The 115,343-nt window shown below is 53.3% G+C and carries 105 protein-coding genes; 68 read left to right on the top strand and 37 right to left on the bottom strand.

Annotated features, from left to right (window positions below; genetic code table 11):
• The first annotated feature begins 277 nt into the window (after positions 1–277).
• Entirely contained in the window at positions 278–1,678 is a 1,401-nt protein-coding gene (gene mdtD, locus QLG08_RS09090) for a multidrug transporter subunit MdtD (RefSeq protein ID WP_013023912.1), read from the top strand.
• Here the strand turns inward: mdtD and rbsR are convergent.
• The 7 genes from rbsR to QLG08_RS09125 all read right to left on the bottom strand — a co-directional run bounded on the left by rbsR (position 1,675) and on the right by QLG08_RS09125 (position 8,052).
• Positions 1,675–2,658: a ribose operon transcriptional repressor RbsR gene (rbsR, locus tag QLG08_RS09095; RefSeq protein WP_014604728.1), complete on the bottom strand. Its 984-nt coding sequence runs from the start codon at positions 2,656–2,658 to the stop codon at positions 1,675–1,677. The genes mdtD and rbsR overlap by 4 nt on opposite strands.
• Before the next feature lie 13 nt (positions 2,659–2,671).
• Positions 2,672–3,601: a ribokinase gene (gene rbsK / locus QLG08_RS09100; protein ID WP_014332980.1), complete on the bottom strand. Its 930-nt coding sequence runs from the start codon at positions 3,599–3,601 to the stop codon at positions 2,672–2,674.
• Positions 3,602–3,662: 61 nt separating this feature from the next.
• Positions 3,663–4,538, bottom strand: a complete 876-nt coding sequence (gene rbsB, locus QLG08_RS09105) for a ribose ABC transporter substrate-binding protein RbsB (RefSeq protein WP_026020887.1) — start codon at positions 4,536–4,538, stop codon at positions 3,663–3,665.
• 26 nt (positions 4,539–4,564) lie between these two features.
• Complete coding sequence (gene rbsC / locus QLG08_RS09110) at positions 4,565–5,536, bottom strand: ribose ABC transporter permease (protein ID WP_013023916.1); 972 nt, start codon at positions 5,534–5,536, stop codon at positions 4,565–4,567.
• The gene (gene rbsA, locus QLG08_RS09115) at positions 5,533–7,041 is read right to left on the bottom strand and encodes a ribose ABC transporter ATP-binding protein RbsA (RefSeq protein ID WP_014332979.1); all 1,509 of its coding nucleotides are present in this window, start codon (positions 7,039–7,041) and stop codon (positions 5,533–5,535) included. The genes rbsC and rbsA overlap by 4 nt, the downstream gene beginning before the upstream one ends.
• Before the next feature lie 7 nt (positions 7,042–7,048).
• Positions 7,049–7,468: a D-ribose pyranase gene (gene rbsD, locus QLG08_RS09120; protein WP_014332978.1), complete on the bottom strand. Its 420-nt coding sequence runs from the start codon at positions 7,466–7,468 to the stop codon at positions 7,049–7,051.
• Between the two features lie 182 nt (positions 7,469–7,650).
• Positions 7,651–8,052, bottom strand: a complete 402-nt coding sequence (locus tag QLG08_RS09125) for a YgiW/YdeI family stress tolerance OB fold protein (protein WP_014332977.1) — start codon at positions 8,050–8,052, stop codon at positions 7,651–7,653.
• Between the two features lie 160 nt (positions 8,053–8,212).
• Between QLG08_RS09125 and qseB the strand changes: the two genes are divergently transcribed.
• Complete coding sequence (gene qseB / locus QLG08_RS09130) at positions 8,213–8,884, top strand: quorum sensing response regulator transcription factor QseB (protein ID WP_014332976.1); 672 nt, start codon at positions 8,213–8,215, stop codon at positions 8,882–8,884.
• On the top strand, positions 8,872–10,212 hold the full coding sequence (gene qseC / locus QLG08_RS09135) for a quorum sensing histidine kinase QseC (RefSeq protein ID WP_238492856.1): 1,341 nt from the start codon (positions 8,872–8,874) through the stop codon (positions 10,210–10,212). Before qseB ends, qseC begins: the two co-directional genes overlap by 13 nt.
• A gap of 31 nt (positions 10,213–10,243) precedes the next feature.
• On the opposite strand, the gene kup is transcribed toward qseC, so the two are convergent.
• Positions 10,244–12,112 carry a low affinity potassium transporter Kup gene (gene kup / locus QLG08_RS09140; protein WP_014332974.1) on the bottom strand — a complete coding sequence of 623 codons (1,869 nt, stop codon included), beginning with the start codon at positions 12,110–12,112 and terminating at the stop codon, positions 10,244–10,246.
• A gap of 270 nt (positions 12,113–12,382) precedes the next feature.
• Between kup and ravA the strand changes: the two genes are divergently transcribed.
• The 18 genes from ravA (at position 12,383) to glmS (ending at position 32,865) form a co-directional block, all read left to right on the top strand.
• Positions 12,383–13,879 (top strand): ATPase RavA, encoded by a 1,497-nt coding sequence (ravA, locus tag QLG08_RS09145; protein WP_014594928.1) that lies wholly within the window; start codon positions 12,383–12,385, stop codon positions 13,877–13,879.
• Positions 13,876–15,336 (top strand): ATPase RavA stimulator ViaA, encoded by a 1,461-nt coding sequence (viaA, locus tag QLG08_RS09150; protein ID WP_014594929.1) that lies wholly within the window; start codon positions 13,876–13,878, stop codon positions 15,334–15,336. Before ravA ends, viaA begins: the two co-directional genes overlap by 4 nt.
• Positions 15,337–15,410: 74 nt before the next feature.
• Positions 15,411–17,549 (top strand): 5-histidylcysteine sulfoxide synthase, encoded by a 2,139-nt coding sequence (ovoA, locus tag QLG08_RS09155; protein WP_176698722.1) that lies wholly within the window; start codon positions 15,411–15,413, stop codon positions 17,547–17,549.
• Between the two features lie 104 nt (positions 17,550–17,653).
• The gene (gene asnC / locus QLG08_RS09160) at positions 17,654–18,115 is read left to right on the top strand and encodes a transcriptional regulator AsnC (protein WP_013023927.1); all 462 of its coding nucleotides are present in this window, start codon (positions 17,654–17,656) and stop codon (positions 18,113–18,115) included.
• A gap of 155 nt (positions 18,116–18,270) precedes the next feature.
• Positions 18,271–18,711: an FMN-binding protein MioC gene (gene mioC / locus QLG08_RS09165; RefSeq protein ID WP_013023928.1), complete on the top strand. Its 441-nt coding sequence runs from the start codon at positions 18,271–18,273 to the stop codon at positions 18,709–18,711.
• A gap of 432 nt (positions 18,712–19,143) precedes the next feature.
• Positions 19,144–21,033, top strand: a complete 1,890-nt coding sequence (gene mnmG, locus QLG08_RS09170; protein WP_014332971.1) for a tRNA uridine-5-carboxymethylaminomethyl(34) synthesis enzyme MnmG — start codon at positions 19,144–19,146, stop codon at positions 21,031–21,033.
• 47 nt (positions 21,034–21,080) lie between these two features.
• On the top strand, positions 21,081–21,707 hold the full coding sequence (rsmG, locus tag QLG08_RS09175; protein WP_014332970.1) for a 16S rRNA (guanine(527)-N(7))-methyltransferase RsmG: 627 nt from the start codon (positions 21,081–21,083) through the stop codon (positions 21,705–21,707).
• A gap of 688 nt (positions 21,708–22,395) precedes the next feature.
• Positions 22,396–22,776: a F0F1 ATP synthase subunit I gene (atpI, locus tag QLG08_RS09180; RefSeq protein ID WP_014332968.1), complete on the top strand. Its 381-nt coding sequence runs from the start codon at positions 22,396–22,398 to the stop codon at positions 22,774–22,776.
• An 8-nt stretch (positions 22,777–22,784) separates the two neighbouring features.
• Positions 22,785–23,603, top strand: coding sequence for a F0F1 ATP synthase subunit A (atpB, locus tag QLG08_RS09185; protein ID WP_013023932.1), 819 nt, complete (start codon positions 22,785–22,787; stop codon positions 23,601–23,603).
• A 48-nt stretch (positions 23,604–23,651) separates the two neighbouring features.
• Positions 23,652–23,891, top strand: a complete 240-nt coding sequence (gene atpE / locus QLG08_RS09190; protein WP_003849523.1) for a F0F1 ATP synthase subunit C — start codon at positions 23,652–23,654, stop codon at positions 23,889–23,891.
• A gap of 103 nt (positions 23,892–23,994) precedes the next feature.
• Positions 23,995–24,465, top strand: a complete 471-nt coding sequence (atpF, locus tag QLG08_RS09195; RefSeq protein ID WP_013023933.1) for a F0F1 ATP synthase subunit B — start codon at positions 23,995–23,997, stop codon at positions 24,463–24,465.
• A 14-nt stretch (positions 24,466–24,479) separates the two neighbouring features.
• Entirely contained in the window at positions 24,480–25,013 is a 534-nt protein-coding gene (gene atpH / locus QLG08_RS09200; protein WP_006121199.1) for a F0F1 ATP synthase subunit delta, read from the top strand.
• Between the two features lie 14 nt (positions 25,014–25,027).
• Positions 25,028–26,569, top strand: a complete 1,542-nt coding sequence (gene atpA / locus QLG08_RS09205; RefSeq protein WP_013023934.1) for a F0F1 ATP synthase subunit alpha — start codon at positions 25,028–25,030, stop codon at positions 26,567–26,569.
• Positions 26,570–26,621: 52 nt separating this feature from the next.
• Complete coding sequence (gene atpG / locus QLG08_RS09210) at positions 26,622–27,488, top strand: F0F1 ATP synthase subunit gamma (protein WP_006121201.1); 867 nt, start codon at positions 26,622–26,624, stop codon at positions 27,486–27,488.
• Between the two features lie 30 nt (positions 27,489–27,518).
• Positions 27,519–28,916 carry a F0F1 ATP synthase subunit beta gene (gene atpD / locus QLG08_RS09215; protein WP_014332967.1) on the top strand — a complete coding sequence of 466 codons (1,398 nt, stop codon included), beginning with the start codon at positions 27,519–27,521 and terminating at the stop codon, positions 28,914–28,916.
• Positions 28,917–28,940: 24 nt separating this feature from the next.
• Positions 28,941–29,360 carry a F0F1 ATP synthase subunit epsilon gene (locus QLG08_RS09220; RefSeq protein WP_013023936.1) on the top strand — a complete coding sequence of 140 codons (420 nt, stop codon included), beginning with the start codon at positions 28,941–28,943 and terminating at the stop codon, positions 29,358–29,360.
• Between the two features lie 161 nt (positions 29,361–29,521).
• Positions 29,522–30,892 carry a bifunctional UDP-N-acetylglucosamine diphosphorylase/glucosamine-1-phosphate N-acetyltransferase GlmU gene (glmU, locus tag QLG08_RS09225; RefSeq protein WP_014604723.1) on the top strand — a complete coding sequence of 457 codons (1,371 nt, stop codon included), beginning with the start codon at positions 29,522–29,524 and terminating at the stop codon, positions 30,890–30,892.
• 143 nt (positions 30,893–31,035) lie between these two features.
• Positions 31,036–32,865, top strand: coding sequence for a glutamine--fructose-6-phosphate transaminase (isomerizing) (gene glmS / locus QLG08_RS09230; protein WP_013023938.1), 1,830 nt, complete (start codon positions 31,036–31,038; stop codon positions 32,863–32,865).
• 43 nt (positions 32,866–32,908) lie between these two features.
• Here glmS and QLG08_RS09235 read toward each other — a convergent pair whose 3' ends face one another.
• Positions 32,909–33,292 carry a hypothetical protein gene (locus tag QLG08_RS09235; RefSeq protein ID WP_014332964.1) on the bottom strand — a complete coding sequence of 128 codons (384 nt, stop codon included), beginning with the start codon at positions 33,290–33,292 and terminating at the stop codon, positions 32,909–32,911.
• Positions 33,293–33,468: 176 nt separating this feature from the next.
• Between QLG08_RS09235 and pstS the strand changes: the two genes are divergently transcribed.
• The 6 genes from pstS to QLG08_RS09265 all read left to right on the top strand — a co-directional run bounded on the left by pstS (position 33,469) and on the right by QLG08_RS09265 (position 39,368).
• The gene (gene pstS / locus QLG08_RS09240) at positions 33,469–34,512 is read left to right on the top strand and encodes a phosphate ABC transporter substrate-binding protein PstS (RefSeq protein WP_013023940.1); all 1,044 of its coding nucleotides are present in this window, start codon (positions 33,469–33,471) and stop codon (positions 34,510–34,512) included.
• 86 nt (positions 34,513–34,598) lie between these two features.
• Positions 34,599–35,561, top strand: a complete 963-nt coding sequence (gene pstC, locus QLG08_RS09245; RefSeq protein WP_013023941.1) for a phosphate ABC transporter permease PstC — start codon at positions 34,599–34,601, stop codon at positions 35,559–35,561.
• A complete protein-coding gene (gene pstA, locus QLG08_RS09250) occupies positions 35,558–36,448 on the top strand; it encodes a phosphate ABC transporter permease PstA (RefSeq protein WP_013023942.1) in 891 nt (296 codons plus the stop codon). Before pstC ends, pstA begins: the two co-directional genes overlap by 4 nt.
• A 44-nt stretch (positions 36,449–36,492) precedes the next feature.
• Entirely contained in the window at positions 36,493–37,266 is a 774-nt protein-coding gene (pstB, locus tag QLG08_RS09255) for a phosphate ABC transporter ATP-binding protein PstB (RefSeq protein WP_238492857.1), read from the top strand.
• A gap of 17 nt (positions 37,267–37,283) precedes the next feature.
• Positions 37,284–38,018: a phosphate signaling complex protein PhoU gene (gene phoU / locus QLG08_RS09260; RefSeq protein ID WP_013023944.1), complete on the top strand. Its 735-nt coding sequence runs from the start codon at positions 37,284–37,286 to the stop codon at positions 38,016–38,018.
• Between the two features lie 111 nt (positions 38,019–38,129).
• Positions 38,130–39,368: an MFS transporter gene (locus QLG08_RS09265; protein ID WP_238492858.1), complete on the top strand. Its 1,239-nt coding sequence runs from the start codon at positions 38,130–38,132 to the stop codon at positions 39,366–39,368.
• 289 nt (positions 39,369–39,657) lie between these two features.
• On the opposite strand, the gene xylB is transcribed toward QLG08_RS09265, so the two are convergent.
• Both xylB and xylA read right to left on the bottom strand, forming a co-directional pair.
• Positions 39,658–41,103, bottom strand: coding sequence for a xylulokinase (gene xylB, locus QLG08_RS09270; protein ID WP_238492859.1), 1,446 nt, complete (start codon positions 41,101–41,103; stop codon positions 39,658–39,660).
• Between the two features lie 17 nt (positions 41,104–41,120).
• The gene (gene xylA / locus QLG08_RS09275) at positions 41,121–42,443 is read right to left on the bottom strand and encodes a xylose isomerase (RefSeq protein ID WP_064372888.1); all 1,323 of its coding nucleotides are present in this window, start codon (positions 42,441–42,443) and stop codon (positions 41,121–41,123) included.
• A 354-nt stretch (positions 42,444–42,797) separates the two neighbouring features.
• Between xylA and xylF the strand changes: the two genes are divergently transcribed.
• From xylF to QLG08_RS09335, 12 genes are all read left to right on the top strand, one after another.
• Complete coding sequence (gene xylF, locus QLG08_RS09280) at positions 42,798–43,790, top strand: D-xylose ABC transporter substrate-binding protein (RefSeq protein ID WP_019104653.1); 993 nt, start codon at positions 42,798–42,800, stop codon at positions 43,788–43,790.
• Positions 43,791–43,816: 26 nt separating this feature from the next.
• A complete protein-coding gene (locus QLG08_RS09285) occupies positions 43,817–45,337 on the top strand; it encodes a xylose ABC transporter ATP-binding protein (protein WP_064372891.1) in 1,521 nt (506 codons plus the stop codon).
• The gene (gene xylH / locus QLG08_RS09290; protein WP_022623736.1) at positions 45,330–46,511 is read left to right on the top strand and encodes a xylose ABC transporter permease XylH; all 1,182 of its coding nucleotides are present in this window, start codon (positions 45,330–45,332) and stop codon (positions 46,509–46,511) included. The genes QLG08_RS09285 and xylH overlap by 8 nt, the downstream gene beginning before the upstream one ends.
• Positions 46,512–46,603: 92 nt before the next feature.
• A complete protein-coding gene (gene xylR, locus QLG08_RS09295; RefSeq protein ID WP_014332956.1) occupies positions 46,604–47,779 on the top strand; it encodes a D-xylose utilization transcriptional activator XylR in 1,176 nt (391 codons plus the stop codon).
• Between the two features lie 386 nt (positions 47,780–48,165).
• On the top strand, positions 48,166–48,603 hold the full coding sequence (locus QLG08_RS09300) for a GNAT family N-acetyltransferase (protein ID WP_014332955.1): 438 nt from the start codon (positions 48,166–48,168) through the stop codon (positions 48,601–48,603).
• Between the two features lie 321 nt (positions 48,604–48,924).
• Positions 48,925–50,022 (top strand): aldose 1-epimerase family protein, encoded by a 1,098-nt coding sequence (locus QLG08_RS09305; RefSeq protein ID WP_210510450.1) that lies wholly within the window; start codon positions 48,925–48,927, stop codon positions 50,020–50,022.
• A 313-nt stretch (positions 50,023–50,335) separates the two neighbouring features.
• A complete protein-coding gene (locus QLG08_RS09310) occupies positions 50,336–51,346 on the top strand; it encodes an autoinducer 2 ABC transporter substrate-binding protein (RefSeq protein ID WP_014332953.1) in 1,011 nt (336 codons plus the stop codon).
• Positions 51,347–51,429: 83 nt separating this feature from the next.
• On the top strand, positions 51,430–52,914 hold the full coding sequence (locus QLG08_RS09315; protein ID WP_238492860.1) for a sugar ABC transporter ATP-binding protein: 1,485 nt from the start codon (positions 51,430–51,432) through the stop codon (positions 52,912–52,914).
• The gene (locus tag QLG08_RS09320) at positions 52,907–53,908 is read left to right on the top strand and encodes an ABC transporter permease (RefSeq protein WP_105092043.1); all 1,002 of its coding nucleotides are present in this window, start codon (positions 52,907–52,909) and stop codon (positions 53,906–53,908) included. The genes QLG08_RS09315 and QLG08_RS09320 overlap by 8 nt, the downstream gene beginning before the upstream one ends.
• A complete protein-coding gene (locus tag QLG08_RS09325; protein ID WP_238492861.1) occupies positions 53,905–54,948 on the top strand; it encodes an ABC transporter permease in 1,044 nt (347 codons plus the stop codon). Before QLG08_RS09320 ends, QLG08_RS09325 begins: the two co-directional genes overlap by 4 nt.
• Positions 54,949–55,016: 68 nt before the next feature.
• Positions 55,017–55,916 (top strand): MurR/RpiR family transcriptional regulator, encoded by a 900-nt coding sequence (locus QLG08_RS09330; RefSeq protein WP_014594942.1) that lies wholly within the window; start codon positions 55,017–55,019, stop codon positions 55,914–55,916.
• Positions 55,917–55,944: 28 nt separating this feature from the next.
• Positions 55,945–56,406 carry an OsmC family protein gene (locus QLG08_RS09335; RefSeq protein ID WP_014332948.1) on the top strand — a complete coding sequence of 154 codons (462 nt, stop codon included), beginning with the start codon at positions 55,945–55,947 and terminating at the stop codon, positions 56,404–56,406.
• A gap of 139 nt (positions 56,407–56,545) precedes the next feature.
• Here QLG08_RS09335 and QLG08_RS09340 read toward each other — a convergent pair whose 3' ends face one another.
• Positions 56,546–57,715: a hypothetical protein gene (locus tag QLG08_RS09340; protein ID WP_022623740.1), complete on the bottom strand. Its 1,170-nt coding sequence runs from the start codon at positions 57,713–57,715 to the stop codon at positions 56,546–56,548.
• 44 nt (positions 57,716–57,759) lie between these two features.
• Complete coding sequence (locus tag QLG08_RS09345; RefSeq protein WP_014594945.1) at positions 57,760–58,746, bottom strand: iron-containing redox enzyme family protein; 987 nt, start codon at positions 58,744–58,746, stop codon at positions 57,760–57,762.
• A 642-nt stretch (positions 58,747–59,388) separates the two neighbouring features.
• Here QLG08_RS09345 and QLG08_RS09350 point away from each other — a divergent pair.
• From QLG08_RS09350 to QLG08_RS09365, 4 genes are all read left to right on the top strand, one after another.
• Complete coding sequence (locus QLG08_RS09350; protein WP_014332946.1) at positions 59,389–59,577, top strand: YjfB family protein; 189 nt, start codon at positions 59,389–59,391, stop codon at positions 59,575–59,577.
• A 333-nt stretch (positions 59,578–59,910) separates the two neighbouring features.
• A complete protein-coding gene (locus QLG08_RS09355; RefSeq protein ID WP_013023962.1) occupies positions 59,911–60,126 on the top strand; it encodes a YdgH/BhsA/McbA-like domain containing protein in 216 nt (71 codons plus the stop codon).
• A gap of 307 nt (positions 60,127–60,433) precedes the next feature.
• Positions 60,434–61,756, top strand: a complete 1,323-nt coding sequence (locus QLG08_RS09360) for a PAS domain-containing methyl-accepting chemotaxis protein (RefSeq protein WP_014332945.1) — start codon at positions 60,434–60,436, stop codon at positions 61,754–61,756.
• Between the two features lie 166 nt (positions 61,757–61,922).
• A complete protein-coding gene (locus tag QLG08_RS09365; RefSeq protein ID WP_014332944.1) occupies positions 61,923–62,822 on the top strand; it encodes a LysR family transcriptional regulator in 900 nt (299 codons plus the stop codon).
• On the opposite strand, the gene QLG08_RS09370 is transcribed toward QLG08_RS09365, so the two are convergent.
• The 7 genes from QLG08_RS09370 to QLG08_RS09400 form a co-directional block, all read right to left on the bottom strand.
• Positions 62,797–63,603 (bottom strand): substrate-binding domain-containing protein, encoded by an 807-nt coding sequence (locus QLG08_RS09370; protein WP_210507939.1) that lies wholly within the window; start codon positions 63,601–63,603, stop codon positions 62,797–62,799. The genes QLG08_RS09365 and QLG08_RS09370 overlap by 26 nt on opposite strands.
• Before the next feature lie 15 nt (positions 63,604–63,618).
• A complete protein-coding gene (locus QLG08_RS09375; protein WP_014594947.1) occupies positions 63,619–64,920 on the bottom strand; it encodes an MFS transporter in 1,302 nt (433 codons plus the stop codon).
• Between the two features lie 508 nt (positions 64,921–65,428).
• Entirely contained in the window at positions 65,429–66,808 is a 1,380-nt protein-coding gene (locus QLG08_RS09380) for a carbohydrate porin (protein WP_013023968.1), read from the bottom strand.
• A gap of 184 nt (positions 66,809–66,992) precedes the next feature.
• On the bottom strand, positions 66,993–67,295 hold the full coding sequence (locus QLG08_RS09385) for a PTS lactose/cellobiose transporter subunit IIA (RefSeq protein WP_041457428.1): 303 nt from the start codon (positions 67,293–67,295) through the stop codon (positions 66,993–66,995).
• Between the two features lie 10 nt (positions 67,296–67,305).
• The gene (locus QLG08_RS09390) at positions 67,306–68,688 is read right to left on the bottom strand and encodes a glycoside hydrolase family 1 protein (protein WP_019104660.1); all 1,383 of its coding nucleotides are present in this window, start codon (positions 68,686–68,688) and stop codon (positions 67,306–67,308) included.
• Positions 68,689–68,700: 12 nt separating this feature from the next.
• Positions 68,701–70,038, bottom strand: coding sequence for a PTS cellobiose transporter subunit IIC (locus tag QLG08_RS09395; RefSeq protein WP_013023971.1), 1,338 nt, complete (start codon positions 70,036–70,038; stop codon positions 68,701–68,703).
• 12 nt (positions 70,039–70,050) lie between these two features.
• Positions 70,051–70,365 carry a PTS sugar transporter subunit IIB gene (locus tag QLG08_RS09400; protein ID WP_013023972.1) on the bottom strand — a complete coding sequence of 105 codons (315 nt, stop codon included), beginning with the start codon at positions 70,363–70,365 and terminating at the stop codon, positions 70,051–70,053.
• Between the two features lie 290 nt (positions 70,366–70,655).
• Here QLG08_RS09400 and QLG08_RS09405 point away from each other — a divergent pair, with 290 nt between their 5' ends.
• Positions 70,656–71,612, top strand: a complete 957-nt coding sequence (locus QLG08_RS09405) for a LacI family DNA-binding transcriptional regulator (RefSeq protein WP_014594951.1) — start codon at positions 70,656–70,658, stop codon at positions 71,610–71,612.
• 6 nt (positions 71,613–71,618) lie between these two features.
• On the opposite strand, the gene QLG08_RS09410 is transcribed toward QLG08_RS09405, so the two are convergent.
• The 4 genes from QLG08_RS09410 to QLG08_RS09425 form a co-directional block, all read right to left on the bottom strand.
• Positions 71,619–72,752 carry an ROK family transcriptional regulator gene (locus tag QLG08_RS09410; RefSeq protein WP_013023974.1) on the bottom strand — a complete coding sequence of 378 codons (1,134 nt, stop codon included), beginning with the start codon at positions 72,750–72,752 and terminating at the stop codon, positions 71,619–71,621.
• 215 nt (positions 72,753–72,967) lie between these two features.
• Positions 72,968–73,708, bottom strand: coding sequence for a DNA replication protein DnaC (gene dnaC / locus QLG08_RS09415; protein WP_013023975.1), 741 nt, complete (start codon positions 73,706–73,708; stop codon positions 72,968–72,970).
• Positions 73,708–74,244: a primosomal protein DnaT gene (gene dnaT / locus QLG08_RS09420; protein WP_238492862.1), complete on the bottom strand. Its 537-nt coding sequence runs from the start codon at positions 74,242–74,244 to the stop codon at positions 73,708–73,710. Before dnaT ends, dnaC begins: the two co-directional genes overlap by 1 nt.
• A gap of 172 nt (positions 74,245–74,416) precedes the next feature.
• The gene (locus QLG08_RS09425) at positions 74,417–75,022 is read right to left on the bottom strand and encodes a hypothetical protein (protein ID WP_014332935.1); all 606 of its coding nucleotides are present in this window, start codon (positions 75,020–75,022) and stop codon (positions 74,417–74,419) included.
• Between the two features lie 210 nt (positions 75,023–75,232).
• Here QLG08_RS09425 and QLG08_RS09430 point away from each other — a divergent pair, with 210 nt between their 5' ends.
• The 10 genes from QLG08_RS09430 (at position 75,233) to QLG08_RS09475 (ending at position 85,430) form a co-directional block, all read left to right on the top strand.
• A complete protein-coding gene (locus QLG08_RS09430; protein WP_029569309.1) occupies positions 75,233–75,793 on the top strand; it encodes a DNA-3-methyladenine glycosylase I in 561 nt (186 codons plus the stop codon).
• 115 nt (positions 75,794–75,908) lie between these two features.
• Positions 75,909–76,571 (top strand): OmpA family lipoprotein, encoded by a 663-nt coding sequence (locus tag QLG08_RS09435; RefSeq protein WP_105079926.1) that lies wholly within the window; start codon positions 75,909–75,911, stop codon positions 76,569–76,571.
• Positions 76,572–76,731: 160 nt separating this feature from the next.
• Positions 76,732–77,715, top strand: coding sequence for a LacI family DNA-binding transcriptional regulator (locus QLG08_RS09440; RefSeq protein WP_014594955.1), 984 nt, complete (start codon positions 76,732–76,734; stop codon positions 77,713–77,715).
• A gap of 68 nt (positions 77,716–77,783) precedes the next feature.
• A complete protein-coding gene (locus QLG08_RS09445) occupies positions 77,784–78,809 on the top strand; it encodes a LacI family DNA-binding transcriptional regulator (protein WP_013023981.1) in 1,026 nt (341 codons plus the stop codon).
• Between the two features lie 137 nt (positions 78,810–78,946).
• On the top strand, positions 78,947–79,696 hold the full coding sequence (locus tag QLG08_RS09450; protein WP_014332930.1) for a hypothetical protein: 750 nt from the start codon (positions 78,947–78,949) through the stop codon (positions 79,694–79,696).
• Positions 79,697–79,705: 9 nt separating this feature from the next.
• The gene (locus QLG08_RS09455) at positions 79,706–80,659 is read left to right on the top strand and encodes a sugar kinase (protein WP_013023983.1); all 954 of its coding nucleotides are present in this window, start codon (positions 79,706–79,708) and stop codon (positions 80,657–80,659) included.
• Between the two features lie 33 nt (positions 80,660–80,692).
• Positions 80,693–81,973 carry an MFS transporter gene (locus QLG08_RS09460; RefSeq protein WP_029569311.1) on the top strand — a complete coding sequence of 427 codons (1,281 nt, stop codon included), beginning with the start codon at positions 80,693–80,695 and terminating at the stop codon, positions 81,971–81,973.
• Positions 81,974–82,044: 71 nt separating this feature from the next.
• Positions 82,045–83,019: a glyoxylate/hydroxypyruvate reductase GhrB gene (gene ghrB, locus QLG08_RS09465; RefSeq protein ID WP_014332929.1), complete on the top strand. Its 975-nt coding sequence runs from the start codon at positions 82,045–82,047 to the stop codon at positions 83,017–83,019.
• 81 nt (positions 83,020–83,100) lie between these two features.
• The gene (locus tag QLG08_RS09470; protein ID WP_013023986.1) at positions 83,101–84,351 is read left to right on the top strand and encodes a valine--pyruvate transaminase; all 1,251 of its coding nucleotides are present in this window, start codon (positions 83,101–83,103) and stop codon (positions 84,349–84,351) included.
• 167 nt (positions 84,352–84,518) lie between these two features.
• Complete coding sequence (locus QLG08_RS09475; protein ID WP_013023987.1) at positions 84,519–85,430, top strand: O-acetylserine/cysteine exporter; 912 nt, start codon at positions 84,519–84,521, stop codon at positions 85,428–85,430.
• A gap of 57 nt (positions 85,431–85,487) precedes the next feature.
• Here QLG08_RS09475 and QLG08_RS09480 read toward each other — a convergent pair whose 3' ends face one another.
• Complete coding sequence (locus QLG08_RS09480) at positions 85,488–86,426, bottom strand: amidohydrolase family protein (RefSeq protein ID WP_282472891.1); 939 nt, start codon at positions 86,424–86,426, stop codon at positions 85,488–85,490.
• Between the two features lie 531 nt (positions 86,427–86,957).
• On the opposite strand from QLG08_RS09480, the gene QLG08_RS09485 reads away from it, so the two are divergent.
• A complete protein-coding gene (locus tag QLG08_RS09485; RefSeq protein WP_014604702.1) occupies positions 86,958–87,872 on the top strand; it encodes an Rpn family recombination-promoting nuclease/putative transposase in 915 nt (304 codons plus the stop codon).
• Between the two features lie 187 nt (positions 87,873–88,059).
• Here the strand turns inward: QLG08_RS09485 and ibpA are convergent, their stop codons facing one another.
• Entirely contained in the window at positions 88,060–88,476 is a 417-nt protein-coding gene (gene ibpA / locus QLG08_RS09490) for a small heat shock chaperone IbpA (protein WP_014332924.1), read from the bottom strand.
• A gap of 283 nt (positions 88,477–88,759) precedes the next feature.
• Here ibpA and QLG08_RS09495 point away from each other — a divergent pair, with 283 nt between their 5' ends.
• Positions 88,760–89,122 (top strand): YceK/YidQ family lipoprotein, encoded by a 363-nt coding sequence (locus QLG08_RS09495; RefSeq protein WP_013023991.1) that lies wholly within the window; start codon positions 88,760–88,762, stop codon positions 89,120–89,122.
• Here QLG08_RS09495 and QLG08_RS09500 read toward each other — a convergent pair.
• The 6 genes from QLG08_RS09500 to dnaA all read right to left on the bottom strand — a co-directional run bounded on the left by QLG08_RS09500 (position 89,103) and on the right by dnaA (position 97,635).
• The gene (locus QLG08_RS09500) at positions 89,103–90,356 is read right to left on the bottom strand and encodes a DUF3748 domain-containing protein (protein ID WP_105080845.1); all 1,254 of its coding nucleotides are present in this window, start codon (positions 90,354–90,356) and stop codon (positions 89,103–89,105) included. The two genes, QLG08_RS09495 and QLG08_RS09500, sit on opposite strands and share 20 nt — an antisense overlap.
• 109 nt (positions 90,357–90,465) lie before the next feature.
• Positions 90,466–91,275 (bottom strand): sugar-phosphatase, encoded by an 810-nt coding sequence (gene yidA, locus QLG08_RS09505; RefSeq protein ID WP_013023994.1) that lies wholly within the window; start codon positions 91,273–91,275, stop codon positions 90,466–90,468.
• 191 nt (positions 91,276–91,466) lie between these two features.
• The gene (gene gyrB, locus QLG08_RS09510) at positions 91,467–93,875 is read right to left on the bottom strand and encodes a DNA topoisomerase (ATP-hydrolyzing) subunit B (RefSeq protein ID WP_014332922.1); all 2,409 of its coding nucleotides are present in this window, start codon (positions 93,873–93,875) and stop codon (positions 91,467–91,469) included.
• A gap of 17 nt (positions 93,876–93,892) precedes the next feature.
• Entirely contained in the window at positions 93,893–94,978 is a 1,086-nt protein-coding gene (gene recF, locus QLG08_RS09515; protein WP_014332921.1) for a DNA replication/repair protein RecF, read from the bottom strand.
• A gap of 145 nt (positions 94,979–95,123) precedes the next feature.
• Positions 95,124–96,224, bottom strand: a complete 1,101-nt coding sequence (gene dnaN, locus QLG08_RS09520) for a DNA polymerase III subunit beta (RefSeq protein ID WP_014332920.1) — start codon at positions 96,222–96,224, stop codon at positions 95,124–95,126.
• Positions 96,225–96,228: 4 nt separating this feature from the next.
• Positions 96,229–97,635 carry a chromosomal replication initiator protein DnaA gene (dnaA, locus tag QLG08_RS09525; RefSeq protein WP_014332919.1) on the bottom strand — a complete coding sequence of 469 codons (1,407 nt, stop codon included), beginning with the start codon at positions 97,633–97,635 and terminating at the stop codon, positions 96,229–96,231.
• 596 nt (positions 97,636–98,231) lie between these two features.
• On the opposite strand from dnaA, the gene rpmH reads away from it, so the two are divergent.
• The 7 genes from rpmH to QLG08_RS09560 all read left to right on the top strand — a co-directional run bounded on the left by rpmH (position 98,232) and on the right by QLG08_RS09560 (position 103,817).
• A complete protein-coding gene (gene rpmH / locus QLG08_RS09530) occupies positions 98,232–98,372 on the top strand; it encodes a 50S ribosomal protein L34 (protein WP_000831330.1) in 141 nt (46 codons plus the stop codon).
• 14 nt (positions 98,373–98,386) lie between these two features.
• Positions 98,387–98,746 carry a ribonuclease P protein component gene (gene rnpA / locus QLG08_RS09535; protein ID WP_013023999.1) on the top strand — a complete coding sequence of 120 codons (360 nt, stop codon included), beginning with the start codon at positions 98,387–98,389 and terminating at the stop codon, positions 98,744–98,746.
• Positions 98,710–98,967: a membrane protein insertion efficiency factor YidD gene (gene yidD, locus QLG08_RS09540; RefSeq protein ID WP_014607035.1), complete on the top strand. Its 258-nt coding sequence runs from the start codon at positions 98,710–98,712 to the stop codon at positions 98,965–98,967. Before rnpA ends, yidD begins: the two co-directional genes overlap by 37 nt.
• Before the next feature lie 2 nt (positions 98,968–98,969).
• Complete coding sequence (yidC, locus tag QLG08_RS09545; protein WP_013024000.1) at positions 98,970–100,616, top strand: membrane protein insertase YidC; 1,647 nt, start codon at positions 98,970–98,972, stop codon at positions 100,614–100,616.
• 89 nt (positions 100,617–100,705) lie between these two features.
• Complete coding sequence (gene mnmE, locus QLG08_RS09550) at positions 100,706–102,070, top strand: tRNA uridine-5-carboxymethylaminomethyl(34) synthesis GTPase MnmE (RefSeq protein WP_013024001.1); 1,365 nt, start codon at positions 100,706–100,708, stop codon at positions 102,068–102,070.
• A gap of 239 nt (positions 102,071–102,309) precedes the next feature.
• Positions 102,310–102,900 carry a malonic semialdehyde reductase gene (locus QLG08_RS09555; RefSeq protein ID WP_014607034.1) on the top strand — a complete coding sequence of 197 codons (591 nt, stop codon included), beginning with the start codon at positions 102,310–102,312 and terminating at the stop codon, positions 102,898–102,900.
• A 173-nt stretch (positions 102,901–103,073) separates the two neighbouring features.
• Positions 103,074–103,817 (top strand): 4'-phosphopantetheinyl transferase superfamily protein, encoded by a 744-nt coding sequence (locus QLG08_RS09560; RefSeq protein WP_015701322.1) that lies wholly within the window; start codon positions 103,074–103,076, stop codon positions 103,815–103,817.
• Positions 103,818–103,856: 39 nt separating this feature from the next.
• Here QLG08_RS09560 and QLG08_RS09565 read toward each other — a convergent pair whose 3' ends face one another.
• A complete protein-coding gene (locus QLG08_RS09565; RefSeq protein ID WP_014607032.1) occupies positions 103,857–105,170 on the bottom strand; it encodes an NCS2 family permease in 1,314 nt (437 codons plus the stop codon).
• Between the two features lie 149 nt (positions 105,171–105,319).
• Here QLG08_RS09565 and yieH point away from each other — a divergent pair, with 149 nt between their 5' ends.
• Complete coding sequence (yieH, locus tag QLG08_RS09570; RefSeq protein ID WP_014607031.1) at positions 105,320–105,982, top strand: 6-phosphogluconate phosphatase; 663 nt, start codon at positions 105,320–105,322, stop codon at positions 105,980–105,982.
• Positions 105,983–105,984: 2 nt separating this feature from the next.
• Here yieH and QLG08_RS09575 read toward each other — a convergent pair whose 3' ends face one another.
• Positions 105,985–106,980, bottom strand: a complete 996-nt coding sequence (locus QLG08_RS09575; RefSeq protein ID WP_072136250.1) for an acyltransferase — start codon at positions 106,978–106,980, stop codon at positions 105,985–105,987.
• 281 nt (positions 106,981–107,261) lie between these two features.
• Between QLG08_RS09575 and glyQ the strand changes: the two genes are divergently transcribed.
• Positions 107,262–108,173, top strand: a complete 912-nt coding sequence (glyQ, locus tag QLG08_RS09580) for a glycine--tRNA ligase subunit alpha (RefSeq protein ID WP_013024007.1) — start codon at positions 107,262–107,264, stop codon at positions 108,171–108,173.
• 9 nt (positions 108,174–108,182) lie between these two features.
• Positions 108,183–110,252 (top strand): glycine--tRNA ligase subunit beta, encoded by a 2,070-nt coding sequence (gene glyS, locus QLG08_RS09585; RefSeq protein WP_015701320.1) that lies wholly within the window; start codon positions 108,183–108,185, stop codon positions 110,250–110,252.
• 229 nt (positions 110,253–110,481) lie between these two features.
• Here the strand turns inward: glyS and QLG08_RS09590 are convergent, their stop codons facing one another.
• Positions 110,482–111,222 (bottom strand): MipA/OmpV family protein, encoded by a 741-nt coding sequence (locus QLG08_RS09590; protein ID WP_015701319.1) that lies wholly within the window; start codon positions 111,220–111,222, stop codon positions 110,482–110,484.
• A 592-nt stretch (positions 111,223–111,814) separates the two neighbouring features.
• On the opposite strand from QLG08_RS09590, the gene QLG08_RS09595 reads away from it, so the two are divergent.
• Entirely contained in the window at positions 111,815–112,375 is a 561-nt protein-coding gene (locus tag QLG08_RS09595) for an Ail/Lom family outer membrane beta-barrel protein (protein ID WP_015701318.1), read from the top strand.
• A 121-nt stretch (positions 112,376–112,496) separates the two neighbouring features.
• Here QLG08_RS09595 and QLG08_RS09600 read toward each other — a convergent pair whose 3' ends face one another.
• Both QLG08_RS09600 and fdhE read right to left on the bottom strand, forming a co-directional pair.
• A complete protein-coding gene (locus tag QLG08_RS09600) occupies positions 112,497–113,108 on the bottom strand; it encodes a glutathione S-transferase (RefSeq protein ID WP_014607026.1) in 612 nt (203 codons plus the stop codon).
• Positions 113,109–113,144: 36 nt separating this feature from the next.
• A complete protein-coding gene (gene fdhE / locus QLG08_RS09605; protein WP_014607025.1) occupies positions 113,145–114,068 on the bottom strand; it encodes a formate dehydrogenase accessory protein FdhE in 924 nt (307 codons plus the stop codon).
• Positions 114,069–114,513: 445 nt separating this feature from the next.
• Here fdhE and fdhD point away from each other — a divergent pair, with 445 nt between their 5' ends.
• Positions 114,514–115,338, top strand: coding sequence for a formate dehydrogenase accessory sulfurtransferase FdhD (gene fdhD / locus QLG08_RS09610; protein ID WP_031284268.1), 825 nt, complete (start codon positions 114,514–114,516; stop codon positions 115,336–115,338).
• Positions 115,339–115,343 lie beyond the last annotated feature (5 nt).

The raw sequence follows: 115,343 nt of genomic DNA on the forward strand, positions 1-115,343 counted from the left end.
AAACTCCTGGGAGCCTCCTGCTGAACACCGCGTTACGTAAGCCGTTGTGCCGTGTCAGTGGAGGCGCATTATAGGGAGTTCTTTCTGAGTGACAAGCATTAATTATAAAAAAATGTCTGAGCGGTTTATTTTTAAACGAACGAGGTAAAAAGCACCACTTCCTGCCTAAACAACGCACGGAAATCACCACGTAGTCTCTGAAAGAGGCGTATTGTGCATTTCTGCCAATGCTACTCTTCTTCATTATCTTTGCTGAAAACATTACGAAGGACGCTCAATGATTAAATCCGCGCGCAGTATGGCCGGTCTGCCATGGATTGCCGCTATGGCATTCTTTATGCAGTCACTGGATGCCACGATATTGAACACAGCCCTGCCCGCGATCGCCACCAGTCTTGACCGTTCCCCGCTTGCCATGCAGTCCGCCGTCATCAGCTACACCTTAACCGTTGCCATGCTTATCCCCGTCAGCGGCTGGCTTGCAGATCGTTACGGCACACGCAAAATCTTCATGATTGCCGTTTCGCTCTTTACCCTTGGCTCGTTAGCCTGCGCCTTGTCGCCTTCTTTATCTGTTCTGGTTACCTCCCGTGTCATTCAGGGCGTTGGTGGTGCCATGATGATGCCGGTAGCGCGCCTGGCACTCTTGCGCGCCTATCCGCGCAGTGAACTCTTACCCATCCTTAACTTTGTGACTATGCCGGGGTTAGTGGGACCGATCCTGGGGCCGCTGTTGGGCGGTGTAATGGTGACGTATGCCACCTGGCACTGGATATTCCTGATTAACATCCCTATTGGCATACTGGGCATATTCTATGCGCGTAAATATATGCCTGACTTTACTACGCCTAAACGCCGCTTCGACTTTCTGGGCTTTTTACTCTTCGGCATCGGGTTGGTGATGATCTCCACCGGGATAGAGCTGTTTGGTGAGCGTATTGTCTCGCCCTGGATTGCGGCCGGGGTATTGTGTGGCGGTGTTGTGTTATTGCTTCTTTATATTGCGCACGCCCGACGTCATCCCTCTCCCCTTATTAATCTGCCGATGTTTAAGACCCGCACCTTCTCGGTAGGTATTATTGGCAACATCGCCTCGCGGCTTGGTACAGGCTGTGTGCCGTTTTTGATGCCGCTGATGCTTCAGGTGGGTTTCGGTTACTCGGCTATTCTGGCGGGATGCATGATGGCACCCACGGCCGTAGGATCTATTCTGGCAAAACAAAGCGTGACGCAACTGCTGCGCTGGTTTGGTTATCGCCGCTTGCTGGTCAGCATTACGGTGATTATCGGGTTCATGATTGCCAGCTTTTCACTGCAGTCACCTTCTGAAAGCATCGCATTGTTATTGATACCGCTCTTTCTGCTGGGTATGGCGATGTCCACCCAGTTTACGGCGATGAATACTATTACGCTGGCTGATTTAGATGACGACAACGCCAGTGGCGGCAATAGCGTGCTAGCCGTGACACAACAACTGGCGATCAGTTTCGGTGTAGCGGTCAGCGCTGCTGTACTGCGTTTTTATCAGGAGTTTGATAGTACGACGGTAGAACAGTTCCATTCCACCTTCCTGACGATGGGCATCGTAACCGTGCTGTCGGCGCTAACATTTATGATGTTGCGCAATGGTGATGGACGTAACCTGATCAGCAATCGCGATAAAAAGAAAAAGGCTTAAACCGAGCCTCGCGGCACCAGCTCCGGCGTCAGTACCAGCGTTTGCTGGCTGACGTCGGGATTGCTCAGGCGGTGAATCAGCGTATCTATCGCCAGTTCGCCCAGTTCATCTTTAGGTTGATGAATAGTACTCAGCGGCGGTGACATATAGCGTGCCAGTTCAATATCGTCATATCCCATCACCGCCATATCCTGTGGAATCTGCAGTCCGGCCTGATGCAATGCGTGATAAACGCCAACCGCCATCGCGTCGTTGCTGGTAAAAACAGCATGCGGCGGCGTTTCCAGCGCCAGCAATTCAAACATTGCGTTGTAGCCGCCTGAAAACTCAAAGTCGCCACTGACAACATATTCTGGCGGAACATGCAGACCGCTTTTCTGCATCGCCTGGTAATAACCTTCCAGTCGCATGCGTGCAGGTGTTTTATCAAGCGGCCCAGAAATACAGGCAATACGCGAGTAGCCACTGTCAATTAGGTGCTGCGTGGCCAGCTCTCCCCCTAACAACGCGTTATCCTGAATAATATCGCCATGGCCTTCAAAAGGTGCCCAGTCCATCATCACCGTTGGGATAGAAGGATAACGATTAAGGATTTCGGCCGAAGGCAGATGACTCTCGGTACACATGATAAGCAAGCCATCAACGCGCTTTTGCAGCAGCGTTTCCAGGCTACGATTCATGCGTGCTTCGTCGCCAGCGGTATTACAAAGAATCAGACTGTATCCCCGCTCATAGCAACTGTCTTCCACCCCGCGCACGACTTCTGCATAAAAAGGGTTGCTACTGGCAGTCAGCAGCATGCCGATGGTATTAGTTTGGTTAAGCTTGAGGCTACGCGCTAATGCCGACGGTGCGTAGTTGAGTTCGCGGATCGCCTGTTCAATTTTTTCACGCACGCCGTCACTGACAAAACGGTTCTTGTTGATGACGTGTGAAACCGTTGAAGTTGAGACACCCGCCAGTCGGGCGACATCTTTCATCGTAGCCAAGCGCTTAACCCTGCTGCTGTAAAAAGTCGTCGATTTCCGCACGCCACGGTACAGAAGGCTGCGCACCTGAACGGGTTACCGCAATTGCCGCGGCGGCATGGGCAAAACGAACGGCATCATGCATGGCCTTACCTTCAAGGCGCGCAGTGATAAACGCACCGTTAAAGGTATCGCCAGCAGCAATGGTGTCGACCGCGTTGACCTCAAAGCCGGCAATACGTTGTCCCTTCCCATTTTCACTGAGCCAGACGCCACGGCGCCCCAGGGTGATCAAAACGGTAGCAATACCTTTTTCATGCAATGCGGCGGCGGCACGTGCTGCATCATCATCATTATTTACCGCAATACCGGTCAGAATTTCAGCTTCAGTTTCATTCGGCGTAATGATGTCGATAAGCGCTAACAAATCATTAGACAGTTTCGTTGCCGGAGCAGGATTTAAAATCACGCGGGTCTGATGCTGTCTGGCCAACGTCGCCGCAGCCAAAACGCTGTCCAGGGGCGATTCCAGCTGCATCAGTAAGGCATCCGCCTGGGCAATGACCTGCTGGTGACGTTCAACATACTGCGGCGTCAATGCCGCGTTGGCACCGGAATAGATGCCAATGTTATTTTCGCCTTCGCCATTCACGAAAATCATCGCCACACCCGTAGATTCACCCTCGACGGCTTCTACTGGATGCGTATCAATATTGTCCTGCGCGAGCTGCTGGCAAATACGTTCGCCAATGTCATCAGCGCCAACACAGGCTATAAAAGCGATATTCGCACCCGCACGACCCGCGGCAACCGCCTGATTCGCGCCTTTACCGCCAAACGCAATCTGGTATTTCTGCCCGATCACCGTTTCGCCAGGGCGGGGAAAATGAGCCAGATTAAGGATGTGGTCAGCATTAATGCTACCGAGAACGGCCAGTTTTGCGTTTTTGCTCATTGGAGGAGTCCGAAATAAGTGCGCCACCGACGGGTGGCGCAATGCCCTGCTTTTCTTTGATTTATTTGGTAACCAGTTTCAGATCGACCGGATTGACCGCCTGCACTTTTTCACCTTTCAGCACTTTATCAGCAGTCTGAACGCCGATCATGCCAATTTTCTCTGGCATCTGAGCCACGGTTGCGGCCAGCTTTCCACCTTCAACGGCTTTCACGCCATCAGGTGTGCCATCGAAACCGACGACCATCACATCGGTTTTGCCTGCAGTTTGCAGTGCACGCAGCGCGCCCAGTGCCATTTCGTCATTCTGTGCAAACACCGCCTGAACATCCGGGTGCGCCTGCAGCAGGTTCTGCATAACGTTCAAACCCTTGGTACGATCAAAGTCTGCCGGCTGGCTGGCCAGGATCTGGAATTTATGTGCGTCAGCAGCCTGTTTAAAACCTTCGCCACGTTCACGCGCAGCAGAGGTCCCTGCGATGCCTTCTAACTCGATCACTTTCGCGTTATCACCCAGTTTACGTGCGATGTAGTCACCCGCCATCTTGCCGCCAAAGCGGTTATCAGATGCAACGTGACTGACTACCGTACCCTGTGCAGCTACGCGGTCCAGGGTGATCACCGGGATCTTCGCCTGGTTAGCCATTTTGATGGCGTTGCCGACAGCGTCAGAATCGGTCGGGTTAATCAACAGCACTTTCGTCCCGCGCACGGTTAAGTCCTGAACGTTAGCCAGTTCTTTTGCCGGGTTGTTCTGTGAATCCAGCACGACCAGGTTGTAGCCCAGTTTATCGGCTTCTTTCTGTGCGCCGTCTTTCAGTGAAACGAAGAACGGGTTGTTCAGCGTAGAGATAACTAAGGCAATGGTATCTTTAGCCATTGCGCTGGCGCTGAGCGTTGCACCAAGGATCACAGCTAATGCAGTTAACTTTTTCATCATTTTATCCTGTATTAAGGTCTGAGTTATTTGCTGCTTTTATTGTCCACCAGCACCGCCAGCAGAATGACTACCGCTTTTACGATCATCTGGTAATACGACGATACACCCATCAGATTTAAACCATTGTTCAAAAAGCCAAGGATTAATGCGCCAATTAAGGTGCCAACAATCCGGCCCTTACCTCCGGCCAGGCTGGTACCGCCTAATACGACGGCGGCAATCGCATCCAGTTCATAGCCTGTTCCGGCTGTCGGCTGCGCGGACGAAAGACGGGCGACTTCGATAGAACCCGCCAGCGCCGCCAGCATGCCAGACAGCGAATAAACAATGACTTTGACCCGATTGACGTTGATACCGGAGAGACGTGTTGCGGCTTCATTCCCCCCCAGTGCATAGATGTAGCGGCCCAACCGCGTGTGGTGCAGCATGTACCAGGCCGCCACGAACACCAGCACCATCAGCCATACGGGTGTAGGAATCCCCAACGGACGACCAATACCAAACCAGCCGAACAGATCGGCATTGTCATTAAAGCCGGTATTCACAGGGCTGCCGTTGGTATAAACCATGGTGACACCGCGCAGTAACAGCATCATCACCAGCGTGGCGATAAAAGCCTGCACCTTACCGCGCGCGACAATGGTACCGGTCACCGCGCCAATGGCTGCGCCCAGCGCCAGCGAGGCCGCAACCGCAACAAAGGCATTCACCTCCATTCCCACCAGCGATGCCGCCACCGCACCGGTGAGCGCCAGTAGCGATCCCACAGAGAGATCGATACCTGACGTCAGAATAACCAGCGTCATGCCCACCGCCATAATGGCGTTGACCGATGTCTGCTGCAAAATGTTGAACAGGTTTGCCACGGTAAAGAAATTAGGGCTCTGGCTGGCGACCACGGCAATCAACACAATCAGCGCAATCAGCGACTTTTGCTCAAGCAGCCAGGCTTTGCTGAACCAGCGACGGTTAGACGGAACGGTTTGGGTGGTCATACAACTAAATCCTCACTGTGTTGCTTACCAACGGCTGCGGCCATCAGGCTTTCCTGGGTAGCGTCTTCACGGGTAAATTCGCCGCTTAAACGGCCTTCATGCATCACGACAATACGGTCACTCATGCCCAGAACTTCTGGCATTTCCGACGACACCAAAATAATGCTCAGCCCTTCTGCCTTAAACTGGTTAATGAGCTGATAGATCTCTTTTTTTGCCCCCACGTCAACACCGCGCGTCGGTTCATCGAGAATCAACACGTTGGGGCGCGTCATTAATCCGCGGGCAATCGCGACTTTCTGTTGATTACCGCCGGATAGCAGGCCAATCGGCTGCTCCATTGACGGGGTTTTAACGTTAAACAGACGGATAAAATCGCTGACGGCGAGCTGCTCTTCAGCGTGCCTGAGCCTGCCGCCCAGGTGACTGAAGTAGCGCAGTGCGGTCAAAGACATGTTCTCTTTGACTGACATGCCCAGCACCAGGCCATCGCGCTTACGGTCCTCCGATATATACACGATGCCATTGCCAAGGCCATCCTGCGGTGAGCGGGTCACCACTTCACGTCCACTCAGCCAGATCTGCCCGGCGCTGCGGGGCGCAGCACCGTAGAGGATTTTCATCAGTTCGGTGCGCCCAGCGCCCATCAGGCCAGACACGCCAAGAATTTCACCTTTGCGCAGGGTAAACGAGACGTTATCGACGCCAGGCCCGCTGAGGTTTTCGACTTTAAGGCGCACGTCGCCAGGCGCCTCGTCCAGATGGGGATATTGATCTTCCAGCTTACGGCCCACCATCATCTCAATGAGGCTTTCTTCGCTCAGATCGCTGACGGCACGCTCAGCAATAAACTGACCATCACGGAACACCGTGACATCATCGCAAATCTCAAAAATCTCTTTCATGCGATGGGAGATATAGACGATGCCGCATCCCTGTGCTTTGAGCTCGTTGATAACGCGGAATAACGACAGGGTTTCGGTATCGGTCAGCGCGTCGGTCGGCTCATCCATAATGATGACTTTCGACTCAAAGCTCAGCACTTTAGCGATCTCGACCATTTGCTGATCGCCGATGGATAAATCGCCCACCAGTTTGTGGCTGTTAAAACGTAAATTCAGGCGCTTTAGCAGCGCGTCAGCTTCGGCATACATCCGTTTCCAGTTGATGCAGCCCAGGCCATTAACGAATTCGCGGCCAAGAAAAATGTTTTCCGCGACGGTTAACTGGGGGATCAGGTTAAGTTCCTGATGGATAATACCAATGCCCGCTTCCTGAGAAGCCTTGGGTCCGCTAAACGTCGTTTCTTCACCCAGCCACAACAGTGAACCGGCATCACGACTGTAAATGCCGGTAAGCACTTTCATCATGGTCGATTTGCCCGCGCCGTTTTCCCCCACCAGCGCCATAACGCGTCCCGGCCAGACTGACAACGATGCGCCATTCAGTGCTTTGACGCCCGGAAATGATTTTTCGATGCCTTTAAGCTGCAGTAACGGTTGCATAATGGCCTCAGAAGGTCACACCTGCGCTCAGGATGACATTCGCAAACGGAGAACACTCTCCGCTGCGAATGACCGCCTGACTACGCTGTGTTTGTTGTTTGAACTGTTCGTGACTGATGTAGTGGATACTAATGGTATTTCCCTGGTGCTGTTGCAATGCGTCGAGCACGGCGATCAGTTCGCTGTGGAGCTGCGGATTATGCTGCTTAATTTCTTCCGCGATAAAGGCGCTTTCCACCTGCATATCATGCGTTACCGCTTCAACCACCTGCATAAATCCTGGCGTACCCGGTATCAGTGCCAGATCGATACGCTGCGTTTCTGCCGGAATCGGCAACCCCGCATCGGCGATCGTCAATGTATCCGTATGGCCCAGGCGGGCGATGACGTAAGAGAGTTCAGCGTTTAACAGGCGACCTTTTTTCATTTTTCCACTCCAGAGCGAAACGTTTCGCTTTCAGGAGTGTATAAAATGAAGGTTACAATTCAACCACTGAATAAGAAATTTGTGATCGCTATCGAAACGTTTCGCTGTTGCAGACCAGAATTTGAGTTAGGGGGCAGTCAGAAGGGAAAAATGGACCGCCTGAGCGGTCCATTGGGGCTGAATCAGGGCAACTTTTTGACCTGTTTGACGTCCAGCTCGATGCTGTTGAAATCTTTGTCCAGTTCCCCGGTCAGTTCAACACGGTCTTTGGGTGAAACAGTCAGCCCATTCCAGCGCTTATGATCGATTTCTACTTTCATCGTGCCGGTCTGATCACGGAACACGTAGTCTTCGTCACCAATCTGCTTTTCAAGCTGGCCACGAACGGTAATCCAGCTGTCATCTTTCATCTCTTCAGCCTGTTTCACCGTTACAACACTGCTTTGATCGGCTTTGAAACCGCCCTGCTGCTGATGTGCGGCCGGCGCTGGCGCATTTGGATCAACAAATCCGCCTTGTTGTGCAGCAAAGACCGGCGCGGAAGCCAGCATGGTTACGGCTAATAGTGCAGCATACTTTTTCATTTTGTCACCTCTTGTCCATGAAGCAGTTAGGGTAGTGACTGTAGTAAAACATAGAGTTCTTAACAGGATCTTAAGGCAAAAATAAACGCAGTTTTTAGCCAAACTCACTGTACAACCCCCATTCGCCTTCGTATAAATCGCTTACTAAAAGGGAGAAGCGATGCGAATTTTACTGATTGAAGACGACCGCCTGATTGGAGACGGCATTAAAGCGGGACTCAGTAAGCTGGGATTCAGCGTTGACTGGTTTGTCTCTGGCGAGGCCGGTTTTCAGGCATTAACGGCGGCGCCGTGGGATGCGGTCGTACTCGATTTATCACTGCCTGAGCGTGACGGGCTGGACATATTGCGTCAATGGCGTCAGCAGGGGCACGACGTCCCGGTTCTTATCCTTACCGCCCGCGATGCGCTTGATCAACGCGTTGAAGGATTACAGATGGGGGCTGACGATTACCTGTGCAAACCCTTTGCCCTTACAGAAGTTGCCGCACGCTTACAGGCACTGATTCGCCGCCGCCACGGGCAACTCCAGCCCGAACTGCGTCATGGCGATGTAGTGTTGATTCCCGGTAATCTCAGCGTGGAAAGAAACGGCGAAAATATCGCGTTAAAAAGCCGTGAGCTGGCCCTGCTTGAGCTGTTTATGCGAAATCCGGATCGGGTACTGACGCGAAGCCAGCTCGAAGAAAAGCTCTATACCTGGGATACCGAAGTGTCGAGCAATGCGGTAGAAGTGCATATCCATCATCTGCGTAAAAAACTCGGTAACCGCTTTATCCGCACCATCCACGGCGTGGGCTATACGCTGGGGGAAAGCGAATGCGATCGATGAGTTTGTTTTTACGCCTTGGCATTGGCCTGGTGCTGATACTGGCCATTTGTTGGGGAGCGGCCACGCTCAGCGCCTGGTATAAAACACGTGACACCGTTAACGAGCTGTTTGATACGCAACAGATGCTGCTTGCTAAGCGCCTGCTGACCCTGGACTTCACGACGCTGAACGGCACGTCGCTGCCAAAAACGAAAAAGTTGCTGGATCACAATCGTGGCGAACAGGACGATGACGCGCTGGCTTTCGCGGTATTTGACCGGGAGGGAAAACAGGTCCTCAACGACGGTGATAATGGCAAAGATCTGCCCTTTAATGCGGATCATCAAGGTTTCCAGAATGGCCAGCTTAACGGGGATGACGATCTCTGGCGCTTTGTCTGGCTGACTACGCCCGATCAACGTTACCGCGTCGTGGTAGGTCAGGAATGGGAATACCGTGACGATATGGCAAAAGATCTGGTCGATGCCAGCATGTTGCCCTGGCTGATCTCATTACCTTTTATGCTGCTGATGTTAACGGGCCTGGTGTGGTATGAACTTCGTCCGCTGAAGAAACTCAGCCACCAGCTTGCCGGGCGGGCACCTGACGATGATGCGCCCTTGCAGGCCGATCGCGTTCCCAAAGAGGTACGACCGTTAATTGACGCCCTGAACGGCCTGTTCAGCCGTATTCATACCATGATGCAGCGGGAACGCCGTTTTACGTCGGATGCCGCACACGAATTACGCAGCCCGCTCGCCGCACTGCGAGTGCAAAGCGAGGTCATTCAACTGGCCGCCGATGACGAGGCGATGCGCACTCACGCGCTGCAACAGCTGGATGCGGGTATTACCCGCGCCACTCGTCTGGTTGATCAGCTGCTTACCCTTTCCCGCATTGAAGCCGAGGATGTTCGCAATACGTTCCAGCCCGTCATGTTAAAAAAGGTGGCACAGGACACGCTGGCTTCACAGCTGCCACTGGCAGATAAGGCTGACATTACGTTGCGCCTTAACGCTGAAGCCGATCCGGTTATTTCGGGACACGCGTTGCTGCTGTCACTGCTGATCAGAAATCTGTTGGATAACGCTATCCGCTATACACCGCCGGGCAGCCGCGTTGACATCGTGATCAGCCCGAATACGTTGCGGGTGGAGGATAACGGAAACAGTCTATCGGCAGCCGAGTTGCAGCGTTTAGGCGAACGTTTCTGGCGTCCGCCGGGGCAGGAGAAAAGCGGCAGTGGGCTGGGTTTATCGATCGTACGCAATATTGCCCAGTTGCACGGTATGTCGCTGCACTTCAGTCAACATCCCGGCGGCGGATTGTGCGTCACGCTGCACTGGTGAAACGCTGTGCCTGACAGGCAGGCACAGCCGTTTAAATCTCGACCTGCGTTCCCAGCTCGATAACCCGATTCGGCGGGATCTCAAACTGATCGGGCGCACGCAGCGCATTGCGTTGTAACGTCATAAACAGCTTGCCGCGCAGACGCAAATACCAGGGGCGTTTTCCAATGATCAGCGACTCATGGGACATAAAGAAAGAGGTCTCCATCATGCGGCAGTTAAGTCCTTCCAGGCCACAGCGGTGGAAAATCTCTTCAACGTTCGGCGTTTCACGCCAGCCGTAACTGGCTACCACGCGCCAGAAGGTGGGCGACAACTGCTCAATGGTGACGCGCCTGACGTTGTGTACGTATGGCGCATCTTCGGTACGCAGCGTTAACAGCACGACGCGCTCATGCAGCACCTTGTTGTGCTTAAGGTTATGCAACATGGCAAAAGGAATCACGTTCAGCGCGCGAGACATGTAAACCGCAGTGCCGGGTACGCGAACAGGCGGTGACTTTTCCAGAGAAGCAATCATTGCTTCCAGGGAATTGCCGTGCTCATGCATGCGGCGCAGCAACCGAAAGCGTTCACTCTTCCAGGTTGTCATCACAATAAACATCATCAGCGCCAGCGTCAGGGGCAGCCAGCCGCCGGAGAAAATTTTAATCAGGTTGGCCGAGAACAGCGACACATCAATGCACAGCATCGCCACTAAAATCAGCCCCACCAGATAACGATTCCAGTGCCAGTTCAGTATCGCCACGGTCGCACACAGAATGGATGTCAGCACCATGGTGCCCGTGACCGCAATCCCGTAAGCCGCAGCCAGATTACTCGAATGCTCAAAGCCGATGATGACAATCACGACAGAGAAATAAAGCAGCCAGTTAATCACGGGGATGTAGATCTGCCCCGACTCTTTTTCCGATGTATGGACGATGCGCATTGGCGGCAAATAACCCAGACGTACCGCCTGTCGGGTTAATGAGAAGACCCCGGAAATCACCGCCTGTGAAGCAATAACGGTGGCTAAGGTCGCCAGAATCAGCATGGGGATCAGCGCCCAGTCGGGGGCCAACAGGAAGAACGGGTTTTTAATCGCTTCCGGCTGCTTCAGTAACAGCGCGCCCTGACCAAAGTAGTTGAGCACCAGCGAAGGCAGCACCACCACAAACCATGCCAGCCGGATAGGGAATTTACCAAAGTGCCCCATGTCCGCATACAGCGCTTCGACGCCTGTAATTGCGAGCACCACCGCGCCGAGCGCAAAGAAGGAGACAGACTTGTATTCGACAAAAAAGTGCAGCGCCCAGTAAGGATTGAGCGCCTGCAATACTTCGGGATTATTGAGAATGCTGCGCGCACCCAACACGGCCAGGACAATAAACCACAACAGCATGACGGGCGCGAAGAGTTTACCCACGATGCCGGTCCCGTGTTTTTGAATGACAAACAACAGTGTCAGGACGGCGATGGCCATGGGCACGATGTAGCTATCGAGACTTGGCGCCGCAATTTCCAGACCTTCAATCGCCGACAGGACAGAAACCGCCGGGGTGATCACCACCTCGCCGTAGAAAAAACTGCCGCCAATCAGCCCCATAATCACCAGAATTGCGGTGGCTCGCCCGCCCGTATGTCGCCCCGCCAGGGACATCAGCGTCAAGATGCCGCCTTCTCCGGCATTGTCTGCGCGCATGACGTAGCTGATATATTTCAGCGATACCACCAGCACCAGCAGCCAGAAAATCAGCGAAAGAAAGCCAAAGACCGCATCCCGCTCCACGCCAAAGCCAAACTGCCCCGAAAGACATTCGCGTAAGGTATAAAGCGGGCTGGTGCCGATATCCCCGTAGACGACACCAATGGCAGCCAGCGTTAATCCGCCTAGTGAGTGCTTATTATCCGAGCTCATAAAATTATCTTTTGTTGGAGTCTGAGAGGCGCACAAGCCATCAAAAAGCGCACAGTATGCACGTATTCACAAAAATTCCTACACCGCCGTCCGGGTAACCGATGGTCATTCACTGTTTTTTGGTGCTGCATTAACATTTAAAGTCGCGCTGTCGAACCTTCTGAAACAAAAAAGCTGACATCGATTAACGCTTTCGCGCATCATACCCTATAGAGTATTGCGTTCGCTAAAACGCGGCGGCTCGACGATCGTAAGGACATTGATGTGATTATGGCTCAACCCCATCTTTTGGCAGAAAGAATTTCTCGTCTCAGCAATGCGTTAGAAAAAGGTTTGTATGAGCGACATCATGCCATTCGCCTTTGCCTGCTCGCCGCACTCAGCGGCGAAAGCGTATTTTTGCTGGGTCCGCCAGGCATAGCAAAAAGCCTGATTGCCCGTCGCCTGAAATGCGCCTTCCAGCATGCCCGCGCTTTCGAATATCTGATGACCCGCTTTTCTACCCCGGAAGAAGTCTTTGGTCCGCTGTCTATCCAGGCTTTAAAAGATGAAGGACGCTATCAGCGGCTGACCAAAGGCTATCTCCCCGATGCCGAAATCGTTTTTCTGGATGAGATCTGGAAAGCCGGCCCGGCAATCCTTAACACGCTGCTTACCGCCATCAACGAACGCCGTTTCCGAAATGGCGATAGCGAAGAAAAAATTCCGATGCGCCTGCTGGTCACGGCCTCCAATGAGTTGCCGGAAGCCGATAGCGGGCTCGAAGCCCTGTATGACCGCATGTTAATTCGCCTGTGGCTGGATAACGTGCATGAAAAGCAGAACTTCCGCAGCATGCTGACCCATCATCAGGATGAAAATGACAACCCGGTCGCCGAATCGCTGCGCATCAGCGACGAAGAGTATGTGCGATGGCAGCAAGGCATCAGCCAGGTCACCCTGCCCGATAACGTGTTTGAACTGATCTATCAGTTACGCCAGCAGCTGGAAAAGCTACCCGAGGCGCCTTACATCTCCGATCGCCGCTGGAAAAAGGCCATACATCTGTTGCAGGCCAGCGCCTTTTACAGTGGGCGAAACACCATTGCGCCACTGGATCTGATCTTATTAAAAGACTGTTTGTGGCATGACGTCGCATCCATGCAGCTTCTGGATCGTGAAATCGATCAGCTCATGACTCAACATGCCTGGCAACAGCAGGCGATGTTGCTCAGGTTGCAGCAACTGAAAGCCCGACGTATGGCCCTGCAACAGCAGCAAAGCGTGGCTGCCGCCATTACGCTTGAGAAGCACAGCGGCATGTTCAGCCGTAAACCGCATTACGACATGCCCGAAAGCCTTACCGACGCGCAGTTAACGCTGATGCTGCAAAAGCCGCTCACGCTGCATGATATGCAGGTCACGCATCTGGTTATTGAGCGTGAAGCACTGAACCACTGGTTACAGAAAGGCGGCGATATTCGCGGCAAATTAAACGGTATTGGATTTGCTCAAACGGTGGATATGCTGGTGGATGCGCAGCATTGCCTGGCGGTTCGCGATGTCAGCTTACAAACGGCAAGACTGACACTGCCCGGCAGCAGCAGCAGTGAGGCGTTGCCGGAAGAAATCAGTGAAGCGCTGGATGAACTCGACAACCAGCTGCGTCAACAACGCCACCTGTTCAGTCAGCAACAGCGTTGCCTGTTTATCAGTGATGACTGGCTGGCTCGCGTCGAAACCAGCCTGCAGGACGTTGCGGAACAACTTAAACAGGCGCGTAAATGATCTCACTGGAGACGCTGAGTACCCTGCTGTCAATCGGCGAGACCGAGCTGATTGAAGAGTTAATTCTGGTACTCCTCGCGTCTCCACAGCTGGCCCTGTTCTTTGAAAAATTTCCCGGCATGAAAAAGGCGCTGTTACGGGATGTTCCTCGCTGGAAGGCAGAAATTGATGCCGAACTCAAAGCCACGCCGGTCCCGGAAGCACTGGCGGAAGAGTTTCAGTTATTCCAGCGTATTCAGTTACTCAGCGATCGTGAATTCAGCCAGCAGCTTGATGAAACCCTTTCTCACCTTGAACGCCTGGCATCCCCCTTCCAGGAAGAAGCAAAACGACTGCTTCTTCATAACGATCCCGGCCATCTCAGCACTGCCCAGCATACGCTGTTCCTGCAACGCTGGCGGCTCAGCCTTACGCTGCAAACGTTAACGCTTAATGAGCAACTTCTTGAGCAGCAGCGCGAACGTCTGATGGCGGAGTTACAGCAACGTATGGCCCTGAGCGGGCAACTGGCACCTGTGCTGGCAGACGATGACGAAGCGGCAGCCGGACGGTTATGGGATATGGGCAAAGCGCCGCTTCAGCATGGCGATTACCAGTTGATGCTGCAATACGGCGAGTTCCTTGCACAGCAGCCCGAATTAATGAAGCTGGCCCAGCAACTGGGGCGGAGTCGTGAGGCAAAATCGGTTCCCTCCCAAGATGCGCCGATGGAAGCCTTTCATCATCTGGTGCGCGAACCGGATGCCGTACCGGAAGAAGTCAGCGGTATTCATCAAAGTGATGACGTATTACGCTTGCTGCCACCTGAACTGGCAGCATTGAGCGTCAGCGAGCTTGAACTTGAGTTTTACCGCAGGCTGGTAGAGAAGCGACTGCTTACTTACAAACTTCAGGGCGATGCCTGGCATGAAAAAATCACTCAACGTCCCGTCAGCCACCAGCAGCATGAAGAACAGCCTCGTGGCCCGTTTATCGTTTGTGTCGATACCTCAGGGTCAATGGGAGGGTTCAATGAACGTTGTGCAAAAGCCTTTTGTCTGGCCCTTCTCAAAGTGGCACTGGCCGATCGCCGTCGCTGTTACATCATGTTATTCGCTCATGACGTAATTGGTTACGAATTAACGGGCGATGACGGGCTGGAGCAGGCCATCCGTTTTCTCAGCCAACGTTTTCGTGGCGGAACCGACCTCGCAGCCTGTCTTTCCGCGGTGGTCAAACGGATGGAAGGCCCGTTGTGGCAGGATGCCGATGCCGTCATCGTGTCAGACTTTATTGCGCAGCGCCTGCCGGAAGAGGTGGTACGCAGCGTTAAACATCGCCAGCAGCAACAGCAGCAGCGCTTCCACGCCGTCGCCATGTCCACGCACGGTAAACCCGGCATAATGCGCATCTTCGATCATATCTGGCGTTTCGATACCGGCTTAAAAAGCCGCATATTACGTCACTGGCGGCGCTAAGCGAGACAGCAGAAATTCCATTTTGCTTTATAGTAAATATCTGCAATTACTTATTCAGCAATCAGGAGTGTCCTGTGAACACCGTTCAACCCCATCGCGATTTACCTGCGCCAACCCGGACGCTGATGCTCTCTGGCCAAAATGTCGAACAAAAACGTGCCGAGCTGCTGGCTTACTTTAGTCAGACATGGGCGCTGTACGAAGATCTCTTTACCTGCCTCAACGATCAGCGCGCATGGTTTACGAAAGCGATTCCCCTGCGCCATCCGCTGATCTTCTACTTTGGCCACACCGCCACGTTCTACATTAACAAGTTAATGGCTGGACGTTATATCGATGACCGCATTGACGATCGCATTGAAGCCATGCTGGCTATTGGCGTGGACGAAATGAGCTGGGATGATCTCAACGACAACCACTACGACTGGCCTTCTGTAGAAGCCGTTCGCGACTATCGCGGTAGCGTAAAAGCCTTAGTGACACAATTTATTCAGGAGATGCCGCTTGAACTGCCCATCACATGGGACAGCCCGGCTTGGGTGATCCTGATGGGGATTGAGCATGAACGAATTCACCTGGAAACCTCCAGCGTGCTGCTCCGTCAGCTGCCGGTCGAATGGGTGAAACCTCAACCGCAGTGGCCAGCCTGCGCGGAAGCGCGCCGCGATCGTCAGTTGGTGCCCACCAACGCACTGGTCTCCCTGCCCGGTGGCCACATCACGCTTGGTAAAACCGATGATACCTATGGCTGGGACAACGAGTACGGTACTCAGCAGGTTGAGCTAAAGCCTTTCAAGGCCAGCAAAATGCTGGTCAGTAACGCAGAGTTTTATGAATTTGTGCAGGCTGGTGGCTATCAGGAATCCCGCTGGTGGGATGAAGAAGGCCTGGGCTGGCGCCAGTTTGCACAGGCAGAAATGCCCACCTTCTGGGTGGGTAACGCTGCGATGCCCGATCAGCTGAAACTCCGACTGATGTGTGAAGAAGTACCCATGCCGTGGGACTGGCCAGCTGAGGTCAATCAGTTGGAGGCCGCGGCCTTCTGTCGCTGGAAAGCGGAAGAAACCGGTAAGTCAGTCCAGCTACCCTGTGAGGCGGAATGGTATCAACTGCGCGAACAGGTCGAAGGCGATCAGCCAGACTGGCAGCAGGCGCCAGGCAATATTAATCTGGCTTACTGGGCCTCTTCCTGCCCGGTCGATCGGTTCCCGCAGGGGGAGTTCTACGACATCGTGGGCAACGTCTGGCAATGGACAACCACCCCAACCAATGGCTTTGAAGGCTTTAAAGTCCATCCGCTCTATGACGATTTCTCAACGCCCACTTTTGACGGTAAGCACTCACTTATAAAAGGTGGAAGCTGGATTTCCACCGGCAATGAGGCGATCAAATCATCGCGTTATGCCTTCCGCCGTCACTTTTTCCAGCATGCGGGTTTTCGCTATGTGATTTCTTCCCACCAGGAAACCATGGCCTTAAACCCCTATGAAACCGACAGCATGGTTTCTCAGTACCTCGATTTCCAGTATGGGCCTCGCTATTTCGGCGTCGATAACTATGCAGAAGCCCTGGTCAAACTGGCGCTGTCGCACAGCCAGAATCGGGGAGAGGCGCTGGATATTGGCTGCGCCACGGGCCGGGCAAGCTTCGAACTGGCCCGCCACTTTGAGCATGTCACCGGCATGGATTATTCGGCCCGTTTTATTGATGTGGCGCTCCAGCTCACCACTGGCGAAGATTTCCGCTACGTGGTGCCTGAAGAAGGCGATCTGGTGGAATACCGTCAGGTACGACTTAAGGACTTTGCTATCACCAGTGAGCAGGCGAAGCGCATTCAGTTTGTTCAGGGCGATGCCTGTAACATGAAACCTCAGCCAGCACGTTACGATCTGGTCCTGGCCTCGAACCTGATCGATCGCCTGCGTCAGCCGGCACGTTTTCTTCAGGACGTCACGCCCATGTTGCGTTCTGGTGGGATCTTAGTGCTGTCGTCACCTTACACGTGGCTTGAAGCCTTTACCCCGAAGGAAAACTGGCTGGGCGGCGTACGTGAAAATGGAGAAGCCCTGACCACCCTGCAGGCACTGCAACGGTTGCTGGCCGCCGACTTTGAGCAAATAGGTTCACCACAGGATATGCCATTCGTCATCCGTGAAACGGCGCGTAAATTCCAGCATACGCTCGCGCAGGTCACTCTGTGGCGTAAACGTTAAGGCAACCGGCAGCGGCTTATGCCGCTGCCGGTGTGTTGCCAGTTACGTTATTTTGCTGCACATTCTCCTCAGTTCATTGAAGAAAAACGATAACGAGGACGATCATGCCCGAACATCTGCAACTGGATAACCTTGACCGGGGGATCCTGAATGCACTACTGGAAAATGCACGCACCGCGTATGCCGAACTGGCAAAACAGTTCAACGTCAGCCCGGGTACCATTCATGTCCGTGTCGAAAAAATGAAGCAGGCAGGCATTATTCTGGGAACGCGGGTTGAGATCGATCCCCGCCAGCTGGGCTTTGATGTCTGTTGTTTTATCGGCATTATTCTCAAAAGCGCCCGTGATTACCCGGCGGCGCTGAGTAAACTGGACGCGCTGGATGAAGTCGTTGAAGCCTGGTATACCACCGGGCATTACAGTATTTTTATTAAAGTCATGTGTCGATCTATCGATGCTCTCCAGCAGGTATTAATTAACAAGATCCAGACAATTGATGAAATCCAGTCAACAGAAACCCTGATCTCCCTGCAGAACCCCATCATGCGAACCATCAAGCCCTGATCTTTCCACCCGCTTGTGCACAATTTTATCCTTTAACGATCGGCCGCCTGACAACGGCTGTATCGCCCTTGTCAAAACTAATAACCTTGTTTTCCACAGGTGGATCACCGCTTGATCACAGCGTACAATGCTCACCTTGATCTCAGGAGAGCACGATGGCCGACATTACGTTAATCAGTGGCAGCACCTTAGGCAGCGCCGAATACGTTGCTGAACATCTCGAAGAAAAACTGCAGGAAGCGGGCTTCTCAACGCAGATGCTACATGGTCCTGAGCTTCATGATGTGCCCCTGCAGGGGATCTGGCTGGTCGTGAGTTCTACCCACGGAGCCGGAGAGTTGCCTGATAATCTGCAACCTTTTTATGACGCCATTGAGGAAAGCCGTCCCGATCTGTCAGCCGTGCGTTTTGGCGCAGTCGGCATCGGCAACCATGAATACGATCTGTTTTGTGGTGCGATACGCAATCTTGACGCTCTGTTAATTACCTGTGGCGCACAGCGCATCGGCGAAAGGCTGGAAATTGATATTCTGCAACATGAGATCCCCGAAGATCCGGCTGAAGAGTGGGTGATGACCTGGAAAGACGCGATCTGAGCCGGTCAGGGATCGGGAAATCACGACGATCCCCAGCAGAAGATACTGTTTTTCCCCGGATCTGGTCTTTTATTTTGTGGATAACTACCCTGTTTAGTTGCGTATAACCGGTAGTTATCCAAAGAACAACTGGAGTTTACTTTATGAGCTGTGGATAAAGTCCTCTTTTGATCCCAGCTTATACGGATCAGGATCACCGATCATTAACAGGTAACGATCCTCGCTACGCACTTGTTTATCCTGTGCTTTTCGCAGATATCCACAAGAGATGGCGATCCTAATAAGAGATCTAACAGAAAGATCATACAAAGAATTAAGATCTTTTCTTTTAATACCTGTCGATCCCGCTGCTTTCACCTCAGCCATAATTTCAGTAGAATCCACGGCCCAGAGAGAACGATCTCTGACTATTCATCAACGAGGTACCACTTCATGTTTTATCAAGATCCTTTTGACGTCATCGTTATTGGTGGTGGTCATGCGGGCACGGAAGCTGCCATGGCAGCAGCCCGAATGGGTCAGCAAACCCTGTTACTGACCCATAACATCGATACGCTGGGACAAATGTCCTGCAACCCGGCCATCGGTGGCATCGGTAAGGGACATTTGGTAAAGGAAGTGGATGCCTTAGGCGGTTTGATGGCCGGTGCAATCGATCGGGCGGGTATTCAGTTTAGGATACTAAACGCAAGTAAAGGCCCTGCCGTAAGGGCGACCCGTGCTCAGGCGGACCGCGTACTCTATCGTCAGGCGGTACGTACTGCGCTGGAGAACCAGCCAAACCTGATGATCTTCCAGCAGGCCGTTGACGATCTTATCGTCGAGAACGATCGCGTTGTCGGTGCGGTAACCCAAATGGGCCTGAAATTCCGTGCCAAAACGGTCGTGCTTACCGTGGGTACCTTCCTCGACGGAAAAATTCATATCGGGCTGGATAACTACAGCGGAGGTCGTGCAGGCGATCCGCCGTCGATCCCTCTGGCAAAACGCCTGCGTGCTTTGCCACTGCGCGTTGACCGCCTGAAAACCGGTACACCGCCACGCATTGATGCACGCAGCATCGATTTTAGCGTACTTGCCCCGCAGCATGGCGATAACCCGATGCCGGTGTTCTCTTTCATGGGCAATGCCGGACAGCACCCACAGCAGGTGCCGTGCTGGATGACCTATACCAATGAAAAAACACATGATGTGATCCGTAATAACCTCGATCGTAGCCCCATGTATGCCGGGATCATCGAAGGGATCGGGCCACGTTATTGTCCGTCGATCGAAGACAAAGTCATGCGCTTCGCCGATCGCAACTCGCATCAGATCTTCCTTGAGCCTGAAGGACTGACCAGCAATGAGATCTACCCCAACGGTATCTCAACCAGCCTGCCATTCGACGTACAGATGCAGATCGTTCGTTCAATGCAGGGCATGGAAAATGCGAAGATCGTGCGCCCGGGTTATGCCATTGAGTATGACTTCTTTGATCCACGTGATTTAAAACTCACGCTGGAAAGCAAATTTATCGACGGCCTGTTTTTTGCCGGTCAGATTAACGGCACCACAGGCTACGAAGAAGCGGCAGCACAGGGATTGCTGGCGGGGCTTAACGCCGCGCGTCAGTCTGCTGACAAAGAGGGCTGGGCACCGCGTCGCGATCAGGCTTACCTCGGGGTACTGGTCGACGATCTTTGCACTCTCGGCACTAAAGAACCTTACCGCATGTTTACCTCACGTGCCGAATATCGCCTGATGCTGCGTGAAGACAATGCAGATTTACGTTTAACGGAAACCGGGCGTGAACTCGGCCTGGTGGATGATGCGCGCTGGGCGCGCTTCAACCAGAAGCTTGAAGCGATCGAGCAGGAACGCCAGCGACTGCGCGATATCTGGGTGCACCCTAAGTCCGAACATGTTGAGGCGGTGAATACCATCACCAGCTCTCCATTGACGAAGGAAGCCAGTGCTGAAGATCTGTTACGCCGCCCTGAAATGACCTATCTGAAGCTGATGGCACTTGATGCTTTTGGCCCGGCTTTGGCGGATGAACAGGCTGCTGAACAGGTTGAGATCCAGGTAAAATACGAAGGCTATATTGCGCGTCAGCAGGAAGAGATCGATCGTCAGTTGCGTAATGAGAATACGCTGCTGCCAGCCACGCTTGATTATCGTCAGGTCAGTGGCCTTTCTAATGAAGTTATCGCCAAGCTTAACGATCATAAACCGGTTTCAATCGGCCAGGCATCACGCATCTCAGGCGTCACGCCTGCGGCCATCTCAATTTTACTGATTTACCTGAAAAAACAAGGTCTGCTGCGCAAAAGCGCCTGATCTGAACCGGGGCGGGATTTTCCGCCCCCGCTGACTGGACTGATGCTGTGATCAACAAACTCACTTCGCTGCTGCAAGCGGCCAAAATTTCCCTTTCCGATCAACAAAAACAGCAACTGGTGGCCTATGTAGGGCTACTGGATAAATGGAATAAAGCTTATAACCTGACTTCGGTGCGCGATCCTCAGCAGATGCTGGTTCGCCATATCCTCGACAGCATCGTGGTGGCGCCACATCTTCAGGGTTCACGTTTTATTGATGTCGGCACCGGGCCCGGTTTACCTGGCATTCCGCTGGCCATTGTGATGCCGGAGGCACATTTCACTTTGCTGGACAGCTTGGGTAAACGCGTACGTTTTTTACGGCAGGTGCAGCATGAACTGGGACTCACAAATATCGAGCCGGTCCAGAGCAGGGTCGAAGCCTTTCCTTCCGAACCGCCATTTGATGGGGTGATCAGCCGCGCCTTTGCGTCGCTGGAGGATATGGTGAGCTGGTGTCATCACTTACCCGCGGAAAATGGCCGTTTTTATGCGCTTAAAGGCGTGCGGCCGGATGAGGAAATCGCCAGCCTGCCTGCGGGCTATGCGCTGGACAAGGTGATTTCACTTCAGGTTCCCCAACTGGAAGGCGAACGTCATCTGGTTATCGTTGCCAGGAACAGTACGCCATAGCGCATTCAGGCACCGTAAAGCGTATCAACGCGCGGTGCCATGTAACCAAAGATGCGATGGTCTTTGGGTCATCTACTCTGCTTTTCCGGCTCACGTTGTTAAATCCTGACGCGGAAATTATCTGAAAAACTTTTTCACATTTAACTTTTATTTCACAAAGTTTTATCAAAATAATCACGAGTTTTTGGCGTTTTATCGGTGCGCACCGCGATTAATCATATTTAAGGCCACCCGCCTTTCGGCAAGAGTAATAGGCTTTTTACGATTCTGAAGGAGACTTCGATGTCAATAGACTATTTTCATCGGGAACAAAAAAACGTTACGGTATATTGCTTTTTAACTGATTGATAATAATGGTTTTTATTCCTTATTTTGCGTTCGGATAATTGGGTCTTAATAAAACATAACGCGGTGCGAATGCTTATTATGTGATCTAAAGCACGCTTTAAAACTGAGTTGCTGCGGAACTTTTTACGGCTTTATCCGAAACGGGCTGCTCAGTATCTTTTGAAAAATAGTCATTCGGAAAGAAATTTAGATAATTGTTCACCTTTTCGTTACTTAACGATTGAAATCACAGGTACGGCCCGTATAATTTGCACGGCTTTTGCTACTTGACTCAAATGCACAAAGGCAGTCTTATACGACACGCGACATACCCCTAAAGGGGCAGGAGAGTATCAGCGTCATGTCAGTGTCTCTTTACAGTGTGAAATACGCCCGAACGGTGCTGGTGATTCAGCTAGTGACCATCGTCATCGTCGGTGCACTCTTTGCCCTGAAAGATGTCACCTGGGGCGGCTCTGCTCTTGCTGGCGGAATGGCAGCCTGGCTGCCAAACGTGTTGTTCTTGTTTATAGCCTGGCGCCTGCAAGGGCAAACTCCGGCTTCGGGGCGCGTCGCGTGGAGCTTCGCTTTGGGGGAAATAGCCAAAGTGTTCGCGACCATTATTTTGCTCATTGTGGCGTTGGGTGTATTCGATGCGGTCTTCTGGCCGGTCGGGATCACCTGGTTATCGGTGCTGGTCGTTCAGATGTTGGCACCGGCGGTAATTAACAACAAAGGGTAAGAGGCATCATGGCTGCAGGAGAAATCTCTACTCCGCAAGAGTACATTGGTCACCACCTGACTCATCTTCAGTTGGACCTGCGTACCTTCGAGTTAGTGAATGCTCACGACGCTCCCGCGACGTTCTGGGTATTAAATATCGATTCCATGTTTTTCTCTCTGGTGCTGGGAGTTATCTTCCTGGTGTTGTTCCGTAGCGTGGCGAAAAGCGTCACCAGCGGTGTGCCAGGGAAAATGCAGGCGGCTATCGAACTGGTTGTCGGTTTCGTTGATAGCAACGTGCGCGACATGTATCACGGTAAGAGCAAACTTATCGCCCCGCTGGCTCTGACGATTTTTGTCTGGGTCTTCTTGATGAACTTCATGGATCTGCTGCCAATCGATTTGCTGCCCTATATTGGTGAGCACTGGTTGGGGTTACCGGCGCTGCGCGTGGTACCTTCTGCAGACGTGAACATCACGCTATCCATGGCGTTGGGCGTATTTATTTTGATTCTGTTCTACAGCATCAAAATGAAAGGCATTGGCGGCTTCACGAAAGAGCTGACGCTGCAGCCTTTTAATCACCCGATCTTTATCCCCATCAACCTTATTCTGGAAGGTGTTAGCCTGCTGTCCAAACCGGTTTCACTCGGTCTGCGACTGTTCGGTAACATGTATGCGGGTGAACTGATCTTTATCCTTATTGCCGGTCTGTTGCCGTGGTGGTCACAGTGGATTCTGAATGTGCCTTGGGCCATTTTCCACATCCTGATCATTTCGCTACAGGCTTTCATCTTCATGGTCCTCACGATTGTCTATCTGTCGATGGCATCTGAAGAACATTGATTTTTTTCTCAACAATACGCGTTTAACTGAAACAAACTGGAGACTGTCATGGAAAACCTGAATATGGATCTGCTGTACATGGCTGCCGCTGTGATGATGGGCCTGGCGGCAATCGGTGCTGCGATCGGTATCGGCATCCTCGGAGGAAAATTCCTGGAAGGCGCTGCTCGTCAGCCTGACCTGATTCCTCTGCTGCGTACGCAGTTCTTTGTTGTAATGGGTCTGGTGGATGCAATCCCAATGATCGCTGTTGGTCTGGGCCTCTACGTGATGTTTGCTGTCGCCTAAAGCCCCTGTGTTCACTCCGTACCTGGTGCGAGAGTGAACGGATTCTGCCGTTTATCGTTGATAGCGGCAGAAAAGTTAAATACTTAATTAGAGGCATTGTGCTGTGAACATTAATGCAACAATCCTCGGCCAGGCCATCGCGTTCATCCTGTTTGTCGCGTTCTGCATGAAGTACGTATGGCCACCGATTATGGCTGCCATCGAAAAGCGCCAGAAAGAAATTGCTGAAGGCCTTGCTTCTGCTGAACGCGCGAAGAAAGATTTGGATCTCGCGCAGGCTAATGCGACCGACCAGCTGAAAAAAGCGAAAGAGGAAGCTCAGGTCATTATCGAGCAGGCGAACAAGCGTCGCACGCAGATTCTGGACGAAGCCAAGACTGAAGCTGATAACGAACGTACTCGCATTGTTGCACAAGCGCAGGCTGAAATTGACGCCGAACGCAAGCGTGCACGTGAAGAACTGCGTAAGCAAGTCGCGTTGCTGGCAATGGCTGGCGCCGAGAAGATCATCGAACGTTCCGTGGATGAAGCTGCTAACAGCGACATCGTTGATAAACTGGTCGCTGAACTGTAAGGAGGGAGGGGCTGATGTCTGATCTGATTACTGTAGCTCGCCCCTACGCCAAAGCAGCTTTTGACTTTGCTGTTGAGCATCAAAGTATTGAACGCTGGCAAAAGATGCTGGCGTTTGCCGCAGAAGTGGCTGCCAATGAACAGATGGCCGACCTGCTTTCAGGTGCATTAGCACCCGAAGCGCTGGCTGCCTCGTTTAATGCAGTCTGTGGTGATCAACTGGATGAACCCGCACAGAACCTGATTAAGGTGATGGCGGAAAACGGACGTTTGACAGCGCTTCCGGCTGTACTGGCGCAATTCATTCAACTGCGAGACGCTTATGAAGCGACTGCCGAAGTGGATGTTATTTCTGCCAGCACGCTGAGTGACGACCAGCTGACTAAAATCAGCGCCGCGATGGAAAAACGTCTGTCACGCAAAGTTAAGCTGAATTGCAAAATTGATAAGTCTGTGATGGCAGGCGTGATCATCCGTTCGGGTGATCTGGTTATTGATGGCAGCGTACGCGGCCGTCTTGACCGTCTGGCTGACGTCTTGCAGTCTTAAGGGGACTGGAGCATATGCAACTGAATTCCACCGAAATCAGCGAACTGATCAAGCAGCGCATTGCTCAGTTCAATGTCGTGAGTGAAGCTCACAACGAAGGTACTATTGTTTCTGTAAGTGACGGTATCATCCGCGTACACGGCCTGGCCGATGTTATGCAGGGTGAGATGATTTCCCTGCCGGGAAACCGTTACGCTATCGCCCTGAACCTCGAGCGTGACTCTGTAGGTGCGGTGGTGATGGGTCCGTATGCTGACCTGGCCGAAGGCATGAAGGTCAAGTGTACTGGCCGTATTCTTGAAGTACCGGTTGGCCGTGGCCTGCTGGGCCGCGTGGTGAACACCCTGGGTGCACCTATCGACGGTAAAGGCGCGATCGACAACGACGGCTTCTCGCCAGTCGAAGTGATTGCACCAGGTGTTATCGACCGTCAGTCCGTAGACCAGCCTGTTCAGACCGGTTACAAATCTGTCGATGCGATGATTCCAATCGGCCGTGGCCAGCGTGAGCTGATCATCGGTGACCGTCAGACCGGTAAAACCGCAATGGCTATCGACGCCATCATCAACCAGCGCGATTCAGGCATCAAGTGTGTCTACGTTGCGATTGGTCAGAAAGCGTCAACCATTTCTAACGTGGTACGTAAACTGGAAGAGCACGGCGCGCTGGCTAACACCATCGTTGTTGTTGCCTCTGCGTCTGAGTCTGCTGCACTGCAGTATCTGGCTCCGTATGCAGGTTGCGCCATGGGCGAATACTTCCGTGACCGCGGTGAAGATGCGCTGATCGTTTACGATGACCTGTCTAAGCAGGCTGTTGCTTACCGTCAGATTTCTCTGCTGCTGCGCCGTCCACCAGGCCGTGAAGCATTCCCAGGCGACGTGTTCTATCTCCACTCTCGTCTGCTGGAGCGTGCATCACGCGTGAGCGCTGACTACGTTGAGCGCTTCACCAATGGTGAAGTGAAAGGCCAGACCGGTTCTTTGACCGCGCTGCCAATCATCGAAACTCAGGCGGGTGACGTTTCTGCGTTCGTTCCGACCAACGTAATCTCGATTACTGATGGTCAGATCTTCCTGGAATCTAACCTGTTCAACTCCGGTATCCGTCCTGCTGTTAACCCGGGTATCTCTGTATCCCGTGTGGGTGGTGCTGCTCAGACTAAGATCATCAAGAAACTGTCCGGTGGTATTCGTACCGCGCTGGCGCAGTATCGTGAACTGGCGGCCTTCTCCCAGTTTGCATCTGATCTGGACGATGCAACCCGTAAACAGCTGAGCCACGGTCAGAAAGTGACCGAGCTGCTGAAGCAGAAACAGTATGCGCCGATGTCGGTTGCGCAGCAGGGTCTGGTGCTTTTCGCAGCGGAACGCGGCTATCTGAACGACGTTGAGCTGGCAAAAATTGGTAGCTTTGAAGCTGCTCTGCTGGCGTTCGCAGATCGCGATCACGCCGAGCTGATGGCTGAAATCAACCAGTCTGGTAACTTCAATAACGATATCGAAGAGAAGCTGAAAGGCCTCCTCGAAACGTTTAAAGCAACCCAGTCCTGGTAATGTCTGGCGGCTTGTCTGAAAGGGCAAGCCGCAAGGCTTTGAGGAGAAGCTAATGGCCGGCGCAAAAGAAATACGTACCAAGATCGGAAGCGTAAAAAATACGCAGAAGATCACCAAAGCGATGGAAATGGTCGCCGCCTCCAAAATGCGTAAAACGCAGGAACGCATGGCGGCCAGCCGTCCGTATGCAGATACCATGCGCAAAGTGATTGGTCACCTTGCACTGGGGAATCTGGAATACAAGCACCCTTACCTGGATGAGCGCGACGTTAAGCGCGTCGGCTACCTGGTCGTTTCGACTGACCGCGGGCTTTGTGGTGGTTTGAACGTTAACCTGTTCAAAAAATTGCTGGCAGAGATGAAGGCCTGGTCCGACAAAGGCGTACAGAGCGATCTGGCCATTGTGGGATCGAAAGGCGTGTCATTCTTCGGCGCTGTTGGTGGCAATGTTGTGGCACAGGTCACTGGCATGGGCGATAAGCCTGCGCTGTCTGATCTTATCGGCCCGGTAAAAGTGATGTTGCAGGCCTACGATGAAGGCCGCATCGACAAGCTGTACATTGTTAACAACAAGTTCAACAACACCATGTCTCAGACTCCGACCATTACCCAACTGCTGCCGTTACCGCCAGCGGAAGGTGAAGAAGAGATGAAGGCGAAGACCTGGGATTACCTGTACGAGCCCGATCCGAAAGCGCTGCTGGATACGCTGCTGCGTCGCTATGTCGAATCGCAGGTTTATCAGGGTGTGGTGGAAAACCTGGCCAGTGAGCAGGCCGCACGTATGGTGGCAATGAAAGCTGCAACCGATAACGGCGGAAATCTGATCAAAGAGCTGCAGTTGGTTTACAACAAAGCTCGTCAGGCCAGCATCACCCAGGAACTTACCGAGATCGTCTCGGGAGCCTCCGCGGTTTAACCAGGTTTGGAATTAGGTAGAGGATTCAAGATGGCAGCTGGAAAGATTGTCCAGATTATCGGCGCCGTAGTTGACGTCGAATTCCCTCAGGATGCAGTACCGCAAGTGTACAGCGCTCTTGAGGTTAAGAATGGTGATGCTCGTCTGGTGCTGGAAGTTCAGCAGCAGCTGGGTGGTGGCGTGGTTCGTACTATCGCCATGGGTACTTCTGACGGCCTGAAGCGCGGTCTGGAAGTCACCGACCTGAAAAAACCGATCCAGGTACCGGTTGGTAAAGCAACCCTCGGCCGTATCATGAACGTGCTGGGCGAGCCTATCGACATGAAAGGCGACCTGACAGAAGAAGACGGCAGCGCAGTAGAGGTTTCCTCTATTCACCGCCCTGCGCCTTCTTATGAAGATCAGTCTAACTCGCAGGAACTGCTGGAAACCGGCATCAAGGTTATCGACCTGATGTGTCCGTTCGCTAAGGGCGGTAAAGTCGGTCTGTTCGGTGGTGCGGGTGTAGGTAAAACCGTAAACATGATGGAGCTGATCCGTAACATTGCGGCTGAGCACTCAGGTTACTCGGTATTTGCCGGCGTGGGTGAGCGTACTCGTGAGGGTAACGACTTCTACCACGAAATGACTGACTCCAACGTTATCGATAAAGTTGCGCTGGTGTATGGCCAGATGAACGAGCCGCCGGGTAACCGTCTGCGCGTGGCACTGACCGGTCTGACCATGGCGGAGAAATTCCGTGATGAAGGCCGCGACGTTCTGCTGTTCATCGACAACATCTACCGTTATACCTTGGCCGGTACGGAAGTATCCGCTCTGCTGGGTCGTATGCCATCTGCGGTAGGTTATCAGCCAACGCTGGCAGAAGAGATGGGTGTGTTGCAGGAGCGTATTACCTCCACCAAGACAGGTTCAATCACCTCCGTACAGGCCGTATACGTGCCAGCGGATGACTTGACTGACCCGTCACCAGCAACCACCTTTGCTCACTTAGACTCAACAGTTACCCTGAGCCGTCAGATCGCCTCGCTGGGTATCTACCCGGCCGTTGACCCGCTGGACTCCACCAGCCGTCAGCTGGATCCACTGGTTGTGGGTCAGGAGCACTACGACGTTGCACGTGGCGTACAGTCACTGCTGCAGCGTTATCAGGAACTGAAAGACATCATCGCCATCCTGGGTATGGACGAGCTGTCTGAAGAAGACAAACTGCTGGTGGCACGTGCGCGTAAGATTCAGCGCTTCCTGTCTCAGCCGTTCTTCGTAGCAGAAGTGTTCACCGGTTCTCCAGGTAAATACGTAACGCTGAAAGACACCATCCGTGGCTTTAAAGGCATCATGGAAGGTGAATTTGACCACCTGCCAGAGCAGGCCTTCTACATGGTTGGCGCCATCGAAGAAGCGGTCGAAAAAGCGAAGAAACTGTAATAACGGTTTCCCAGGAGGAAAATTATGGCTATGACTTATCACCTGGATGTTGTCAGCGCAGAGAGCCAACTGTTCTCTGGTCTGGTACAGAAAATTCAGGTGTCAGGTAGCGAAGGTGAACTGGGGATTTTCCCTGGCCATGCCCCGTTGCTGACTGCCATTAAGCCTGGAATGATCCGTATCGTGAAACAGCACGGCGAAGAGGAGTTTATTTACCTCTCTGGCGGCGTGCTGGAAGTGCAGCCTGGCAGCACCACCGTTCTGGCCGATACCGCGATTCGCGGTACCGATCTGGACGAAGCGCGTGCGCTGGAAGCAAAACGTAAAGCAGAAGAGCATATGAACAGCAGCCACGGCGACGTGGACTACGCTCAGGCTTCTGCGGAACTGGCGAAAGCCATTGCGAAACTGCGCGTGATCGAGCTGACCAAAAAAGCGATGTAATCCGGCTTTGTGCGTCACGAAATGCCAGCCCATTGGGTTGGCATTTTTTTTGCGTGACGGTAAAGCAAAAGGATGCTGGCTAATTTCGGGCCGAGAAAAATGTAGTAATCTCAGTGCTAAATCGTTTAACTTTCTTCAGTCTACAATCAGTCAGGATAGATATGTCTAACAGTGCGATGAGTGTGGTGATTCTTGCTGCTGGCAAGGGCACCCGTATGTATTCCGATCTGCCGAAAGTGTTGCATATGCTGGCAGGAAAACCGATGGTTCAGCACGTCATTGATGCCGCAAAGGGCCTGGGTGCAAAGCATGTGCACCTGGTATATGGGCACGGTGGTGACCAACTCAAAGCAACGTTAAACGACAGCACAGTAAACTGGGTGCTACAGGCAGAGCAGCTGGGTACAGGCCACGCTATGCAGCAGGCGGCCCCTCACTTCTCCGATGACGAAGACATCATGATGCTCTATGGTGATGTCCCGCTGATTTCTGAAGCTACCTTACAGCGTCTGCGCGAAGCAAAACCCGCGGGCGGTATCGGTTTATTAACGGTCGTCCTGGATAATCCCACCGGTTACGGTCGCATCGTACGCGAGAATGACACCATCGTAGGCATTGTTGAACAAAAAGATGCCACGCCTTCTCAACTGACCATTAACGAAATCAATACCGGTATCCTGATCGCCAATGGCGGCGATCTTAAGCGCTGGCTGTCCCAGTTGAATAACAATAATGCTCAGGGCGAATTCTACATTACCGATATTATTGCCCTTGCGCATGAAGAAGGTCGGGTGATTAATGCAGTGCATCCGGCCCGCAATAGCGAAACTGACGGTGTCAATAATCGCCTGCAACTGGCCACGCTTGAGCGGACTTACCAAAGCGAGCAGGCTGAAAAACTGCTGTTGGCAGGCGTCATGCTCCGCGATCCTGCGCGTTTCGATCTGCGTGGCACCCTGCAGCATGGCCGTGATGTTGAAATTGACACCAACGTTATCATTGAAGGCCAGGTGACGCTGGGCAACCGGGTCAAAATTGGTGCTGGCTGCGTCATCAAAAACAGCGTTATCGGGGATGACTGTGATATCAGCCCCTATTCGGTGATCGAGGATGCAAATCTGGCTGCAGACTGTACCGTAGGGCCATTTGCGCGTCTGCGTCCGGGAAGTGAGCTGGCTCAGGCCGCGCACGTAGGTAATTTTGTCGAGATGAAGAAAGCCCGACTGGGTAAAGGGTCCAAAGCGGGTCACCTCTCTTACCTGGGCGATGCCGAGATTGGTGCCAATGTGAATATTGGGGCGGGAACGATCACCTGTAATTACGATGGCGCGAATAAATTCAAAACGATCATTGGCGATAACGTCTTTGTAGGATCGGACACGCAGCTGGTCGCGCCGGTCAATGTGGCGGCAGGCGCGACTATCGCAGCGGGCACCACGGTAATGAAAGATGTCTCTGCAGCCGATCTGGTCTATAACCGTAAAGAACAGAACCATAAAGCCGGTTGGCAACGTCCGCAGAAGAAAAAATAATTTTACGGCCCGTGATACACGGGCCGCTTGCAGTACCAAAACTATAATCCCCACTCTCTACAAGGCTCGGGGAACCGGCAAAGCCGGACTATCAGGTCATATGACAACGCAATGGCGAACAGCCATGAAGTCAGGAAATAACTATGTGTGGAATTGTTGGTGCAGTAGCACAACGTGATATCGCAGAAATTTTGTTAGAAGGGTTACGCCGCCTGGAGTACCGCGGTTATGACTCAGCCGGTCTTGCCGTCGTCGATCAGCAGGGGCACGTAACGCGCCTGCGTCGTCTGGGAAAGGTTCAGATGCTGGCTGCTGCCGCTGAAGAACAGCCCCTTGTCGGCGGAACAGGCATTGCTCACACCCGCTGGGCAACCCATGGCGAGCCCTCAGAAGCCAACGCGCATCCGCACGTTTCTGAGCACATCGTTATCGTCCATAACGGCATTATTGAAAACCATGAGCCCCTGCGTGAAGCGCTGATGGCGAAGGGTTATCACTTCGCCTCAGAAACCGATACCGAAGTGGTGGCGCATCTGGTCCATCTGGAACAGAAACAGGGCGGCTCGCTGCGTGAAGTTGTACAGCGCGTGATCCCTCAGCTGCGCGGCGCCTATGGCATGGTGATTATGGACAGCCGCGATCCGTCGCTGCTGGTGGCGGCTCGTTCCGGAAGTCCGCTGGTCATTGGCCGTGGTGTGGGTGAAAACTTTATCGCTTCTGACCAACTGGCGCTGCTACCGGTCACTCGCCGCTTCATTTATCTGGAAGAGGGCGATATCGCTGAAATTAGCCGTCGTGATGTCACCATCATTGATGGCAACGGCAATAACGTCCGTCGTGAAGAGATCGAGTCCAGCGTGCAGTATGATGCGGGCGACAAAGGCCAGTATCGTCACTACATGCAGAAAGAGATCTATGAGCAACCGAATGCGATTAAAAACACCTTAACAGGGCGTTTTAACCACGGTGAAGTGGATCTCAGTGAACTGGGGCCAAATGCAGAAGCCCTGCTCAGCAAGGTTGAGCATGTTCAGATCATTGCCTGCGGCACCTCATATAACTCCGGTATGGTTTCGCGTTACTGGTTCGAGGCGCTGGCAAACGTCCCTTGCGACGTCGAAATCGCGTCTGAATTCCGCTATCGCAAATCTGCTGTGCGTAAAAACAGCCTGCTGATTACCCTCTCTCAGTCGGGTGAAACCGCTGATACGCTGGCTGCGCTGCGCCTGTCCAAAGAGCTGGGTTATCTGGGATCGCTGGCCATTTGTAACGTCGCGGGTTCGTCGCTGGTGCGCGAATCCGATCTGGCGCTGATGACCAAAGCGGGCACTGAGATTGGTGTGGCCTCCACAAAGGCCTTTACCACCCAACTCACCGTGCTGCTGATGCTGGTGGCAAAACTCGGCCGCCTCAACGGCATGTCCGCAGAAAAAGAGCATGAGATTGTTCATGGTCTGCAGGCGTTGCCAAGCCGCATTGAGCAAATGCTGGCGCAGGATAAGCTGATTGAAAACCTGGCTGAAGATTTCTCTGATAAGCACCATGCGCTGTTCCTGGGTCGTGGCGATCAATATCCGATCGCCATGGAAGGGGCGCTGAAGCTGAAGGAAATTTCGTATATTCATGCGGAAGCTTATGCCGCGGGCGAACTCAAGCACGGTCCGCTGGCACTGATCGATGCTGACATGCCGGTCATCGTGGTGGCACCGAACAACGAGCTGTTAGAGAAGCTGAAATCGAATATCGAAGAGGTGCGCGCGCGCGGCGGTCTGCTGTACGTGTTTGCCGATCAGGATGCCGGTTTCAGTGACAGCGAGGGAATGAAGATCATTCCCTTGCCGCACGTTGAAGAGGCCATTGCGCCTATCTTCTATACCGTGCCGCTCCAGCTACTCTCCTATCATGTCGCCCTGATTAAAGGCACCGATGTGGATCAGCCGCGTAATCTGGCGAAATCGGTCACGGTCGAGTAAAGCCTCTCACGCGTGAATCCCACCAGGGATTCACGCGTTCCATTTATTTGATTTTGCTGCTGACTTGCTCAATTACGCGCTGCTGATCGCTGATTTTACGGTTAGCCTCATCGAGTGAGCGTTGCAGGTTATTGATCGTATCTTCATTTTTACTGAGCTTTTGTGTGAGCTGGTTGAGGGTATCAGTCTGGTTTTCTTGCGTTTTTAATAATTTCTCTACATTCTCCTTCGTTTTACTCACATCCTCAGCATTGACAGAAGCTTGTCTGACCGCGCCACCACTATCAATTGTGGCCAGAGTGCCTCTGTTATCTGTCATTGCAAAAGATTCATCCGAATGAATCTGCGGTACGTCGTACGCCTGGGCGCTGGCCAGCGTACAGAGGACGACGATATTGCCTACCAGAAGCTTCTTCATAAATTTCATCGAACATGTCCTTTTCAATAGTGGGCTTGTAAAAATTAGCAATAATTGTGTCTGTCATATAACTGTAATATTAACTACATTTTTCTGTCACTAAACTGTCCTATTTTCCCTCCTGCAGCAATCACTGACTCTTACTAAAAAGGCACTTAGCCTGACTTTTCTCCCCTGGAGGGAACATGACACTGATGCGTAGCACCGTAGCCCGAATCCTCGCCGCCTCTCTTGCCGTTAGTGCGGTTTCTGCCTTTGCAGCCACCGATCTGACTGGTGCTGGCGGTACATTCCCGGCGCCGGTTTATGCCAAGTGGGCAGCAGAGTATCAGCAAGCCACCGGTAGCAAAATTAACTATCAGGGCATTGGTTCATCTGGCGGTGTAAAACAAATTATCGCCAAAACCGTTGATTTCGGTGCGTCCGATGCGCCTATGAAAGACGAAGATCTGCAGAAGAATGGGCTGTTCCAGTTCCCTACCGTGATCGGTGGTGTGGTGCTGGCGGTTAACCTGCCAGGCGTAAAATCTGGCCAACTGACGCTGGACGGAAAAACCGTAGGTGATATCTATCTCGGCAATATCAAGAAGTGGAACGATCCAGCGATCGTTAAACTGAACCCGGGCGTGAAACTGCCAGACACCAACATCAACGTGGTGCGCCGCGCGGATGGTTCAGGTACCTCATTCGTTTTCACCAGCTACCTGGCGAAAGTGAACGAAGAGTGGAACAGCAAAATTGGTAAAGGTAACACCGTTAACTGGCCAACCGGTCTGGGCGGTAAAGGTAACGACGGCGTTGCGGCGTTCGTTCAGCGTCTGCCAGGCTCCATTGGTTACGTTGAGTACGCGTATGCCAAACAGAATAACCTGACCTACACCAAGCTGATGGATGCGGACGGTAAGGCCGTTGCGCCAAGCGAAATCAGCTTCTCTAATGCCGCAAAAGGCGCAGACTGGAGCAAATCGTTTGCCCAGGATCTGACCTTTCAGAAAGGCAATGATGCATGGCCGATCACCTCAACCACCTTTATCCTGATTTACAAAGACCAGGCTAATGCGGCGAAAGGTGCCGAAGTACTGAAATTCTTCGACTGGGCTTATAAAAACGGCGGCAAAACGGCTAACGCCCTGGATTATGCCACCCTGCCTGAGAGCGTAGTTCAGCAGATCCGTGCCGCATGGAAAGCCAATATCAAAGACAGTTCAGGTAAAGCGCTTTACAAGTAAGTGAATGACCCTGGCCGGACATCAGTCTGGTCAGCCTTCAGGGGCGGCGTCTGCCGCCCTGATAACTTCTGAGGACTGAGACTTCTATGGCTGCAACGAAGTCGGCATTCAAAGCCCCAGGCAAGCAAGGTGACAGAGTTTTCGGTGCACTGGTAAAACTCTCTGCGCTGATCGTCTTGTTACTGATGGGCGGCATCATTGTCTCCCTGATCTTCTCTTCCTGGCCGAGCATACAGAAATTTGGTTTCGCCTTTTTGTGGACCAAAACCTGGGACGCCCCTAACGAACAATTTGGTGCGCTGGTACCGATTTACGGTACGCTCGTCACCTCAATTATTGCCCTGATTATTGCGGTACCGGTCAGTTTCGGTATTGCGCTTTTCCTTACTGAACTTGCACCAGGCTGGTTACGTCGTCCACTGGGGACCGCCATTGAGCTGTTAGCGGCGATCCCCAGCATTGTTTACGGCATGTGGGGCTTATTTGTTTTTGCGCCACTGTTCGCACAGTACTTCCAGACGCCGGTTGGCGATGTGATGTCGGGCATTCCTATCATTGGCGAGCTGTTTTCTGGCCCCGCATTTGGTATCGGTATCCTGGCCGCAGGCGTTATCCTGGCCATCATGATCATCCCCTACATTGCCTCGGTGATGCGCGACGTGTTCGAACAGACGCCGGTGATGATGAAAGAGTCGGCTTACGGCATTGGCTGTACGACCTGGGAAGTGATTTGGCGTATTGTTCTGCCCTTCACCAAAAATGGGGTGATCGGCGGTGTCATGCTCGGTCTGGGACGTGCACTGGGTGAAACCATGGCCGTGACCTTTATTATCGGTAATACCTACCAGTTAGACAGCGCCTCGCTGTTTATGCCTGGCAACAGTATCACCTCCGCGCTGGCAAACGAATTCGCTGAAGCAGAATCAGGCGTACACGTTGCGGCCCTGATGGAGCTGGGTCTGATTCTGTTTGTGATTACCTTTATCGTGCTGGCGATTTCAAAGTTAATGATTATGCGGCTGGCCAAAAGTGAAGGAGCGCGATCATGACAACAATGGAAGTACAGGCTCGCGCTGAGCTGGAAGCGTCACGTCGTAAGATGCAGTCATGGCGCAGTACCAAAAACAAAATTGCGCTGACAATGTCCTTACTGACCATGGCTTTTGGACTGTTCTGGTTAGTGTGGATTCTGTTTACTACGGTAAGCCGTGGCATTGATGGTTTGTCATGGTCGCTGTTTACGGAGTCCACTCCGCCGCCAAACACCGCTGGTGGTGGCTTAGCCAATGCCCTGGCGGGAAGCGGTTTACTGATTTTCTGGTCTACCTTCTTCGGTACGCCGTTGGGCATTATGGCCGGCGTTTATCTGGCGGAGTACGGACGCAAATCAGCACTGGCAGAAGTGATTCGTTTTATTAATGACATTCTGCTGTCAGCGCCGTCGATTGTGGTTGGCCTGTTTGTCTACACCATCGTCGTGGCGCAGATGCACCACTTCTCCGGCTGGGCCGGTGTGATTGCGCTGGCGCTGCTGCAGGTTCCGATAGTGATTCGAACCACGGAAAACATGTTGCGACTGGTTCCCGACAGCATGCGCGAAGCCGCCTATGCGTTGGGTACGCCGAAATGGAAGATGATCTCGGCGATTACGCTCAAGGCGTCGGTTTCCGGCATCATCACCGGTGTCCTGTTAGCGATTGCCCGTATCGCCGGTGAAACCGCGCCGCTGCTGTTTACTGCGCTGTCGAATCAGTTCTGGAGCACCGACATGATGCAGCCCGTGGCTAACCTCCCGGTCACCATATTTAAATTCGCCATGAGCCCGTTTGCCGAGTGGCAGAGCCTGGCCTGGGCTGGCGTATTGATTATTACCCTGTGCGTGCTGCTGCTGAATATCGTAGCAAGAGTGGTTTTCGCCAAGGGTAAACACGGTTAACTACCGACACTGCCCTGTGCGGTGTCGATTAAGAGAGAAAAACAATGAGTACTGCGACTGTGTCAGCCGGAAAAATCGAGGTTCGTAACCTGAATTTCTATTACGGCAAGTTTCACGCTCTGAAAAACATTAATCTGGATATTGCTAAAAACCAGGTTACGGCGTTTATTGGGCCATCAGGCTGTGGTAAGTCCACCCTGCTGCGCACTTTCAACAAAATGTATTCGCTCTATCCGGATCAGCGTGCCGAAGGTGATATTCTGCTGGATGGCGACAATATTCTGGCGTCGCATCAGGATATCGCGCTGTTGCGGGCGCGCGTTGGCATGGTGTTTCAGAAGCCAACGCCTTTCCCAATGTCGATTTATGACAACATCGCTTTCGGCGTGCGCCTGTTCGAAAAGCTGTCTCGTGCCGACATGGATGAGCGCGTGCAGTGGGCCCTGACCAAAGCGGCCCTGTGGAACGAAACCAAAGACAAGCTGCACCAGAGTGGCTACAGCCTGTCGGGTGGACAGCAGCAGCGTTTATGCATTGCCCGCGGCATCGCTATCCGTCCGGAAGTGCTGCTGCTGGATGAGCCATGCTCAGCCCTGGATCCGATTTCCACCGGCCGTATCGAAGAATTAATTACCGAACTGAAGCAGGATTATACGGTTGTGATCGTGACCCATAACATGCAGCAGGCTGCACGGTGTTCCGACCACACGGCATTTATGTATCTGGGCGAACTGATTGAGTTCAGCGACACCGACACGCTGTTCACCAAGCCGGCACAGAAACAAACAGAAGACTACATCACAGGTCGCTACGGCTGATTTGACAGGAGATCGCCATGGACAGTTTAAATCTGAATAAACACATCTCCGGTCAGTTCAACGCTGAACTGGAGCACATCCGCACTCAGGTGATGATTATGGGCGGGCTGGTCGAGCAACAGCTGACCGATGCGATTACCGCCATGCATAACCTGGACGGTGAGCTGGCCCAGCGCGTCATCGATGGCGACCAGAAGGTCAACATGATGGAGGTGGAGATTGATGAGGCTTGCGTGCGCATCATTGCCAAACGCCAGCCTACTGCGATTGACCTGCGTCTGGTTATGGCAATTATTAAGACCATTTCCGAGCTGGAACGTATCGGCGACGTGGCCGAGAAAATCAGCCGTACTGCACTGGAGAAGTTTGGTCAGCAACATCTGCCTCTGCTGGTCAGCCTGGAATCCCTGGGCCGCCACACCGTACAGATGCTGCATGACGTGCTGGACGCGTTTGCGCGTATGGATCTTAACGAAGCCGTTCAGATCTACCGCGAAGATAAAAAAGTGGATAAAGAGTACGAAGGGATTGTGCGTCAGCTGATGACTTACATGATGGAAGATCCCCGTACGATTCCCAGCGTGTTAACTGCACTGTTCTGCGCCCGCGCCATCGAGCGTATTGGTGACCGCTGCCAGAACATCTGCGAAATTATTTTCTACTTCGTCAAAGGTCAGGATTTCCGTCACGTCGGCGGAGACAAGCTTGATGAGCTGTTATCCGGCGACGACGGCAGTAATAAACCTTCTTGATTCTGCACAACCGTGTGCTATTCAGGCGCACGGTTGCGGCTATTCTGCATAGACCTCATCAGCATCGCTCTTTATACTTGCGCCAGTTTTTTAACCAACGGGTGCTGACTCATGTCCTCTTCTTCCTCTTCTAAGCAGAGCGTTACGCCTGCCAAAGCGATGCTGGCTGCCGTCAGCGGTTATGCCATGGATGGATTCGACCTGCTGATTCTGGGATTTATGCTGCCTGCCATTAGCCTGTCGCTGGCGCTTGATCCCTCACAGGCGGGCTCGCTGGTGACCTGGACGCTGATTGGTGCCGTGATTGGCGGCATCGTGTTTGGCCATCTCAGCGATCGTTACGGGCGTATTCGTGTCTTAACCATTACGATACTGATGTTCTCCGTTTTTACCGGCCTGTGCGCGGTGGCTCAGGGTTACTGGGATCTGCTGGCGTACCGCACCCTGGCTGGAATGGGGCTCGGCGGCGAGTTTGGTATCGGCATGGCGCTGATTGCGGAAGCCTGGCCGGCAGAGAAGCGCAACCGCGCATCGGCGTGGGTCGGGATCGGCTGGCAACTGGGGGTTCTGCTGGCGGCGTTTATCACGCCGCCGTTGCTGAATGTTATTGGCTGGCGCGGGATGTTCCTTGTGGGGCTGCTGCCCGCGCTGGTGTCGTTTATCATTCGCCGCAGCATGGGCGAACCTGAGAGCTTTACCCGTCAGATCAAACATGTTCCCTCGCTGTCTTTTCCCGCCCGACTGAAATTGCTGGTTAAAGACCGCGCCACCAGCAAGGCCAGTCTGGGGATCTTTATTCTCTGCTCCGTCCAGAACTTTGGTTATTACGGCCTGATGATCTGGATGCCGAGCTACCTCTCATCAAACTTCGGTTTCAGCCTGACAAAATCCGGCCTCTGGACGGCAGTAACCGTGGTCGGCATGACTTTTGGCATCTGGTTGTTTGGCGTGCTGGCGGACCGCTTTGCACGTTGGAAAATTTTCCTGCTTTATCAGTTCGGCGCAGTCGTGATGGTTGTGGTTTATGCGCAACTGCGCGATCCCACCGTTATGCTGTTTACGGGCGCCCTGATGGGGCTGTTTGTTAATGGCATGATCGGCGGATACGGTGCACTAATCTCGGATACCTTCCCACCGCAGGTGCGCGCGACCGCGCAAAATGTGTTGTTTAACCTGGGACGTGGCGTCGGTGGATTCGGCCCGCTGGTGATCGGCCTGCTGGCAGGCAAGTTTTCTTTCGTGGCGGCCATTACCTTACTGGCGCTCATCTACCTGCTGGATATTGTGGCAACGCTGTTCCTGCTGCCGAAAAAGCAGAGTCAGGACGATGCGCTGGGGGCAATTGGCTAAGTAACCTGACTAATGTAAACCGGCCTCACAAAGAAGCCGGTTTACGTGGTGAGCCAGGGCAGTATCAGATGCACCTCTACCATTTCAAATTTCAGGCTAATTTTTCGCATGAATCGCGCGATTTGCATCGTTGGTCGCGCAGGGTCAGGTTCTGCCGCTGCAACCTTTATGAACCCTGAGGAAATGATGAGGGCAAGATAGCCCGACAGTGCCACGGTGGCAGATTGTTGTGAGCATAATGAGAGACATCGCTCAGATAAAAGGGCAACATTGTTGCCCTCGGGTTGGATTACTGCTGCATCAACGGCAGCAACTGCTGATACAGCCGGCTGAACGTCTCACGTCTCGGCTGATAGTGCGCATGACGCGCCGGGTCCGGCTGGTGGCGCTGCACCTGCTTTAGAGCAGGCACGGTCAGATTCTCATCCAGCGCCATTTGCGCCAGACGGGCTGCGCCCAGCGCGGGTCCGACATCGCCACCTTCGCAGTAATCCAGCGTCTGTCCGCTGATATCCGCCAGCATCTGGCGCCAGTAGCCGCTACGGGCGCCGCCGCCAATCAGCATGATACTGCTGGGCGTCACACCACATTCGTGTACCACATCCATGCCTTCGGCCAGTGCAAAACCAACGCCTTCCAGCACGGCTTGCGCCAGCTCGGGTCGTCCGTGCTGGTGGGTAAAGCCAAAGAAGCTGCCACAGGCGTGCGGATTATTATGCGGCGTGCGTTCCCCCGACAGATAAGGCAAAAACCACAGCAGCGGCGCATCCTGTTTTGCCCGCTCCGCCTCTGATAATAAATGAGGAACATCGTCGCAGCCGGTCAGCGCAGCCGCCCAGTCAAGGCAGGACGCAGCACTGAGCATCACGGACATCAGATGCCAGCGCTGTGGCAGGGCATGACAAAAGCTATGAACGGCACGTTGCGGATTACTGAGATAGCCGTCGCTAACCACAAAATAGACGCCGGACGTTCCCAGCGACAACATGCCTTGCCCCGGCGCTGTCATACCGACACCCACTGCGCCGGCAGCGTTATCGCCCCCACCTGCCACCAGCGGCACCTGAGGCAGTTTCCAGCGCTGTGCGATATCCGCTGACAGCGCACCGGTAATCTGATTACCTTCAAACAGCGCAGGCATGTGGTGACGCGCCAGCCCGCAGGCCGCCAGCATCACATCACTCCAGTCACGCTTTTCCACATCCAGCCACATTGTGCCCGCCGCATCTGACATATCGCTGGCAAATTCGCCGCTCAGTCGCCAGCGCAGGTAATCTTTGGGTAACAGCACTTTTGCGACCTGAGCAAAAACGTCAGGCTCATGCTCTTTCAGCCACAGCAGCTTTGGCGCGGTGAAGCCCGGCATCATCAGGTTACCGGTGATCTGACGCGATTCAGGCACCCGTTGTTCCAGCTCACGGCACTGATCGCCGCTGCGTCCGTCATTCCAGAGAATGGCCGGGCGCAGCACCTGATGCTGTGCGTCAAGCAGCGTAGCGCCGTGCATCTGCCCGGTCAGGCCAATCGCTTTTACCCCACTCAGATCGTGCTGCTGGGTCAGTGCCTGTATCGCGCGGTCTGTCGCCAGCCACCAGCTTTCGGGATCTTGTTCGCTCCACAACGGCTGCGGGCGGGAAACCGTCAAGGGTGAGGTTTCCACCGCAACAACCACGCCTTGCTCATCCAGCAGCACAACCTTAACGCCGGATGTGCCGATATCGATCCCGATTACCATGTCGCGCTCCTTACGGATTAAAAATCATAGAGATAGTGATTCACCAGGTTTTCCAGCTGCTCCTGACGTCCACTGTTGTGCTGCGGGTTAAACTGCTGCTGATGCGCATGGGCCGCCAGCGCGTCCAGAGAGAACTCGCCTTTCAAAATCTGCTGACCGAACTCACCGTTCCAGCCGCTGTAGCGCTGCGCAACGCGTTTATCCAGCTCACCGTCAGACAGCATGCGAGCCGCGACTTTCAACGCCAGTGCCATGGTATCCATCGCGCCGATATGTCCATGGAACAGGTCATACTTATCGGTGCTCTGACGGCGCACTTTGGCATCAAAGTTTAGGCCGCCGGTCGTGAAACCGCCTGCTTTGATGATTTCGTACATCACCAGCGCGTTTTCTTCCACGCTGACCGGGAACTGGTCCGTATCCCAGCCGCACTGCGGATCCCCACGGTTGGCATCCACCGAACCAAACACGCCAAGGGCAATGGCCGTTGCAATTTCATGATGGAAAGCGTGGCCGGCCAGCGTCGCATGGTTCGCTTCGACGTTCACCTTAATCTCTTTTTCCAGACCAAACTGCTTCAGGAAGCCATAAACCGTGGCGACATCATAATCATACTGATGCTTGGTGGGTTCCTGAGGCTTAGGTTCGATCAGCAGCGTGCCCTGGAAGCCGATTTTGTGCTTGTGCTCCACCACCATTTGCATAAAGCGGCCGATCTGCTCGCGCTCCTGGCGCAGGTCGGTATTTAACAGTGTTTCGTATCCTTCGCGACCGCCCCACAGCACATAGTTTTCGCCGCCCAGCGTCTGGGTGGCTTTCATGGCACTGCATACCTGGCTGGCTGCCCAGGAAAACACCTCCGGATCGGGACTGGTTGCAGCGCCTGCACCATAACGCGGATGGGTGAAGCAGTTCGCTGTGCCCCACAGCAGCTTAAGCCCGGTTTCCTGCTGCTTTTCCAGCAGTTTATCGGTCATGACGGCCAGGTTTTCGCGATAGCTTTTCAGCGAATCCCCTTCCGGTGACACGTCCACATCGTGGAAGCAGTAATAGGGCACGTTCAGCTTGTGAAAAAACTCAAACGCCACGTCCGCTTTGAGTTTGGCCAGATCCAGCGCCTCGCCCGCTTTCTGCCACGGACGATCAAACGCACCCGCGCCAAACATATCGGCACCGTTCCAGCAGAACGTATGCCAGTAACAGGCGGCGAAGCGCAGATGCTCGGCCATGGTTTTCCCCATGATCACTTCATCCGGATTGTAGTGACGGAACGCCAGAGGATTGGTGGTTTTTGTTCCTTCGTAGCGAACGCGATCAAGCTGGTCAAAATAAGCGTGCATGGTTTGCTCCTTAGCATCGGCCCCGAATGGGTTACCCAGAAGCGTTATTGTGCGTACCCGCTCTCAGCGCGCTCAATTACGATATTTCACACAGCCGGTAAGATAATTATTTATTGTGCACTTGCTCGCAAAAAAATATGAAGGCTTTATGACGCCCGACAGGTCTTATCTCGCAATCGGTGAGTCTGAAAATGTAAAATTTTCGATCGCGCTCATAAATACAGAAATAAACCAAAAAACGTAATAGCGGGATAAAAATCAGTAATTGCTGGCAGCAGAAAATAAGGTGAACAATTCATCCGCCTGGTTCATAGCCTTACAACGACAATAACCGTACCCTACAGGATGACCATGATGAAAATGAAACCTGCATTACTCGCTGCCCTTGCAGCGCTGGCCCTGTTCAGCCAGGCCAGTCTGGCAAAAGAAGTCAAAATTGGCATGGCAATCGACGATTTGCGCCTGGAGCGCTGGCAAAAAGACCGTGACATCTTTGTCAAACAGGCTGAGGCGCAGGGCGCAAAAGTCTTCGTGCAGTCAGCCAATGGCAACGAAGAAACTCAGATGTCGCAAATTGAAAATATGATCAACCGTGGCGTTGATGTGCTGGTTATCATTCCCTACAACGGTCAGGTATTGAGTAACGTAGTGGCAGAAGCCAAACGTGAAGGGATTAAAGTGCTTGCCTATGACCGCATGATAAATAACGCCGACATCGATTTTTATATTTCCTTTGATAATGAAAAAGTGGGTGAAATGCAGGCGGAAAGCCTGGTGAAAAAGGTACCAAAAGGAAATTACTTCCTGATGGGCGGCTCACCTGTAGATAATAACGCCCGCCTGTTCCGCGCAGGACAAATGAAGGTGTTAAAACCTTACATCGATAACGGCAGCATTAAAATTGTTGGCGATCAGTGGGTGGATGCCTGGCTGCCGGAAAACGCGCTGAAAATTATGGAAAATGCCCTGACCGCCAATAAAAACAATATTGACGCAGTTGTCGCCTCTAACGATGCCACTGCGGGCGGTGCCATTCAGGCGCTAAGCGCTCAGGGGCTGGCCGGTAAAGTGGCCATTTCCGGGCAGGATGCGGATTTGGCTGCCATCAAACGCATTATGAACGGCACCCAGACCATGACCGTGTACAAACCCATCAAAGAGCTGGCTACCGAAGCCGCGAAGATTGCCATCGAGCTGGGCAACGGTCAGACGCCAGCCAGCAACGCCACGCTCAATAACGGCCTGAAAGACGTGCCAGCTCGCCTGCTGACACCGATTGAGGTCAACAAAGACAACATCGACAGCACCGTGGTGAAAGACGGTTTCCACAAGAAAAGCGAACTCTAATCGCGCTACGCGAAGGAGAGTAAACGATGTTGCTGGAAATGAAGAACATCACCAAGCGCTTTGGCGCGGTGAAGGCGCTGGATAACGTCAGCCTGCAGCTGGATGCCGGTGAAGTGCTGTCGCTGTGCGGTGAAAACGGCTCTGGCAAATCGACGCTGATGAAAATCCTGTGCGGGCTCTATCCGCACGGGGATTTCGACGGGCAGATTCGCTTTGCCGGGGAGGATATTCAGGCGCAAACCATCCGCGATACCGAACGCAAAGGCATTGTCATCATCCATCAGGAGCTGGCGCTGGTACGGCAGCTCACGGTGATGGAGAACATCTTTCTCGGCGCAGAGCTGGGGCGTTTTGGCATGGTGGATGATGAAACCATGACGCTGCGCTGCCAGCAGCTGCTGAAGCGCGTCAAACTCAACGTCTCGCCGGATACGCGCGTGGGTGAGCTTGGCCTGGGGCAACAACAGCTGGTGGAGATTGCCCGTGCCCTTAACAAACAGGTGCGCTTACTGATCCTGGATGAACCCACCTCATCGCTGACCGAGCAGGAGACGACAGTGCTGCTCAGCATCATCCAGAACCTGCGCGAACACGGCATTGCCTGCGTGTATATCTCGCACAAGCTCAACGAAGTGAAGGCTATCTCGGACACGATCTGTGTCATTCGCGATGGTCAGCACATCGCCACCCGGCCAGCGGCAGGCCTGAGCGAAGATGACATCATCACCATGATGGTCGGACGCGAACTCACGGCGCTTTATCCTCATTCGCCTCACGACATTGGCGACACGGTATTGCAGGTCGATAACCTGACAGCCTGGCATCCGGTTAACCGTCACGTGAAGCGGGTGAATAACGTCTCCTTCACCCTGCGAAAGGGCGAAATTCTCGGCATCGCCGGATTAGTCGGTGCAGGCAGAACCGAAACCGTGCAGTGCCTGTTTGGCGTCTGGCCGGGACGCTGGCAGGGCGACATCGCGATCAATGGCCAAAAAGTTACGATTCGCGACTGCCAGCACGCCATCGCGCACGGCATTGCCATGGTGCCGGAAGATCGTAAAAAAGACGGCATCGTGCCGCTGATGGGCGTAGGCAAAAACATCACGCTGGCCGCGCTGGACCAGTTCAGTCATCGGCTTTCCACCCTTGATGAGGCCGAAGAGCTGCGCGCCATCAACGCCGCCATTGCACGACTGCGGGTGAAAACCTCTTCGCCTGAGCTGCCGATTGGTCGCCTCAGCGGCGGTAATCAGCAAAAAGCGATTCTGGCGAAGTGCCTGCTGCTCAACCCGAAAATCCTGATTCTGGACGAGCCGACGCGCGGCATTGATGTTGGGGCGCGCCAGGAGATCTATGTGCTGATCAACGCCCTGGTAAAGCAGGGCATCTCGGTGATTGTGATTTCGTCTGAGCTGCCTGAAGTGCTGGGCCTGAGCGATCGCATTCTGGTTATGCATGAAGGGCAAATCAAAGCCGATCTGATTAACGACAATCTGACTCAGGAGCAGGTGATGGAAGCCGCCCTGCGGAGTGAACATTATGCTTAACAGCGAGAGTAAACCTGCCGTAGCGGCACCGGCTAACAAGCACGTATCCAGCAAGCTCGGCCTGCGTAACCTGCAGGTGCTGGTGATGCTGGGGGCGATTGTCTTGATTGCCCTGTTCTTTACCTGGACCACCGACGGCGCCTGGCTCAGTCCGCGCAACGTCTCTAACCTGCTGCGCCAGACGGCGATCACCGGCATTTTGGCCGTGGGCATGGTGTTTGTGATTATTTCCGCCGAGATCGATCTGTCTGTTGGATCCATGATGGGCCTGCTGGGCGGCGCGGCGGCAATCTTCGATGTCTGGCTGGGCTGGCCGCTGCCGCTGACTATCGTGGTCACGCTGGTGCTGGGGCTGTTGCTCGGCACCTGGAACGGTTGGTGGATAGCTTATCGCAAGGTCCCTTCATTTATCGTTACCCTGGCCGGTATGCTGGCGTTTCGCGGCATTCTGGTGGGCATCACCGATGGCACTACCGTGGCACCGACAAGCCCGGCGATGTCGCAGATCGGTCAAAGCTATCTGCCCGGCGGTATCGGTTTTGGCTTTGGCTTTGCGGGCCTGGCGCTGTTTATTCTGTGGCAGTGGCGGCTGCGGCTGCGCCGTCAGCAACTGGGTCTGGCTCAGCCAGCCGCCACCGGCACCGTAGCGCGGCAGGCCATTACCGCCGTTCTGGTACTGGGTGCGATCTGGCTGCTGAATGATTATCGCGGCGTACCGACACCGGTCCTGCTGCTGGCATTGCTCATGCTGGTGGGGATGTTTATGGCCACCCGCACCGCCTTCGGGCGGCGTATCTATGCTATTGGCGGCAACATTGATGCCGCGCGGCTCTCCGGCATCAACGTGGCGCGCACCAAGCTGGCGGTATTTGCCATCAACGGCCTGATGGTGGCGATTGCCGGGCTAATCCTCAGTTCGCGCCTGGGGGCCGGTTCGCCTTCCGCCGGGAATATCGCCGAGCTGGATGCGATCGCGGCCTGCGTTATTGGTGGTACCAGCCTGGCCGGCGGTGTCGGTTCCGTCGCGGGCGCGGTGATGGGCGCGTTTATTATGGCCTCGCTGGATAACGGCATGAGTATGATGGATGTGCCGACCTTCTGGCAGTACATCGTTAAAGGTGCGATTTTGCTGCTGGCCGTGTGGATGGACACTGCAACGCGCCGCCGCATGTAATCGTGTGAACGATCACACTGTGGCGCAAACCATTTCTGTGGCGCATCCGGCTGTGCTATGCAATGCGCTGGGAGTTAAAGGGATGTGCCACTATGCATGAAAAACGATACCGCATTACCCTGCTGTTTAACGCCAACAAGGTTTACGATCGTCAGGTGGTAGAAGGCGTTGGCGAGTATTTACAGGCTTCGCAGACCAACTGGGATATTTTCATTGAGGAGGACTTCCGCTGCCGCATTGAGAATATCCATGAATGGCTGGGCGACGGCGTCATCGCAGATTATGACGACAGTGCCATTGAGCGTTCGCTGGCGGACGTGGCAGTGCCGATTGTCGGCGTAGGCGGCTCTTATCACCGTGAAGAGGATTATCCGCCAGTACACTACATCGCCACCGACAACAGTGCGCTGGTGGAAAGTGCCTTTCTGCACCTGAAAGCGCGCGGCATCAACCGTTTCGCCTTTTACGGTTTACCGGCTTCCAGCGGCAAACGCTGGGCGCAGGAACGCGAACTGGCGTTTCGTAAAATGGTGATGCGCGAACGTTACATGGGCGTCGTCTATCAGGGCATGGAGACTGCCTCTGAGAACTGGCAGCATGCACAAAACCGCCTGGCCGACTGGCTGCAAACGCTTCCTCCCCATACCGGCATTATTGCCGTCACCGACGCCCGCGCGCGTCATCTGCTGCAGGCCTGCGAATACCTGAAGATTCCGGTGCCGGAGAAGCTGTGCGTGATTGGTATTGATAACGAAGAGCTGACGCGTTACCTGTCGCGGGTAGCGCTGTCCTCCGTGGTTCAGGGCTCGCGCCAGATGGGTTACCAGGCCGCCAAACTGCTGCATCGCCTGCTGGATAAGCAAACCCTGCCTCTGCAGCGTATCTTAGTACCGCCGGTAAAAGTCATTGCCCGCCGCTCTACGGACTTTCGCTCACTGCACGATCCCGCCGTGATCCAGGCGATGCACTTTATCCGCTTCAACGCCTGCAAGGGCATTAAGGTAGAGCAGGTGCTGGATGCGATTGGCATGTCGCGCTCAAACCTGGAGAAGCGTTTCCGGGATGAAACCGGCGACACGATTCATGCCATGATCCACCGTGAGAAGCTGGAGAAGGCTAGGGAGCTGCTGGCGGGCTCGTCGCTGAGCATCAATGAGATCTCCCAGATGTGCGGTTACCCGTCGCTCCAGTATTTCTACTCCGTGTTTAAAAAAAGCTATGCCACCACGCCGAAGGAGTACCGGCAGGAGAATGGTGAGGTGATGTAGATGCTTAACGCTTGCCTGGATCGCTGCATGAGGCAATAAGGTTAACCGCATCATTCGACCTTTTCACGAGCAACACTCGCGTATTCTGCTGAAGCTGGATGGCAAGAAACGGACAAAGGCACAGTAAAAAAACGCTCACCAAGGGTGCCAGCTGACTCCCTTTCAAAAGGACAGGAAAACCGCCAGCGCGAAAATATCGTCTTAGTTTTTTGGTCACACCGTCTCACTTCTGCGCATCGGCTTGACGATGCTCTTAGTGAAGATGCCCTGCTGATCGCACCTGTCGTTATCATTACTGATAGTGCACCAATGTGCCTGCAAGAGTCGGGTAAAGCTCACCCGCATTGTCATCGCTTAGTTGTTGTTTTAACCAAAAGGAATTTCCAATGCTCAAGGTCCGCAAAGCCATACCAGAGGATTACTCTGCCTGGCTAACCCTCTGGAAAGGTTATCTGCATTTTTACGGACAGAACCTGGACGATGCCGTCACGTTATCTACCTGGCAGAGAATACAGTCGCCCGAATCAGCGTTAATGTGTTGGCTGGCCGAATTTGATGGCAAGGTGACGGGCTTCGTGGTCTGCGTGATACATGAAGGCACATGGTTTACACAGCCCGTATGCTATCTGGAAGATCTCTTCGTTGAAGAAAATGCGCGTGGCGTGGGAGCGGGAAAAGCGCTCATCACGCGGGTCTGCGATGAAGCCCGTGAGGCGGGCTGGGCAAAGGTGTACTGGGTGACAAATGAAAATAACCCCGCGCGTAAACTCTACGACAAGCTAGCCCAGGTTGATGATGTTGTTCGCTACAACATCAGATTCTGAAAACCGACCTCTCAGCACCTTCCCAACCGCACAGGAGACTGCCCTTATTAAAATAATCAGGGCAGAGATTAATAACCCCTCTCCCCTTATTATTGGCATCTGCCAATAATAAAAATAATCTGTGATAAATATCCCAATATTATAGTATTAAGATTCATTACGACCCTTATTCATTTTCCCTCTGTTTTCAACGGCGCAGGAAGGCTTCTCCAACGGCTGACATTCCTAAAATAGAAAATCCCCCATTGAAATAAACTGTGCGCGATCACAAGATGGATTTGTTTACTAAAAAACAATAATCAGTAAATTTTGAGGCCAGTTATGCAACACACACTGTTACCGACCACCTTCCAGCTCCAGAAGGCATTTTTCCGTACCCAACCCATAGAGATCGTCAAGGCAGCGGGGTGCAGCGCGACGTTATTTACCTATGAATCAGGAATCGAAGCCGTGCGGCTGAAAAACGCCCGCGGTCATCTGGTGGTGCTTCCTTATTTTGGTCAGATGATCTGGCAGGCCATGTTTGATGGCGTTGACCTGACAATGCAAAGCCGTTTTACCGAGCCACGTCCTGCCAGCGATATTGTCGGCACCTACGGCTGCTTTATGTATCACTCAGGGCTGCTGCGCAACGGTAACCCCACAGCGGAAGACACGCACGCTCTGCACGGTGAAATGCCTGTTGCACCTATGCAGCGGGCACGTATTGAAACGGGCGAGGATGCGCAGGGGCCGTGGCTGGCGCTGGTGAGTGAGCGTGAATACCTGATGGGATTTGGTGACCATTATCTGGCCCAGCCGCGGGTGGTTATCCGTCCGGACAGCGCGACCTTTGAGGTGTGCATGGAGGTAGAGAACCTGTCGCGCAATCCCATGGATCTGATGTACATGTGCCATGCTAACTTTGCCTATGTCGAAGGCGCTCGCATCATTCAGCCTGCGGCCTTTACGGCGGCCGACACGGTGATCCGTTCGTCAGTACCGGCCATCGTGAAAGCGAATGATGCCTATCTGGCAAGGCTTGAGCAGCTCAGGCACGATCCCGCCAGCACAGAAGTGCTTAACGCTGAGTTGCAGCCCGATCCCGAACTGGTTTTCTACATCAAAAATCTGCGTAAAGCCGAGGATGGTCAGGTCCATGTCATGCTCAGGCGGCCGGAAGGTGATGCCTTTACGGTGAACTATAACCCGGAACGCTTCCCGTTTCTGACGCGCTGGATTCTGGCGAATAACATGCAGAAGGTGTGCGCCTTCGCGATGCCGGCGACCTGCGGCGTTGAAGGTTATCTGGCAGAAAAGCGTGCCGGGAATGTGCGGTCACTGGCCGGAGGGGAACGGGCCTGCTTCAGCATCACGCTCGGCTACCTTAACGCGCAGGAAAGCCAGCATGAAGAAGCCCAGATCCACGATTCAGTTTGATCGCTGCCGCGATTTTGTTAATGAAATGTGTGAGCTTTATCAAAGAAGGAATCTTTATTGGTGGTAGGTAATTTACTTTATTTTTCATTTAAGTAAATTCTTGGGTGTGCCAGGACAATTATGCGGTTTGTTTTGGAAAATGGGAAAAACCCTTAACCGGTAGAACGGTTTATTTTCTCTTTTTATTACTACGAATACCCACTTTTCAGGGTTGATTATTTATTTGCTGTCGTCATTGATGGCAGCTGACGCTTTATATCAATTTCTGACAAGAGAAGATTTCATCATGTTAATGATAACCAGGGGTAGCAAAATGAATCGCCGCAATATAATTAAACTGTTAAGCATCTCTACGCTGTTATCCGTCTCAGTAAGTTTAGCCTTTCCCATGTCCGCACTGGCCTCCGAAACCAAAACCATGGTGACCGTGGTGAAAGAAGCCGGTGTGCCCTGGTTCAATATCCTTAATCAGGGATTAAAAGAGGGCGGCGAAAAAAACAATCTTAAAACCTCAATGGTGGGACCCACGCGAGCCGATCCTGCGCAGCAGGTGAAGCTGATTGAAGATTTGATTGCCAAAAAAGTTGATGTGATTGGTTTGGTTCCGCTGGATACCAAAGTCACCGCGCAGGTCGTGAAGCGTGCGCGTGATGCGGGCATCATGGTGATCACTCAGGAAGGTCCAAACCAGGAAGGCAAAACCTGGGATGTGGAGCTCATGAGCGCGAAAGCTTACGGCGAAGCACAGATGAAAGCCCTGGCGCGCGAGATGGGTGAAAAAGGGGAATATGTCGTGCTGGTCGGCACATTGACGACCACGGGTCACAATCAGTGGGCCGATGCCGCTATCGCCTACCAAAAAGAGCACTACCCGAATATGAAACTGGCCGCCGACCGCTTTCCTGGCGCGGACTTTATCGATGAATCCGAACGGGTTACGCAGGATATTCTGAAAGCACATCCGAACGTGACGGGCATTATGTCGATGGGCTCGAACGGTCCGATCGGTGCAGGTAACGTGCTGAAAAAACGTCATCTGGAGAAAAAAATCGCCCTGGTGGGGACCACTATTCCCTCCCAGGCGCGGGCATACATTATGTCTGGTGTGATTCGTGAAGGTTTCCTGTGGAGTCCGAAAGAAGCCGGACTGGCCATGACGGATGTGGCCCGCCTCGCGCTGGATAATGCGGAATTCAAAACCGGCATGACCATTCCGGGTTTGGGGGAAGCCACTGTGGATAACGAAAACAAGGTGATCATGGTGGACCGCATCCTTCAGATCACCAAAGCCAACGTTAACGATCTCGTCAAACTCGGTCTGTAATTCTCACCATCAATGCTGATGCTGGCCAGGTTCAACAGAACCCGGCCAGTTCCCCGTATTCTGATTAGGTAAGGGATAGTGCTATGCCTGCATTTTTACAACTCGATGGCATATCGAAAATATTCGGCGGCGTGCATGCACTTTCAGATGTCAGCCTCACGCTTGAAGAGGGCGAGGTACATTGTCTGTGCGGACAGAATGGCTGCGGTAAGTCGACGTTGATCAAAGTGATGTCTGGCGTACATCAGCCCGAGCCGGGTGGCCGTATTACGATTAGCGGAAATGAGGTTTCGCCGCTAACGCCAGTAGAAAGCACCCGTCTGGGCGTGCAGGTGATCTATCAGGACCTGTCTCTGTTCCCTAATTTAACCGTGGCGGAGAACATTGCCATCGGTCAGCATACCGGCCGCTTTAAACGGGTTAACTGGAAAAAGATTTATGAGATAGCGGCCGAAGCGGTTGCGCGCATTGGCGTTTCGCTCGACCTGAATGACAAAGTGGCTGATATCTCTATTGCTCAGCGTCAGCTGGTGGCAATTTGCCGGGCGATGGCGGCGAATGCCCGGCTGGTGATTATGGATGAACCCACCTCCTCCCTGACGCGCCATGAAGTGGACGCCTTACTGAAGCTCACCCTGCAGCTTAAACAGCGCGGCATCACGATTGTTTTTGTCAGCCATCGTCTGGATGAAGTGCTGGAAATTGCCGATCGCGTGACCGTGATGCGCGATGGCGTGAAGCTGGGCACCTTTGATGCCCGCGAGATGTCAGACCGTAAACTGGCCACGCTGATGACGGGTAAAGAGTTCCATTATGAATCCGTTGCCAAAGACAGACCGCAAACCGAAACGGTGCTCGAAATCAGCAACTTGTCCCGTAAAGGTGAGTATCGGGATATTTCGTTTGATATCCGGCGTGGCGAAATTCTCGGTCTCACCGGCCTGTTGGGGTCGGGACGCACCGAATTAGCGCTGAGCCTGTTTGGTCTGACGCGCCCACATCAGGGCGAAATAAAACTCCACGGTCATGCCATACAAATGCGATCTAACCGCGATGCTATTGAACACGGCATTGCCTATCTGTCAGAAGATCGTCTGGGACTGGGCCTGGTACTGGAGCAGTCCATTAGCGCTAACATTACGCTTTCTGTAGTGGAGAAGCTGGTGAACAAAGCCGGACTCATTCGTGACGACCTGTATGAGCAAACGGTCAACGACGCGATTGCCTCCCTGTCTATCAAAGCCGGTAATCCCGACAACAAAGTCAAAACCCTGTCAGGCGGCAACCAGCAGCGGGTGGTGCTGGCAAAATGGCTGGCGACGCAACCCAAACTGCTGATCCTGGACAGCCCTACCGTGGGCGTCGATATTCATGCCAAAGACGGTATTTACGCCATCGTGCGGAAACTGGCCGCCAGCGGTATCGCCATCATTATGATTTCCGATGAGATTCCCGAGATTTATTATCACAGCGATCGGGTGTTAGTGATGCGCGGCGGCAGGCTTAATGGGGAATACTTCCCTGGCCGCTGCAGCGAAGAAGAATTAAAGGAGGCAGTAAATGCGTGATTTCCTCCCGCGTTTTATTCACACCCACGAATGCCGCCTGCTGGCGGTAATGACCCTGATGATTGTGTTCCTGACCGTATTCACCACGGAGTTCGCAACCTTACAAAACCTCCTGGACGTTTCAGGCGCAACAGCCTTCATTGGCATCATGGCTGCGGGCCTGCTGGTGGTGATTATTACCGGCGGCATCGATCTCTCTTTTGCGGCCACCGCCTCCATTACCCAGTATGTCGCCCTGACCTTAGCGAACAATATGGGGCTGGGCTGGGTGGGCATTTTTGCCGTTGCTATCGGCCTGGGCATCGTACTGGGTTTTATCAATGGCGTGCTGGTTAACGTGCTGCGGACCTCCGCGCTGATTATCACTATTGCAACGCTAAACGTTTTCTTCGGCATTCTGCTGACGGTGACCAGCGGCCAGGACATTTTCATGCTGCCGGACTGGTTTAACGCCGGGTTTGAACTGGTGTTCTATACCGATGCGCAAGGGGCTACCTATGCGCTGAACTTCCAGATTATCGCTCTGGTTCTGGCGTTTGTGTTGACGTGGCTGCTGCTCAACCGAAGTAACACCGGCCGACAAATCTATGCCACCGGTGGCAACCCGGATGCCGCGCAACGCGTAGGCTTCAACGTGTTCAAACTGAATATGCTGGTTTATGGCTACATGGGGGCGCTGGCCGGTCTGGCGTCGCTGGTTCAGGCACAACTTGCCCAGTCGGTTTCCCCGACGGCACTGGTTGGCAGGGAACTGGACGTGGTAGCGGCGGTGGTCATCGGCGGTGCCAGCCTGACCGGCGGTAAGGGAACCGTTCTGGGCACCGTCCTGGGCGTGGTGCTGATTGCAGTGATGCAGAATGGCCTGATCCTGCTGGGTGTTTCATCTTACTGGTCGTTGTTCAGCACCGGTCTGGTGATCATCGCCGCTATGATCATGATGGCCAGAGAAACCCGCAAACAGAACAAGCTCGTCGATGAAGGAGCAGTATCATGAAGCAGACTGGCAACGTGTTGGAGCAGGTGGAAAAACGGCTGGGAACCACCAACGTCCGGCTGCTGTTTATTCTGATAGTTATGGTGATCGGTCTTGGGCTGCTTGAAGGCGACAAACTGTTTGCGGCGGCAGGTTTGCGATCGATGGGCTTCCAGCTGCCGGAACTGGGATTTCTTGCACTCGCCATGATGATTCCTATGCTTTCCGGCGGTATCGATCTTTCGATCATCGCCACCGCCAACTTGTGCGCGTTAACGGTCGCCTACACCTTGACCACCTTCATGCCTGAAATGCAGGGGACATCAGGGGATCTGCTACAAATTGGGGCACTGCTGCTGGGCCTGGTGTTGTCAGCGCTGGTGGGTTTGCTGAATGGCGTGCTGGTGGCCTACCTGCGCGTGCCGCCGATGCTGGCGACGCTGGGCACGATGACGGCGGTGAAGGGCATTGCCATCGGATTCAGCCATGGCGATGTGATTTCCGGCTTTCCGGCGCCGATTGTGTTTATCGGCAACGGTACGGTGTTTGGCATCCCTTTTGCACTCATCATTTTTGCACTGGCGATTATTCCGTTAAGCATTTTCGTCAATAAAACCCCATTGGGCAAATCGATTGCCATGATCGGCTCCAATGAAAGAGCGGCCCATTATTCCGGCATTAACACGCGCAAAAGCCTGGTATGGGTTTATCTGATCTCGGGCTTATTTGCCGGTATCGCGGGCATTATCATGATGGCGCGTTTCGATTCGGCGAATGCGGCCTACGGTGAAAGCTACCTGCTGGTCGCTATTCTGGCTGCGGTGCTGGGCGGGGTCGATCCGCTGGGTGGATTTGGCCGGGTCAGCGGCGTGATTCTGTCGCTGCTGATTCTGCAGTTGGTGTCTACCGCCTCGATTCTGCTCGATCTTAGCCAGTTCATCACGCTCGCGTTGTGGGGGGCGATTTTGATAGTGGCATCGGGCGGTGTTGTGCTTAAAGAGTGGCTCTCTGAGCGGCGGAAGCTCCGCAATAAAGCGCCTGCTGTCACACGAAAGGCGTAAGTTTTGTAAACCCTGTTGATGCATCGCCATGCCGACCATGGGGCGGCGTGGCGATCGGACCTCATGACATGATAGATTTAAAAAATAATCATCCAACAAGGTATGTCATGAGTAATCGAGCTGATGATGTCAGTGCTATAGGTCCCCGGTTACGACTAATGATCGCCTCATTAACTTCTCTTGAAGCCCGGTTGGTTCACGCCGTGTTATCAAGCGATTTTGATGAGAATGTCTCTATCAAAGCCATTGCCAGCCGTTGCGAAATGTCAGAGGCGATGGTGGTGAAGACAGCAAAGAAGCTGGGTTTCAAGGGTTTCAAAGAGTTACGCATAAAAGCAGCCCTGTATAACCGCCTGCCCATCACCGAAATGCATCAGGAGCTTTCTCCCAGCGATACCACGCGTGAGATCGTCAGTAAGGTCTTTCGCACCTCTGTTCAGGCTATTGAAGAAACACTGGCTATCCTGGATATGGCGGCCTTTGAAAAAGCCGCAGATCTGCTGGCAAACGCCCGCCAGCGAGACTTCTACGGCTTCGGCGGCTCGGCGCAAATCGCGCGGGATGCGGTGCATAAGTTTTTGCGCATCGGCACGCGGTCGGCCGCCTACGACGATCCGCATATGATGTTGATGTCGGCTGCCTTACTGAACGAACAGGATGTGGTTGTCGCCATTTCACATTCCGGCCGCACTAAAGACATTATCGAAGCGGTGAAGGCCGCGCAGCTGCAAGGCGTCCCGGTCATTGCCATTACTAATTCCATTGGTTCACCACTGGCTAACCTTGCCGATACCGTTATCTGCTCGACCGCCCAGGGCTCGCCGCTGACCGGTGAAAACGCGGCTGCGCGCATCGCGCAGTTAAATATCCTGGACGCGCTGTTCGTTGTCGTCGCGCAGCGTGACTATGCCCAGGCCGAACGCCAACTGGGCCGCACGATGCTGGCCGTTGCCCATAAACGCAAATAGCGATAACCACTTTTCACAGGAGCCTCGAATGGCAACACGGGAGCATCATTATCAGGTCAACGTGCGCTGGACGGGTAATCGCGGCGCCGGGACGCAGTCTTATACGGCCTATGACCGAAACGGCGAACTGTCCGGTGAAGGTAAAGCCACGGTCGCACTTAGTGCCGATCCGGCATTTCGTGGTGATGCCGCGCGCTGGAATCCAGAGGAGCTCTTGTTGGCGTCAGTATCGGCCTGCCATAAGCTGTGGTATCTGCATCTTTGCGCCGATGCCGGCATTATTATTGACGCTTATGAGGATTCAGCTGAAGGCACCATGGTCGAAGGGGATCGTGGCCATTTTACCCGCATTACGCTAAAACCCAGAGTGGCGCTGCGTAATAAAGATGATGTAGCCCGAGCCGAAGCACTGCATCATCACGCCCACGAAGCCTGTTTTATCGCAAATTCGCTGAATTTTCCGGTGAGTTTTGAACCGATGTTTGTTTAAGAATACAGGGCAACGTCTCAGTTAAAACAGATACTGATTCAACGCTTTTGTCAGCCATGGTTGCGCGCCATGCCAGAGCAGTCGATTGGCGCTTAACGCCTTGATGTGATCAGGCTTCGGCACCGATCTCCGTTTTCCTTTAGCGCCCATTTTCTGTTGCATTACTCACGGCGATCGTTGATGTCGGAACCCGTCGTACCGCTGTAATCAGCATCAGAACCACGATATTAAGACCAATGACACTTTCCCAGGCCAGCCAGAATCCCAGTCGATCGGCCATAAAGCTTAATCCCAGGCCTAATACCGTTGAGAGACAGATAAATACAATCTCGTTAAAGGAGAGGATACGAGCCAGCGCCTGGCTGTCTGACTGGGTCATGATCAGTGTGTTTCGTCTTACCCTGATGTGGCAATGGCAGAAGGCGATAAGGAAAAGGCACGCATATACGGCGCTGAGGGTTTTAAAGAGTAAAGGAAGCAGTAAACCCAGGGTAAACACCGTGCCAAAAAGCAGATATACAGATTTCAGGGTCGGCAGATAGCGCTGAGAATTTAACATGCTACCCGCAATTGCGCCCAGCCCGTAAGGAACCACCAGAATCGCGTATGCGCTCACTGGGGCACCGATCTGTGTAAACAGCGCAGGATATAAGGCATTTAGAAACACCACACAGATATATGGAAACAAAGAAAGCAGTTCTACAACGCGTTTTTGTTCCCCCAGAAAGAAATCATAACCTTTAACATACATGCCACCTTTTAACGTTTTATGGCTTTCAGGTTCAGCGCCGCTGACATTATCCACCGGAATAAAAACGTTAATCAGTAATGACAGCGTGAAGCAGAGAAGCATAACCAAGCACACGTTGTGAATAGATTTGTCCTGAAGGATAAAAAACGCCACGCCCCCTGAAAGAAACGTTATTCCCTGCCTGACCATTTCCAACAATCGGTTCGCGTGGTAAAGCTTTTGCTCAGGCAACACCTTTTTCATATAGGTGGCGCGAATGACCTGATCAGAGGCGCGAATCAACGTAAATACGGATGTGGATAACAAAATGACCGTAAACGAAAGGAGGGCACTGAGCTCGCCTGGATTGATTAAAAAAAAGGCCAGAGCGTTGATGGCGCCCAGGACATACATAATCGTCAGCATCCGCTTACATGTCGTTTTATCCGTTATATGTCCAATGAAGGGCAGTGCAAAGAACGTGATGATGTAGCCCGATGACAAGACCGTTGAAACCAGCAAACTCGACCCGAATGTACTCTCAATAAACCAGGCGATGGCAGTAAAAAACACTGCCATTGAAACACCTGACGTAAGCGCCGAGAGCAGGACAGGAAACATAGTCAAATCCCGAAGTAGTCGACCCGCTGCCGAGGAATATAGTTACCTTCTTTCGAATAATACTCCTCAATTTCAAGGCACTGAAGATCGATGGCATGCTTGATATCGTGTAGGGCATTCAGTATGAAGGACGTTTCTTCCATGTTAGCCAGGGTAACAAGATGCAGATGATCGTCCAGAAGACGTGAATGGCCTAATTCATAATCAATTTGAGAGTGTTTGAAGAAAGGTTCAAGAGTTCCAGGCTGAAGATCGTAATGGCTATTAATGTCCTGAATGGCATTTTTCACCTCAGCCTCGTCAAAATCGTGAGACTCGATCACTTTTGCAATCAGAAAGACCGTCGAGGGATGTGTTATGAACAGCGCCTTCATCATATTAATCAAATTCAGTGTTGAAACGAGCGGAATGGCATTTTCAACTTCTTCTTGCTTCATACCCAATTTAATTAGAGTTTCTAATATGAATGATTCGTGGCCAGTTTCCTGTAGCTTATAAGTCATCAGTACAGACTGAAGTTCAGGGTTGTCTGTACTCTTAATGGCGACGTTAATGATGTCCGGAAAGGCCTTAATGTAATGCCAGGTTTCTATAAAGAAGCCTGTCAGAACGTTACGGTGCGTATCGCCATAAAGAAATTTATTGAACAGATGCGTTTCTTCAACCTGCTCGGCCCACATTTCACATGCCTGAATTGTTTTTTCAAGGATGTCTTCATTGTGCGGTTTTTTTTCGTTTCTGAGCATCCCAATATCGCTAAGAGAAGTCACCATCTCCTCAATGCGCTGAACGGGAACGTTGGTTTTTTTAGCAATGTCAGCGATGGTATTATGGCCGGTGCAGTAACCACGTATTTTATAAAAATCTTGCGCATCCCCTTGTTCTACTTCGTATAGCCCACCCGTGAAGCGAAGGTAGTGCTCACCATCTTCGTTAGTGGTCCAGAGGTTATGAACAAATTTGGGTGAGGTTTGATAATTTTTTTGCATGGCATTTTTTCCTTCAGCGCGGATAGCAGGGCCGGTGCAAACGACCGGCCCCGATTTTTATATGCATGGGTTAGCCGCAGGTTGCGCCGCCCAGTTTTTTCGTGGATTTCTTGCTAACTTTTTTCAGTTTCATGGTTAGTTCCTCTGTTTAGGATCGGTAAGCCTGATAACAGGCGTTCAAATTGTTTACATAAACTGATGTTTTGGTAAAGTTACTGTACGTTTTTTTGTTGGAAATATTAGACATACTTCTCATTTATGCAGGATTCTGACTGGTTGAATCGCAGTAATTCTGCGCATCAGGTCGCGTTGGGATAAGGATGACTTTTGGTGGAGGTGATGCTGCCGGGACGGGGTTGAAGACAGGCAAGGTCGACAGGGGTTCTTAACTCGACGCGGGGCGCGGTCAGGAAGGCATGAGCGTGGTATGAAACGAGACGAGAGTTGACGACATGTATCATTTTCGTCTGAGGGTTAGCGCGAATCATTGTTCTGTCGGCATCCAGAGGTCGTGCTTAAAAAAACATCGACCATCCTCAAGTTTATCTCATCATTGCCGATACTTTATGCGCAACTGGCGAAATCCGTCGCCGGTATTATGTGACCCCCATTCGGGGCTCAGTCAACATAAGGAGCAACTGCATGGATATTCAGCAACTCACAACGCTGTCTGCAGGGTTGGAGCAATGGCAGGCACGTGGTGAAGCCAATGCGACGCTGTTAAAGAAAACCCTGAACCAACAGGCAGATACCATCACGACACTGGTTGAAGGCGTCACCGCGCTTCCTGCTAACCCGGCGGTAGGGCGCAATATCAACACCACCGCCTGACGGATCCCCCGGGCGGCTTTTGTTGTGTCGCCCGTTTTAAATGCACCACGCAATCAATTGTTTTGCGTTGAGTGTGCCCGGCTAACCGCCTTCTCAACGCCTCCATGACAAGCAACTCATCCCTCATCCGCTTTCTAAAACCTGCTATGGCAACCATTACCCATGTTCTTCAGTCAATCCGGCAGAACCAAAAGCAGCAAAGCGCTATCAGTGCGATAGATAGCATGATCACAATAACGGCACTTATTGTTAACTATGTATTAATAACAGTGGTTATCATTATCCCCATCGAAAGCGAACCGCTTTCCCGCTTACAAGATAAGGAACAGGATTATGAAAACCATGAAAACACTTTCACTTGCCGCCGTTGCTGCGCTCTCACTGATGTCAGCTTCCGCTTTTGCACAAACCGTTACCGCCACCGGTTCAACGCTCGATGGCACAGAAGCGAAAATTGCTGCCCAGGCTGAGCAGCAGGGCGCACAGTATAAAATCATCGAAGCCAATACCAACGATCGTGTTCACATGACTGCTGAGCTGTATAAATAACAGCGTTATGTTGAGCAAAGCGAAAGAGCTGCCTGATGGCAGCTTTTTTTTTGGGCTTTTATCGCGGACGATGAGAACGTCTTCTTTCGCCGATAGCGCGATTGACCTGAAGTGCACATGTTTCTCAGCACAATGACAGTTTTCCCCTTTTAACGCGGTCATCAGGCAGCGCTGCGTCCGGTATTCAGCCCTGTATCGAAGTTATTAACCTTGTCACAATCTGTTGCTTGTTTATTCGCCATTGTCTCAAGCCCGTTCTTTATCCTGCCGATAACTCATCCAGACCACTCAATATGGCAGTATAAAAATGACAATATTAAAAAAACTATTTTCTGTTTTTCCTAAACACCAGCATAAACACGCCGCCGATTCGCTCAGAGCACTGGACGATGCGGTTCCGATCATCGAATTTACCCCAGATGGCATCATTCTTCGCGCAAATGCCCTGTTTCTGAGCAAGATGGGTTACGACGCGAAAGAGATTGTGGGTCGTCACCACAGTATGTTTTGCCCGCCATCAATGGTGAACTCAGCCGAGTACCGCCAGTTCTGGCTGCGCCTTGCCAGCGGCAAGAGCTTTAGTGGTAAATACCTGCGCCTGGGCAAAGACAGCCATCCGGTCTGGCTGGAAGCCAGCTATGTGTCAGTAAAAGACAAACATGGCCGCGTCATCAAGGTGATTAAGCTGGCAGCAGATATCTCCGAGCGTATCAGTGAGGCACAGCAGCAGGATGCGCTGGTGCAGGCCATCAGCCGTTCAATGGCGGTCATCGCGTTTAATAAAGCCGGTGAAGTGCTGGAGGTAAATGAAAACTTCCTCAAAGCAACGGGCTACAAGGCAGACGAGGTACTGGGCAGGCATCACCGGATGTTCTGCTCTGAGGAGCTGCGTAACAGCCAGGAATATCAGCAGTTTTGGCAGCGTCTGAATCAGGGAGAATTTTTCTCTGGGCAGTATCCGCGGCTCAATCGTAATGGCGAAACTATCTGGCTGCGCGCAACCTATAATCCGGTTTTTGATGCAGAGGGGCGGATGTACAAGATTGTCAAATTCGCCAGTGACGTCACCGAGCAGGTATTGCAGAACCAGCAGGAAAATGAGGCGGCTCAACACGCGTGGAAGATGGCGCAGCAAACCCGCGAAAGCTCGGTAACGGGCGCGGATGTGATTGAAGACAGCGTCAGAACGATGGCCGAAATTGCGAAAGAGATGAACAGCGTATCCGCAGATGTCTTTGGCTTAAACGGACAGTCGGATCGTATTGCTGATATGGTACATACCATTCGCAACATCGCCGAGCAGACGCGTTTCATCGCCCTGAATGCGGCAATAGAGGCGGCCAGGGCCGGCACGTCCGGACGCAGTTTCGCCATTGTGGCAGCTGAAGTCCGGACCCTGGCGGCCCGAATTAATGAAGCGACCGAAGAGATAGGGCGCGTGGTGTCCAGCAATAATCAGCTGGCCAAAAAGGTGCTGGAAGATATCGAAAATAACCTGAAAAACACGGCTCGCGGCGTTAATTTGATGCGTCAGGCCGGAGAGGTGATAGCCAGCATTCAGAGTAATTCAGCGCGAGCCGAGGAAGCGGTCAGAAACGTGTCTCGTTCAGCGTCACCGCGTGTCGCGTAGTTTTTGTTATGCCGGATCGCCTGTTTGCACGGGCGATCCCCCTTTTGACCTGCCGTTTTCTGTTACCCGTCCCGTCAACATTTCACTTTGTTTGCCGCCATTCGATAAGGCACTATGAGTTCCCTCTGTCTTTGCTTCTCCATCGTTGAAAGGAACGTCAGCCGCTATGCCCGTTAATTTCGATCTTAACGATCTCTATGCGTTTCGCGCATTGGTCGAATATGGCAATTTCCGTATTGCAGCGGAATCCATCTGCCTGTCTCAGTCGGCGCTGAGCCGCAGGATCGAGAAGCTGGAAACGGCACTGGGAATCAGGCTGTTTGACAGAACCACTCGCCGGGTCACGCTGACGCTTTATGGTCAGACGTTTGCCGCACGTTCAGAGCAGCTTCTGATCAACTTTGAAGAAGTTATGGCGGATATCAGTAAAGTCAGTCAGGACAGAACAGGCCTGGTGACGGTGGCCACAGTGCCGTCCGCTGCCTATTACTTTATGCCGGATGTGATCCGCCGCTTTCAGGCCCGCTATCCCAGAGTGCGTGTCAAAATTATTGACAGTAGCGCAGGCAACGTCATAGAGGCCGTCACCAGCGGTCAGGCAGATTTTGGCATTTGCTTCTCCGGTAATCCGCCGCCTGACACCGAATTTTTACCGCTGGTTGAGGATGTTTACGTGGTTGCCTGTCGGCACGATCATCCTCTTGCCAGCCGTAAAAGTCTGACGTGGCAAGAGTTTTATCAGCAGGATTACGTGGGGCTGGATAAAACCTCAGGCAATCGTAACCTACTTGATTCCGCGCTGGGCCATGTCGTTCCCGCGCGTCCGAGTATCTGCGAAACCCGGCATGTCACAACCATGTTAGGGATGGTCGAAGCGGGAATCGGCATTGCTGCCGTTCCCGCGATGTCGATGCCGTCATCAGGCCATTCGGTGCTGGTTCATCTGCCGCTTACCGATCCGGTAGTGAAACGCACCGTTGGCCTGATCCGGCGCAGCGGACGCATTCAGTCCTACATTGCCGCTGAACTGGAAAAGCTAATTACTGAACGGTATCACTCTGCTTAGCAGGCTGCTGCGCTTTGACCGAGTGCAGGCCCGTGGCATGGACCATTTCCTGAGCCGGAGCTGACGCCAGGAAATCAAGTAGCGCTTTGCCTTCCTCTGGATGCTCAGCTTTGGCTGGCACGGCGCCGGCAAATCGGGTGATGTACTGCACGTCGTCAGGCAGTTCGCCTACAAAGGTCACGCCCGGCACCGGCAGGAGCTCACTCACCTGCTGGAAGCCCAGCGCATAGTGGCCTTTTGCCACTTCAGACGCCACCGGAATGCGCTCCACCTCGTGGGCTTTGCCTTTGACCTTGTCTTCAATGCCTAACTTTTTAAACAACTGATTGCTAACGTATTGACCGCTGGCGCTGTCGGAATAGGCAATGGATTTAGCATTCAGCAGGGTTTTACGCAGTGTGTCATCCGTTTTGATATCGGGTTTGGCATCTCCCTTCTTCACCACAATGCCGATCGGCGAGTCGGCCAGCTCAACGCGTGAACCTGGTTTGATCCACTGGTCTTTTTCCAGCTGACTGAGCGCATCGCCCACCATAATCACCACGTCGGCTTTTTCCCCGCGCGCCAGTCGGTTGGGGATCGCCTGCGGGGTTTTGCCCATGGAAGGCCCGGACACCAGAATAATTTTATCGCCACTTTTCGCTTCAAACTGAGGCGTCAGTTTTTCCAGCGCGGCTTTGAAGCCGCCAGAAATCATCACGGTCACATCTTTTGCCAGCACTGCGGTGCTGACCGACGAAAGAACCAACGTGGCAAGGAGTGAACGGTAAATTATTTTCATTATGTAAGCCCTGACTTAATGTTTAACGGCGGTTTGCAGATTGACCGTGCTGCGACGGTACAGGTACAGCGTTGCCAGTAAGGCGCAGACGGCAGCGAAGCTCATCCAGTAACCCGGAGAGGCTTTATCGCCGGTGTACTCAATTAACGCTGTTGAAATCACCGGCGTGAATCCGCCAAAGATGGCGGTCGCGAGGCTGTAAGCCAGTGAAAAGCCTGCTACTCGCACCTCAGCTGGCATGATCTCGGTAAGTGCCGGAATCATCGCGCCGTTGTACAGGCCATAAATAAATGACAGCCACAGCAGGACAGTGAGCATCATGGAGAAGCTGGGGGCAGCAGCCAGCATCGTCAGGGCAGGGTACGCGGTCGCCAGCGCGATCAGCGTCATGCTGACCAGGACGGGTTTACGTCCAAAACGGTCAGACAGCGCCCCGCCAACCGGCAGCCACAAAAAGTTAGAGATGGCGACCAGCAGCGTAACCAGCAGGCTGTCCGAGGCGCTGAGCATCAGCACTTTCTTGCCGAAAGTAGGCGCATAAACGGTGATCAGATAGAACGCGGTGGTGGTCATCGCAACCATCAGCATGCCGGCAATCACAACCTGCCAGTTGGCCAGAAGGGTTTTAAACACGTCGCGCATCGCCAGGTGATGACGACGGGCGTTAAATTCCTGGGTTTCTTCGAGCTTGCGGCGCAGAAAGAAAATGAAAGGCACAATCATGCAGCCAAACAGGAACGGAATGCGCCAGCCCCACTCACGAATCGCGCTCTCTTCCAGCACGGCATTCAGGGCAAAACCCATCGCGGCGGCAACCATAATGGCAACCTGCTGGCTACCGGACTGCCAGCTGGTGTAAAAGCCTTTACGGCCCGGCGTGGCGATCTCAGCCAGATAAACGGAAACGCCGCCCAGTTCGGCTCCGGCAGAGAAACCCTGTAACAGGCGGCCGGTTAACACCAGCATCGGTGCCCAAAGCCCAATGCTTTGGTAAGACGGAATCAGGACGATCAGGAAGGTGCCCGCCGCCATAATTGACAGGGTAACAATCAGACCTTTACGTCGGCCGACCTTATCAATGTATGCGCCCAGCACCACAGCACCAATAGGGCGCATCAGGAAGCCCGCGCCGAACACGGCAAAGGTCATCATCAGCGAGGCAAATTCACTGCTCGCAGGAAAGAAGGTGTGAGCAATATAGGTGGCATAAAAGCCGAACAGGAAAAAGTCGAACTGCTCCAGAAAGTTGCCTGAGGTAACACGTAATATGGCGCCGGTTCGGGCGCGGGTGGTCATAGGTGAAGTCGAGGAATGCATCGGTATCTCCAGTTTATCATTGACGCTTTTTGCCGCGTCTGTTGCTGAAGACTGGATCAGGAAAATAAAGTAAATAAGCGCAATAAACTCATCGACTAATGCGTACTGTGCATCAATAACCCTAAGCCATTACCTGAGGCTATGTGTAACAAGCCTTTAACAACATGGCGGGATAAACGGTCACCGGTAAACACGGAAGAACGGAATGCGTGTTTTGTGACAAGGTTCATACGGGTTTTTGAGGGCGAGCGTGCAGCGTAACGCGATTGTCAGGTTTTATCGGGCGTGCCGGGCGCTGGCCTGGCAGGGGTTAAACTCGCAGCCCGTGGACCTGACCTCCCGCCCTTACCTGAGACCGCCAGACGACAGGGGATGACAACATGCCGTTTGCAAAGGGCCATTGCCGATCGGCCCTATACGGGAACCTCCGATCGGCAATGGGTTATCGTTGTTGGAGACAGAATGCGCGTCTGTCATCCGCAGGATGAGATCACTGTTCGGGTTATGCCTAAAACCAGGCTTCCCACATCGCGCCCAGATTAAAGTCGTCCAGTATTTCGTTCTCCCTGCCGTTCACGCGAGCGGTGCGCGCATTGTCCACTTTGCCCCCGGTGACATAGAAGCGCAGCATAGGACGAAACTCCGGCCCCATGGCAATGGCGATATTTTGCGACAGAGTCAGCTTCCAGCCATGGTTACTGCCGCCTTCATCGTAGTTAACGCGCTGATAACCGGCTTCCAGCCAGGTGGAATGGACGTCATTCCAGAAATACATTGGGCGGACAATCGCGGCGTAGTTCTTCCGGTTATCGCTTTTCAGCCGACTGTTATCGTAGTCGTGATAACCCAACAAATACTCGACCTGTGCCTGCGGGCTAAACAGATGCTTACCCTCAAAGCTGGTATACACAGTGCTGAGGCCCTCGGTTTTGCTGTAAACGCTGTTATCCGAATTGTCAGAATAGCGGGCAATCACTTTATTCACGCCATGGTCGTTAGTGTGGCTCAGTACAAACGCACCCTGCCAGGCTTTCAGGCGGTCTTCACTCTCTACGGCTTTAGAGTCGAAACCGTAATTAGCGTACAGCTCCAGATCGAGTGCGCCCAGCTTGATGCCGTGAATTTTAGAGGTGGCAGCGTAGTTGCCTTTATCCCCGGTACCTGAACCTCCCGTACAGGTGATGCGCGAGGGATTAGACTCATCGCTGAGCACTTCAGGGCTACAGGATTCCACGGCAGCGACGGCGGCCACGTCAAATTTTATCCCGCCCACATCGAAGTTCTTCACGCCCGCGCCCTGGCCATCATGGTTCATCCAGAAATAATCATTGATGTTCTGCTGCGGGCGCTGATGAAAGTCCCGTCCGGCCCAGAGGTAGGCATCAGGATTTGATGCCAGCACATTCGTCACGCCGGCATAGGCCTTTTTCAGATTCACCTCGTCGCCCCAGTGATCGATCATCACATTGACATCCCAGATAGCCCCACTTTGGCTTTTAAACGCCTTGGAGAGCTGGAATTCGCCACCGTTGCCTTCGTTGCCCAGACGGCCAATGCCGGAGGCACCGTTATAAGAACCGTCCACGGCTACATATTTCTGATCGCCGCTTTGATAGTGCGCACCGTAGCGCGCATAGCCGCTGAACGTGACGCCAAAGGGGATTGCCATATCCGGTGACTGGGCCGGGCTTTGCGGGTCGGTCACCACGTCCGTTTTTTTCGCTACGGCTGCATCCATCTTCGCCTGACGTTCGGCCAGGGCTTTATCAACGGCTTTGGCGACGATGGCGTCGATCTGTTCCTGCGTAAACTCCTGTGCAGCGGCGACGGCAGGGCACAGCGCGGCTATCACCGCCAGAGGTAATGGAAGTTTTCGAATAATATTCATGGCTATCTCGTTTGCACAGCGTTATTCGGGTTGATGATGTTCAACCCGAATAACGACGTGTGTTAATGATCAGACAATAACCATCCTGCGCGGGTTTATTGATGACCAGGGCAAGTTGATTTTTATATTATGTTATTTCCAGAGGTTTTTTGTTTTTCAGCCGATCTCCTGTCATGTTTTTTTATTAACGCTGGTAGAGATAAAAAATTTCTTCTGCCAGTTCACGAGCCAGCATTGAGGTCATTAAATGATCCTGAGCATGGACCATAATTAAGGTCATTGGCTGGCGGGCTTCACCTGCGTCCTGCTCTATTAATCGGGTTTGCATTTGATGCGCGGTGCGGGAATAGTCGTCGGCCTCCTTTAGCCGGGCTTTTGCCTCATCAACGTCACCCTTTCGTGCTGCCTGAAGGGCTTCAAAGCACAGGCTGCGGGCATGCCCCGCATTGACAATAATCGTCATTACCGCGTCTTCAAGTTCAATCATGATCGTGCTCTCAATTAAAACCGTTATTTTCGGCAACCTCAGCAAACCATTTGCCACTCTTTTTAATCGTACGTTTTTGCGTGGCTAAATCTAACTGCACAAAACCGTAACGATTTTTATAACCGTTTAGCCATGACCAGTTATCAATAAATGTCCACATATGATAACCCAGGCAATGACAGCCTTCGCGAATCCCTTTATGCAGCCATTTAAGATGTTCGGAAACAAATTCGATACGATAATCATCCAGAATTTCACCGTTCTGAATAAATCGCTGTTCATTCTCAACGCCCATACCATTTTCAGAAATAAAACAGCGCGGGTTTCCATAATTAACCCGCAGGTTAGTCAGAATATCGTAAATACCGGGCGCGTAAATTTCCCATCCACGATACGGATTCATCTGACGGCCTGGCATTTCATAGTGGTCGAATAACCACTCCGGCATAAAGGGCGCTTCAGCATTGACGGCGCTGTCCCGACACTTCACCCGGCGCGGCTGATAATAGTTCACGCCCAGAAGGTCGATAATGCCGTCGGCAATCAACGCAGCGTCGCCAGGCTGGCAGCGCGGAAGCTGGTGGTACTGACTCAGTAAGCTCAGCAGATCCACGGGATATTCTCCCTTCAGAACCGGATCCAGAAAGCTACGGTTAAACAACAGGTCAGCATGATGTGCGGCTTGCACATCGGCCGGATTTGCCGATCGTGAATAGGACGGCGTGAGGTTCAGCACCACACCAATGTCACCGTCGTAGCCGCCGTTACGCCAGGCGCGTACTGCCAGCGCGTGTGCCAGGACTGTGTGCAAGGCCACGTTAGCCGCTCGTCTGAAGTCCACGACGTTGGGATAATGAAAATCGTACAGATAGCCACCTTCGACCGGCACAATCGGTTCATTGAAGGTAAACCAGTGTTTCACCTTATGGCCGAACAGCGCGAAACAGCGCTGGGCATAGCGGCCAAACGCCTCAACAACCTCACGGTTCTCCCAGCCGCCTTTGTCCTGCATAGCCAGAGGCATATCAAAATGAAACAGGGTGATAAACGGTGTAATGCCCTGCGCCAGTAATGCATCGATGACCTTGTTATAAAAAGTCACGGCGTCAGGATTCACGGCGTCAGTGCCGTCTGGCATCAGGCGCGCCCAGCTCAGCGACGTGCGAAAGCTGTTGTGCCCTAACTGCTTTAGTAATGCGATATCGTGCTGCCAGTGCTGATAAAAGCCCGAGGTGTCTTGTGGGCCAATGCCTTGATGGAAACGGTGAGGCTGTTGTGCAAACCAGCGATCCCAGGTGGTAGGGCTTTTACCGCCATTCAGGCTGTCCCCTTCGGCTTGTAACGCCGAGCTGGCGCTGCCCCACCAGAAATTTTCAGGAAAACGGTAGTTCATTTTATGGGCTCCTTAAGCCTGTGGATGACCGGGCACGGGTTGGCCTGCAGGGGGCGCATCCTTGATTTTTTTCTCTTCTGCTTTAATCAGGCTGCGTTCATAGGCACGCAGGAAGGGTAAGTACATCAGCGCCGACATCAGCATACAAATCAGGCACATCACCAGCGGGCTTAGCGCCCAGTTAGCGGCCCAGGAGGCACCGATCGGGGCGGGCGTGGTCCATGGCGTAAGCGAAACCACCTGGGCGATCCAGCCGAGTTTCGTGGCGGTATAAGCCAGCACGGCATTAATCATTGGAACGCAGACGAAGGGGATAAACAGCAGCGGGTTCATGATGACCGGCGCACCAAACAGGATGGGCTCATTGATATTAAAAAAGCTGGGCACCACGCCCATTTTGCCAATGGTGCGTAAATGTAGCACCCGGCTACGCAGCAGTAAGAAGGCCAGCGGTAAGGTGGAGCCCACTCCGCCAATCAGCAGGTAGTGATCCCAGAACCCCTGTAGATAGACATGCGGCAGCGCGGCTCCCGCCGCCAGGGCGGCCTGGTTAGCAGAGAGGTTAGCCATCCAGAAGGGATTCATAATGCCGGTGACGATCAGTGCACCATGAATACCGGCAAACCAGAAAATCTGACACAGCAGGACGGAAAGCAAAATGGCGGGCAAAGAGTCCGAAGCCGAAACCAGCGGCTCCAGCAAATGCATGATCGCCTGTGGCATAATCATGCCGGTTTGCGCTTCGATAAACAGGTTGAGCGGATGTAACGTTGCGATAATCACCAGTACCGGGATCAGAATCTCGAAGGAGCGTGCCACGCCGGTAGGCACTTCTTTCGGCAGGCGGATCGTGACATTATTTTGTTTTAGCCAGGCATAAACCCGGGTGGCGTAAATGGCGGTAATCAAGGCAGTAAAAATTCCCTGACCGGAAAGATACTGGGTAGAGATCTTTTCATCCGCATAAGGCGCGGCCACCAGTAAAAACGCCATAAATGCCAGCAAACCCGACATGATGGGGTCCAGATTAAACTGGCGGCCCAGGCTGGCACCAATCCCGACCGAGATAAAAAAGGTCATAACGCCCATGCTGAGATTAAACGGTAGCATCAGCTGTTGGCGATAAGTGATGGAAAAGTCCAGCCAGGCACGGGCAACGCTGTTGGTGGTGTCCGCTGAAAACGGCGGGAAGATAAATACCAACATAAACGATCCAATAATCATAAACGGTAGCGCCGCCGTAAAGCCGTCACGAATCGCTATCACATACTTTTGCTGACCTAACTTTCCGGCGAGTGGCGTAATGGACTGTTCAATTACCGTCACCATCGACTGATATAACGAACTCATAATGACACCTTTCTAGTGTGCCGCTTCAATAAGCGACAGAGCGTAATCCAGCACCTTGTCACCGCGTTGCATGCCGTAGTCCGTCATATTGATGGCCTGGACAGGAATGCCGTGGGTGGCAGCTTTTTCTGAGAGCGTGGTTAACATGTACTTCACTTGCGGACCTAGCAGAACGACCTGATAGTTTGGAAACTGCGCATCAAATTCGGAAACGCCCCAGGCATCGATCTGCACACTCAGCCCGCGCTGGTTCGCAACGTCGACCATCTTGCGGACTAAAAGACTCGTGGACATTCCTGCTGAACAACACAACATAATCCTGATCATGAGTAACCCTCCTTTGCGTATAAAACGTGTTACAGACTTGATTTGATATGATACGGAAACCGGTTTCCATTTGATGCAAACGGAAGTGTGACAGGCATCATGATCCCCGTTAAATAAACATTTTTCTTACGATTCAGATCACGTAATTTCAAGTTATTGTCGATAATTGAGAAGAAATGGAAAATCGGTTTCCATGAAAAAACGAAAAAGCTATACTGCCGGTGATGATTATTTGAGCCGCAGGATTAGGGCGTTTTTCAGGGATTCAGCGGGGTTTTCAGGGGAAAAGAATGTCTACTATCAACGATGTATCGCGTCTCGCGGGTGTGTCAAAAGCCACGGTGTCGCGCGTGTTGAGTGGGTCACGCGGTGTAAAAGAAGCCAGCCGCGTTGCGGTATTAAAAGCGGTGGATGAACTCAGTTATCGTCCAAACGTGATCGCTCAGTCATTACTCAGTCAAACCACCGGCTGTATTGGCGTAATTTGCGCACAGGACAACATTAACCAGACCACCGGTTACCTCTATGCGCTGGAAAAACACCTCAGCCAGCACCAAAAACACCTCTTGCTCCGTTTCGCGAACAGCAGGATGGAAGTGATGACCTGCCTTGATGAGCTGACCTGTGGGTTGTGTGACGATGTGTTGATTATCGGCGCGCGCTTCCCGCTGAACCTGAATCAAAAAAACGTTATCCTGGTGGATTGTCTGGAAGCCGGGGACGACGTTAACAGCATTCAGTTCGATCACGCCTTTGCCGCCGAAACCGCCTGCAACTACCTGATAAGCCAAAATCGTCGACAGATTGCTCTGATTCATCCTGACAGAATGGGATTTTCCGATCGGGTTCTGTTGGGTTATAAACACGCGCTGGAAAAAAACTTTCTGCCGTTTAACCGCAACCTTGTGTTTATGGACGCCACATCCTCCTCGGTAGCACTCCAGGAGTTGCTGAATAACGCGTCCACGCTGAATTTCAGCGCATTGCTGGTGGCGGATGAACAACAGGCGCAGAAAGTCATTCCCCAGTTGCAGGCGTTTAACAAAAAGGTTCCCGACGACATTATGGTCTTCAGTCTGGCGGGCTCGTTGAACTTGCCCGGCATTCCGACTATTCCGGCGATTGAGTACTCGATGGACGCGATGGCAGCGCGCATCGTTAAGGCACTGACTGAACAGACGCGTAGCGTACTGGACTCTTATGTCATGCGGGGTGACCTGATTATCCCTGACTTTCGCCAGCGCTGAGCGCCCTTAGTCCGTTCGCTGCTCTTGTTGCTCAATAATCGCCAGCGCCAGTCCCGTTGCCGGTGCAAGGTGCGACGTCAGAAAATGTACCTGAGTGTGAGCGGCAATGAATGCCAGCTTGTTGGCCTGGGTTTGATTAAGTACGGCCTGACAAAATGTTGGGCTGACGCTCCAGGGGCAATCAATGATGATGTTGGCCGGATTGAGCAACAGCATGATCTGGCTGAGCGCGATACCCAGATAGTTTCCCGCCAGTTGCATCACTTCGTTTACCACGTTAGGCGCGCTGTCGCGGTTGTGCCAGGTCAGCCCCGGCTGACGCTGGGCCAGCTGTTGATTAATGGCAGGTTTACTGATCATGGCTTCCAGACAACCCTGACGGTTGCAGCTACAGCGAGGCCCGTTCGGCTGGACAGTGAGGTGGCCGGCTTCGCCCGCCGTCCAGCTGTTGCCGGTAAAAACGACACCGTGCTGTACCAGTGCGCCGCCAATTCCTTCGGCAATTCGTAAATAAAAATGCCCGCTTTCGGCGGGCAAGTTGAGTTGTTGCACAGACAGCAGCGCAGCGGCTTTAACGTTATTCATAATGCGAATCGGTAATCTGATCTGTTTACGCAGGTTGCTCGCCAGATCAACGTCCTGCCAGCCCAGATGGGTAGATAAATGCATCCAGCCCCGTCTGGGATCGACGACGCCAGGAAAGCCCAGCCCGATGCCCAGCAGGCCCGGCCAGGATTCGGTGAGCTTTTCACATAAGGCGGTCACCTCCGCTAACAGTGGCCCCGGTCGGCTGGTATCTGTCCGCAGGGTTTGTTCCGCCAGGGGTTGAGAGAAATAATCGCAAACCTGCCAGTGGATAAGGTTCTTTTCCACCATGATGCCGGCGCTGACCAGCTTTTCCGGACGCAGGGTAATCTGGATTTTAGGGCGACCTGCCGCAGAGACACTGGCTTTTCCCAGCTCCTGCACGAGATCCTGTTCCAGCAGATCATCAATAATCTGCGACACGGTATTTTTACTGATTGCCAGGATGTGCGCGAGGTCCTGCCGCGACGTGATACGGCGCTGGCGCAGTTGCGCCATGACCCGCTTTTGATTATTCAGCCGCATTAATGCAGGCCCTTTGCCAGTCACTTTCATGGCGGATTACCCCGGGTGTGGAAATCGGCAGCAGATTTGCCACCAACGATGAAGTCTTATTAGTTTGATGTCTAATCAAAACTTAGCATCGTGCAGATAAGCCTGCCAAACGGCGACGGCCTCAGGGCGAGAGAATTAAGTCAGAAATGGGTGCCAGGCCACAGGATTGTGTAACGGTAAGGTAAAGAGCTGGCCCGCGTTCGCGGGCAGCCAAATCAGTATTCATCACCGCGAACGCGGCTACGGTAGCTTTCCCAGTCAAAGCGAACCCACAGGCTATTGCCCAGCCGCATGCGATCCATAACGCGTTCACCCAGCAGCGCATTCATCCCGGCGTGATCGAGGTTAGACAGCATGCCCGTCGGGCGTTTCGAGGAGGAACGGCGGTCCACAATCTGGTTAATAATCACTTTCTCGTAGCGCGATTCACTCTGCATACCGATCTCATCGATCACCAGCAAATCAACGCTGCTGAGATCCTGAATCAGCCGTTCTTCCGTAATATTGCTGCTGCCGCTGAAGGTGCCCTTCATGCTCGACATCAGATCTGCCACCGTGACGATTAGCACGCTCTTGCCACGTAAAATCAGATCGTTACCAATGGCGGCTGCCAGGTGGTTTTTGCCAGTGCCTGGACGGCCAGAAAAAACAAAGCTGGCAATACTGCCATCAAATTCGGCCGCATACTGGCGAGCCAGTTCCAGCGCTTTGCGTTGGCCTTCGTTTTCAACCCGATAGTTATCGAACGAGCAGTTGATGTGTAGCTCGCGAATGCCGGAACGGCCCATGATGCGCTGCATTTTCATCGCACGATTTTCGCGCACGATAGATTCTGATCGCAGACGGCCCTGTTCCTGATTCCAGGCCAGTAATTCTTCACCGTTTGTGAACTTGGGTCGGGTACCCGCGGGCATCATTCGTTTCAGACGGTTAAACAGATCGTTCGGCGTTTTCATTATTCACCCCGGAAACCATCAGGAATTGTGCTGTCAGGATTTGGCAACTGTGTAATGTCACGTCTGGGTTGTCCGCAATTGGCCGCCCGATTCATTTGCAGGCTGCGTGCCAGCTTCTGCTGCCACTGCACATGATGAAACAAACGCCCTTCCGCCTGCCAGTAGGCCACAAAGGCAGCCAGTTCAGCTGGCGTCACCGGTTCGCTTAGTGCAACGCCCCAGATGGCCGCCTGTCGCGTAAAGTCAGCGTCCGGCTGCCAGCCATCATACATGGCGAATTTACCCACCGGCGTATGCAGCGTAGCAGAAACATCGTCATACAGGCTGTCGTCCAGCGCCACATCACTGGGTTGCTGGGCGGCGGCCTCAAGTGCCAGTAGCCGCGCGAGGCGCGCTGGCGTAATGGCATACATTACGGGCGTATAATTTTCCAGCACCGCCAGCGTGCCGTCTTCAGCCTGCTGCAAGGCGCTGAGCGGATCCTGACGGAAAGCCTCAAGACCAATAAGCGTTGACGTTAAGATTTTGACTGACATGAAAAGACCTGCGGTTAACTTACACCGAACACCGGATAAAATTTCCAGTGCAGAAGCGGATATTGTACCTTTTTTAACGCGCGGGATCGCTGAAAAAGCGTTGAGGTTTTCCACCCAACCGGATGCGTTTACACAATGGCTGGGCGGACGTGACGTAAGCTGTCTTACGCTTTTAGCGACGGGTTTGCCACAGATAGCGGAGCCCGGCCAGCCAGCACAGGCTGTAGCCCAGTAATTCCACGCCTTCTTCGGCCATGTTTTTTACGCCACGATTGTAGTGATCGGGCATCAGGTGAGACCACAGCGTGTTCATCCCAAACAGTCGGGAAAAAACCAGCACGATCATCAATCCGGCAGCCATAACGGGCCAGCGGTTGTGCCTGAGGAGATCGGCCAGCGCGCTCAGGGTCTGCTTTGGGGTACGCATGGCCACCGCTAAACTGCCCAGCGCGATCGCCAGCGCAAACCACACCCAGCTACCATGACGGATGAGATCGAAGAAAAAATCCAGTTCACGAATAAGCATGCAACTGTAAAAACCGGCAATTAAGGTTAATCCACCGCGTTGTGCAGGCCGATGACGGGCGGCAATAAAAAACAGTGCGGCAAGACTGAATAACAACAGTTCCTGCGCGGTTTCGGTAAAAGACGCTTCGTGCAGCGCATTATTCATCCAGACCACATCGATATAGATGGGGCCGATCATGAAGGTGATAAACAGAGAAGCAAAAAGAAATACGGTGAGCTCACGCCCAATAAGGATGACATTGTTACGCATGGAGTTACCTGAAAATGACTATCGTTATCATTGTATTTACATTCGTTATCGCTGCCTTCGCTTTTTATGCGTGATCGGTTCAGCTAAATGCATGACTGCAGCGGATAACCGAAGCGGCCTCGCAATTTACTGTGACTCGGGTTCAAATGTTGGAGGATTCCCTCTACTATCGAGGCAATAAACATGGCCTGGCATAAAAGGAAAAACACGATGCAACGATGTGGCTGGGTAACGCAAGATCCTGTCTATCTGGCGTATCACGACGACGAGTGGGGCAGACCACAGAGGGATAAGCAGGCGCTGTTTGAAATGCTCTGTCTGGAAGGCCAGCAGGCTGGGTTATCCTGGATTACCGTACTGAAAAAACGCCAAAATTACCGCGCCGCGTTTCACCAGTTTGAACCGCAAACCATTGCGCAGATGGACGCTCAGGATATCGCCCAACTGATGCAAAACAGCGGCATTATTCGTCATCCCGGAAAAATTGCGGCCATTATTGCTAATGCCCGGGCGATGCTGGCAATGGAAGCAAAAGGGGAGGATTTTGCCCACTTTGTATGGCAGTTCGTTGATAATCAGCCTGTCGTCAATCATGTTGTCGATTACAAACAAAGTCCCACCACCTCTGCGCAGGCTATCGCGCTTTCAAAAGCGCTAAAGACCCGTGGTTTTAAATTCATCGGCCCGACAATTTGTTATTCATTTATGCAGGCCTGCGGCCTGATAAACGATCATCAAACCAACTGCTTTTGTCATCCTGACAACATTTAACGTCGATCCTTTACAAAATAAGACATTGTCTCAGGATTTTCCTCACTTTTGCGCGGCATAATCAATGCCAAACGGGGACAAGGTGCCTCGTTGTGATGAATCTAAGGGACAAATAATGCAGAAAAAGTTAATTGCTCTCACCCTGCTGTTGAGCGGTAGTTTGGTGGTATCAGGTTGTACAACTAATCCTTATACCGGTGAGTCTCAGGCGGGAAAATCCGGTGTAGGCGCAGGTTTGGGCGCATTAGTGGGTGCTGGCGTTGGCGTGCTTTCCTCTTCGAAGAAAGATCGGGGCAAAGGTGCGTTAATCGGTGCAGCAAGCGGCGCGGCGTTAGGCGGCGGCGTGGGCTATTACATGGATGTTCAGGAAGCGAAGCTGCGTGACAAAATGAAGGGAACCGGCGTTAGCGTTACGCGTCAGGGCGATAACATCGTGCTGAATATGCCGAACAATGTGACCTTTGATTCCAGTAGCAGCAGCCTGAAACCGGCGGGCGCTAATACGCTGACCGGCGTCGCTATGGTGCTAAAAGAGTATCCTAAAACCGCCGTGAATGTCGTGGGACACACGGACAGCACCGGCTCGCGTGCTTTAAATATGCGCCTGTCGCAGCAGCGTGCAGAGAGTGTGGCCAGTGCGCTGATCGTTCAGGGTGTAGCCAGCAACCGCTTGCATACCCAGGGGGCAGGTCCAGACAGTCCAGTTGCAACCAACAGCACTGAAGCCGGTAAGGCGCAGAACCGCCGCGTTGAAATCACGCTCAGTCCGTTAAATTGATCATCTCGCCCCCGTTGTCGGGGGCAAAGTCAGACTCGCTGTCCTTTTTTCGACGGCTTTTGGTAATAAAATGGGTAAGGTTTCCAGTTGGGAACCTGCGCACGGTGCCTGTCAACGCTTTATGCCAGAATGGTTCAAATTGAACAATGGATAACGCATCATGTCACTAAAAGCCATTGCGTCAGTACTGGGTCTCTCCGTTACCACAGTGAGCCGGGCACTCAACGGCTATGATGATGTGGCAAAGCAAACGCGGCAGCGCGTGGAAGAAGAAGCGCAGCGGCGCGGCTACCGTCCCAACGTTGCAGCGCGACGGTTGAAAACCGGCCGTGCCAATGCGGTTGGCCTGGTTTATCCAATGACCACACCCGCTTTCAACGATACGCACTTTAACAAGATATTACTGGCGCTCGATCAGCGTCTTTCCAAACACGATATCGATCTCGTGTTGTTAACAGATAAACCGCATGACGGGCAGCGTTCACTGATTCGCATGCTGCGCAGCCGGGCAGTGGATGCCATTGTTGTTACGCACACGTCACCTCATGACGCGCGCCTGCTCAGCCTGCAGCAGAAAGGCGTGAGTTTTCTTACGCTGGGACGCAGTGATTCAGAGCAGAATCATGCCTGGTTCGACGTTGATAACGCCGCAGGTTCGGCACTGGCGGTAAAACACTGCCTGGCGCTGGGTATGCAACGCATCGCCTGGCTCGGAGGCAATACAACCTGCACCTTTGTGCGCGATCGTCGCCAGGGCTACCTCAACGCAATGGATTCCGTGCCGCCCTATGCCACGGCGGTGGTTGCGCCGTCGCGCCGGGCGGGCTATCAACAAACCACAGACTGGCTGGCACAGGGGCTGCAACCTCAGGCCATTATCACCGATTGCAGCGCCCTGGCGGAAGGCGCGCTCGTGGCCTTACAGCAGGCGGGCCGCCTGGAGGGTGATACTGCTGTTGCCTTAGTGGCATGGGATGGGCTACCGGTCGACGCCATTATCGAACATCCGGTTATCGCCATTCGGCAGGCCAGCGAGCAGCAGAGAGGCGAGCAGGTTGCGATGATGGTGATGCGGCTGCTGGAAGGAGCACCGCTGGCGGAGTTACAAGTACTGTGGCAACCCTGGCTGCAATTTCCCCAGTAACGCGAACGTTTTTGCCATGTTGTATGGCTGTGGTAGTCTCGCGGGATGCTTAATTTGCGGAATACTTTATGAAAATCAGGCCGCCTCGCGCCACTATCAGCGATGTTGCTCATGCGGCAAAAACCGGTAAAACCAGCGTCTCGCGCTATTTAAACGGCGAGCAACATCTGCTTTCTGCCGATTTAAAAATGCGCATCGAGCAGGCGATTAGCGATCTTAACTATCGGCCAAGCCAGATGGCACGTGGCCTGAAACGGGGGCGTACCCGACTCATTGGCCTGATCATCGCCGATATCACCAATCCCTATTCTGTAGACGTCATGTGTGGCATTGAAGCGGCCTGCCGTGAATGTGGCTTTACGTTACTGATGTGTAATACCAATAACGAAGTCGATCTGGAGCAACATTACCTGCAATTGCTGAGCAGCTATCAGGTTGAGGGCATTGTCGTTAACGCCGTTGGCATGCATGAAGCGGTACTGAGCCGACTACAACAGTCTTTACTGCCCATGGTGCTGATCGACCGAAAAATCCCTGATTTCCCCTGTGATGTGGTCGGGTTGAATAATGCCGAAGCGGCAGAAACGGCCACCGCCCATCTTATTGACAACGGTTATGAGTCGCTGCTGTTTCTCAGCGAACCCTTAGGCAGCGTGAATACGCGCCGGGAGCGACTGCAGGCGTTTCGGCAACGTCTTGCTGCACATCCCGCAATCGCCCATGAGAATGCGGAAGTCGCGCTGCACCAGCCCGGGATAATGGATAAGATTCTGCGCGACTTTCATCAGCGGCACGCGGGAAAACGCTGTGCGGTAATGGTAGCCAATGGCGCGCTGACCTTGCAGGTGGCTCATTCTCTGCAGCGTCTTGCCCTACGCTGGGGTAGAGATATTGGCCTGTTAGGGTTTGACGAGCTCGAATGGGCTGCGTTGGCTGGCGTCGGTATTACCACCTTAAAGCAGCCCACCTGGCAAATCGGTTATCGCGCGCTCGAACGTCTTATATCCCGTATTGAGGGGCACGACCATCCACCTTGTGAACAGGTTTTTTCAGGCGAACTCATCGTGCGCGGTTCCAGCCAACGCCTCGGCTGATTTTCAGACTCTTCCCTTCGATTACGTGCTCGCTTCGTGAGCACGATCATACTTCCGCATTTTGCTACTTTGCTTTGGAACCGGTTCCATTTAACGTTTTTATAACGTTAATGCAGATTTTCACATCAGGAGTCGTAATGAAGCCCGAAATCATCGTCGTGGCCGCCGCGTATGGTCATCAACAGATTGCTGAGCTGGGCGGGCAGGCCGCGCTATTGCCCCTTATCCAGCAGGCGGGCGCCGACGGTGTGGAAATCCGTCGTGAACTGTTTGATGAGACCACGTTAGCCCATTTACCCGCGCTGGCGCAGGCAGCGCAGGTGCACCAGCTGCGCATCAGTTATTCGGTACCCGACACCTTGTTCTGTGAGGACGGCAAACTTAACCCCTTACTGGACGGTTACTTTTCCGAAGCACGTCAGTTGAATGCACAGCGGCTGAAAGTGGCGCTGGGTAACTTTACGGGCGCGCTGTACAGCGAAAAGCTACGTGGCTTGATGACAGAATATGGCGTGCCCCTGACTGTGGAAAACGATCAAACCCGCTTCGGCAAACAGCAACCGATGGTAGGGTTCTTTAAGGCCGCCGGTGAGGCGGCGCTGCCGATTACCATGACATTTGACATGGGTAACTGGTGCTGGACAGGTGAAGACCCGATCCAGGCGGCTGGTCTGCTGGCTGAGCATGTGGGTTACGTGCATGTCAAAGCGGCGGTGCCGCAGGGGACAAGCTACCGCGCCATCGCGCTGGATGATGCCGGCCCTGGCTGGCAAAGCCTGTTACACCGGTTGCCAGCAGCAGTGCCTCGCGGCATTGAGTTTCCGCTGGAAGGCGACGATTTGATTGCGGTGACGCGCCATTATGTGACGCTGCTGCGTAACGTCTGAGGAGTACATATGACTACCCATCCAAACGGCACGCTTGATGTAATCACCATCGGTGAGGCCATGGCCATGTTTGTCGCCCGTGAAACGGGCGATTTGGCCGCAGTAGACACCTTTGTGAAGCGCGCCGCTGGCGCAGAGCTGAACGTCGCTATTGGTCTGGCGCGACTGGGGCTGAAAGTGGGCTGGGTGAGCCGCGTGGGGCAGGACGCCTTTGGTCGCTTCATCTGTCAGGTGCTGGATAAGGAAAATATCGATCATCGTCAGGTGACCGTTGACCCGCGCTATCCAACCGGCTTCCAGCTGAAATCCAAAGTCGACGACGGTTCAGATCCGCTGGTGGAGTACTTTCGTAAGGGCTCCGCCGCCAGTCATCTGTCGCCAACAGATTTTGATCACGACTATTTTGGCGCTGCACGTCATCTGCACCTCAGCGGGGTTGCAGCAGCGATTTCAGACAGCTCACTTGAGCTGACAAAGCATGCTGCTAAAGAGATGCGGGCGCGAGGCAAAACGCTTTCGTTTGACCCCAATCTGCGCCCGGTACTGTGGCGCAGCGAAGGCGAAATGCGCAAGCAGCTCAATCTGTTAGCAGAATACGCAGACTGGGTACTGCCTGGCGAAAAAGAGGGCTATATCTTAACTGGCTATCGCCAGCCGCAGGATATCGCTGACTTTTATCTTGATAAGGGCGTAAAAGCGGTGATCATTAAAACCGGCTGTGAGGGTGCCTGGTACAAGACGGCCAGCGGTGAACAGGGCCAGGTGGAGGCGATGAGAGTGGATAACGTCGTCGATACTGTAGGGGCAGGGGATGGCTTTGCCGTGGGTGTGATTAGTGCGTTGCTGGAAGGGAAGCCACTGGTGCAGGCGATCCGCCGGGGTAACAAAATAGGTTCACTGGCGATTCAGGTTATTGGCGACAGCGAAGGGTTGCCGACGCGTCAGCAGTTAGGCGATGCATAGCCCAGCCCTCAAACACAGACAGAGGAGTTCCCGATGAAAACGCAGACGATCGCGCCAAAACGCTGGTGGTTCATCATGCCCATCGTGTTTATTACATACAGCCTTGCCTACCTTGACCGTGCCAATTTTAGTTTTGCCTCAGCAGCGGGCATTAACGACGATTTGGGCATCACGAAAGGCATGTCGTCATTACTGGGCGCCTTGTTCTTTCTGGGATATTTCTTTTTTCAGATACCCGGCGCGATTTATGCCGAACGCCGCAGCGTAAAAAAACTGATCTTCTGGTGCCTGATTCTGTGGGGCGGCTGCGCCTCACTGACCGGCGTAGTCAGTAATATTCCCATGCTGGCGGCCATTCGCTTTATCCTCGGCGTGGTTGAAGCGGCCGTAATGCCTGCGATGCTGATTTATATCAGTAACTGGTTTACTAAATCTGAACGCTCGCGGGCTAATACCTTTCTGATCCTGGGCAATCCGGTCACGGTATTATGGATGTCAGTGGTCTCCGGTTATCTGATTGAGGCCTTTGGCTGGCGGGAAATGTTTATTTTTGAAGGCATTCCTGCGGTTATCTGGGCCGTAGCCTGGTGGTTTATGGTGCAGGACAAACCCTCACAGGCACGCTGGATGAGTGAGGTCGAAAAAGCCGCGCTGCAGGCCGAGTTGCAAAAAGAGCAGGAAAGTATCAAGGCCGTGCGTAACTATGGGGAAGCCTTCCGTAACCGCAATGTGATCATTCTGTGTATGCAATATTTTGCCTGGAGCATTGGCGTTTACGGTTTCGTGCTGTGGCTACCTTCAATTTTGCGTAACGGTACGCAAATGGGCATGGTGGAGGCGGGCTGGTTATCGGCAGTGCCTTATCTGGCGGCGACCATTGCAATGGTACTGGTGTCCTGGGCGTCAGACAAAACCCAAAACCGTAAGTTATTCGTCTGGCCTTTATTGCTGATTGGGGCGCTGGCCTTCCTCGGCTCCTACCTGGTAGGATCGGGCAATTTCTGGCTATCCTATACGTTGTTAGTGATCGCCGGGGCTGCGATGTACGCGCCATATGGCCCCTTCTTTGCCATTATCCCGGAAATGTTGCCACGTAATGTTTCAGGTGGCGCAATGGCCCTGATTAACAGTATGGGTGCGCTGGGTTCCTTTATCGGCTCATGGATTGTGGGTTATCTGAATGGCGCGACCGGGAGTCCTTCTGCCTCCTATATCTTTATGGGAGGGGCGTTACTGCTGTCAGTGGCACTGACGCTTATCGTCAAACCTGCACAAAATAAGGCGCCGTCGCTTCATGGAGCGAAACCGGCCTGAAAGCGTAAGCGTTAGCCTCTTCTCCGGGCGACCTTAGCGTTGCCCGTCATCTATTTACAGGAAGCTATCTGATGAAACCCGCCGTCATTCTATACAAAAAATTGCCTGACGATCTGCGTGCGCGTCTTGCTGAACATGCCACGGTGACTGAAATCAAGGATCTGTCGCCAGAAAGCCAGCAGCAGCATGAAAAAGCGCTGCAGGAGGCAGAAGGATTACTGGGCTCGGGCGGCAAAGTTAATCGCGATCTGTTGGCAAAAATGCCCAGACTGCGGGCCTGCTCAAGCGTGTCTGTGGGCTATGACAACTTTGATGTGGATGCGTTAAATCAACGAGGCGTGGTGCTGATGCACACGCCGACGGTGCTGACTGAAACGGTCGCCGACACCATCATGGCGCTGGTGCTCAGCAGCGCGCGCCGCATTCCGGAGCTGGATGCCTGGGTCAAGGCTGGCAACTGGCAAAAAAGCATCGGACCGGCGCATTTTGGTATTGATGTACACCACAAAACGTTGGGCATTCTGGGGATGGGCCGCATAGGCATGGCGCTGGCCCAGCGGGCGCATTTCGGTTTTGGCATGAAAATTATTTATCAGGCTCGCCGCCAGCACGCGCAGGCTGAGTCACAGTTCGCCGCAGAACGGTGTGAACTGGAAACGCTATTGAAACAGAGCGACTTTGTATGCATCAGCCTGCCGCTGACTGAAGAGACTTACCATTTGATCGGCGCGGAACAGCTGAAACTGATGAAATCCAGTGCGGTACTGATCAATGCCGGCCGTGGGCCAGTGGTGGATGAAAACGCCCTGATTGCCGCCCTGCAGGAGGGCACTATTCACGCCGCCGGGCTGGATGTCTTCGAAAAAGAGCCTTTACCCACTGACTCGCCGCTGCTGTCGTTACCGAATGTTGTGACGCTGCCGCACATTGGTTCAGCGACCCACGAAACCCGATACGGAATGATGCAGGATGCGGTTGAAAACCTGATTGCAGCCCTTAACGGCAATGTAGAGAAAAACTGCGTTAATCCGCATGTCCTGACGTAATCCCCACGGCTTTCCATTGCGCCCGCCGGGAGCGGGCGTTATGGTGGTTCTCCCATTATTCATTACAAATTTTTAACCGCTATGGCCTTTTCTCAGTTCGGCGACAAATTTACTCAGCATTCCGGCATCTCACGTCTGATGGAAGACATGGGTGCAGGCTTACGCACGCCAGGCACTATCATGCTTGGCGGTGGCAATCCCGCGCAGATTCCGGAGATGAACGACTATTTTCAGCAGTTGCTGCAGCATATGCACGATGAAGGCAAACTGAGTGAGGCCTTGTGTAATTACGATGGCCCTCGCGGCAAGGCGGTGCTGTTGGATGCGCTGGCGACGATGTTGCGAGAGCAACTGGGCTGGTCTATCACTGCACAGAACATCGCCCTGACCAACGGCAGCCAGAGCGCGTTTTTCTATCTGTTTAACCTGTTTGCAGGGCGCCGCAGTGACGGCAGCAAAAAACGCGTGCTGTTCCCTCTGGCCCCCGAATATCTGGGCTATGCCGATGCGGGTCTGGATGACGATCTGTTTATTTCGGCCAAGCCGAATATTGAGTTACTGCCGGAAGGGCAGTTTAAGTACCACGTCGATTTTGAACATTTGCCCATGAATGATGACGTCGGCCTGATTTGTGTATCACGCCCGACGAATCCAACCGGTAACGTGATTACCGATGACGAACTGCTGAAGCTGGATGTGCTGGCGCAGCAGCATGAGGTTCCGCTGCTGATCGACAATGCCTATGGCGTCCCCTTTCCGGGCATTATTTTCAGCGATGTCCGGCCTTTGTGGAACCCCAATATCATTCTCTGCATGAGCCTGTCCAAACTCGGCCTGCCTGGCGCGCGCTGCGGAATTATCATCGCTGATGAAAGTACCATCACGGCGATTAGTAACATGAACGGCATTATCAGCCTGGCACCGGGCAGTATTGGGCCCGCTATCGCCTGTGAAATGATCCAGCGTGGCGATCTGTTGCGGCTGTCTGAAGGGGTGATCAAACCCTTCTACCAGCGCAAAGTCATGGAGACGATTAACATTATTCGTCGTTATTTGCCCGCAGAACGTTGTCTGATACATAAACCCGAAGGGGCGATTTTCCTGTGGTTATGGTTCCGCGATTTGCCGATCAGCACGGAGCTGCTGTATCAACGGCTTAAGGCGCGAGGCGTACTGATGGTGCCCGGGCACTTTTTCTTCCCGGGGCTGGAACATGACTGGCCGCACACGCATCAGTGCATGCGTATGAACTACGTGCCGGATGCGGAAAATATTGAACGAGCCGTACAGATTCTTGCAGAGGAAGTGGAGCACGCCTGGCGGGACAGTTAGACCTGCTCCCGGTCTGAACACGGACAGCCCTATGTGAGGTTACCTGGTTATACGCCACGCTGCCTCAACCTGATATTGAGGGGCTGCCGAGACCTGTTTTTGCATTATCGATAGATGCGATTGAGCTCAGCGCTATTGTGGCCTGAGACGGGCAAAAGGAGTGTGCTGTGTCGGGAAAAGATATGCTGTTGGCCCTGTGCGTGGTGGTTGCCTGGGGCGTGAACTTTGTGGTGATCAAACTGGGCCTGCAGAATATGCCGCCCTTCCTGCTGGCCGGGCTGCGTTTCGCCCTGGTCGCCTTTCCTGCCATTTTGCTGGTGCGTCGTCCTGCCGTGCCACTGCGCTGGATTTTACTCTACGGGATGACCATCAGCTTTGGACAGTTTGCGTTTCTGTTTTTGGCGATCAAGCTGGGCATGCCCGCAGGTCTGGCCTCGCTGGTGCTACAGGCCCAGGCGTTCTTTACGTTGCTACTCGGCGCGCTGTTCCTGGCAGAGAAACTCCGCTGGAACCATATCGCGGGCATTATTATCGCCACGCTGGGCATTTTTTTGTTAGCGACCTCAGGAATGGTGGGCCAGAGTGCGGCTGGTATTACGCTCACTACGATGATGCTTATGCTGGCAGCGGCATTCTCCTGGGGGCTGGGGAACATCACGAATAAGATCATTACGCGTCACTATCCGGTGCCGGTGATGTCGCTGGTGGTCTGGAGCGCACTGGTCCCGGTTATCCCCTTTATTGGCTGTTCGCTGCTGTTCGACGGTAAAGCCGCGATAGTCAGTAGCCTGGCGCAGATTAACCTGCAGACGGTACTGGCGCTCGTTTATCTGGCCTTTATCGCGACTATTTTGGGCTATGGCATCTGGAGTACGCTGCTTAGCCGTTATGAAACCTGGCGCGTGGCACCGCTTTCTCTGCTGGTTCCGGTTGTTGGAATCGTCAGTGCAGCCTTGTTGTTGAACGAAACGCTGTCACTCCAGCAGGTTGTCGGCGCTGCGGTCATTATTGTCGGCCTGCTGGTGAATATGTTTGGTGGCATGATCAGGCAGCGGTGGTTTATGCGCCCGCAGATCTAAAGTATCAGGCTGAGGTTGCAGGCCTCTGACGAGCATACAACCTCATTTTCTGATTGTTTATCCGTGGGCGTGATGATCAAAGCCATAGAGATCTGATGGATTATCGCGCAAAATCAACAACCTGTCCGCAGACGAAGGTGCCCAGTGCGCCAGTAAATCGAGCATAGCGGCATCATCGGGCTTATCATTTTCTGCTTTTGTCGGATGGGGCCAGTCACTTCCCCATAACAGGCGGTCTGGCCGGCGCCTTACCAGTTCCGCAGCGACCTGGCCGACATCCTCATAACCCGGTGGTCCGATGCGCGACTTGATATAGGGTCCAGACAGTTTTATCCAGGTATTACCCGCGTCAAGAAGACGGGTTAATGTCTGGAAACACGGCGCTTTTGTCCCCTCGGGTTGCGGAACATGTCCCATGTGATCGATAACCAGCTTTGTCGGCAATGCTCTCAGGCGCGATGCCAGCTCAGCCAGTTTTTCACCGGGCGCAACAACCTGAATATGCCATCCCAGTGGTGCGATTCGAGAAGCAAGAGGCTCCAGACTGTCCAGAGAGGTTCCCCCTCTGCTCAAATTAAAACGGATACCACGCACGCCCTGCCGGTCCATTTCTTGTAGCTCTGCATCACTCACCGAAGCGTCGACAACGGCCACGCCCCTTGCCTGTCCACCACTCTGCCTGAGACCCTCAATTAAAAGCCGGTTATCTGTGCCGTAGGTCGAAGGTGTGACAATGACCATGCGGTGAAGTCCCAGCCGGGTTTGTAACTGGTGGTAGTCGGCAAGAGAGGCATTGGCGGGCCGTAAGCTGGCACTGGGCGCAGCAGGGTATTTATCGTTATAAAGGTGCATATGGCAGTCCACGCTGCCTTCGGGAACGCTCAATACAGGTTGTTTTTCTCCTGAGCTAAAAGGTGTGCTGCTGAGGGCGTTAAAAACCGTTAGCGCACTCAGCGCACCGCCGGCCTGTAATATAAAGCGTCGGGTTATAGCCATTAAGAGACTCCTTACATGTTGGAAAGAGTATTTAATGCATCGTCGTGTAACGTTATATTCTAATCTGTCGTTACGGTTAAGTTTATCGCTAAGCGTTTTTGGTCAGCATGATTTATAAAAATAAATTTAATCCTGTGTGAGTGTATAGGTGATGAAATGTTATAGGAAAATTTTTAAGGAAAATAAGTGATGAGAATGGCCAGGGTTGAAGGGGATGTTATTGCATGCGTGTTTTTACGTGAAGCATATAAAATGATTGGTTATCACACATGAGTGGTCATTATTTTCATTGGTAGGGCGTTTAAATATAGAAGTCGGCGCGGCATTATATTTATTAATGACGGGTCAGCAGGCATAAATATGGAACGCACTCCTCAGAAAAAATAATTAGCCTGGACAGCCCGCCGGGGAGATGAAAGTATCAATCCACCAAGGCAATGAAAGACCAAAAAAATTGCACGATTTCCTCAGCCTCAAACGTTACTTCCGGGCCGGGGAGCTGTGCTTATTATCATTCACAGGCCGGATGTGATGAAAAAAAACACTACGCCAACACCGCACGATGCGACTTTCCGGCAATTTTTAACCCAGCCCGAAATTGCCCGCGATTTTATGGATATTCATCTCCCTGAAGAGCTGCGCGCTGTTTGTGATCTCAATACGTTAAAGCTGGAGTCAGGTTCTTTTGTCGAAGCGGATCTTCGTCAATATTTTAGCGATGTGCTTTACAGCCTGAAAACCGCAGGCGGTGAGGGTTATGTTCATGTGTTGATCGAGCATCAGTCTTCACCCGATAAACATATGGCGTTCAGGCTCCTGCGCTACGCGGTAGCGGCAATGCAGCGCCATCTCGAAGCTGGCCATAAAGCCTTGCCGCTGGTGATACCCGTACTGTTTTATATGGGGAGACGCAGGCCATATCCTTATTCCACCTGTTGGCTGGATGAATTTACCCATCCCGCGCTGGCCGGTAAATTGTACAGCACCCGCTTTCCGCTGGTTGATGTCACGGTAATATCGGATGACGAAATAGCGGGCCATCGCAGTATGGCTGCGCTGACGCTGTTACAAAAGCATATCCATCAGCGCGATCTCGCCGATCTGATGGACAGGCTTGTTCCTGTGCTGCTGTCAGGTTATCTTTCATCATCACAGGTCGTATCATTGGTACATTATATCATGCAGGCGGGGGAAACCCCGGCCGTCGAGGCTTTCATTCAGGAACTCGCCCTGCGGGTGCCGCAACATGGAGACGCGCTAATGACCATTGCACAGCAGCTTGAACAAAAAGGGATTCAGAAAGGCCTTGAGCAAGGTATTCAGAGAGGCCGCGATGAAGGGAAACGTGAAGTCGCGCGAACTATGCTACAGAATGGTCTCGATCTTTACACCATAATGAAAATGACAGGCCTGAGCGAGGAAGAACTGGCGCAGATTCAACACTGATTTCTGTGCAGTTGGTCGTTCAGGGCGGTTGTATTGCTGCCTTATTTAGCGCGTTCTCCTGATTTTCAGTCAGTTTCCCTGACCGCGGCGCTTCTCAGTGACGCGTTAGTGCTATCGCATCCATAAAAAACGGCCACAGCACGTAGGCTGTGGCCGTTCTCAAAATGACGTAGCCATTACGGCCGCTTTATTTCAGAATTTCAATCCGGCGAGGTTTCGCTTCTTCAGGCACCAGGCGCTCGAGATCGATGCTTAACAGACCATTTTCCAGACGCGCATCGCGTACGACGATATGGTCAGCCAGCTGGAACTTGCGCTCGAAATTACGCTCGGCGATGCCCTGGTAGAGATACTTACGTTCAGTCTGCTCTTCTGGGTGGGCACCGCGCACGATCAGCACGTTGTCGTGGGCAGTAATATCAAGTTCACTCTGGGCAAAGCCGGCCACCGCAATGGTAATGCGATAATGGTTTTCATCAACCAGTTCGACATTATAAGGAGGATAACCGCCATTGCTCTGATTTTGATTGGACTCAAGCAGGTTGAACAGGCGATCAAAACCGATAGCAGAGCGATAAAGTGGAGACAGATCAAAGTTACGCATAAAAATACTCCTGAATGTCAGCAAGTTTTGGCAACCTTCCACCATTGGACAGGTTGTGTCGTACCGCATTGCCCCTTACGGCGGCAACCTTAACGGCCTGCTATAAAAATGGGTGCGGACAACATCCTTTCAAGGGCCTGTGCGTAATTTTTTCGCCAAATCGGTGAAATGACATACACTCAGGGGTAGATTGCCGGACCAGAACGGACTTCACTATCAGGTGGGAAGGTACGCTGGCGAGCCAAACTCAGCCAGGTGTGACCAGGACTGAAGGGATGACGATATGAAAATGATGAAAAGGTTACCGCTGGCTGGCGTTATGTGCTGCGCAGTCGTTTCAAGCGGCTGTTCGAGCGTGATGTCGCATACCGGAGCAAGCCAGGGCTATTATCCGGGCACGCGCGCCAGCGCGGATATTCTGACCGACAGTAACACCAGTTGGGCGCTTAAGCCGCTGGCCCTGGTTGACCTGCCGTTTTCTGCGGTCATGGATACGCTGTTATTGCCATGGGACTACTATCGCAGTGACAGCGACCAAAGCCTGGACTCTCCGCGCGCTCGGGTGCTGCAGAGCGAAAAGCTGGCGCACACTGAAGAAAATCTGGCGCATGCCCAGCCCATGCCCACTATGCAACCGCAACGGTAAACAACTGTCGCCAGCCCTCAATCTCACGCATGAAGGCAATCTGCTTCCCGTCTGGTGACCAGACGACCGCATCACCAGACGGTGCTTCACTGCTTCGCACCGTTAAACGCTCACACTCGCCCGTTACCACATGGCAGCGCATAACGCTGTTGTCGCTGATAAAGGCAATGGCTTCGCCGCGAGGCTGCCAGCTAAACGCCGACTGAATACTGTGGGTAAGCCGGGTCACCTGATGTGGTTCGCCGCCATTGGGCGACACGACCCAGAGCTGGATGACCTGCTGGTTATCCGCCATCAAAAACGCAATTTTGCTGCCGTCTGGCGAGCTGCGCAACCAGTGACGAGGCTGTGATGCCAGGCCCCGGGTAGTCGTTATTCGACGTTGCCGGACGCCAGCGGGTGGAGCCGGTAAACGATCGCTGCTACCTTCCAGCGGGAAAAAGCCGGGTTTTGCGAAGTCTTCCAGCTTCTCTGGCAGATCGACCACGAACACCTCAGGGCACTTTTCGCCTGAAGCGGAAAGGGTATCGCCTGTAAAGGCGATGGCCCAGCGCTGCCAGCTACCGTCAGGTTTTTGATAGCCTTGGTTGCCAATCCATCCCTCTTCATATGCCCGACTGATCTGATCGCTGCCCGGCTGCGGATTGACGTGGGTTTCACTGACCAACACACAAAAATGGCTACCGTCATATTCTCGTGGGTGCTGCTTTTCTGGCGTAACCGCCCGCAGGGGAACGGCGACGCCAACGTTACGCAGGTCGAGGCGCCGATCCCGTTCGTGCAACACATGATCGTTATAGGTGAAACTGAGACGTGTCCCGTCCGGGCTAAAAACATGTACGTGGGAGCCGCCCCGCAAGGCTCCGGCAGTAAAGGGCGGAGTAATGTCACATGCATCCAGATTTTCTGCCTGACCCTTTTCAACGATCACGCCACGGCGATGATGAAAATCGTACTGCCAGTTGTCATCGGGATGTTCAGGCCCATGAATACAAACGTAACGTGGGGGCAATGTCGGACTCACGGTGACAACCCCGACGTGCGCGCCATCCCTTGCCAGATATAACACCTCCACGTCGCCGGTGTTCACATTGACCCGCTCAATGGTCTGGCTGGTAAAAGAGGCACCGGAGGGCCGCACATCAAATGCCAGCCACTGGCTGTCGGCTGTCCAGACGTTGATGTTAGTCAACTGATGATGGCGTGATGCAAATGTGATCTGTTTTTCAGACATGACAAAATCCAGTGAGCGGTAATATTCAGACAAGTTACGCGCGTATTTACCGATGAAACGGCAGCGTCAGGTGCTTTCACTCGCCGTTTCATCCTGCGTCAGGAAAGAATTAAAGTACCCATTTTTCAATCGCGTGCGCGACGCCATCTTCCCTGTTGGTTTTGGTAATAAACTGGGCAATTTTCTTCACCGACTCAATTGCATTGCCCATCGCCACGCCAGTGCCCGCGTAGTCAATCATGGCCAGATCGTTTTCCTGATCGCCTATCGCCATGACGTCTTCCGCTTTCAGGCCCAGTTTTTCTGCCAGCATTTTTACGCCATAGCCTTTGTTCACCCGGCGATCGAGAATCTCCAGGTAATAAGGCGCACTTTTCAGGATGGTGTAAGTCTGATGCGCCTGCTCAGGCAGTTTTGCAATCGCCGCATCAAGCAGGCCGGGTTTATCAATCATCATCAGTTTCGGGAAACGCGTGGCGGGATCCATCTCTTCTACTGCGCGATAACGTACCGGAATACCGGTCAGGCTGGCTTCGTGAATAGTGAATTCGCTGATGTCTTTGTTTGGCGTATAGAGGTGGGATTTATCAAAGGCCTGAAAATGTACGCCCAGTTCTCGCGCCAGCTTCTCGACATACAAATAATCGTCAAAGCCCAGCGTCACATCCGCCACGACCTCGCCATCTTCGGCCTGATGAACCAGTGCGCCATTATTGCTGATGCAGTACTGTCCGTGAGCCTGCAGATCAAGCTCCTTCAGATAACGCTCAATGCCAACGAAAGGCCTGCCGGTCGCTAACACAATGGACACCCCTTTTTCCCGGGCGCGGTTCAGGGCGGTTTTTACCGCAGGTGTGATCTCATGCTGCGGATTAAGCAGCGTGCCGTCCATATCAATTGCGATCAGTTTTATAGCCATAGCATCCTCGTTGTGTCGGGTTTACTGCAATGCTAGCGCGATTCAGCTCACATTGACCAGTTTGTCGACGCTTTACAGCACGCGTAAACCATTATCGTGTTGCAGCGGGTTCTGCCCCGCGCAGGGCAGTCAGACGTATCGGGCAAAAAAAAACCCTTCCGGTGGGAAGGGTTTTGTCTGTCGCAGGGCGATTAGATATCAATATTTGCAGCTTTCAGCGCATTCTCTTCAATGAAGGCGCGGCGCGGTTCAACCGCGTCACCCATTAACGTGGTGAACAGCTGATCGGCGGCAATCGCATCTTTGATGGTCACGCGTAACATACGGCGGCTGTCCGGATCCATGGTGGTTTCCCACAGCTGCTCTGGGTTCATTTCGCCCAGACCTTTATATCGCTGCACTGACAGGCCGCGACGTGACTCTTTCTCCAGCCAGTCAATCGCCTGTTCAAAACTGCTGACAGGCTGACGGCGTTCGCCACGTTCGATATAGGCATCTTCTTCAAGCAGGCCGCGAAGCTTGCCGCCCAGTGCACAGATCTTGCGGTATTCGCCACCCTGCAGGAACTCGGCATCCAGAGGATAATCCGTGTCCACTCCATGTGTACGAACGCGTAAAACCGGCTCAAAGACATTCTGCTCACGGTTCTCACGCACCTGGGCCAGATAGGTACTGCCGTGCGCCTCGCGTGCTGTCAGGTAGCTAACCAGACCGTTGATCCAACTGGTCACCTGCGCTTCGTTGCTGATATCGCTCAGTGTGTCGTGATAAATCAGCGCACGCAGCATGGCCATCGGATAACGACGCTCCATGCGTTTGATCATCTTCTGAGTGCTGTTGAATTCAGCGACCAGTGTTTCCAGCGGTTCGCCGCCTAGCGCGGGTGCGCTGGCGGTGGTATGCAGCGAGGTACCGTCAAGGGCGATAGCAATCTGGTACTGCAGCATGGCTTCGTCATCCTTGATGTATTGCTCCTGCTTACCTTTTTTCACCTTATACAGCGGCGGCTGCGCGATATACACGTGACCACGCTCGATAATCTCTGGCATCTGACGATAGAAGAAGGTCAACAGCAGTGTACGAATGTGGGAGCCGTCGACGTCCGCATCGGTCATGATGATGATGCTGTGGTAACGCAGTTTATCCGGATTGTATTCATCGCGGCCGATGCCACAGCCCAGCGCGGTAATCAACGTGGCGACTTCCTGAGAAGCCAGCATCTTATCGAAACGCGCCTTCTCAACGTTCAGGATCTTACCTTTCAGCGGCAGAATGGCCTGATTCTTACGGTTGCGGCCTTGCTTGGCAGAACCGCCAGCAGAGTCACCCTCCACCAGGTAAATTTCTGACAGCGCCGGGTCGCGCTCCTGGCAGTCCGCCAGTTTGCCTGGCAGGCCAGCAAGATCCAGAGCGCCTTTACGGCGGGTCATCTCACGGGCACGGCGTGCGGCTTCACGAGCGCGTGCGGCGTCAATAATTTTGCCCACAACGATTTTTGCATCGCCCGGATTTTCCAGCAGATATTCAGCCAGCAGTTCATTCATTTGCTGCTCAACGGCCGATTTCACTTCTGAAGAAACCAGTTTGTCTTTGGTCTGTGAAGAGAATTTCGGGTCCGGCACTTTGACCGACACGACCGCAATCAGACCTTCACGGGCATCGTCACCGGTCGCGCTGACTTTGGCTTTTTTGCTGTAGCCTTCTTTATCCATGTAGGCATTCAGCGTACGCGTCATCGCGGCGCGGAAACCCGCAAGGTGTGTACCGCCGTCGCGCTGTGGAATATTGTTCGTGAAGCAGTAGATGTTCTCCTGGAAGCCGTCATTCCACTGCAGTGCGACTTCCACGCCAATGCCGTCTTTCTCGGTTGAGAAATAGAATACGGTTGGGTGAATAGGCGTTTTGTTTTTATTCAGGTACTCAACAAAGGCGCGGATACCACCTTCGTAGTGAAAGTGGTCGTTTCTTGCATCACGCTTGTCTTCCAGACGAATCGATACGCCAGAGTTCAGGAAGGACAGTTCGCGCAGGCGTTTGGCCAGAATGTCGTATTCGAAATCGGTAACGTTGGTGAAGGTGTCATGGCTTGGCCAGAAACGAATGCGGGTACCGGTTGCATCGGTATCTCCCGTAACCGCCAGCGGCGCTTCAGGTACGCCGTGCAGATAAATCTGCTGGTGCACTTTGCCTTCACGACGAATGGTCAGTTCCAGTTTCTGGGACAGGGCGTTCACAACGGAAACACCTACGCCGTGCAGGCCGCCAGACACTTTATAGGAGTTGTCGTCAAACTTACCGCCAGCGTGCAGCACGGTCATGATAACTTCAGCCGCCGACACACCTTCTTCTTCGTGGATACCGGTAGGAATTCCGCGTCCGTCATCCTGAACGGAAACCGAATTATCGGCATGGATTGTCACGACAATATCTTTACAGTGACCGGCGAGCGCTTCGTCGATTGCGTTATCCACGACCTCGAATACCATGTGATGCAGACCGGTTCCGTCATCGGTATCGCCGATGTACATGCCCGGGCGTTTGCGTACCGCATCAAGCCCTTTCAGGACTTTGATACTTGAAGAGTCATAAGAATTCGACATCAACGTTTCTCGCTCATTTAATCTTTAGGTTGAACCGCTATTTTACCCTGTTCCACGCGGAACATCTTGCCCTTTTCGTCAGTCATGTCGATTACATGCTCTGACGAGATGGCGCTGACAAAAACCTGTGCCTGGGTTGCTTTAAGTCGTTCCGCCAGCAGGCGGCGACGGCTGTCATCCAGTTCAGAAGCAAAGTCATCAATGAGGTAAACACAGCGGCGTCCGCTCTGGCGGGTCAGGAACTCGCCCTGTGCCAGACGCAATGCGCACATCAGCAGTTTAAGCTGACCGCGTGAGAGTAAATCTTCCACCGGCGTGCCCTCGGCACGAATACGAAAATCCGCTTTGTGCGGGCCGCTGGCGGTATAAGTCAGGGCGCGATCGCGTTCGAAGTTGCGCTCAAGCAACTCGGCATAATCGCTTTCTTTGTCCCAGCCGCGCTGGAACGAAAAACGCAGATCACATTCGGGCAGGAACTGTGCACAGGTGGTGACAATTTCGGCCGAGATGGCTGCGCTGTAGTCGGCGCGCCACTGGCTGATTTGCTCCGCCAGCGGCACCAGCTCCTGATCCCAGGGACGAATCTGGCTGTAGCGCGTTACCTGGCGCAACGCCGCATTGCGTTGCTTAAGCAGGCGTCGCAGATTGCTCCAGGCATTAAAAAAACCGGGTGTGTTATGAAAGCAGCCCCAGTCGACATAGGCTCTACGATATTTGGGACCGCCGTTGAGTAAGGTAAAACCTTCCGGCGTGATCAACTGCATTGGCAGCAACTGTGCCAGCTCAGCGACTTTGTGGCCATCGCTGCCATCAATACGCACTTTGCTTTCGCCAGCGCGATTTTTACTGAGCCCGACCGAAAACTCACGTTCCTGGCCTTCCAGCCTGCCGTGCAGCACAAATGCAGCCTGATCGTGGCGAATTACCCGGCCGGCCTGCAAACTGCGGAAAGCACGGCCGTGACCCAGTGTGTAAATCGCCTCCAGCACGCTGGTTTTACCGCTACCATTCGCCCCTACCAGAAAGTTAAATCCTGGCGCTAACGCTAAGTCGGCCTGTTCAATATTACGAAAATCTTTTATCAGCAGGCGGGTTAAAGCCATGAATCAATCCAGCGTGAAGGGCAAATGAGGTTTATCGAATCTCAGTGAGTAAGGACGTCAACGGCACCGCACCTTTTCGCACGGGCAGTGCGCCTGACGCATACAGCGTACGTGACAGGTGCACTGCCCGAATAAAGCCCGTGTGCTACAGACGCATCGGCATGACGACATAGGCCGCTGCCGGACTCACCACATCTTCAATCTGCACGCTCGAAACGGAATCCGTCAGCAGCAGGCGGACATTCTCGCACTTAAGTGCATTCAGCACATCCAGTACGTAACTGACGTTGAAGCCGATTTCCAGCTCGCTGCCGGTATAGCTGACATCCAGCATCTCTTCCGCTTCTTCCTGCTCAGGATTATTAGCGGTAATTTTTAGCTGATTTTCGGTGATATGGAGACGAACACCGCGGAATTTCTCATTAGAGAGGATCGCCGCACGGGCAAAAGCCTGCTTGAGCAGATCGCAGCCTGCTTCCAGCGCTTTATCCGGATTTTTTGGCAGCACCCGACGATAATCCGGGAAGCGACCATCCACCAGCTTAGAGGTAAAAATATAGTCGCCAACGTGCGCGCGGATGTTGCTGCTGCCAATCTGCACCTGAAGCGGTGTATCACCGCCGTCCAGCAGGCGTAACAGCTCGATAACCCCTTTACGCGGCACAATGACTGAATGGCTGGGAAGCGCCTGGCCAATGGGCATGGAGCAGACCGCCAGACGGTGACCGTCGGTGGCGACCGTACGCAGCTCTTCGCCTTCCGTCTCAAACATCATGCCGTTCAGGTAGTAGCGTACGTCCTGATGGGCCATAGAGAACTGCGTGGCTTCGATCAGGCGTTTTAGCGTGGCCTGAGGCAGGGTGAATTCCACCTCGTTCTGCCAGTCATCCAGATTTGGGAAGTCGCTGGCGGGCAGGGTAGAGAGCGAAAAACGGCTACGGCCGGAACGCACTAACATGCGCTCGCCTTCCAGCGTCACGTTTATCTCCGCCCCTTCCGGCAGGCCACGGCAAATATCCAGGAATTTGCGTGCCGGAACGGTCGTCGCACCCGTCTCGTGCGGCTGGGTTAAGGCAACCCGTGCAACCATTTCCATTTCCAAATCGGTGCCGGTCAGTAACAACGATCCTTCATTAACCTGCATCAGCAGATTGCCGAGGATAGGCAACGTCGGGCGACCGCCTAGCGGACCGCTGACTTGCTGCAGCGGCTTTAGCAACTGTTCACGTTCAACAATAAATTTCATAGCGTCACGAAGATAATGTTCTGATGAGATTTGAGAAATCTTCTTTGATGTCGTGGCTTTCTTCACGCAGTTGCTCAATCTTACGGCAAGCGTGAAGTACCGTGGTATGGTCGCGACCACCAAAAGCGTCGCCGATCTCCGGCAAACTGTGGTTAGTCAGCTCTTTAGCCATCGCCATCGCCATTTGACGCGGACGCGCTACCGAGCGCGAGCGGCGCTTAGAAAGCAGGTCAGCGACTTTAATTTTGTAGTACTCAGCAACGGTCTTCTGAATATTATCAATAGTGACCAGCTTCTCCTGCAGGGCCAGCAGATCCCGCAGTGCTTCACGAACGAAGTCGATGGTAATTGCCCGGCCGGTAAAGTTGGCGTTGGCAATAACCCTGTTCAATGCCCCTTCCAGCTCACGGACGTTAGAGCGTAAACGCTTGGCAATAAAGAAAGCCACTTCGCCCGGCAGGCGGATATCGTTTTCATCCGCCTTTTTCATCAGGATCGCAACGCGTGTTTCCAGTTCCGGCGGCTCGATCGCCACCGTTAAGCCCCAGCCAAATCGCGACTTCAGACGATCTTCAACACCGTTGATCTCTTTTGGATAACGATCCGAGGTCAGGATGATCTGCTGATTGCCTTCTAACAGCGCATTAAAGGTGTGGAAAAACTCTTCCTGAGAACGCTCTTTGTTGGCAAAGAACTGAATGTCATCGATCAGCAGGGCGTCAACCGAACGGTAATAGCGCTTAAACTCTTCTATAGCATTATTTTGCAGCGCTTTAACCATGTCCTGCACAAAGCGCTCAGAGTGCATATAAACCACTTTGGCATTGGGTTTACGCGCAATAATGCCGTTGCCGACTGCATGCAACAGGTGGGTTTTCCCCAGGCCCGTACCGCCATAAAGAAACAGTGGGTTGTAGGCGCCGCCAGGGTTATCAGCCACCTGACGTGCCGCCGCGCGTGCCAGCTGGTTCGATTTACCTTCAACAAAGTTATCGAAGTTATGACGATTATTAACGTTAGAGCGATAAGTGACATCCGCAGGCGCAGGGACGTTGTCCCAGCTTGGGCGGACAATTTGTGCCGGTGCCGGACGGTTTTGAACCGGTGCAGCCGGCGCGCTGACGCTGGCCATCGCTGGCTGACTGACCGCTGCGGCTTGTTGAACCGGGCGCGTGCCCACCTCAAAACGCAACAGAGGTACATTCGCACCGCAGAACTCATTCAGTAGTGCATTGATGCTGTTGAGGTATTTATCCCGAACCCAGTCGAGTACGAAGCGGTTAGGAGCATATAAGGCAAGCGTATTGTCGTTTAATTCAGCCTGAAGTGGACGGATCCACATGCTGAATTCGGTGGCAGGAAGCTCATCCTGCAAACGGGCAAGACACTGTTGCCAAAGCGTAAGTGACACGGCGGACTCCACTCGTACAAATTCGATAAGAAAAGTAGGTGCTAATCTAAGAAACGTTCATTTTGACACAGACGAAAGAAAGCGCCTGCGACCGCTATCAGCGGTTTTCCATCCTGCAATCATTAGAGGATCGTCAGAGGAAGGGCGGATCATAGCGCAAAGCGCGACAGAGATCTTCCCTTTCTACACAGTTTTTATCCTTTTTATCCACAGGACATGAACGCGAAGGAAAGTCTACGCCTGTGGCAGAAAAAACCACCTGGGATCGCGCTGAATGATTCAATTTTTCGGACGATCTCTCGTTTTTGTCTGCGCCTGCGGCAGATCGATCGCAATAAGATCCTGCGCGATCCTTGCGCTTTAACGCAGACCCCGTATAATTCTTCCCCCGGCGTTGTCGCGTAAAGCTCAATGCCCGGACTCAGCGGGCTGTATCCGGGTTATCTGGTACCGCGACAAGCGAAGTAAATTGACTCGGGACTGTACAATTATTACAATCCCGCCTCTTTATTAAAGACACATTGAGGCGTCGGTCTGTTTTTTGGTCCGGAAACGCGTCACCCAGTGAAAATTTTCAAGTTTAGGTAGAAATCGCCATGAAACGCACTTTTCAACCGTCCGTACTGAAGCGCAACCGTTCACACGGCTTCCGTGCTCGTATGGCTACTAAAAATGGTCGTCAGGTTCTGGCACGTCGTCGTGCTAAAGGCCGCGCTCGTCTGACCGTTTCTAAGTAATAAAGCTAACCCTGATGGGTAAGCTCGCATTTCCCAGGGAGTTACGTTTGTTAACTCCCACTCATTTCACTTTCGTCTTTCAGCAGCCACAACGGGCTGGCACGCCGCAAATTACTATTCTCGGCCGCCTTAACGCGCTGGGGTATCCCCGCATCGGTCTGACCGTCGCGAAAAAACATGTGAAACGCGCTCACGAACGCAACCGGATCAAGCGATTGACCCGCGAAAGCTTTCGCCTGCGTCAACATGAATTGCCGTCGATGGACTTTGTGGTGGTTGCGAAGAAGGGTGTTGCCGATCTCGATAACCGTATGTTGGCGGAAGCGTTGGAGAAATTATGGCGTCGTCACTGTCGCCTGGCGCGCGGTTCCTGATCGTCCTGATACGCGTCTATCAACGCGGCATCAGTCCATTACTGGGGCCACACTGTCGGTTTCATCCGACCTGCTCTCAATACGGAATTGAGGCCTTGCGCAGGTTTGGGTTGATAAAAGGCAGTTGGTTGACTTTAAAACGCGTATTAAAATGCCACCCTTTGAACCCGGGTGGTGACGATCCTGTGCCGCCAAAAACCTTTGATACCAGAGAACATTAACGATGGATTCGCAACGCAATCTCTTTCTCATCGCTTTTCTGTTCGTGTCTTTCATGATCTGGCAAGCCTGGCAGACGGACCATGCTCCGAAGCCTTTGCAGACCCAGACCACGCAGAACACAAACAGTGCAGCCGGTGATGCTGCAGGCCAGGGTGTACCGGCCAGCGGCCAGGGTAAAACGATCACCGTTAAGACTGATGTCCTGTCATTAACGATCAACACCCGCGGTGGCGATGTTGACCAGGCTCAACTGCTGACTTACCCGGATAAGTTGGGTTCTGACAAGCCGTTTGAGCTGCTGGAAACCACACCGTCGTTTGTTTACCAGGCGCAAAGTGGTTTAACCGGCCGTAATGGTCCGGACAACCCGAATAATGGTGCGCGTCCGCTGTATAACACGGCTCAGGATCACTTCGAACTGGCTGAGGGTCAGAGCGAACTGCGTGTTCCGATGACGTTCACCGCTGAAAACGGCGTTGTTTACACCAAGACATTCGTGTTCAAGCGTGGCGACTATGCGGTTAACGTTGACTACAACATTAACAATACCAGCCAGCAGCCGCTGGAATTGTCGATGTTTGGTCAGTTAAAACAGACGATCGATTTGCCTAAGCACCGTGATACCGGCAGCAACAACTTTGCGTTGCACACCTTCCGCGGAACGGCTTACTCCACCAGCGAATCGAAATACGAAAAGATTAAGTTCGATACCATCGCCGATAACGAAAACCTCAATACCACCACCAGCAATGGCTGGGTGGCAATGTTGCAGCAGTATTTCGCGACCGCATGGGTACCGCGCACACAGGGGACAAACACGCTTTATACCAGCAATCTGGGTAATGGCGTTGCTGCAATCGGCTATAAATCTGCGCCGGTAACCGTCGCACCAGGTGCGCAACAGACGCTGGATGCCACGCTGTGGGTAGGGCCGGAAATCCAGGACAAGATGGCCGCGATTGCGCCTCACCTTGACCTGACGGTTGACTACGGTTGGTTATGGTTCATCTCTCAGCCACTGTTTAAACTGTTGAAGTTCATTCACAGCTTTATCGGTAACTGGGGCTTCTCCATCATCATTATCACGTTCATCGTGCGTGGCATCATGTACCCGCTGACAAAAGCGCAGTACACCTCGATGGCGAAAATGCGCATGCTGCAGCCGAAGATTCAGGCGATGCGTGAGCGTTTAGGTGACGATAAGCAGAAGCAGAGCCAGGAGATGATGGCGCTGTATAAGGCAGAAAAAGTGAATCCGCTGGGTGGCTGCTTGCCGCTGGTCATTCAGATGCCTATCTTCCTTGCCCTGTACTACATGCTGTCTGGCTCGGTAGAACTGCGTCATGCGCCGTTTATATTGTGGATACACGATCTGTCAGCACAGGATCCGTACTATATCCTGCCGATTCTGATGGGTATCACCATGTTCTTCATTCAGAAGATGTCACCAACCACCGTGACCGATCCGATGCAGCAGAAGATCATGACGTACATGCCTGTGATTTTCACCGTGTTCTTCCTGTGGTTCCCGTCAGGTCTGGTGCTGTACTACATCGTCAGTAACCTGGTAACCATTCTCCAGCAGCAGCTGATTTATCGCGGCCTGGAAAAACGTGGCTTACACAGTCGCGACAAGAAGAAAGCGTAAGACCGTCGCGGGAGGTTTCCCGCGATAAATACGGTTATGCTCAGGCGGTCAAAGCGACCGCCTTTGTTTTTTGTAGTGAGAGAGAATTTATGAGCCATAGCGATACCATTGTTGCTCAGGCAACCCCGCCCGGACGGGGCGGCGTTGGCATTTTGCGCATTTCCGGTCCGCGAGCCGCAGAGGTTGCCCAGCAGATACTGGGTAAACTGCCCAAACCGCGTTACGCCGACTATTTATCGTTTAACGATAGTGACGGTAGCGTGCTGGATCAGGGAATCGCGCTATGGTTTCCCGGCCCTCACTCTTTTACCGGTGAAGACGTGCTGGAGTTACAGGGCCACGGCGGCCCGGTGATTCTGGATCTGCTGCTGAAACGTATTGTGGCGCTGCCCGGCCTGCGCATTGCCCAACCGGGCGAATTCTCTGAGCGTGCTTTCCTTAACGATAAACTCGATTTAGCCCAGGCAGAAGCGATTGCCGACCTGATTGATGCCAGCTCAGAACAGGCGGCACGCTCGGCGGTCAACTCGCTGCAGGGAGCCTTCTCTGTTCGCATTAATCATCTTGTAGAAGCCCTGACGCACCTGCGTATCTATGTTGAGGCGGCCATTGATTTCCCCGATGAGGAGATCGATTTTCTGTCTGACGGCAAAATCGAAGGGCAGTTGAATACGGTCATCAGCGATCTTGATGCCGTGCGTGCCGAAGCCAAACAGGGCAGCCTGTTGCGCGAAGGCATGAAGGTGGTGATTGCCGGCCGCCCCAACGCAGGAAAATCCAGCCTGCTGAATGCGCTTGCCGGTCGTGAGGCGGCCATCGTGACGGATATTGCCGGCACAACGCGCGATGTGCTGCGTGAGCATATTCATATTGACGGTATGCCGTTGCATATCATTGATACCGCAGGGTTGCGTGAGGCCAGCGATGAAGTGGAACGTATTGGTATTGAACGCGCCTGGCATGAAATCGAACAGGCCGACAGGGTGCTTTTTATGGTGGACGGCACAACGACGGACGCAACCGAGCCCGCGGAGATCTGGCCGGATTTTGTCGCGCGTCTCCCGCCTCAGTTGCCGATTACCGTCGTACGCAATAAGGCGGACATCACCGGTGAAGCACGGGGACTGACCAACGCGAATGGCCACGCGCTCATCAGGCTGTCAGCCCGAACCAGCGAAGGCCTGGATACACTGCGTGACCATCTGAAACAGACCATGGGCTTTGCCGATAATATGGAAGGCGGTTTCCTGGCTCGTCGCCGCCATTTGCAGGCACTGGAGCTTGCCGCTACGCATCTTGAACAGGGCAAATCCCAACTGTTGGGTGCCTGGGCTGGCGAGTTGCTGGCAGAAGAACTGCGTCTTGCGCAGCAGGCGCTTAGCGAAATCACTGGTGAATTTACGTCAGACGATTTGCTGGGGCGAATTTTCTCCAGTTTCTGTATCGGCAAATAACACTGCACATGGCCCGTAAGCGGCCCGGTAAAACGAAGCCGTCGCCGTTTACGGGCCAACGCGTCATGTGTTGCTTATTGGTTGTTGTGGCGTAGATTATTGTAGGGTTGGATGTTATGAAGCCGTATTTTCAGCTGGACGTCGACAAGCACATCACGCAATGAGACGGGCTGAAACGCATCCAAAAACGTGAACTCACCGTATAGGTCGAATACTGGATGTTTTCCCTGGAGAGTTATATGACTACATCGCTTGATAATGCAGCGCTAGACACCCTTTTTTACCACGCCCGCACCCATAATCACTGGCAGCAAAAACCGGTCGAACAGGCCCTGCTGGAACAGCTCTACCAGCTCGTTGCCCTGGCCCCAACTTCAGCAAACTGCTCCCCGGGACGCTTCGTTTTTGTCACCTCAGCCGAGGGGAAAGAAAAGCTGAAACCGGCGCTGGCGTCCGGCAATCTTGAGAAAACAATGAGCGCACCGGTCACCGTTATTATTGCCTGGGACAGCGAGTTTTATCAGCATCTGACGATGCTGTTTCAACATGCCGATGCGCGTAACTGGTTTACTAACACGCCAGATTTAGTCAAAGAGACGGCGTTTCGCAACAGTAGCTTACAGGCAGGCTATCTAATTCTGGCAGCCCGAGCGCTGGGGCTGGATGCGGGACCCATGTCGGGCTTCGATCCGCTAAAAGTTAACGATGCCTTTTTTGCCGATACCACCTGGCAGGCGAATCTGTTAATTAATCTGGGCTATGGCATCCCGGATAAACTTCCTCCCCGTTTGCCCCGCTTGAGTCTTGAGCAAGCCTGCCAGTTCGTCTGATATCCCAGCGCGTTACGACTTTTTCGTAACGCCCGTTTCTGCTGGTGACTTCTGCCTGTAGTGAGGGCTCCAGCCTGCTGCTTTTCTGAAAAAAGGGCAAGCTGTATGCGGTAGCCTGAGAAAGCGCTTATAATGGGGTTGATGATTATTTGACCATTTTCATGGAGAGACAGATGGCGGGTCATTTTGTTCGTTGGACAGGCAATCCCGGGCAGTTGGTGGCTGATAGCGCCATCCCGCAGGACATCATCGACAGCGCGCAGCATCTTGCGGATAAACGTCGAGGGCGATTTCTGGCGGCCCGTATCTTGCTGGCACAGCTCATGCAGCGTATTTACGGCCTTCATCGTCTTCCGCCCATCGTTAAGCGTCATAACGGCCGCCCGGCCTTTGCGGATCGCGATCTTCCTGACTTCAATATTGCCTACGCGGGGAATACCGTGGGCGTCCTGCTGGCTGAAGAGCGCAGTCAGGTCGGCCTGGATATGGATATCGTGCGGGCACACAGTCGTCAGACGCAGGCGCTGATGGTGCAGGGGTTAAGTTCAGGAGAAATCGCCTGGATCAATGCTCAGCAAGATGTGCCTGAGGCCGTGACGCAGATCTGGACGCTGCGCCACAGCGTAATGAAACTGCAGGGCGCAGGTGAAGAAGGGCTGCGTTCGCTACAGCTATTGCCCGGCGCCGGGCGCCTGCGTACAACGCTGCCCACCGACCTGCAGATTCTGTGCGATGCGGAGCCCACGCTGGTGTGGTCCTGTGCTTTATCACCCCATGTGCGGCGCCTGTACTTATGGGAAATCACCGGCGGCGGCCAGTGGTCTGCACTGCGTGATATCGCGTTAGATAAGCCGGATGACGGGACAAAAATGATGCGTCTGACGACGCTGCATGGACGCGCGCTGGCCTCATACTGACCCAGTAACAGGCCGCCAGCGCACGACTTCCCAGGGCGCTCAGTGTGCGTCGATAAACGCGATTTTAAGCACAAACAGTAACGCGACAATCACCACGCAGGGGCTGATTTCACGCCAGCGCCCGGTGCCAAGTTTCATGACACAGTAAGCAATAAAGCCCAGCGCGATGCCTTCCGTAATGGAGAAGCTAAACGGCATCATCGCGGCCGTAACAAAAGCGGGAACGGCCTCCGTCAGATCGTCCCATTTAACCCGCGACAGGCTGGCGGTCATCAGCACGCCAACGTAGATCAGCGCGCCCGCTGCGGCATAGGCCGGAACCATGGCTGCCAGCGGTGATAAAAATGTGACCAGCAGGAACAGAAGGCCGGTGACGACCGCCATCAGTCCGGTACGACCACCAACGGCGACGCCAGACGTACTTTCAATATAGGCCGTAACGGAAGAGGTCCCTGCCAGCGCGCCAGTAACGGAACTGATGCTGTCGACATAGAGCGCCTGTTTCATCCGTGGGAAAGTCCCTTTTTCATCGACCAGGCCGGCTTTATCGGTGACGCCAATCAGCGTACCTGATGAGTCAAACAGATTGACCAGCATAAAAGAGAAGATGATGCCGGCCATGCCAATATTGAACGCGCCTTTGATATCGACCTGACCGACCACAGAGGTGATGGACGGAGGCGCAGAGAACAGACCCACAAACTTCACGTCGCCCAGCATCCAGCCAATCGCCGTGGTGACGATCATCGAAATCAGCACGGCGGCGTGAATATTGCGTGACGCCAGAATGGCGATAATAAAGAAACCCAGAGCACCCAGCAGCACGTTATGCGAGCTGAGGTTGCCCACAGTGACCAGCGTATCCGGGTTGGCCACAATGATGCCGGCGTTTTTCAGGCCCATCATGGCAATAAACAGGCCAATACCGGCGGTAATGCCCACGCGCAGGCTAAGTGGAATATTGGCGATCATCCAGTAGCGAATACGCAGCAGCGTCAGGATAAGCAACCCCAGCGCGCCCCAAAAGATGGCGCCCATACCGACCTGCCACGAGTAACCCATAGCACCCACGACGACGAAGGCAAAAAAGGCATTGAGGCCCATTGCCGGTGCCAGTGCGACCGGAAGATTGGCGAACAGGCCCATCAGGATGCTGCCGAATGCGGCAATAAGACAGGTCGTTACGAACACCGCCTGGGCGTTCATCCCTGCCACACCCAAAATTTGTGGGTTTACAAAAACGATGTATACCATGGTTAAAAACGTGGTAACGCCAGCAATGACCTCGGTACGAACCGTTGTACCGTGTTCCTGCAATTTAAATACGCGCTGAAAAAGGCTTTGTTTGTTCATGCCGTTTATCCGGAAGAAAATTTCACCGGCGCGTATCCTGGCGATTTTGCCCGGGCAATACAATGATTTTTCGCAACCGATTGCCATTATCACAACGCGTCAGGCTTAGGGTAGAGTGTAGGGGCACCCAACTAAAAGGATGGAGTCAGATGTCAGCAGAATGCGTCTTTTTCGATTGTGATGGTACCCTGGTAGACAGCGAAGTGCTTTGTACACGCGCTTACGTCACCACCTTTGCCCGTTACGGTATAACGCTCTCCCTGCAGGAGATGTTCGAAAAGTACAAAGGGGTGAAACTGTATGACATCATCCGTGACGTTAGCGAGTCGCATGGGGTCAGATTACCGCTGGACGAACTTGAACCCGCCTACCGGAGTGAAGTTGCCCGACTTTTCGATCTGGAGTTGAAGCCGATAGCCGGGGCGAAAGCGTTGGTGGCGCAGATGAACGTCCCGGTGTGCGTGGTATCCAACGGTACGGTCAAGAAGATGCAGCACTCGCTGGGATTAACCGGCATGCTGGACTACTTTGCCGAGCGCCTTTACAGCGGTTACGACATTGGTCACTGGAAACCCGAGCCTGAGCTGATGTTTCACGCCGCAGAGCAAATGCGAGTACCTGTTGAGCGTTGTATTTTAGTGGATGATTCTGAAGCGGGCGCGCGGGCCGGAATCGCCGCTGGCATGCCAGTGTTCTACTACTGTGCCGACGCGCACAACCCGGAACTGGATCACCCGCTGGTCACGGTGTTTACGGATATGGCGGCGCTGCCTGAACTGTGGCGTGCGCGGGGCTGGAACCTGACAACCTAGCCTCAGGTTACCCAGTGGCGCCTGTCCAGCCGACTGAGCAGCATCGCCAGAAGCAGGCTGCCTGCCAGGGTGACCATAAAGACGGCGGGCAGATCCAACCAGGGACGCGTCATATCGTCATAGTGATTTGTACGGATGAAATGGATAAACAGCGCGTGAAAACCGTAGATGGGCAGCGAGTAACGCGAAATCGTCGCCAGGCCAGGCAGAGTGCGTTGATTAAAGGCATTTTTGAACACCAGCAGGGCGCTGATGGCCGCAATAAACACCAGCGGTCCACAATAGAGATACCAGGTATCGTTAAATGCGCCGTTGACGATTAATGCCCGTTTGGTGCCCAGCATAATACCGGTCACGCAGGCCAGGAAGGCCACGACTGCCAGCGCAGTCACGCCGCGCCTGTCTGTTTCCATGGTGCCGATAGCGCGCCCCAACAGCGCGTAGAGCAGGTAATAAATACTGTCTCCGCTCAGATAGAGGTTGATCGGTAACCAGTGAAACCGCCCCCATGACTGATCCATGGTATTGGGATTAGCCAGCACCGCCACAACCAGCACCAGCACCGCCACATAGCGGGGGCGCACGCGTTTCACCTGAATTAAGGGCGACAGCAGGTAAATGCCGATCAGCGCGAAGAAAAACCACAGATGATAAAACACCGGTTTCTGTAGCATTTTCAATATTGAACGGCCTTCACCGATGGGCGTTAGCAGGCTGATATAGACCAGCGCGACGGCGCTGTAAAACAGCAGGCATCCGACGAGTCGCCATAGATGACGGGGTTGTGCGCTGCGTTCGCCAAAGAACAGGTAGCCGGAAATCATAAAAAACAGCGGCACACAGATGCGTGACGTTGAGTTGAGCAGGTTGGCGATGTCCCACCAGTGACCTTTTATCGCCATCGGCCCGGCCAGATACCAGGTGGTGGTATGGATGACGATGACCATCAGGCAGGCAACTGCCCGCAAATTATCTATCCAGTAAATCTTTTGCGACATGGTTTCCTCTGGCGCAGTGCGTCCCGGTGCAAAGCGTAGCCAGTCGCGTTGCAGTCAACAAGCGCGCCGACAGGGATTCAGAACCCTCTGTGCGCAAGATCGCATGAAAAAAGCCAAACGGCACAGGTTAATTTTGCCGTTCAGCATCGCTGTGGCGCTGAACGTCATCCTAAAATCCACTCTCCAGGCTGCGCGGCAGGATTTCCGGCTGCACATCGCGCGGTCAAAGGGTATACTGTCGCACTCTTTTTTTATCTAGCCGAACCGCGTGCGAACTCATCATGCAAAAGTTTGATACCAAGACCTTTCAGGGCCTGATCCTGACATTGCAGGATTACTGGGCGCGCCAGGGCTGCACCATTGTTCAACCACTGGACATGGAAGTGGGCGCTGGTACTTCACACCCAATGACCTGCCTGCGCGCACTTGGCCCGGAGCCGATTGCCGCCGCCTATGTGCAGCCGTCCCGCCGTCCTACCGACGGCCGCTACGGCGAAAACCCGAACCGCTTACAGCACTATTACCAGTTTCAGGTGATCATCAAGCCATCGCCGGACAACATTCAGGAGCTGTACCTTGGGTCGCTGAAAGAGCTGGGTATGGATCCCACGGTGCACGATATTCGCTTTGTCGAAGATAACTGGGAAAACCCTACGCTGGGTGCCTGGGGACTCGGCTGGGAAGTGTGGCTTAACGGCATGGAAGTGACGCAGTTTACCTATTTTCAGCAGGTAGGTGGCCTGGAGTGCAAACCGGTTACCGGTGAGATCACCTACGGTCTTGAGCGCCTCGCGATGTACATCCAGGGCGTTGACAGCGTTTACGATCTGGTCTGGAGCGACGGTCCGTTAGGTAAAACAACCTACGGCGACGTGTTCCACCAGAACGAAGTCGAGCAGTCTACCTACAACTTTGAATACGCCGACGTGGATTTTCTCTTCACCTGTTTTGAGCAGTATGAGAAAGAAGCGCAGCAGCTGCTGGCGTTGGAAAAACCTCTTCCGCTGCCTGCTTACGAGCGCATTCTGAAAGCCGCACACAGCTTTAACCTGCTGGACGCGCGTAAAGCGATCTCGGTGACGGAGCGTCAGCGCTACATTCTGCGTATCCGCACCCTGACTAAAGCCGTGGCTGAAGCCTATTACGCTTCTCGCGAAGCGCTGGGCTTCCCGATGTGCAATAACAAAAAGTAAGAGGCAGCCATGACTGACAAAACGTTCCTGGTGGAAATCGGCACCGAAGAGCTGCCACCGAAAGCATTACGCAGCCTGGCGGAAGCCTTTGCTGCTCAGGTGACTGCCGAGCTGGATGCGGCTAATCTGAACCATGGCGAGGTAAGCTGGTTTGCTGCCCCGCGCCGTCTGGCGTTGAAAATCGCCAGCCTGAGTGCCTCCCAGCCCGATCGTGAAGTAGAAAAGCGCGGGCCTGCGGTCGCGGCGGCCTTCGATGCAGAAGGCAATGCCACTAAAGCAGCGGAAGGCTGGGCACGTGGTAACGGTATTACGGTTGAGCAGGCTGAACGCCTGAGCACCGACAAAGGCGAATGGCTGGTTTATCGTGCCCAGGTTAAAGGTGAGGCTGCTCAGGCATTGCTGCCAGGAATGGTTGCCACTGCTCTGAGTAAACTGCCAGTACCTAAACTGATGCGCTGGGGCGACAGCGACGTGCAGTTTGTGCGTCCGGTGCATACCGTCACCCTGCTGCTGGGCGATGAACTGATTCCCGCCACGATCCTTGGCATTAAGTCAGATCGCGTTATTCGTGGTCACCGCTTCATGGGCGAAAGTGAGATCACGCTGGAGAACGCCGATCAGTATCCGGATGTGCTTGAAAAGCGCGGTCAGGTCATTGCTGACTATCAGGTTCGCAAGGCCATGATTAAAGCCGATGCAGAAGCCGCGGCGCGTCGTTTAGGTGGGGTCGCTGACCTCAGCGACAGCCTGCTGGAAGAGGTGACGTCGCTGGTGGAATGGCCGGTCGTATTGACCGCCACCTTTGAGGAAAAATTCCTTAAGGTGCCGTCTGAAGCGCTGGTTTACACCATGAAAGGCGATCAGAAGTACTTCCCGGTTTATGATGCGGAAGGCAACCTGCTACCAAACTTCATTTTTGTGACCAACATTGAGTCCAGCGATCCGCAGCAGATCATTTCCGGTAATGAGAAGGTTGTACGCCCGCGTCTGGCGGATGCCGAATTCTTTTTTGATACCGACCGCAAAAAGCGCCTTGAAGATCACCTGCCGCGCCTCGAAACCGTGCTGTTCCAGAAAGAGCTGGGTTCGCTGCGTGACAAAACCGATCGTATTCAGGCCCTTGCCGGTTGGGTCGCCGCGCAGATTGGTGCTGATGTGAATCACGCCACGCGCGCGGGCCTGCTGTCCAAATGCGACCTGATGACCAATATGGTGTTTGAGTTCACCGACACGCAAGGCGTGATGGGCATGCACTATGCGCGTCATGACGGCGAAGCCGAAGATGTTGCGGTGGCGCTGAACGAGCAGTACCAGCCGCGTTTCGCAGGGGACGATTTGCCGTCCAGCCCGGTTGCCTGTGCGCTGGCGATTGCCGATAAAATGGACACGCTGGCCGGGATTTTTGGTATTGGTCAGCATCCAAAGGGCGATAAAGATCCCTTTGCACTGCGTCGTGCCGCGCTGGGCGTGCTGCGCATTATCGTAGAAAAAAATCTGCCACTCGATCTGCAAACGCTGACCGAAGAAGCCGTGCGCCTGTATGGCAGCAAGCTGAGCAATGCCAATGCGGTTAATGACGTCATCGACTTTATGTTGGGTCGCTTCCGCAGCTGGTATCAGGAAGAAGGCCACAGCATTGATACGCTGCAGGCTGTACTGGCACGTCGTCCAACCCGTCCGGCCGACTTTGATGCCCGCATGAAGGCGGTCTCACACTTCCGCACGCTGGATGAGGCTGCCGCGCTGGCCGCTGCCAATAAGCGCGTCTCTAACATTCTGGCTAAATCGACCGAACCGCTGAATGACAGCGTGCAGGCGTCGTTGTTAAAAGAGAATGAAGAGATTCAGCTGGCCACCTTCGTGACCGCTCTGAGCAGTAAACTGCAGCCTTACTTTGCAGAAGGTCGCTATCAGGATGCGTTAATTGAGCTGGCGCAGCTGCGCGAAGCCGTAGACAACTTCTTCGATAAAGTGATGGTTAATGCGGAAGACAAGGCGGTGCGGATTAACCGTCTGACGCTGCTGTCGAAACTGCGCGAACTGTTCCTGCAGGTCGCTGATATTTCGCTACTGCAGTAACCGGCCTCGACGACGTTGAAAAGGGACGAGAAATCGTCCCTTTTTTATTCTGTGTGTCCCGTCTTGAATAATCGAGGTACGTTGCCCATCGACAGGGCGATATGTGAAATCTCATCTGTAGAGCATGTTTATATTCAGGCGCTGCAGCCGGTTACCGGCACAGGCGGCGCTATCCGCGAGTCTATCTCAAGCCGCCAGGCATCGTGGCGGCACAGCCCGAATGCCCGCTTTAAAATGTCCAGGTAACGCCTGAAGAAAGCGTCCAGTAATACTGTTGATCCGTCATCGGACTGTCGCGAAGTGCGCCAGTCAGGAAGGTGACTTTGGGCTGAAGATAAATATGCAACGGCGTAACCGGGTGCCAGTCAAACGCCAAAGCAAGCCACGGCGTAATGCCCTGATGACGCCAGGAAGGTAAACCGCTGCGCTCGGATTCCTGAGCGTTCACGCCGTAGTAATAGCTTGCCTGCTGCTTATTCAGCCAGTCCACCCCAACCTGCGGATAAACGTCCAACTGCATGAACGACACCTGGCCCGCCCATGCGACGGTTCCCAGTAATCCCCGGCTTTCATTCAGCGTATCCGCAGAGAGTTCCGTTCTGAAAGCACCTACGGGGGTTATCTTTTGATAGCTGATGCCGCCCATCATGGTGCTGTGGCGGATGTCTAGCTGTCGAAGCGCCGGGTCAGATGACTGGCCGGGATCGAACTCGTTATCCAGATACCACCAGCGCGCCTTTAGCTGTGTGGTGTCATCTTTGATCAAATAGGCGCCGACTTCGGTGCCGTCAATATAGACATGGTTGTTGTCATATCCTACATAAGGCAGACCTGAAAACTGCGTTTTGTACTGGCGATAAGGCGTAAAGTTCGCCTCGCCCTGGGCGCCCAGCGTCAGCCCCTCAGCCCAGGCCTGTGTGATATTACCGACCAGGAGGCAGCACAAGGCCATTCTGAAGTGTGATCGCATGATAGTGATTTGTCCGGTTTTCGTCTGTCTGAGGCAGTGGGCTGCCAGGTCTCACAGCCCATGACGAGGCCGGAGCGTAAATAAAAAAACTGAGCGTGGTAATGAACTGCCTTTTACCCTGGCTTACGGCCCGCGCGCGCCGGGCCGCTTCAGGACAGGGCCTGAGCGAAAGATATAGCGGACTCGCTGCAGCAATGCAAGGCGCGGCGATGCTTATTCTTACCGGGTTCATCCCCTGATTACCGCTACCTTCTCTGACTACTGGGACGTAACATCAATCAATCGTCAATCGGTCCTGAATTCCGTCAATGTTATCCCTTTATTTATTGTGGGAATAAGGTGTTTTTGTTAAGGTCCCGTTCCGCCAGATAACCGTTAATTTCGCAGGTTTACCGCGATCTAATGATGTTTTTCCCGTGAGTGGCAAGGCTTAAAAAGAAAATATCTGGTGCAAACAGGCTGTTTCATTTCGGATGAGACAGGGCTGAATAATACTGAACTCACAGCCCTGTCTTGAAAGGATAAGGCTGTCTGTATCAGAGAATTAACAGGGTGCGATGCGCCACCTGTTTTTTATTATCAGGATTGTTGTATGAACAAGGTAATTATTTCCGCTATTTCCTGTGCGCTGCTGAGTGGTGCGGTGCCCGCAGTGGCAAGTCAAACGCTGTCTGTAGGCTATGCGCAGAGTAAAGTTGAAGATTTTAAAAATATGCCCGGTATGAATCTGCAATATCGTTATGAGTGGGACTCGCCGGTTAGCGTAGTGGCCTCTTTCACCACTCTGGAGAACAGTGAGGACAGCAACAGTTCTTTTTTTCAGCGCCATACGTCCGATCACGTAAGCGCAAAATATTATTCTTTACTGGCGGGGCCGGCATATCGTCTGAATCAACGGGTCAGTGTTTATGCGCTGGCCGGCTTTTCCCATGCCGCGATGAGCCGCCAGTATCACGGCTATGATTCTCAGGGAATGCCTCAGGACATCCAGTTTTCGGAGACGACCAATGCGTTGGCTTACGGGGCCGGTATTATCATTAACCCGGTTGATTATCTGTCTGTAACCTTGGGTTACGAAGGTTCCCGCACCCGGGTTGAAGGAGAGCAACGCGCTGTTAACGGCGTTAATCTGGGGGTGGGTTACCGTTTCTGATTGCACGTTTATGCAGATTTGCTCTGCATCCTTCGCGGCGTGCCTCTCACCGTTTCAGAATACGCATAACGCCGCTGGCCCTTCAGAAACCCGGCTACTGGCAACTTGCTGCGCCGAGTGATCAGGATGCGGGCGGCGTGGTTCGGGCAAAGCTTTCGCGCTGAAACAGGTTTTCTGCCAGCTTGACTAACGCCGGGCGGCCAACGCACCAGTTCGGCACGACGCGACGGAAATTCAGATAACCGATCATGCAGCCCGTCGCAATATCCGCCAGATTAAGTGCGCCAGTGTTGATCCATTTTCCTTCGTTCACGGAGGCTTCCAGGCTGTCCAGGCCACGCTGAATCTTTTCACGATTACGCAGTAAAACCTCTTCTGACTGCATATCGCCCGGACGTAACTGCTCACGCACAATCACCAGCGCCGCGTCACTGATACCGTCAGCTAACTTCTCGAGCTGACGAACGTTTAACGATGCGAGGGAAGTGTCAGGTAATAAAGCAGGCGTCGGGCTGCGCTGTTCCAGGTACTCAGCGATGATGCTGGAATCGAACCAGATCTGATCGTCCTCCGCGACCAGTGCAGGCACTTTTCCCAACGGATTATATTGCGGAACGTGGCTGTCATCGCTGTAAGGCGAAGCATTAACGAATTCAAACATCATACCTTTTTCCAGCATGATGATAGATATCTTGCGTACAAAAGGGCTGGTATAGCTGCCAATCAGTTTCATTGCGTAGCTCCGTTTAGCGAGGTTTTTTAGCAATAGCTATTCACCAGGGAACATAAAGGGATTCAGACTGCTTCGTGTAAAGCCTTCCTGCTCCATACGGGCATCCAGCACCAAAGAAGCGAGATCGTCCGCGACGGGTTCAATTGCCGGATTCTTTTGCTGGTACAAGATTTTCAGATAGCTACCACAGTCACCACAGCTTTCAGCTTTTACTGCTGCATGTTCACTGTCCAGCGACCAGTAGTGAAGATCGCGGGATTGTTCGCAGTTTGTGCACTTGCTACGCACCACGTACCACTCACTTTCGCACAGATTGCAATGCAGGTAACGTGCGCCTTCGTCGGTGCCCATATGAACCATGCTGGCAACGGGCATGCTGTTGCACACCGGGCAGTACTGGCGTTGATTGCCCATCTCTGCCTGTGCTTTACCCGGTATCAACGCCGCCATTTGCGCCCAGTAAATTGACAGTGACGCCCAGATAAAAGGCGCTTTGTCGCTACTGACCTGAGCATACTCGCCCGCAAAGAGTGCGCTGGCCATCGTTTCCAGCTCGCTGGCAGAGGCTTTTTCCAGGTTCTCCAGCACTGCCAGCGCCTGGCCGCTCATCTCGGGTTTAAGTTCCGCAATCAGCGAATGCAACAGGCGGTGCCAGTGCGTATCCCGCGGTAAAGTATGAATATCCAGCGGCGGTTTGCCTTCCTGAGCACTCTGTACCAGGCGGGCATGAAGATTCATCTGCAGCGGATGGTCATACAGCACAATTTCCTGCGCCTGGGCTATGACGGCGGCAAAGCGTAAATAATCGCCCAGTGGATTTTTAGCGGCCAGATCACGCAGTCGCGCGGCGCGGCGGCTGTATAAACGCTTCAACTGGGGGAAAAGTAACGGCGGGATTGTCTCCGCTGGATTTTTTTCGCTCTTCTCCAACTGATCTTGCGGGATAATGCGGATGCTCATAGAGGGCATTTTCCTGTTTTGTTGGCTGATTACGCGATTCACGACACCAGCAAGAATAGGTTTTCAGTCGTGGCTCAGGCCATTCGGACGGTGGCTTTGTCGCCGGTTTTACGTTTTTTCTGTTGCGGTTATCTCCATCATGACAGGACTCGTCGTCAGTCAGAAGATTGCAGCATTTCAGGATCTCATCAATGTTCCCGACAGGCTGATCATAGCAGTCCAAATCCCGCCCTTGTGGATGAAATGTATTTTTCCCGAGGCTGGATGATTTCATACAGATAGACATCGAGCATGCCGGGCCAGCCGCGCGCCATTTCACGCTTTATGCTATCAGGGTGCCATGCGCTTGTTGCTCTCTGTCAGCAGGTTCAGAATAGGCACTATTCAGCATAACGGAATACTATTACCTTTCAATCATTGCGGAATCAGCCAGGATCAGAAAAAAGTGAATAAAAACGAGGCGAGAAGTGATGCTGATGTAATCGGGAATGCCGGTCTGCGTGAAACTCTGGTGTGGCAACGTGACGATTTACATCACTCCCGGGCTGACTGGCTAGCGGAAGAGGTTCCCGTGGCGCTGGTTTATAACGGCATTTCCCACGTCGTGATGATGACAACGCCCAAAGACCTGGAGGCTTTTGCCATCGGTTTTTCTCTCTCTGAAGGCATTATCGATGCGCCGGCAGATATCTTCGGTATGGATGTGGTCGCGGGTTGCAATGGCATTGAGGTACAGATTGAGCTATCCAGCCGTCGTTTTATGGCGCTGAAAGCGCAGCGACGGGCCCTGGCGGGGCGGACCGGCTGTGGCGTTTGCGGGGTTGAGCAACTGGACCAGATTGGTAAGCCGCTTACGCCGTTGCCGTTCACCCAGCGGTTTACGTTAGCGCATCTGGATCGCGCACTGGGGCAACTTAACCAGTTTCAGCCAGTGGGGCAAAAAACGGGCTGTACCCATGCAGCGGCCTGGATACAGCCTGATGGTGTGCTGATTCACGGCTGCGAGGACGTCGGTCGTCATGTGGCGCTGGATAAGCTGTTGGGCTATCGCAGTCAGGCCGCCTGGGGCGAGGGCGCCCTGTTAGTTTCCAGTCGCGCCAGCTATGAGATGGTGCAGAAATCTGCAATGTGCGGCGTGGAGATTCTGTTTGCCGTCTCCGCTGCGACCCGACTGGCTGTTGAGGTTGCAGAACGCTGCAACCTTACCCTTGTCGGTTTCAGTAAGCCGGGCCGGGCGACCATTTACACTCATCCACAGCGGCTGATGTAAATGCT

This window comes from Pantoea sp. V106_11 (genome assembly GCF_029967885.1).
Lineage (GTDB): Bacteria > Pseudomonadota > Gammaproteobacteria > Enterobacterales > Enterobacteriaceae > Pantoea > Pantoea ananatis.

What these genes read in the sequence shown, in the direction of transcription:
- pstA (WP_013023942.1), top strand. Translation starts at nt 35,558, where the DNA reads ATGACAACAATGGAAGTACAGGCTCGCGCTGAGCTGGAAGCGTCACGT.
- QLG08_RS09345 (WP_014594945.1), bottom strand. Translation starts at nt 58,746, where the DNA reads ATGCAAAAAAATTATCAAACCTCACCCAAATTTGTTCATAACCTCTGG.
- QLG08_RS09305 (WP_210510450.1), top strand. Translation starts at nt 48,925, where the DNA reads ATGCAACACACACTGTTACCGACCACCTTCCAGCTCCAGAAGGCATTT.
- QLG08_RS09380 (WP_013023968.1), bottom strand. Translation starts at nt 66,808, where the DNA reads ATGAATATTATTCGAAAACTTCCATTACCTCTGGCGGTGATAGCCGCG.
- mnmE (WP_013024001.1), top strand. Translation starts at nt 100,706, where the DNA reads ATGAGCCATAGCGATACCATTGTTGCTCAGGCAACCCCGCCCGGACGG.
- QLG08_RS09350 (WP_014332946.1), top strand. Translation starts at nt 59,389, where the DNA reads ATGGATATTCAGCAACTCACAACGCTGTCTGCAGGGTTGGAGCAATGG.
- QLG08_RS09500 (WP_105080845.1), bottom strand. Translation starts at nt 90,356, where the DNA reads ATGTCTGAAAAACAGATCACATTTGCATCACGCCATCATCAGTTGACT.
- mioC (WP_013023928.1), top strand. Translation starts at nt 18,271, where the DNA reads ATGGCCGACATTACGTTAATCAGTGGCAGCACCTTAGGCAGCGCCGAA.
- pstC (WP_013023941.1), top strand. Translation starts at nt 34,599, where the DNA reads ATGGCTGCAACGAAGTCGGCATTCAAAGCCCCAGGCAAGCAAGGTGAC.
- yidA (WP_013023994.1), bottom strand. Translation starts at nt 91,275, where the DNA reads ATGGCTATAAAACTGATCGCAATTGATATGGACGGCACGCTGCTTAAT.
- atpI (WP_014332968.1), top strand. Translation starts at nt 22,396, where the DNA reads ATGTCAGTGTCTCTTTACAGTGTGAAATACGCCCGAACGGTGCTGGTG.
- dnaT (WP_238492862.1), bottom strand. Translation starts at nt 74,244, where the DNA reads ATGTCAGTCAAAATCTTAACGTCAACGCTTATTGGTCTTGAGGCTTTC.
- atpG (WP_006121201.1), top strand. Translation starts at nt 26,622, where the DNA reads ATGGCCGGCGCAAAAGAAATACGTACCAAGATCGGAAGCGTAAAAAAT.
- atpB (WP_013023932.1), top strand. Translation starts at nt 22,785, where the DNA reads ATGGCTGCAGGAGAAATCTCTACTCCGCAAGAGTACATTGGTCACCAC.
- QLG08_RS09390 (WP_019104660.1), bottom strand. Translation starts at nt 68,688, where the DNA reads ATGAACTACCGTTTTCCTGAAAATTTCTGGTGGGGCAGCGCCAGCTCG.
- QLG08_RS09555 (WP_014607034.1), top strand. Translation starts at nt 102,310, where the DNA reads ATGACTACATCGCTTGATAATGCAGCGCTAGACACCCTTTTTTACCAC.
- QLG08_RS09365 (WP_014332944.1), top strand. Translation starts at nt 61,923, where the DNA reads ATGCCCGTTAATTTCGATCTTAACGATCTCTATGCGTTTCGCGCATTG.
- ravA (WP_014594928.1), top strand. Translation starts at nt 12,383, where the DNA reads ATGGCTCAACCCCATCTTTTGGCAGAAAGAATTTCTCGTCTCAGCAAT.
- QLG08_RS09325 (WP_238492861.1), top strand. Translation starts at nt 53,905, where the DNA reads ATGAAGCAGACTGGCAACGTGTTGGAGCAGGTGGAAAAACGGCTGGGA.
- QLG08_RS09590 (WP_015701319.1), bottom strand. Translation starts at nt 111,222, where the DNA reads ATGCGATCACACTTCAGAATGGCCTTGTGCTGCCTCCTGGTCGGTAAT.
- xylH (WP_022623736.1), top strand. Translation starts at nt 45,330, where the DNA reads ATGCTTAACAGCGAGAGTAAACCTGCCGTAGCGGCACCGGCTAACAAG.
- QLG08_RS09425 (WP_014332935.1), bottom strand. Translation starts at nt 75,022, where the DNA reads ATGCGTAACAATGTCATCCTTATTGGGCGTGAGCTCACCGTATTTCTT.
- ibpA (WP_014332924.1), bottom strand. Translation starts at nt 88,476, where the DNA reads ATGCGTAACTTTGATCTGTCTCCACTTTATCGCTCTGCTATCGGTTTT.
- yieH (WP_014607031.1), top strand. Translation starts at nt 105,320, where the DNA reads ATGTCAGCAGAATGCGTCTTTTTCGATTGTGATGGTACCCTGGTAGAC.
- QLG08_RS09395 (WP_013023971.1), bottom strand. Translation starts at nt 70,038, where the DNA reads ATGAGTTCGTTATATCAGTCGATGGTGACGGTAATTGAACAGTCCATT.
- QLG08_RS09435 (WP_105079926.1), top strand. Translation starts at nt 75,909, where the DNA reads ATGCAGAAAAAGTTAATTGCTCTCACCCTGCTGTTGAGCGGTAGTTTG.
- yidD (WP_014607035.1), top strand. Translation starts at nt 98,710, where the DNA reads ATGGCGTCGTCACTGTCGCCTGGCGCGCGGTTCCTGATCGTCCTGATA.
- QLG08_RS09400 (WP_013023972.1), bottom strand. Translation starts at nt 70,365, where the DNA reads ATGATCAGGATTATGTTGTGTTGTTCAGCAGGAATGTCCACGAGTCTT.
- QLG08_RS09335 (WP_014332948.1), top strand. Translation starts at nt 55,945, where the DNA reads ATGGCAACACGGGAGCATCATTATCAGGTCAACGTGCGCTGGACGGGT.
- rbsR (WP_014604728.1), bottom strand. Translation starts at nt 2,658, where the DNA reads ATGAAAGATGTCGCCCGACTGGCGGGTGTCTCAACTTCAACGGTTTCA.
- atpA (WP_013023934.1), top strand. Translation starts at nt 25,028, where the DNA reads ATGCAACTGAATTCCACCGAAATCAGCGAACTGATCAAGCAGCGCATT.
- QLG08_RS09405 (WP_014594951.1), top strand. Translation starts at nt 70,656, where the DNA reads ATGTCTACTATCAACGATGTATCGCGTCTCGCGGGTGTGTCAAAAGCC.
- mdtD (WP_013023912.1), top strand. Translation starts at nt 278, where the DNA reads ATGATTAAATCCGCGCGCAGTATGGCCGGTCTGCCATGGATTGCCGCT.
- QLG08_RS09455 (WP_013023983.1), top strand. Translation starts at nt 79,706, where the DNA reads ATGACTACCCATCCAAACGGCACGCTTGATGTAATCACCATCGGTGAG.
- ghrB (WP_014332929.1), top strand. Translation starts at nt 82,045, where the DNA reads ATGAAACCCGCCGTCATTCTATACAAAAAATTGCCTGACGATCTGCGT.
- QLG08_RS09125 (WP_014332977.1), bottom strand. Translation starts at nt 8,052, where the DNA reads ATGAAAAAGTATGCTGCACTATTAGCCGTAACCATGCTGGCTTCCGCG.
- fdhE (WP_014607025.1), bottom strand. Translation starts at nt 114,068, where the DNA reads ATGAGCATCCGCATTATCCCGCAAGATCAGTTGGAGAAGAGCGAAAAA.
- atpH (WP_006121199.1), top strand. Translation starts at nt 24,480, where the DNA reads ATGTCTGATCTGATTACTGTAGCTCGCCCCTACGCCAAAGCAGCTTTT.
- qseB (WP_014332976.1), top strand. Translation starts at nt 8,213, where the DNA reads ATGCGAATTTTACTGATTGAAGACGACCGCCTGATTGGAGACGGCATT.
- dnaC (WP_013023975.1), bottom strand. Translation starts at nt 73,708, where the DNA reads ATGAAAACGCCGAACGATCTGTTTAACCGTCTGAAACGAATGATGCCC.
- mnmG (WP_014332971.1), top strand. Translation starts at nt 19,144, where the DNA reads ATGTTTTATCAAGATCCTTTTGACGTCATCGTTATTGGTGGTGGTCAT.
- QLG08_RS09450 (WP_014332930.1), top strand. Translation starts at nt 78,947, where the DNA reads ATGAAGCCCGAAATCATCGTCGTGGCCGCCGCGTATGGTCATCAACAG.
- xylB (WP_238492859.1), bottom strand. Translation starts at nt 41,103, where the DNA reads ATGGTAATCGGGATCGATATCGGCACATCCGGCGTTAAGGTTGTGCTG.
- QLG08_RS09485 (WP_014604702.1), top strand. Translation starts at nt 86,958, where the DNA reads ATGAAAAAAAACACTACGCCAACACCGCACGATGCGACTTTCCGGCAA.
- pstB (WP_238492857.1), top strand. Translation starts at nt 36,493, where the DNA reads ATGAGTACTGCGACTGTGTCAGCCGGAAAAATCGAGGTTCGTAACCTG.
- QLG08_RS09440 (WP_014594955.1), top strand. Translation starts at nt 76,732, where the DNA reads ATGTCACTAAAAGCCATTGCGTCAGTACTGGGTCTCTCCGTTACCACA.
- QLG08_RS09600 (WP_014607026.1), bottom strand. Translation starts at nt 113,108, where the DNA reads ATGAAACTGATTGGCAGCTATACCAGCCCTTTTGTACGCAAGATATCT.
- xylR (WP_014332956.1), top strand. Translation starts at nt 46,604, where the DNA reads ATGCATGAAAAACGATACCGCATTACCCTGCTGTTTAACGCCAACAAG.
- glyS (WP_015701320.1), top strand. Translation starts at nt 108,183, where the DNA reads ATGACTGACAAAACGTTCCTGGTGGAAATCGGCACCGAAGAGCTGCCA.
- QLG08_RS09360 (WP_014332945.1), top strand. Translation starts at nt 60,434, where the DNA reads ATGACAATATTAAAAAAACTATTTTCTGTTTTTCCTAAACACCAGCAT.
- QLG08_RS09595 (WP_015701318.1), top strand. Translation starts at nt 111,815, where the DNA reads ATGAACAAGGTAATTATTTCCGCTATTTCCTGTGCGCTGCTGAGTGGT.
- QLG08_RS09300 (WP_014332955.1), top strand. Translation starts at nt 48,166, where the DNA reads ATGCTCAAGGTCCGCAAAGCCATACCAGAGGATTACTCTGCCTGGCTA.
- QLG08_RS09385 (WP_041457428.1), bottom strand. Translation starts at nt 67,295, where the DNA reads ATGATTGAACTTGAAGACGCGGTAATGACGATTATTGTCAATGCGGGG.
- dnaN (WP_014332920.1), bottom strand. Translation starts at nt 96,224, where the DNA reads ATGAAATTTATTGTTGAACGTGAACAGTTGCTAAAGCCGCTGCAGCAA.
- rbsA (WP_014332979.1), bottom strand. Translation starts at nt 7,041, where the DNA reads ATGCAACCGTTACTGCAGCTTAAAGGCATCGAAAAATCATTTCCGGGC.
- QLG08_RS09355 (WP_013023962.1), top strand. Translation starts at nt 59,911, where the DNA reads ATGAAAACCATGAAAACACTTTCACTTGCCGCCGTTGCTGCGCTCTCA.
- QLG08_RS09575 (WP_072136250.1), bottom strand. Translation starts at nt 106,980, where the DNA reads ATGTCGCAAAAGATTTACTGGATAGATAATTTGCGGGCAGTTGCCTGC.
- rbsB (WP_026020887.1), bottom strand. Translation starts at nt 4,538, where the DNA reads ATGAAAAAGTTAACTGCATTAGCTGTGATCCTTGGTGCAACGCTCAGC.
- rbsK (WP_014332980.1), bottom strand. Translation starts at nt 3,601, where the DNA reads ATGAGCAAAAACGCAAAACTGGCCGTTCTCGGTAGCATTAATGCTGAC.
- xylA (WP_064372888.1), bottom strand. Translation starts at nt 42,443, where the DNA reads ATGCACGCTTATTTTGACCAGCTTGATCGCGTTCGCTACGAAGGAACA.
- QLG08_RS09320 (WP_105092043.1), top strand. Translation starts at nt 52,907, where the DNA reads ATGCGTGATTTCCTCCCGCGTTTTATTCACACCCACGAATGCCGCCTG.
- recF (WP_014332921.1), bottom strand. Translation starts at nt 94,978, where the DNA reads ATGGCTTTAACCCGCCTGCTGATAAAAGATTTTCGTAATATTGAACAG.
- QLG08_RS09265 (WP_238492858.1), top strand. Translation starts at nt 38,130, where the DNA reads ATGTCCTCTTCTTCCTCTTCTAAGCAGAGCGTTACGCCTGCCAAAGCG.
- QLG08_RS09495 (WP_013023991.1), top strand. Translation starts at nt 88,760, where the DNA reads ATGAAAATGATGAAAAGGTTACCGCTGGCTGGCGTTATGTGCTGCGCA.
- QLG08_RS09410 (WP_013023974.1), bottom strand. Translation starts at nt 72,752, where the DNA reads ATGAAAGTGACTGGCAAAGGGCCTGCATTAATGCGGCTGAATAATCAA.
- rpmH (WP_000831330.1), top strand. Translation starts at nt 98,232, where the DNA reads ATGAAACGCACTTTTCAACCGTCCGTACTGAAGCGCAACCGTTCACAC.
- xylF (WP_019104653.1), top strand. Translation starts at nt 42,798, where the DNA reads ATGAAAATGAAACCTGCATTACTCGCTGCCCTTGCAGCGCTGGCCCTG.
- QLG08_RS09370 (WP_210507939.1), bottom strand. Translation starts at nt 63,603, where the DNA reads ATGAAAATAATTTACCGTTCACTCCTTGCCACGTTGGTTCTTTCGTCG.
- QLG08_RS09310 (WP_014332953.1), top strand. Translation starts at nt 50,336, where the DNA reads ATGAATCGCCGCAATATAATTAAACTGTTAAGCATCTCTACGCTGTTA.
- QLG08_RS09470 (WP_013023986.1), top strand. Translation starts at nt 83,101, where the DNA reads ATGGCCTTTTCTCAGTTCGGCGACAAATTTACTCAGCATTCCGGCATC.
- QLG08_RS09460 (WP_029569311.1), top strand. Translation starts at nt 80,693, where the DNA reads ATGAAAACGCAGACGATCGCGCCAAAACGCTGGTGGTTCATCATGCCC.
- QLG08_RS09220 (WP_013023936.1), top strand. Translation starts at nt 28,941, where the DNA reads ATGGCTATGACTTATCACCTGGATGTTGTCAGCGCAGAGAGCCAACTG.
- QLG08_RS09430 (WP_029569309.1), top strand. Translation starts at nt 75,233, where the DNA reads ATGCAACGATGTGGCTGGGTAACGCAAGATCCTGTCTATCTGGCGTAT.
- atpE (WP_003849523.1), top strand. Translation starts at nt 23,652, where the DNA reads ATGGAAAACCTGAATATGGATCTGCTGTACATGGCTGCCGCTGTGATG.
- QLG08_RS09285 (WP_064372891.1), top strand. Translation starts at nt 43,817, where the DNA reads ATGTTGCTGGAAATGAAGAACATCACCAAGCGCTTTGGCGCGGTGAAG.
- pstS (WP_013023940.1), top strand. Translation starts at nt 33,469, where the DNA reads ATGACACTGATGCGTAGCACCGTAGCCCGAATCCTCGCCGCCTCTCTT.
- QLG08_RS09445 (WP_013023981.1), top strand. Translation starts at nt 77,784, where the DNA reads ATGAAAATCAGGCCGCCTCGCGCCACTATCAGCGATGTTGCTCATGCG.
- qseC (WP_238492856.1), top strand. Translation starts at nt 8,872, where the DNA reads ATGCGATCGATGAGTTTGTTTTTACGCCTTGGCATTGGCCTGGTGCTG.
- QLG08_RS09315 (WP_238492860.1), top strand. Translation starts at nt 51,430, where the DNA reads ATGCCTGCATTTTTACAACTCGATGGCATATCGAAAATATTCGGCGGC.
- glmU (WP_014604723.1), top strand. Translation starts at nt 29,522, where the DNA reads ATGTCTAACAGTGCGATGAGTGTGGTGATTCTTGCTGCTGGCAAGGGC.
- rbsD (WP_014332978.1), bottom strand. Translation starts at nt 7,468, where the DNA reads ATGAAAAAAGGTCGCCTGTTAAACGCTGAACTCTCTTACGTCATCGCC.
- QLG08_RS09560 (WP_015701322.1), top strand. Translation starts at nt 103,074, where the DNA reads ATGGCGGGTCATTTTGTTCGTTGGACAGGCAATCCCGGGCAGTTGGTG.
- rnpA (WP_013023999.1), top strand. Translation starts at nt 98,387, where the DNA reads ATGGGTAAGCTCGCATTTCCCAGGGAGTTACGTTTGTTAACTCCCACT.
- yidC (WP_013024000.1), top strand. Translation starts at nt 98,970, where the DNA reads ATGGATTCGCAACGCAATCTCTTTCTCATCGCTTTTCTGTTCGTGTCT.
- QLG08_RS09375 (WP_014594947.1), bottom strand. Translation starts at nt 64,920, where the DNA reads ATGCATTCCTCGACTTCACCTATGACCACCCGCGCCCGAACCGGCGCC.
- QLG08_RS09330 (WP_014594942.1), top strand. Translation starts at nt 55,017, where the DNA reads ATGATAGATTTAAAAAATAATCATCCAACAAGGTATGTCATGAGTAAT.
- viaA (WP_014594929.1), top strand. Translation starts at nt 13,876, where the DNA reads ATGATCTCACTGGAGACGCTGAGTACCCTGCTGTCAATCGGCGAGACC.
- glmS (WP_013023938.1), top strand. Translation starts at nt 31,036, where the DNA reads ATGTGTGGAATTGTTGGTGCAGTAGCACAACGTGATATCGCAGAAATT.
- rbsC (WP_013023916.1), bottom strand. Translation starts at nt 5,536, where the DNA reads ATGACCACCCAAACCGTTCCGTCTAACCGTCGCTGGTTCAGCAAAGCC.
- atpD (WP_014332967.1), top strand. Translation starts at nt 27,519, where the DNA reads ATGGCAGCTGGAAAGATTGTCCAGATTATCGGCGCCGTAGTTGACGTC.
- QLG08_RS09565 (WP_014607032.1), bottom strand. Translation starts at nt 105,170, where the DNA reads ATGAACAAACAAAGCCTTTTTCAGCGCGTATTTAAATTGCAGGAACAC.
- QLG08_RS09235 (WP_014332964.1), bottom strand. Translation starts at nt 33,292, where the DNA reads ATGAAATTTATGAAGAAGCTTCTGGTAGGCAATATCGTCGTCCTCTGT.
- kup (WP_014332974.1), bottom strand. Translation starts at nt 12,112, where the DNA reads ATGAGCTCGGATAATAAGCACTCACTAGGCGGATTAACGCTGGCTGCC.
- QLG08_RS09480 (WP_282472891.1), bottom strand. Translation starts at nt 86,426, where the DNA reads ATGGCTATAACCCGACGCTTTATATTACAGGCCGGCGGTGCGCTGAGT.
- phoU (WP_013023944.1), top strand. Translation starts at nt 37,284, where the DNA reads ATGGACAGTTTAAATCTGAATAAACACATCTCCGGTCAGTTCAACGCT.
- asnC (WP_013023927.1), top strand. Translation starts at nt 17,654, where the DNA reads ATGCCCGAACATCTGCAACTGGATAACCTTGACCGGGGGATCCTGAAT.
- QLG08_RS09340 (WP_022623740.1), bottom strand. Translation starts at nt 57,715, where the DNA reads ATGGCAGTGTTTTTTACTGCCATCGCCTGGTTTATTGAGAGTACATTC.
- glyQ (WP_013024007.1), top strand. Translation starts at nt 107,262, where the DNA reads ATGCAAAAGTTTGATACCAAGACCTTTCAGGGCCTGATCCTGACATTG.
- gyrB (WP_014332922.1), bottom strand. Translation starts at nt 93,875, where the DNA reads ATGTCGAATTCTTATGACTCTTCAAGTATCAAAGTCCTGAAAGGGCTT.